The organism is Thioalkalivibrio sp. ALJ2, from assembly GCF_000378325.1.
In the GTDB taxonomy this organism is placed as follows: domain Bacteria; phylum Pseudomonadota; class Gammaproteobacteria; order Ectothiorhodospirales; family Ectothiorhodospiraceae; genus Thioalkalivibrio.
The window spans coordinates 850479-965419 of the sequence record NZ_KB899554.1 but is presented as its reverse complement, the minus strand read 5'-3'; the positions used below and the strand labels follow the sequence as shown (position 1 = coordinate 965419).

104 protein-coding genes, 2 tRNA genes and 1 other RNA gene (2 of these 107 cut by a window edge) are annotated in these 114941 nt (G+C 66.2%); 38 read left to right on the top strand and 69 right to left on the bottom strand.

Annotated features, from left to right (window positions below):
• From nuoH to rlmE, 15 genes are all read right to left on the bottom strand, one after another.
• Window positions 1-546, bottom strand: partial view of an NADH-quinone oxidoreductase subunit NuoH gene (gene nuoH, locus F468_RS0104540; protein ID WP_018138272.1) — the 5' portion only. It extends 519 nt beyond the left edge of the window; only the first 546 of its 1065 coding nucleotides appear in the window; its start codon is at window positions 544-546; its stop codon lies off the left edge, out of view.
• A 13-nt stretch (window positions 547-559) separates the two neighbouring features.
• Complete coding sequence (nuoG, locus tag F468_RS0104535) at window positions 560-2956, bottom strand: NADH-quinone oxidoreductase subunit NuoG (RefSeq protein WP_018138273.1); 2397 nt, start codon at window positions 2954-2956, stop codon at window positions 560-562.
• A gap of 32 nt (window positions 2957-2988) precedes the next feature.
• The gene (gene nuoF / locus F468_RS0104530; RefSeq protein ID WP_018138274.1) at window positions 2989-4269 is read right to left on the bottom strand and encodes an NADH-quinone oxidoreductase subunit NuoF; all 1281 of its coding nucleotides are present in this window, start codon (window positions 4267-4269) and stop codon (window positions 2989-2991) included.
• Between the two features lies 1 nt (window position 4270).
• Complete coding sequence (gene nuoE, locus F468_RS0104525) at window positions 4271-4801, bottom strand: NAD(P)H-dependent oxidoreductase subunit E (protein ID WP_018138275.1); 531 nt, start codon at window positions 4799-4801, stop codon at window positions 4271-4273.
• A complete protein-coding gene (locus F468_RS0104520) occupies window positions 4801-6054 on the bottom strand; it encodes an NADH-quinone oxidoreductase subunit D (RefSeq protein WP_018649008.1) in 1254 nt (417 codons plus the stop codon). The genes nuoE and F468_RS0104520 overlap by 1 nt, the downstream gene beginning before the upstream one ends.
• Window positions 6047-6766 (bottom strand): NADH-quinone oxidoreductase subunit C, encoded by a 720-nt coding sequence (locus F468_RS0104515; RefSeq protein ID WP_018138277.1) that lies wholly within the window; start codon window positions 6764-6766, stop codon window positions 6047-6049. Before F468_RS0104515 ends, F468_RS0104520 begins: the two co-directional genes overlap by 8 nt.
• A gap of 17 nt (window positions 6767-6783) precedes the next feature.
• A complete protein-coding gene (locus F468_RS0104510; protein ID WP_012982122.1) occupies window positions 6784-7260 on the bottom strand; it encodes an NADH-quinone oxidoreductase subunit B family protein in 477 nt (158 codons plus the stop codon).
• Entirely contained in the window at window positions 7251-7607 is a 357-nt protein-coding gene (locus F468_RS0104505) for an NADH-quinone oxidoreductase subunit A (protein ID WP_012982121.1), read from the bottom strand. The genes F468_RS0104510 and F468_RS0104505 overlap by 10 nt, the downstream gene beginning before the upstream one ends.
• A gap of 264 nt (window positions 7608-7871) precedes the next feature.
• Window positions 7872-7956: transfer RNA gene (locus tag F468_RS0104500), tRNA-Leu, on the bottom strand.
• Between the two features lie 26 nt (window positions 7957-7982).
• Entirely contained in the window at window positions 7983-8363 is a 381-nt protein-coding gene (gene secG, locus F468_RS0104495; protein WP_018138278.1) for a preprotein translocase subunit SecG, read from the bottom strand.
• Window positions 8360-9127: a triose-phosphate isomerase gene (gene tpiA / locus F468_RS0104490; RefSeq protein WP_018138279.1), complete on the bottom strand. Its 768-nt coding sequence runs from the start codon at window positions 9125-9127 to the stop codon at window positions 8360-8362. Before tpiA ends, secG begins: the two co-directional genes overlap by 4 nt.
• Window positions 9128-9310: 183 nt before the next feature.
• Window positions 9311-10651, bottom strand: a complete 1341-nt coding sequence (gene glmM / locus F468_RS0104485; protein ID WP_018994679.1) for a phosphoglucosamine mutase — start codon at window positions 10649-10651, stop codon at window positions 9311-9313.
• A 33-nt stretch (window positions 10652-10684) separates the two neighbouring features.
• Window positions 10685-11578, bottom strand: a complete 894-nt coding sequence (gene folP / locus F468_RS0104480; RefSeq protein ID WP_018138281.1) for a dihydropteroate synthase — start codon at window positions 11576-11578, stop codon at window positions 10685-10687.
• Window positions 11579-11668: 90 nt separating this feature from the next.
• Window positions 11669-13621, bottom strand: coding sequence for an ATP-dependent zinc metalloprotease FtsH (ftsH, locus tag F468_RS0104475; RefSeq protein ID WP_018138282.1), 1953 nt, complete (start codon window positions 13619-13621; stop codon window positions 11669-11671).
• Window positions 13622-13666: 45 nt separating this feature from the next.
• Window positions 13667-14293 carry a 23S rRNA (uridine(2552)-2'-O)-methyltransferase RlmE gene (rlmE, locus tag F468_RS0104470; protein ID WP_018138283.1) on the bottom strand — a complete coding sequence of 209 codons (627 nt, stop codon included), beginning with the start codon at window positions 14291-14293 and terminating at the stop codon, window positions 13667-13669.
• Window positions 14294-14366: 73 nt separating this feature from the next.
• Between rlmE and yhbY the strand changes: the two genes are divergently transcribed.
• On the top strand, window positions 14367-14666 hold the full coding sequence (gene yhbY, locus F468_RS0104465; protein WP_017925966.1) for a ribosome assembly RNA-binding protein YhbY: 300 nt from the start codon (window positions 14367-14369) through the stop codon (window positions 14664-14666).
• Window positions 14667-14687: 21 nt separating this feature from the next.
• Here yhbY and greA read toward each other — a convergent pair whose 3' ends face one another.
• The 6 genes from greA to F468_RS0104440 form a co-directional block, all read right to left on the bottom strand.
• Entirely contained in the window at window positions 14688-15167 is a 480-nt protein-coding gene (gene greA / locus F468_RS0104460) for a transcription elongation factor GreA (protein ID WP_018138285.1), read from the bottom strand.
• Window positions 15164-18397, bottom strand: a complete 3234-nt coding sequence (carB, locus tag F468_RS0104455; protein WP_018994678.1) for a carbamoyl-phosphate synthase large subunit — start codon at window positions 18395-18397, stop codon at window positions 15164-15166. Before carB ends, greA begins: the two co-directional genes overlap by 4 nt.
• Window positions 18398-18443: 46 nt before the next feature.
• Window positions 18444-19577 carry a glutamine-hydrolyzing carbamoyl-phosphate synthase small subunit gene (gene carA / locus F468_RS0104450; protein ID WP_026182198.1) on the bottom strand — a complete coding sequence of 378 codons (1134 nt, stop codon included), beginning with the start codon at window positions 19575-19577 and terminating at the stop codon, window positions 18444-18446.
• Between the two features lie 506 nt (window positions 19578-20083).
• Window positions 20084-20235: non-coding RNA, RtT sRNA (locus F468_RS14105), on the bottom strand.
• 34 nt (window positions 20236-20269) lie between these two features.
• Window positions 20270-20360 (bottom strand) — tRNA-Ser (locus F468_RS0104445).
• Window positions 20361-20453: 93 nt separating this feature from the next.
• Entirely contained in the window at window positions 20454-20795 is a 342-nt protein-coding gene (locus tag F468_RS0104440) for a DUF1820 family protein (RefSeq protein WP_018138288.1), read from the bottom strand.
• Window positions 20796-20914: 119 nt separating this feature from the next.
• Here F468_RS0104440 and F468_RS0104435 point away from each other — a divergent pair, with 119 nt between their 5' ends.
• The 3 genes from F468_RS0104435 to F468_RS0104425 all read left to right on the top strand — a co-directional run bounded on the left by F468_RS0104435 (window position 20915) and on the right by F468_RS0104425 (window position 24828).
• On the top strand, window positions 20915-21775 hold the full coding sequence (locus tag F468_RS0104435) for a diiron oxygenase (protein WP_018174730.1): 861 nt from the start codon (window positions 20915-20917) through the stop codon (window positions 21773-21775).
• Between the two features lie 67 nt (window positions 21776-21842).
• Window positions 21843-23426: a membrane-bound lytic murein transglycosylase MltF gene (mltF, locus tag F468_RS0104430; RefSeq protein WP_018994677.1), complete on the top strand. Its 1584-nt coding sequence runs from the start codon at window positions 21843-21845 to the stop codon at window positions 23424-23426.
• 100 nt (window positions 23427-23526) lie between these two features.
• On the top strand, window positions 23527-24828 hold the full coding sequence (locus tag F468_RS0104425) for an NRAMP family divalent metal transporter (protein WP_018994676.1): 1302 nt from the start codon (window positions 23527-23529) through the stop codon (window positions 24826-24828).
• Between the two features lie 9 nt (window positions 24829-24837).
• Here F468_RS0104425 and F468_RS0104420 read toward each other — a convergent pair whose 3' ends face one another.
• On the bottom strand, window positions 24838-25755 hold the full coding sequence (locus tag F468_RS0104420; protein ID WP_018138292.1) for an NAD(P)-dependent oxidoreductase: 918 nt from the start codon (window positions 25753-25755) through the stop codon (window positions 24838-24840).
• Between the two features lie 557 nt (window positions 25756-26312).
• Here F468_RS0104420 and F468_RS0104415 point away from each other — a divergent pair.
• From F468_RS0104415 to rlmKL, 5 genes are all read left to right on the top strand, one after another.
• Window positions 26313-26756, top strand: a complete 444-nt coding sequence (locus tag F468_RS0104415; RefSeq protein WP_018649013.1) for a DsrE family protein — start codon at window positions 26313-26315, stop codon at window positions 26754-26756.
• Window positions 26757-27044: 288 nt separating this feature from the next.
• Window positions 27045-27485, top strand: a complete 441-nt coding sequence (locus F468_RS0104410) for a DsrE family protein (RefSeq protein WP_018649014.1) — start codon at window positions 27045-27047, stop codon at window positions 27483-27485.
• A gap of 161 nt (window positions 27486-27646) precedes the next feature.
• The gene (locus F468_RS0104405; RefSeq protein ID WP_018174726.1) at window positions 27647-28552 is read left to right on the top strand and encodes an ABC transporter ATP-binding protein; all 906 of its coding nucleotides are present in this window, start codon (window positions 27647-27649) and stop codon (window positions 28550-28552) included.
• A complete protein-coding gene (locus F468_RS0104400; RefSeq protein ID WP_018138295.1) occupies window positions 28552-29340 on the top strand; it encodes an ABC transporter permease in 789 nt (262 codons plus the stop codon). The genes F468_RS0104405 and F468_RS0104400 overlap by 1 nt, the downstream gene beginning before the upstream one ends.
• Window positions 29341-29390: 50 nt before the next feature.
• Window positions 29391-31595, top strand: a complete 2205-nt coding sequence (gene rlmKL, locus F468_RS0104395; RefSeq protein ID WP_018994675.1) for a bifunctional 23S rRNA (guanine(2069)-N(7))-methyltransferase RlmK/23S rRNA (guanine(2445)-N(2))-methyltransferase RlmL — start codon at window positions 29391-29393, stop codon at window positions 31593-31595.
• A 161-nt stretch (window positions 31596-31756) separates the two neighbouring features.
• Here the strand turns inward: rlmKL and F468_RS0104390 are convergent, their stop codons facing one another.
• On the bottom strand, window positions 31757-32080 hold the full coding sequence (locus tag F468_RS0104390) for a cytochrome c (RefSeq protein WP_018138297.1): 324 nt from the start codon (window positions 32078-32080) through the stop codon (window positions 31757-31759).
• Window positions 32081-32140: 60 nt separating this feature from the next.
• Window positions 32141-33502: a sulfite oxidase gene (locus F468_RS0104385; RefSeq protein ID WP_018138298.1), complete on the bottom strand. Its 1362-nt coding sequence runs from the start codon at window positions 33500-33502 to the stop codon at window positions 32141-32143.
• A 194-nt stretch (window positions 33503-33696) separates the two neighbouring features.
• On the opposite strand from F468_RS0104385, the gene F468_RS0104380 reads away from it, so the two are divergent.
• From F468_RS0104380 to F468_RS0104370, 3 genes are all read left to right on the top strand, one after another.
• Window positions 33697-34452: an FKBP-type peptidyl-prolyl cis-trans isomerase gene (locus F468_RS0104380; RefSeq protein ID WP_018138299.1), complete on the top strand. Its 756-nt coding sequence runs from the start codon at window positions 33697-33699 to the stop codon at window positions 34450-34452.
• The gene (locus F468_RS0104375) at window positions 34446-35987 is read left to right on the top strand and encodes a S10 family peptidase (RefSeq protein ID WP_018993688.1); all 1542 of its coding nucleotides are present in this window, start codon (window positions 34446-34448) and stop codon (window positions 35985-35987) included. The genes F468_RS0104380 and F468_RS0104375 overlap by 7 nt, the downstream gene beginning before the upstream one ends.
• A 63-nt stretch (window positions 35988-36050) precedes the next feature.
• Window positions 36051-37133 (top strand): GTP-binding protein, encoded by a 1083-nt coding sequence (locus F468_RS0104370; protein ID WP_018994674.1) that lies wholly within the window; start codon window positions 36051-36053, stop codon window positions 37131-37133.
• Window positions 37134-37255: 122 nt separating this feature from the next.
• On the opposite strand, the gene F468_RS0104365 is transcribed toward F468_RS0104370, so the two are convergent.
• The 3 genes from F468_RS0104365 to F468_RS0104355 all read right to left on the bottom strand — a co-directional run bounded on the left by F468_RS0104365 (window position 37256) and on the right by F468_RS0104355 (window position 40558).
• A complete protein-coding gene (locus F468_RS0104365) occupies window positions 37256-38035 on the bottom strand; it encodes a sulfite exporter TauE/SafE family protein (protein WP_018994673.1) in 780 nt (259 codons plus the stop codon).
• A 6-nt stretch (window positions 38036-38041) separates the two neighbouring features.
• Window positions 38042-39022 (bottom strand): M14 family metallopeptidase, encoded by a 981-nt coding sequence (locus tag F468_RS0104360; RefSeq protein ID WP_018994672.1) that lies wholly within the window; start codon window positions 39020-39022, stop codon window positions 38042-38044.
• A 168-nt stretch (window positions 39023-39190) separates the two neighbouring features.
• Window positions 39191-40558 carry a PAS domain S-box protein gene (locus F468_RS0104355; RefSeq protein WP_018174720.1) on the bottom strand — a complete coding sequence of 456 codons (1368 nt, stop codon included), beginning with the start codon at window positions 40556-40558 and terminating at the stop codon, window positions 39191-39193.
• A gap of 290 nt (window positions 40559-40848) precedes the next feature.
• Between F468_RS0104355 and hisI the strand changes: the two genes are divergently transcribed.
• From hisI to F468_RS0104330, 5 genes are all read left to right on the top strand, one after another.
• Window positions 40849-41292, top strand: a complete 444-nt coding sequence (hisI, locus tag F468_RS0104350) for a phosphoribosyl-AMP cyclohydrolase (protein ID WP_026182199.1) — start codon at window positions 40849-40851, stop codon at window positions 41290-41292.
• Entirely contained in the window at window positions 41289-42713 is a 1425-nt protein-coding gene (gene cysS / locus F468_RS0104345) for a cysteine--tRNA ligase (RefSeq protein WP_018994671.1), read from the top strand. The genes hisI and cysS overlap by 4 nt, the downstream gene beginning before the upstream one ends.
• Before the next feature lie 2 nt (window positions 42714-42715).
• Window positions 42716-43372, top strand: a complete 657-nt coding sequence (locus tag F468_RS0104340) for a DUF1007 family protein (protein WP_018994670.1) — start codon at window positions 42716-42718, stop codon at window positions 43370-43372.
• A gap of 69 nt (window positions 43373-43441) precedes the next feature.
• Window positions 43442-44560 carry a nickel/cobalt transporter gene (locus F468_RS0104335; RefSeq protein ID WP_018994669.1) on the top strand — a complete coding sequence of 373 codons (1119 nt, stop codon included), beginning with the start codon at window positions 43442-43444 and terminating at the stop codon, window positions 44558-44560.
• Between the two features lie 80 nt (window positions 44561-44640).
• Window positions 44641-46449 carry a long-chain fatty acid--CoA ligase gene (locus F468_RS0104330; RefSeq protein ID WP_018649026.1) on the top strand — a complete coding sequence of 603 codons (1809 nt, stop codon included), beginning with the start codon at window positions 44641-44643 and terminating at the stop codon, window positions 46447-46449.
• Window positions 46450-46470: 21 nt separating this feature from the next.
• Here the strand turns inward: F468_RS0104330 and F468_RS0104325 are convergent, their stop codons facing one another.
• The 15 genes from F468_RS0104325 to F468_RS0104255 form a co-directional block, all read right to left on the bottom strand.
• Window positions 46471-47340: a uroporphyrinogen-III synthase gene (locus F468_RS0104325; protein ID WP_018649027.1), complete on the bottom strand. Its 870-nt coding sequence runs from the start codon at window positions 47338-47340 to the stop codon at window positions 46471-46473.
• Window positions 47337-48797, bottom strand: a complete 1461-nt coding sequence (gene cysG, locus F468_RS0104320; RefSeq protein ID WP_018649028.1) for a siroheme synthase CysG — start codon at window positions 48795-48797, stop codon at window positions 47337-47339. The genes F468_RS0104325 and cysG overlap by 4 nt, the downstream gene beginning before the upstream one ends.
• A 2-nt stretch (window positions 48798-48799) precedes the next feature.
• Window positions 48800-51490, bottom strand: coding sequence for a nitrate reductase (locus tag F468_RS0104315; protein WP_018649029.1), 2691 nt, complete (start codon window positions 51488-51490; stop codon window positions 48800-48802).
• Between the two features lies 1 nt (window position 51491).
• The gene (gene nirD / locus F468_RS0104310; protein ID WP_018649030.1) at window positions 51492-51863 is read right to left on the bottom strand and encodes a nitrite reductase small subunit NirD; all 372 of its coding nucleotides are present in this window, start codon (window positions 51861-51863) and stop codon (window positions 51492-51494) included.
• On the bottom strand, window positions 51860-54340 hold the full coding sequence (gene nirB, locus F468_RS0104305) for a nitrite reductase large subunit NirB (protein WP_018994668.1): 2481 nt from the start codon (window positions 54338-54340) through the stop codon (window positions 51860-51862). Before nirB ends, nirD begins: the two co-directional genes overlap by 4 nt.
• Window positions 54340-55140, bottom strand: a complete 801-nt coding sequence (locus F468_RS0104300) for an ABC transporter ATP-binding protein (RefSeq protein WP_012982080.1) — start codon at window positions 55138-55140, stop codon at window positions 54340-54342. Before F468_RS0104300 ends, nirB begins: the two co-directional genes overlap by 1 nt.
• 25 nt (window positions 55141-55165) lie before the next feature.
• The gene (ntrB, locus tag F468_RS0104295; protein WP_012982079.1) at window positions 55166-56101 is read right to left on the bottom strand and encodes a nitrate ABC transporter permease; all 936 of its coding nucleotides are present in this window, start codon (window positions 56099-56101) and stop codon (window positions 55166-55168) included.
• Window positions 56102-56149: 48 nt separating this feature from the next.
• Entirely contained in the window at window positions 56150-57445 is a 1296-nt protein-coding gene (locus F468_RS0104290) for a CmpA/NrtA family ABC transporter substrate-binding protein (protein ID WP_018994667.1), read from the bottom strand.
• A gap of 468 nt (window positions 57446-57913) precedes the next feature.
• Window positions 57914-59239, bottom strand: a complete 1326-nt coding sequence (locus tag F468_RS0104285; RefSeq protein WP_018649032.1) for a nitrate regulatory protein — start codon at window positions 59237-59239, stop codon at window positions 57914-57916.
• A gap of 126 nt (window positions 59240-59365) precedes the next feature.
• Window positions 59366-59722 (bottom strand): DsrE family protein, encoded by a 357-nt coding sequence (locus tag F468_RS0104280; RefSeq protein ID WP_012982076.1) that lies wholly within the window; start codon window positions 59720-59722, stop codon window positions 59366-59368.
• Window positions 59723-59813: 91 nt separating this feature from the next.
• Window positions 59814-60056 carry a hypothetical protein gene (locus F468_RS0104275; RefSeq protein ID WP_012982075.1) on the bottom strand — a complete coding sequence of 81 codons (243 nt, stop codon included), beginning with the start codon at window positions 60054-60056 and terminating at the stop codon, window positions 59814-59816.
• A 10-nt stretch (window positions 60057-60066) separates the two neighbouring features.
• Window positions 60067-60753 (bottom strand): TIGR04282 family arsenosugar biosynthesis glycosyltransferase, encoded by a 687-nt coding sequence (locus F468_RS0104270; protein WP_026296494.1) that lies wholly within the window; start codon window positions 60751-60753, stop codon window positions 60067-60069.
• Window positions 60746-61450: a TIGR04283 family arsenosugar biosynthesis glycosyltransferase gene (locus tag F468_RS0104265; RefSeq protein ID WP_012982073.1), complete on the bottom strand. Its 705-nt coding sequence runs from the start codon at window positions 61448-61450 to the stop codon at window positions 60746-60748. The genes F468_RS0104270 and F468_RS0104265 overlap by 8 nt, the downstream gene beginning before the upstream one ends.
• A gap of 14 nt (window positions 61451-61464) precedes the next feature.
• The gene (locus tag F468_RS0104260; protein WP_012982072.1) at window positions 61465-62157 is read right to left on the bottom strand and encodes a TVP38/TMEM64 family protein; all 693 of its coding nucleotides are present in this window, start codon (window positions 62155-62157) and stop codon (window positions 61465-61467) included.
• A 6-nt stretch (window positions 62158-62163) separates the two neighbouring features.
• Complete coding sequence (locus F468_RS0104255; RefSeq protein ID WP_018994666.1) at window positions 62164-63528, bottom strand: replication-associated recombination protein A; 1365 nt, start codon at window positions 63526-63528, stop codon at window positions 62164-62166.
• Window positions 63529-63661: 133 nt separating this feature from the next.
• On the opposite strand from F468_RS0104255, the gene F468_RS0104250 reads away from it, so the two are divergent.
• The 4 genes from F468_RS0104250 to F468_RS0104235 all read left to right on the top strand — a co-directional run bounded on the left by F468_RS0104250 (window position 63662) and on the right by F468_RS0104235 (window position 68350).
• Window positions 63662-64897: a GTPase family protein gene (locus tag F468_RS0104250; protein ID WP_018994665.1), complete on the top strand. Its 1236-nt coding sequence runs from the start codon at window positions 63662-63664 to the stop codon at window positions 64895-64897.
• Window positions 64894-66432 carry a GTPase family protein gene (locus F468_RS0104245; protein WP_012982069.1) on the top strand — a complete coding sequence of 513 codons (1539 nt, stop codon included), beginning with the start codon at window positions 64894-64896 and terminating at the stop codon, window positions 66430-66432. Before F468_RS0104250 ends, F468_RS0104245 begins: the two co-directional genes overlap by 4 nt.
• Window positions 66433-67659, top strand: a complete 1227-nt coding sequence (locus tag F468_RS0104240) for an MFS transporter (RefSeq protein ID WP_018994664.1) — start codon at window positions 66433-66435, stop codon at window positions 67657-67659.
• A gap of 130 nt (window positions 67660-67789) precedes the next feature.
• Window positions 67790-68350, top strand: a complete 561-nt coding sequence (locus tag F468_RS0104235) for an SRPBCC family protein (protein ID WP_012982067.1) — start codon at window positions 67790-67792, stop codon at window positions 68348-68350.
• Window positions 68351-68362: 12 nt separating this feature from the next.
• On the opposite strand, the gene F468_RS0104230 is transcribed toward F468_RS0104235, so the two are convergent.
• From F468_RS0104230 to F468_RS0104220, 3 genes are read right to left on the bottom strand one after another with little or no spacing between them, the layout of a single operon-like run.
• Entirely contained in the window at window positions 68363-69583 is a 1221-nt protein-coding gene (locus tag F468_RS0104230; protein ID WP_018994663.1) for an acetoin utilization protein AcuC, read from the bottom strand.
• A complete protein-coding gene (locus F468_RS0104225) occupies window positions 69580-72138 on the bottom strand; it encodes a nitric oxide reductase activation protein NorD (RefSeq protein WP_018994662.1) in 2559 nt (852 codons plus the stop codon). Before F468_RS0104225 ends, F468_RS0104230 begins: the two co-directional genes overlap by 4 nt.
• On the bottom strand, window positions 72135-72995 hold the full coding sequence (locus F468_RS0104220; RefSeq protein ID WP_012982064.1) for a CbbQ/NirQ/NorQ/GpvN family protein: 861 nt from the start codon (window positions 72993-72995) through the stop codon (window positions 72135-72137). Before F468_RS0104220 ends, F468_RS0104225 begins: the two co-directional genes overlap by 4 nt.
• A gap of 245 nt (window positions 72996-73240) precedes the next feature.
• On the opposite strand from F468_RS0104220, the gene F468_RS0104215 reads away from it, so the two are divergent.
• A complete protein-coding gene (locus F468_RS0104215; protein ID WP_012982063.1) occupies window positions 73241-73558 on the top strand; it encodes a hypothetical protein in 318 nt (105 codons plus the stop codon).
• A 90-nt stretch (window positions 73559-73648) separates the two neighbouring features.
• Here F468_RS0104215 and F468_RS0104210 read toward each other — a convergent pair whose 3' ends face one another.
• The 20 genes from F468_RS0104210 to F468_RS0104115 all read right to left on the bottom strand — a co-directional run bounded on the left by F468_RS0104210 (window position 73649) and on the right by F468_RS0104115 (window position 91108).
• Window positions 73649-74035 carry a hypothetical protein gene (locus F468_RS0104210; RefSeq protein ID WP_018994661.1) on the bottom strand — a complete coding sequence of 129 codons (387 nt, stop codon included), beginning with the start codon at window positions 74033-74035 and terminating at the stop codon, window positions 73649-73651.
• A gap of 54 nt (window positions 74036-74089) precedes the next feature.
• Window positions 74090-75136, bottom strand: a complete 1047-nt coding sequence (locus F468_RS0104205; protein ID WP_012982061.1) for a lipoate--protein ligase family protein — start codon at window positions 75134-75136, stop codon at window positions 74090-74092.
• A 3-nt stretch (window positions 75137-75139) separates the two neighbouring features.
• Window positions 75140-75559, bottom strand: coding sequence for a hypothetical protein (locus F468_RS0104200; protein ID WP_012982060.1), 420 nt, complete (start codon window positions 75557-75559; stop codon window positions 75140-75142).
• A gap of 142 nt (window positions 75560-75701) precedes the next feature.
• Window positions 75702-76673: a hypothetical protein gene (locus tag F468_RS0104195; protein WP_018138330.1), complete on the bottom strand. Its 972-nt coding sequence runs from the start codon at window positions 76671-76673 to the stop codon at window positions 75702-75704.
• A 213-nt stretch (window positions 76674-76886) separates the two neighbouring features.
• Window positions 76887-78194 (bottom strand): OmpP1/FadL family transporter, encoded by a 1308-nt coding sequence (locus F468_RS0104190; RefSeq protein WP_018994660.1) that lies wholly within the window; start codon window positions 78192-78194, stop codon window positions 76887-76889.
• A 249-nt stretch (window positions 78195-78443) separates the two neighbouring features.
• On the bottom strand, window positions 78444-79616 hold the full coding sequence (locus F468_RS0104185; RefSeq protein ID WP_018174695.1) for a radical SAM protein: 1173 nt from the start codon (window positions 79614-79616) through the stop codon (window positions 78444-78446).
• A gap of 50 nt (window positions 79617-79666) precedes the next feature.
• Window positions 79667-80749: an NAD(P)/FAD-dependent oxidoreductase gene (locus F468_RS0104180; protein WP_018994659.1), complete on the bottom strand. Its 1083-nt coding sequence runs from the start codon at window positions 80747-80749 to the stop codon at window positions 79667-79669.
• Window positions 80750-80786: 37 nt separating this feature from the next.
• Entirely contained in the window at window positions 80787-81878 is a 1092-nt protein-coding gene (locus F468_RS0104175; RefSeq protein WP_038048956.1) for a biotin/lipoate A/B protein ligase family protein, read from the bottom strand.
• Window positions 81871-83049: a radical SAM protein gene (locus tag F468_RS0104170; RefSeq protein ID WP_018994657.1), complete on the bottom strand. Its 1179-nt coding sequence runs from the start codon at window positions 83047-83049 to the stop codon at window positions 81871-81873. Before F468_RS0104170 ends, F468_RS0104175 begins: the two co-directional genes overlap by 8 nt.
• A gap of 77 nt (window positions 83050-83126) precedes the next feature.
• Window positions 83127-83564 carry a glycine cleavage system protein H gene (locus tag F468_RS0104165; RefSeq protein WP_081601199.1) on the bottom strand — a complete coding sequence of 146 codons (438 nt, stop codon included), beginning with the start codon at window positions 83562-83564 and terminating at the stop codon, window positions 83127-83129.
• A 37-nt stretch (window positions 83565-83601) separates the two neighbouring features.
• Window positions 83602-84009, bottom strand: coding sequence for a DsrE family protein (locus F468_RS0104160; RefSeq protein ID WP_018138337.1), 408 nt, complete (start codon window positions 84007-84009; stop codon window positions 83602-83604).
• Between the two features lie 8 nt (window positions 84010-84017).
• Window positions 84018-84464, bottom strand: coding sequence for a glycine cleavage system protein H (locus F468_RS0104155; protein WP_018138338.1), 447 nt, complete (start codon window positions 84462-84464; stop codon window positions 84018-84020).
• A 95-nt stretch (window positions 84465-84559) separates the two neighbouring features.
• Window positions 84560-85471: a CoB--CoM heterodisulfide reductase iron-sulfur subunit B family protein gene (locus F468_RS0104150; protein WP_018138339.1), complete on the bottom strand. Its 912-nt coding sequence runs from the start codon at window positions 85469-85471 to the stop codon at window positions 84560-84562.
• Complete coding sequence (locus tag F468_RS0104145; RefSeq protein WP_018138340.1) at window positions 85464-86180, bottom strand: 4Fe-4S dicluster domain-containing protein; 717 nt, start codon at window positions 86178-86180, stop codon at window positions 85464-85466. Before F468_RS0104145 ends, F468_RS0104150 begins: the two co-directional genes overlap by 8 nt.
• A gap of 49 nt (window positions 86181-86229) precedes the next feature.
• Window positions 86230-87066, bottom strand: a complete 837-nt coding sequence (locus tag F468_RS0104140; RefSeq protein ID WP_038038661.1) for a hypothetical protein — start codon at window positions 87064-87066, stop codon at window positions 86230-86232.
• Complete coding sequence (locus F468_RS0104135) at window positions 87041-88069, bottom strand: FAD-dependent oxidoreductase (RefSeq protein ID WP_018138342.1); 1029 nt, start codon at window positions 88067-88069, stop codon at window positions 87041-87043. Before F468_RS0104135 ends, F468_RS0104140 begins: the two co-directional genes overlap by 26 nt.
• Window positions 88070-88092: 23 nt before the next feature.
• Window positions 88093-89499, bottom strand: coding sequence for a heterodisulfide reductase-related iron-sulfur binding cluster (locus tag F468_RS0104130; RefSeq protein WP_018138343.1), 1407 nt, complete (start codon window positions 89497-89499; stop codon window positions 88093-88095).
• A 45-nt stretch (window positions 89500-89544) separates the two neighbouring features.
• The gene (locus tag F468_RS0104125) at window positions 89545-90219 is read right to left on the bottom strand and encodes a 4Fe-4S dicluster domain-containing protein (RefSeq protein ID WP_017941141.1); all 675 of its coding nucleotides are present in this window, start codon (window positions 90217-90219) and stop codon (window positions 89545-89547) included.
• A gap of 188 nt (window positions 90220-90407) precedes the next feature.
• Window positions 90408-90638, bottom strand: coding sequence for a sulfurtransferase TusA family protein (locus F468_RS0104120; protein WP_012982044.1), 231 nt, complete (start codon window positions 90636-90638; stop codon window positions 90408-90410).
• A gap of 140 nt (window positions 90639-90778) precedes the next feature.
• Complete coding sequence (locus tag F468_RS0104115; RefSeq protein WP_018649036.1) at window positions 90779-91108, bottom strand: rhodanese-like domain-containing protein; 330 nt, start codon at window positions 91106-91108, stop codon at window positions 90779-90781.
• A 268-nt stretch (window positions 91109-91376) separates the two neighbouring features.
• On the opposite strand from F468_RS0104115, the gene F468_RS0104110 reads away from it, so the two are divergent.
• From F468_RS0104110 to soxB, 3 genes are all read left to right on the top strand, one after another.
• On the top strand, window positions 91377-91688 hold the full coding sequence (locus F468_RS0104110; RefSeq protein ID WP_012982042.1) for a hypothetical protein: 312 nt from the start codon (window positions 91377-91379) through the stop codon (window positions 91686-91688).
• A gap of 58 nt (window positions 91689-91746) precedes the next feature.
• Complete coding sequence (locus tag F468_RS0104105) at window positions 91747-93189, top strand: M48 family metalloprotease (protein WP_018138345.1); 1443 nt, start codon at window positions 91747-91749, stop codon at window positions 93187-93189.
• Window positions 93190-93442: 253 nt separating this feature from the next.
• Window positions 93443-95254, top strand: coding sequence for a thiosulfohydrolase SoxB (gene soxB / locus F468_RS0104100; protein ID WP_018138346.1), 1812 nt, complete (start codon window positions 93443-93445; stop codon window positions 95252-95254).
• Window positions 95255-95322: 68 nt separating this feature from the next.
• On the opposite strand, the gene F468_RS0104095 is transcribed toward soxB, so the two are convergent.
• On the bottom strand, window positions 95323-95778 hold the full coding sequence (locus F468_RS0104095; RefSeq protein ID WP_018138347.1) for an RT0821/Lpp0805 family surface protein: 456 nt from the start codon (window positions 95776-95778) through the stop codon (window positions 95323-95325).
• Window positions 95779-96053: 275 nt separating this feature from the next.
• Here F468_RS0104095 and F468_RS0104090 point away from each other — a divergent pair, with 275 nt between their 5' ends.
• The 4 genes from F468_RS0104090 to F468_RS0104075 all read left to right on the top strand — a co-directional run bounded on the left by F468_RS0104090 (window position 96054) and on the right by F468_RS0104075 (window position 99954).
• Window positions 96054-96374, top strand: a complete 321-nt coding sequence (locus F468_RS0104090; RefSeq protein WP_018994656.1) for a hypothetical protein — start codon at window positions 96054-96056, stop codon at window positions 96372-96374.
• Window positions 96375-96521: 147 nt separating this feature from the next.
• Window positions 96522-97061: a YjbF family lipoprotein gene (locus tag F468_RS0104085; protein WP_018138349.1), complete on the top strand. Its 540-nt coding sequence runs from the start codon at window positions 96522-96524 to the stop codon at window positions 97059-97061.
• A gap of 38 nt (window positions 97062-97099) precedes the next feature.
• Window positions 97100-97843, top strand: a complete 744-nt coding sequence (locus tag F468_RS0104080; RefSeq protein ID WP_018649039.1) for a capsule biosynthesis GfcC family protein — start codon at window positions 97100-97102, stop codon at window positions 97841-97843.
• Between the two features lie 17 nt (window positions 97844-97860).
• A complete protein-coding gene (locus tag F468_RS0104075; protein ID WP_018138351.1) occupies window positions 97861-99954 on the top strand; it encodes a YjbH domain-containing protein in 2094 nt (697 codons plus the stop codon).
• A 490-nt stretch (window positions 99955-100444) separates the two neighbouring features.
• Here F468_RS0104075 and F468_RS0104070 read toward each other — a convergent pair whose 3' ends face one another.
• The 3 genes from F468_RS0104070 to F468_RS0104060 are packed head-to-tail and all read right to left on the bottom strand — an operon-like array spanning window position 100445 to window position 104224.
• Window positions 100445-102625: a polysaccharide biosynthesis tyrosine autokinase gene (locus tag F468_RS0104070; RefSeq protein WP_018138352.1), complete on the bottom strand. Its 2181-nt coding sequence runs from the start codon at window positions 102623-102625 to the stop codon at window positions 100445-100447.
• Window positions 102626-102647: 22 nt separating this feature from the next.
• Window positions 102648-103091: a low molecular weight protein-tyrosine-phosphatase gene (locus F468_RS0104065; protein WP_018138353.1), complete on the bottom strand. Its 444-nt coding sequence runs from the start codon at window positions 103089-103091 to the stop codon at window positions 102648-102650.
• Window positions 103092-103093: 2 nt separating this feature from the next.
• Window positions 103094-104224, bottom strand: a complete 1131-nt coding sequence (locus F468_RS0104060; RefSeq protein WP_018138354.1) for a polysaccharide export protein — start codon at window positions 104222-104224, stop codon at window positions 103094-103096.
• A gap of 390 nt (window positions 104225-104614) precedes the next feature.
• Between F468_RS0104060 and F468_RS0104055 the strand changes: the two genes are divergently transcribed.
• From F468_RS0104055 to F468_RS0104015, 9 genes are all read left to right on the top strand, one after another.
• Entirely contained in the window at window positions 104615-105640 is a 1026-nt protein-coding gene (locus tag F468_RS0104055; RefSeq protein ID WP_018994655.1) for an NAD-dependent epimerase, read from the top strand.
• Entirely contained in the window at window positions 105640-107475 is a 1836-nt protein-coding gene (locus F468_RS0104050) for an ABC transporter ATP-binding protein (RefSeq protein ID WP_018994654.1), read from the top strand. Before F468_RS0104055 ends, F468_RS0104050 begins: the two co-directional genes overlap by 1 nt.
• Window positions 107476-107509: 34 nt before the next feature.
• Window positions 107510-108595: a sugar-transfer associated ATP-grasp domain-containing protein gene (locus F468_RS0104045; RefSeq protein ID WP_018993707.1), complete on the top strand. Its 1086-nt coding sequence runs from the start codon at window positions 107510-107512 to the stop codon at window positions 108593-108595.
• A gap of 26 nt (window positions 108596-108621) precedes the next feature.
• Window positions 108622-109341, top strand: a complete 720-nt coding sequence (locus tag F468_RS0104040; RefSeq protein WP_018994653.1) for a hypothetical protein — start codon at window positions 108622-108624, stop codon at window positions 109339-109341.
• Between the two features lie 12 nt (window positions 109342-109353).
• On the top strand, window positions 109354-110691 hold the full coding sequence (locus F468_RS0104035; RefSeq protein WP_018994652.1) for a phenylacetate--CoA ligase family protein: 1338 nt from the start codon (window positions 109354-109356) through the stop codon (window positions 110689-110691).
• Window positions 110688-111824, top strand: coding sequence for a glycosyltransferase (locus tag F468_RS0104030; protein ID WP_018649044.1), 1137 nt, complete (start codon window positions 110688-110690; stop codon window positions 111822-111824). The genes F468_RS0104035 and F468_RS0104030 overlap by 4 nt, the downstream gene beginning before the upstream one ends.
• Window positions 111821-113167 (top strand): glycosyltransferase family 39 protein, encoded by a 1347-nt coding sequence (locus tag F468_RS0104025; RefSeq protein WP_018138746.1) that lies wholly within the window; start codon window positions 111821-111823, stop codon window positions 113165-113167. Before F468_RS0104030 ends, F468_RS0104025 begins: the two co-directional genes overlap by 4 nt.
• A gap of 74 nt (window positions 113168-113241) precedes the next feature.
• The gene (locus tag F468_RS0104020; protein WP_018138747.1) at window positions 113242-114531 is read left to right on the top strand and encodes a nucleotide sugar dehydrogenase; all 1290 of its coding nucleotides are present in this window, start codon (window positions 113242-113244) and stop codon (window positions 114529-114531) included.
• 183 nt (window positions 114532-114714) lie between these two features.
• Window positions 114715-114941, top strand: the beginning of a protein-coding gene (locus tag F468_RS0104015) for a glycosyltransferase family 4 protein (RefSeq protein ID WP_018174682.1). It continues 988 nt past the right edge of the window; the window shows 227 of its 1215 coding nt (coding positions 1-227); its start codon is at window positions 114715-114717; the stop codon falls past the right edge of the window.

Below are 114941 nucleotides of genomic sequence, written 5' to 3'. Positions count from 1 at the left end.
ACCGCCCACGTTCAGCGTGCCGGCAGCCATCAGCACGCCGACCAGGGCAAAACCCATCGCGATTTCGTAGGAAACCAGCTGCGCGGCCGAACGCAGCGACCCCAGCAGCGCATACTTCGAGTTCGAGGCCCAGCCGGCGATGATGATCCCGTATACGCCGAGCGAGGTCAGCGCCAGCAGGTACAGCAGCCCGGCATTGACGTTGGCCAGCGCCCCGCCATCGAAGAACGGGATTACCGCCCAGGCGGCCAGCGCCGGGGCGATGGTCAACACCGGGGCACTCAGAAACAGGAAGCGGTTGGCATTAGTCGGGAGGATGACCTCCTTGGTCAGCAGCTTCAGCGCATCCGCGATCGGCTGCAGCCAGCCGCGCGGCCCGACCCGGTTCGGCCCGACGCGCACATGCGCATAGCCGATCACCTTGCGTTCGGCGAAGGTCGTGTAGGCCACGGCCAGCATCAGCGGGATCACGATCAGCTGAATGCCGATCAGGATCTGCATCACCGTCGGCAGGCTGCTGTAGAGGTTCATCATCCAGTCGAACATGTCTTACGTTCCCTCAGGCACGCGCGAGCGTGACCGTGGCGTTCGGGGCGCCCAACCGGCCCATGGCCGTCGAGCCCGCAAAGGTCACCGCCAGGCCCACCGGCACGGCGTCGTCCAGGATCAGTGTCAGCTCGGTCTCGGCGCCGGCCTGGCGCAGTTTCACGCGCGAGCCGGTATCAAGCCCACCGGCGGATTCGGGATGCACGATTACGCACTCGGCCAGCTGGCCCTCGGGGCTGGTCTGCAGTGGCTCGGCACGGCGCACGAGAGCATCCGTGCTGTAGAGCCCGGCCGCCTGTACGCGATACAGGTCGCCCTGCGCCGGCTCCGGAATGGAAATCTGCGCCTTGTTCATGTTGACCGCAGTATCGAAATTGGCATCCGCCAGCAGGCCCTTCAGCTCGTCACGCACCGCGCGCGAGTCGAGATAGTCCATGCCGCGCTGTTCCAGCAGATTCCCGAGCACGCGCCAGACCTTCCAGCCGGGGCGAGTGTCTTCCTGCGCGCGGGCCGCGGCACGGTAGCTCTGCCAACGGCCCTCGGCGTTCACGAAGGTCCCGGAGTTCTCGAAGCTGGTGGCAACCGGGAGCAGTACATCGGCCACGGCTTCCAGATCCGTATTGGCATAGGCGCTCAGTGCGACCACGAAGCCGGCTTTCTCGAGCGCGGCGCGCAGCGCAACCGGATCGGCCCCGTCACGCCCGGGTTCGATACCGGCGACCACGAAGGCATCCCGACCCTCGGCCAGCATCTCGGCCGCGTTCCGGCCGGCGACCTCGACTTCGGCCCCGGCCGGGCCGCGGTGCGGCAGCACGCCGGCCAGCCAGGCACCCGCGGCACTGGCGCCGGCCGGCAGGTATCCCAGACGGGCGTCGGTGTGCTTGGCGATCCAGCCGGCCAGGGCGCGCAGGGTCGCAAAGGCCGGCCCGTGGATCGCGACCTGGCCCAGCAGGACATGGCCCTGCTCGGCATCCAGCAGCGACTTGGCAATGTGTTCGAACGCGGCCCGCGTATCGGCGTCATCGGCCTCGGCGGCCTTGACGACCTTTTCCAGCTTCTTGGGCAGCGACTTGCCGGCGGCGGCCAGTTGCCCGGCCACACCCGCCAGGGCCATGACCTGATCGCGCTCGTGGCCGACCAGCTGGGCCTGAACCGGATAGGTCAGATCCAGCAGCATGTCATTGATCAGGCTGACCCGCGCCCCGCGCGAGGCCGCCTTGCGCAGGCGATGGGCGAGCAGCGGCTGTTCGCGGCGCGGATTGCAGCCCACCAGCAGCACGGCATCGGCCGTATCCAGATCGCTAATGGCCGCGCCCAGGTACGGGAACAGCGGCGCGGCCGCCTCGTCGGAGAAATCCACCTGGTCCAGCCGATGATCGATATCGGTGACGCCCATGCCGCGCAGGACCTTCTGCGCCAGGTAGTGTTCTTCCACCGACAGCGACGGCGACAGCAGCGCACCGATGCGGTCGGGGGCAGTCTCCTTCAGGCCCTCGACGACATAACTCAGCGCGGTCTCCCAGGAGACGTCCTGCCACTGGCCGTCCACCTTCATGCGCGGGCGGGTCAGGCGATCCTCGGCGTACAGGCCGGTGTAGCTGAAACGGTCGCGGTCGGAGATCCAGGTCTCGTTGACCGCCTCGTTGTCGCGCGGGACCACGCGCATTGCGCGCCCGTCGTGGGTATGCAGGTGGAGGTTGGAACCGACCGCGTCGTGCGGGGCGATGGTCGCGGCCTGCGACAGCTCCCAGGCACGCGCGGTGTAGCGCGACGGCTTGGCGGTCAGCGCGCCAACCGGGCACAGGTCGATCACATTGCCCGACAGCTCGTGGGCCACGGTCTTCTCTACGTAGGTGCCGATGCGCATATGCTCGCCACGCCCGGTCGCGCCCAGTTCGCGCACGCCGGCGATCTCCTCGCCAAAGCGCACGCAGCGGGTGCAATGGATGCAGCGGGTCATCTCGGTCTCGATCAGCGGACCGATATCCTTGTCCTTCACCACGCGCTTGGCTTCGGTGTACTTGGACACACTGTCGCCGTAGCCCATGGCCACGTCCTGCAGCTCGCACTCACCACCCTGATCGCAGATCGGGCAGTCCAGTGGATGGTTGATCAGCAGGAACTCCATGGTCCCCTTCTGCGCGCGCAGCGCCAGTGGAGACTGGGTGTAGACCTTCATCCCGTCCATGACCGGGGTCGCGCAGGCGGGCAGCGGCTTGGGTGCCTTCTCCACCTCGACCAGGCACATACGGCAGTTCGCCGCCACCGACAGCTTCTTGTGGTAGCAAAACCGCGGAATGCGGATATCGGCATCGTCCGCCACGTCGATCAGCATGGAGCCCTTGGGCGCCTCGATCGTGCGGCCGTCAATCTCGATGCTGACCAGATCCTGCTTCTGATCCTGACTCATGCTCGATTCCTGCTGCGGATGCGCGGGGGGCGTCAGGCGGCGTCTGCCACCGGGCTCCGACCGTGCTGGATGTAGTATTCGAATTCGTGGCGGAAGTGCTTGATGAAGCTGCGCACCGGCATCGCCGCGGCATCGCCCAGGGCGCAGATGGTATGCCCCTCGATCTTGCTGGCCACGTCGTCCAGGCGCTCCAGATCCTCGGGACGGCCCTGCCCTTCCACGATGCGGGTCAGCATGCGATAGAGCCAGCCGGTCCCCTCGCGGCAGGGCGTGCACTGGCCGCAGGACTCGGAGAAGTAGAAGCGCGAGATGCGCTGCAGGGCCTTGACCATGTCGGCGGTCTCATCCATCACGATCACCGCGCCGGAGCCCAGCATGGACCCGGCCTGGGCGATCGAGTCGAAGTCCATGTTGGCCTTCAGCATCACATCGCCCGGGACCACCGGAACCGACGATCCGCCGGGGATCACGGCCTTCAGCTTGCGCCCGTTGAGCACGCCACCGGCCATCTCCAGGAGGTCCTTGAAAGGCGTGCCCAGAGGGATCTCGTAGTTCCCGGGCTTGTTCACGTGTCCGGAGACGGAGAACAGCTTCTCGCCACCGGACTTGGGCACCCCCAGATCGGCGAACCACTGCCCGCCGTTGCGGATGATCGCCGGGATCGAGGCCAGTGACTCGGTGTTGTTGATCGTGGTCGGCTTGCCGTACAGGCCGTAGTTGGCCGGGAACGGCGGCTTGAAGCGCGGCTGGCCCTTCTTGCCTTCCAGCGACTCAAGCAGAGCCGTCTCCTCGCCGCAGATGTAGGCGCCGGCGCCCAGTGACGGGTGGAGATCGAAATCGACCCCGGAACCGAAGATGTCCTTACCGAGATAACCGGCGTCGTAGGCCTCTTTCAGGGCCGCCGTAAAGCGCGTGTTCACCTCGTCCATGAACTCGCCGCGCATGTAGTTGTAGCCCACGGTCGCGCCGATCGCGTAGCCGGCGATCGCCATGCCCTCGATCAGGGCATGCGGGTTGTACATCAGGATCTCGCGGTCCTTGCAGGTGCCCGGCTCGGATTCGTCCGAGTTGCAGACGATGTACTTCTGCCCCGGGGTGTTGCGCGGCATGAACGACCACTTGAGCCCGGTCGGGAAGCCCGCCCCGCCGCGGCCGCGCAGGTTGGAGGCCTTGACCTCCTCGATCACGTCCTCGGGGGCCATCTTGCCCTTGTAGACCTTCTCCAGCGCCTGGTAGCCGCCGACGCTCTTGTAGGTCTCGAGCGAGGCAGGATCGTCCAGGTAGCGGGTCGCAAAGCAGATCTGGTTGGCCATGCTACTTCTCCAGACCGTCAAGAATCTCGTCCACCTTCTCGGGGGTGAGATTCTCGTAGTAGACGTGGTCCACCTGCATCATCGGGGCACCACAGCAGGCCGCCAGGCACTCCTCTTCCATCTTCAGGTAGAACTTGCCGTCCGGCGTGCTCTCGCCGAGCTTGATGCCGAGACGGTTCTCCAGGTGCTCGATGATCTGTTCCGAGCCGCGCAGCATGCAGGAGATGTTGTTGCACACCATGATGGTGTGCTTCCCAACCGGCTCCAGCTCGTACATCGAGTAGAACGAGCCGACCTCGTACACCGCGATCGCCGGCAGGCCGAGGTACTCGGCCACGGCGTCCATCTTCGCGGTAGAGAGATAGCCGTCCTCGTGCTGCACTGCGCGCAGGGCGCCGAGAACCGCGGAGCGCTTCTGGTCGTCCGGATAGCGCGCCACCCATGCGTCGATCTCTTCGCGCTCGTGGTGGCTGAGCTCCACCTTCTTGCCGGCGGGCTTGTGGAAGGCGACGGTTTTCTGTTCGGCAGCCATCAGCGGTCGATCTCCCCGAATACGATGTCCTGGGTCCCGATGATCGCGACCACGTCGGCCAGCATGTGGCCACGCGCCATCTCGTCCAGCGCGGACAGGTGCACAAAGCCCGGCGGACGGACCTTCAGGCGATAGGGCTTGTTGGAACCATCCGAGACCAGATACACGCCGAACTCGCCCTTCGGATGCTCGACCGCGGCATAGGCCTCGCCTTCCGGCAGGCACATCCCCTCGGTGAACAGCTTGAAGTGGTGGATCAGGGCCTCCATGTCGGCCTTCATCTCCTCGCGCTTCGGCGGGGTGATCTTGTGATCCTCGAGCAGCACCGGACCCGGATTCTGGCGCAGCCAGTCCACACACTGGCGGATGATGCGGTTGGACTGGCGCATCTCCTCGATCCGCACCAGGTAGCGGTCGTAGCAGTCGCCGTTGACGCCCACCGGGATATCGAAGTCGAGGCGGTCATAGACCTCGTAGGGCTGCTTCTTGCGCAGGTCCCACTCGATGCCGGAGCCGCGCAGCATCGGGCCGGTAAAGCCCAGCTGCATGGCACGTTCGGGATCGACCACGCCGATGCCCACGGTGCGCTGTTTCCAGATACGGTTGTCGGTCAGCAGGGTCTCGTACTCGTCGACGCAACCCGGGAAGCGTTCGGTAAACGCCTCGATGAAGTCCAGCAGCGAGCCCTGGCGAATCCTGTTCAGGTCATCCACCACTTCCTGGGATTTCCAGGAGGACGGCTGGTACTGCGGCATGGTCCCCGGCAGGTCGCGCGCGACCCCACCCGGACGGTAATAGGTCGCGTGCATGCGCGCACCCGAGACCGCCTCGTAGCAGTCCATCAGGTCCTCGCGCTCGCGGAAGGCATACAGGAACACCGCCATCGCGCCGATATCCAGCGCGTGGGCGCCCAGCCACATCAGGTGATTCAGGATGCGGGTAATCTCGTCGAACATTACCCGGATGTACTGTGCCCGCAGCGGGGCCTCGATCTGGAGCAGCTTTTCCATCGCCAGCACGTAGCCGTGCTCGTTGGCCATCATCGACACGTAGTCGAGGCGGTCCATGTAGCCGATAGACTGGTTGTACGGCTTGCTCTCGGCGAGCTTCTCGGTCCCGCGGTGAAGAAGGCCGATATGCGGGTCGGCGCGCTGCACGACCTCGCCATCCATCTCCAGCACCAGGCGCAGCACGCCGTGGGCGGACGGATGCTGCGGCCCGAAGTTCAGGGTGAAGTTGCGAATCTCAGGCATTCTCGGCTCCTTCGCCTGGCTTCTCGCCCTCGCTGTAGCGATGGTCGTCGCGGATCACCTTGGGCACCAGCACACGCGGCTCGATGGTCACCGGCTGGTACACCACGCGCGCCTGTTCGGCGTCGTAGCGCATCTCCACATGACCGACCAGCGGGAAGTCCTTGCGGAACGGATGACCGACGAAGCCGTAGTCCGTGAGGATGCGGCGCAGGTCCGGGTGCCCGGAGAACAGGATCCCGAACAGGTCGAAGGCCTCGCGCTCGAACCAGTTGGCCGAGGCCCAGACCTCCACCAGCGACTCGATCTCGGGGAATTCGTCATCGGCCAGCCAGGCGCGCATACGCAGGCGACGATTGTGCTGGATCGACAGCAGTTGCACGGCCACGGTGAAGCGTGGCCCGTCCCAGAGGCTGTCTTCCGGCGCGTCGTCGAACGTGAAGCGCCCGGAGGTGGCCGCCTCGACCCCGCGGGAGAAACCCGTGTTGGTCGCGGACTCCGTGCCCCACTCGTCCTGGCCGTATTCGAGATAGTCCACTCCACACAGGTCGATCAGCATCTCGAAGCCGAACGCGTCGCGCAGCTTCTCGGCGGCCTCGCGCCAGGACTCCGGCCGGATATCGACCGTGACCTCGTCATAGGCCTCGGTGACCGTCTCCAGGGCGTCGCCCAGTTCCGCCCGCAGGGCGTCGATCCAGTTGTCTTGTTCAGCCATCTGAAACCCCGGGTGCGTCAGCGCGCGATGGTGTTCGTGCGCCGGATCTTGTTCTGCAGCTGGATGATGCCGTAGAGCAGTGCCTCGGCCGTGGGCGGACAGCCCGGCACGTAGACATCCACCGGCACGATGCGGTCGCACCCGCGCACCACGGCATAGGAGTAGTGGTAGTAGCCGCCGCCATTGGCGCAGGAGCCCATGGAGATCACCCAGCGCGGCTCGGGCATCTGGTCGTACACCTTGCGCAGCGCCGGCGCCATCTTGTTGACCAGCGTGCCGGCGACGATCATCACGTCGGACTGGCGCGGGCTGGGCCGGAAGATGATCCCGAAGCGGTCGAGGTCATAGCGCGCGGCACCGGCGTGCATCATCTCGACCGCACAGCAGGCGAGCCCGAAGGTCATCGGCCACAGGGAGCCGGTACGGGCCCAGTTGATGAGCTTGTCAGCCGAGGTGGTGACGAAGCCCTTTTCAAGAACGCCTTCTATTCCCATTCCAGCGCCCCCTTCTTCCACTCATAAATGAATCCGACGACCAGAATGAGCAAAAACACGGCCATCGCAAGAAGCCCGAACAGGCCAATGGCATCCAGCGATACCGCCCACGGGAAGAGAAATGCGATCTCGAGATCGAAGATGATGAAGAGGATCGCGACCAGGTAGAAGCGCACATCGAACTTCAGCCGCGAGTCCTCGAAGGCCTCAAAGCCGCACTCGTATGGCGAATTCTTCGCGGCGTCGGGCTTGCGCGGCCCGACGGCCATCCCGACCACCAGCGGCACGATGCCGATCACGATCCCCACTGCGATGAACAGCAGGATGGGTAGATAACCTTCCAGCATGTCTCTCTCCCGTACACCGCCCTCGGGCGGGTCGGTTCGCAGGGTGCCGCGTGGATCCGGCGCGTCCGCGAGCCGTTCTAGCGTTGCTGGTTGAATGCACCGGTTGGTGGCCACCTCGATGGACGAGGCAAGGGCGCATACCGGGCACGGAGTCTAGGTGAACCGTGAAAACGGTGTCAAGTATTTGTAATTTTATAAGTTACTGTTTTTATTTTGTTTTGACTCCTGACGCCGATTCTCGAACGTCGCCAGGGGCCTTCGAAATGGTGCAGATGGTGGGACTCGAACCCACACGGCTTTCGCCACTACCCCCTCAAGATAGCGTGTCTACCAATTCCACCACATCTGCCTGTCTAAGAGGCCGCGGTCGCCGGCCTATTCAGGTACGTCGGCCGGGCGGTCGGAGGCCGGGGCATCCGATTCGTCATCCCGGGGTACTGTACCGGGAATGCCTTCCGGAATATCACCCTCCTCGCGCATCTCTTCCGCTTCGAGCTGATCCATCAGGCTTTCGGCCTGAGGCGTCGAGGAGGCGAGATAGGCCAGCGTCAAGCTGTTCACGAAGAACACAACAGCCAGAAACGCGGTCGAGCGGCTCAGAAAATTGGCCGACCCGCGCGCACCGAACACGGTCGCGGACGCACCACTGCCAAAGGCCGCCCCCGCGTCGGCACCCTTGCCATGCTGCATCAACACGAGGGCGATCAGGGCGATCGAGACCGAGACCTGAACGACCAGGAGCAACCCGTAGATCATGCCGCGACCCGCTCGGCCGCCGCACGGGCGATCGCGGTAAAGGCATCGGCGTCCAGCGAGGCGCCACCAATCAGCCCGCCGTCGATGTCTTCCAGCGCCAGCAGGCCCGCGGCGTTGTCCGCCTTCATGCTGCCGCCGTAGAGGATACGCAGATCCGCAGCGACACGCGGGTCGCGGCCCGCCACTCGGTTGCGGATAAAGGCGTGCACTTCCTGCGCCTGATCGGGCGTGGCGGTCAGGCCGGTTCCGATTGCCCAGACGGGCTCGTAGGCGATCACGGCGCGATCGAAGGTCTCGACGCCGGCGGCATCCAGCACCGCATCCAGCTGCTCGGCCACCACGGATTCGGTGCGCCCGCCTTCGCGGTCACTCTTCTGCTCGCCAACACACAGGATCGGCGTCAGGCCGGCGGCCTGGGCGGCGATGAACTTGGCCGCCACCCATTCGCTGGTCTCGTTCTGGCGCTCGCGCCGCTCGGAGTGGCCAACGATCACGTAACGGCAGCCCGCCTCAGCCAGCATGGAGCCGGCCAGCTCACCGGTATACGCGCCCTTTTCCTGGTCCGAGCAATCCTGCGCACCGACCTCGATCACGCTACCCGACAGGGTCTCGGCAATCTCGGCGAGGTAGACGGCGGGCGGACACACCGCGACGTCGACACCCTGCAGGTCACCCAGACTGCCCTTCAGGGCCGACAGGAGGGCGCGGTTCGCTTCGCGCGAACCGTTCATCTTCCAGTTACCGGCGACCAGCGGCTTGCGCATGCGGATCTTCCTCCTGCGAGAACGGTCGGATCCGCGCGGATACACGGAGTCCGATCATGATGATTAGAGCGGCGGGATGTTACCGGCGCACCCGGTGCAAATCAACCGAGCCCAGGTCCGGGCAAACGGGCGGCCTGTCCCGTGAAGAATCACCCATCGGCCGACGACGCCCGCAGACCGGGATCAAACAGCCGCGCGGATGCTGTCGGCGATGCGCTCGGCGGCCTGACGGGTAATGACTTCGTCCTCGGCCTCGACCATCACGCGCACCAGGGGCTCGGTACCGGACGGGCGCAGCAGGACACGCCCGTGCGCACCCAACTCGGCCTCAACCGCGGCGACCTCGGAGCGCACGGCGGGCGCCTCCAGACAGCCATTGGCCTTGCCCGAGACCGGGACGTTCACGAGGCACTGCGGGAGCTTCGGGATCTTCGCCGCGAGCTCCGCGAGCGAGCAGCCGGTGCGATGCATCAGGTGGGCGACCTGCAAGGCCGCAACGGTCCCGTCACCGGTGGTCGTGTGCTCCAGGCAGACGATGTGCCCGGATCCCTCTCCGCCCAGCATCCAGGCGCGCTGACGCAGTTCCTCGAGCACGTAGCGATCACCCACCTTGGCGCGAATAAACGGGATCCCGTGCTCGCCCAGGGCATTCTCGAGCCCAAGGTTGGTCATCAGCGTACCGACCACGCCGCCCTGGAGCAGGCCCGACTGCTGACGATCGATGGCGAGAATCCCCAGGATCTGGTCACCATCGACCACGTTGCCGTTCGCATCGGCCAGGATCACGCGGTCACCGTCACCATCGAGGGCGATCCCGAGGTCAGCCCCGGAGGCCTTCACCTGCTCGGCCACGACCTCCGGGTACAGCGCGCCCACGCCGGCGTTGATGTTATAGCCATCCGGGCGGGCACCCAGGATTTCCACCTCGGCCCCGAGTTCCTCGAATACCGGCGGGGCGACGTTGTAGGTCGCGCCGTGGGCACAATCGACCACGACACGCAGGCCGCGCAGCTCGGAGCGCGCCGGGATCGCGCTCTTGCAGAACTCGATGTAACGCCCGGCGGCATCGGCGATACGGACGGCCTTGCCGAGGTGGGCCCCGTCCACCGAGCGCTGCGGCTCTTCTAGCCGTGCCTCGATAGCCTCCTCCACCGCATCCGCGAGCTTGTCGCCCTCCGGGGTGAAGAACTTGAAGCCGTTATCGTGAAACGGGTTGTGCGAGGCGCTGATCACCACACCGGCGGTCGCACGGAAGGTCCGCGTGAGATAGGCCACTGCGGGGGTCGGCATCGGCCCCAGCAGGGCGACATCCAGGCCCGCAGCCGACAACCCGGCCTGCAGGGCAGACTCGAACATGTAGCCCGAGACCCGGGTGTCCTTCCCCACGAGCACCGGACCCTGACGCTGGGCCCGCGCGCCCAGCACCTCGCCTACCGCATAGCCCAGACGCAGCGCGAATTCGGGCGTCATCGGCCAGTCGCCTGTACGCCCACGAATCCCGTCGGTGCCGAAATAACGCCCCATGCCGCTTGCTTCTCCCTTAATACTGAATACGAATCACGACTGACGGGAGCCCCGCCACGCCTGTGGTGTCAGTGCGGAGTATAGCGCCAGCGCATCGTGTGTCCCTGCGACATCGTGCACACGCAGGACACGCGCGCCGGCCTGCGCCGCCAGTAACGCGGCAATCGCGGAACCGGCGTCACGTTCCTGCACCGGGCAATCCCCCAGCAGGGCACCAATCATCGACTTGCGCGAGACCCCCACCAGCAGCGGGGACCCGAGCTCGGCCAGCGCGGGCAGCGCATGGAAGAGTGCCAGGTTGTGCTCCAGCGTCTTGCCGAATCCGAAGCCCGGGTCCAGCAGCAACTGCTCGGCTGGCACGCCGTCGCGCGCGAACGCCTCGCGCCGATCGCGCAGAAACGCGCCCACCTCCCGCGCGACGTCATTGTAGTGCGGGGCCTGCTGCATGGACTGCGGCTCCCCCTGCATGTGCATCGCGCACAGGGCGACGCCCTGCTCGCGGGCGGCGGCCACGGCAGCCTCCCAGGCCCCCTCGGCGCGAAACCCGTTAACGTCGTTCAGCAGCGTAGCCCCCGCCGCCACGGCCTCGGGCATCAGGGCCGGCTTCATCGTGTCCACCGACAGCGGGACATCCAGTTCCGCGGCAAGGGCCTCGACCACGGGCAACACCCGCCGCCGTTCCTCGTCCAGTGCGACCGGCTGCGCCCCCGGACGCGTCGACTCGCCCCCGATATCGATCAGGTCAGCGCCCTGCTCCACCATCGTGCGGGCATGCTCCAGGGCCTGTTCCACACGCTGATGTGCGCCGCCATCGGAGAACGAATCGGGCGTGACATTCAGGATGCCCATGATCCGCGGGCGATCCAGCGCCAGCCGGTGCCTTCCGCAGCGCAGGACCGCAGGCGCGCCTTCCGTATCCATGCCCATGTCTTTGCCTCCCCGCCAAATGAAAAGGCCGCCAAGGAGTCCCTGGCGGCCCATGGTGGCCTTTCGCCACCGGAGTGATACCTCGCTCGATCAGGACTGCGGGGCAGGCCCGCCGACGACACCCTTGCTGTCGTCGTCCTCGCGGCCGTCGTCGGAATCGCCAGCGGGCTCGTCACTCGCCTGCGCCGACCCACCGGATCCGCTGTCGCTGTCCCAGTCCGCCGGTTCTCGGGGCTCGCGTCCGGCCATAATGTCCTCGATCTGCTTGTCATCGATGGTCTCGTACTTCATCAGCGCCTTGGCCATCGCGTGCAGTCTGTCGAGGTTGTCCAGCAGGATCTGCTTCGCATTCTGGTAGTTCGTGTCGATGATCCGGCGCACCTCGGCGTCGATCTGGCGCGCGGTCTCGTCGGACATCGGCTTGGACTTCGCCCCCATCTGCCCGCCGAGGAACGGGTGCCCTTCCTCTTCGCCGTAGTCCAGCGGACCCAGCTTCTCGGAAAGACCCCACTTGGTCACCATGTTGCGCGCAATCTGTGTGGCGCGCTCGATGTCGTTGGAGGCACCGGTGGTCACCTTGTCGTCGCCAAAGATGATTTCTTCCGCCAGACGCCCCCCAAAAAGGCTCGCCAGCTGGCTCTCCAGTCGGGTCTTGGAGTGGCTGTAGCGATCCTCCTCGGGCAGGAACATGGTCACACCCAGGGCCCGTCCACGCGGAATGATGCTGACCTTGTAGACCGGGTCGTGCTCGGGGACCGTGAGCCCGACGATCGCGTGCCCCGCCTCGTGGTAGGCCGTCAGTTTCTTTTCGTCCTCGGACATCACCATGGACTTGCGCTCGGCGCCCATCATGATCTTGTCCTTGGCGCGCTCGAAGTCGCTCATGTCGACCAGGCGCTTGCCGGCCCGGGCCGCAAACAGGGCTGCCTCGTTGACCAGGTTCGCCAGGTCCGCGCCGGAGAAGCCCGGCGTGCCACGCGCGATGAGGTCCGGACGCACGTCTTCGGCGATCGGCGTCTTCTTCATGTGGACCTTGAGGATCTGCTCGCGGCCACGCACGTCCGGCGGCGGCACCACCACCTGGCGGTCAAAGCGGCCCGGGCGCAGCAGCGCCGGGTCGAGCACGTCCGGGCGGTTGGTCGCGGCGATCACGATGATGCCCTCGGTGCCCTCGAAGCCGTCCATCTCGACCAGGAGCTGGTTCAGGGTCTGCTCGCGCTCGTCGTGACCGCCACCCATGCCGGCGCCACGCTGGCGTCCGACTGCGTCGATCTCGTCGATAAAGATGATGCAGGGGGCGTGCTTCTTGGCCTCGGAGAACATGTCACGCACACGCGAGGCGCCCACACCCACGAACATCTCCACGAAGTCTGAACCGGAGATACTGAAGAACGGGACCTTGGCCTCGCCGGCAATGGCCTTGGCCAGCAGGGTCTTCCCGGTACCCGGCGAGCCGACCATCAGGACGCCACGCGGGATCTGGCCACCGAGCTTCTGGAACTTGGACGGGTCACGCAGGAAGTCGACCAGCTCGGAGACCTCTTCCTTCGCCTCGTCACAGCCGGCCACGTCGCCGAAGGTAACCTTTACCTGGTCCTCGGACATCAGCTTGGCCTTGGACTTGCCGAAGGACATCGCCCCACGGCCGGCGCCACCGCCACCCTGCATCTGGCGCATGAAATAGATCCACACGGCAATCAGCAGCAGCATCGGGAACCAGGAAATCAGGATGCTCATCAGCAGCGAACGCTCGGCATCCTCCTGTGCATTGATCTCCACATTGTTCTGCAGCAGATCACCGATCAGGCCGGTGTCATTGGGATTGACCGTGGTGAAGCGCTGACCCTCGATGGTCTGGCCACGGATCTTGTCGCCCTCGATGGTGACGCTGTCGATCCGACCGCCCTGCACATCCCGGATGAACTCGGAATAGGTAATACTCCGCACATCCTGCTGCTGTTGCGGGCTGAAGTTGTTGAATACCGACATCAGGACGATTGCGATAACCGCCCAGATGATCAAATTCTTGGCCAGACCGTTCAAAACGCCACCTCGAAAAACTTTTACCTACGTGGATTCTCGCGAGCTTTACACATCCCGAGGGCCGCGCGCCAATACGTACACTTCGCGTGACCGTGGGCGCGAGGCTTGCGGTTTGCGCACCTGCACCTTCTCGAACCGGCGCCGTACCTCGGCCAGGTAGGCGTCCGATCCCTCACCCTGAAACAACTTGACCAGCATCGCACCCCGAGGGTTCAGCACATCGCAGGCCAACTCCAGCGCCAGCTCGCACAAGTGGATCGACCGCGGCTGGTCGATGGCATCCGTACCGGTTAGGTTGGGGGCCATATCGGAAAGCACAAGGTCCGCGCGCTGCCCGTCCAGCGCCTCCAGGATCGCCCCCAGGACCGCATCCTCGCGAAAGTCACCGGTAATGATCGTGGCACCGGGCACGGGGTCCATCGGCAGGATGTCGGAGGCCACGAGCACCCCCTTGCGACCGATCTTCTGGGCGGCGTACTGCGTCCAGCCGCCCGGTGCCGCCCCCAGGTCGACCACGCGCATGCCCGGTTTGAGCAGCCGGTCACGTTCGTCGATCTCCTGCAGCTTGTACACGGCGCGACCGCGGTAGCCCTCCTGCTGCGCCCGCTGCACGTACGGGTCGTCAAAGTGCTCCTTCAGCCAGCGTTGACTGGAACGGCTACGCTTGGGCACCGAGGTTCTCCTGGCTCAGGCACGCGATCCGCGTGCTACAATTTCCGTGTTCCAATACCGAATCGAATCCCACGTGAATCTGACCGACGCGCAACGCCGCCACCTGCGCAGCCTCGCCCACCCGCGCAAGCCCATCGTAACCATCGGCCGCAATGGCCTGACGGACGCCGTGGTCAAGGAGCTGGAACAGGCACTGGCACATCACGAACTGGTCAAGATCAAGGTCAATATCGGCGACCGCGAGGCCCGCAATGGCACGGTCGAGGACCTGTGCGAACGCACGGGTGCGGCCCTGGTCCAGCGAATCGGCTACGTGGCAACCCTGTTCCGGCGCAATCCGGACGAGCCCAAGGTGACCCTCGACCCGGCCTGATCCCAGCCGCAGGCCGCTACGTCAGTTGACGTAGCGCACCTCGAGGATCTCGTACTCCGTCTCGCCGCCCGGCGCCTGGACGGTCACGACATCGCCCTCTTCCTTGCCGATCAGCGCGCGCGCGATCGGCGAGGACACCGAAATCATGTTCTGTTTGATGTCGGCCTCGTCCTCGCCAACGATCTTGTAGGTCACCTTGCGCCCGTCCTCGGTCGCCTCGAGCACCACAGTCACACCGAACACGACCTTGCCCGTCTGCGGCAGGGCCGTGACGTCGATGATCTGGGCATTGGAGAGCTTGCCCTCCAGCTCGCGGATGCGACCCTCGATGAAGCTCTGCTGCTCGCGTGCAGCGTGGTATTCGGCGTTTTCCTTCAGGTCACCGTGTTCGCGCGCATCGGCGATCGCATTCACCACCCGCGGGCGATCCTCGCCTTTCAGCTTCTTCAGCTCCGCCTTCATCTTCTCAGCGCCGGTGACGGTCAACGGGGTCTTGTTCATGCGCTCTTCCCTCCGAGATTCTCCTGATGGAGGTCCTGCAGCCGGAACACATCGTTCGCCCCCAGATGATCCAGGGCCTGCACCGTGGCACGCGCACCGGCGATGGTCGTGGTATAGCCCACCTTGTGCATCAGCGCCTCGCGCCGAATGGTGTAGGAATCGGAGGTCGACTGCTTGCCCTCCACGGTATTGATAATGAAGCTGATCTCGTCGTTCTTGATCATGTCGACAATATGCGGGCGGCCTTCGGTCACCTTGTTCACGCGCGTGACCGTGATGTCGGCCTCCTCCAGAACCTTCGCCGTACCGCGGGTCGCCAGGACCTCAAATCCCAGCTCGACCAGGCGCCGGGCGACCTCGGCCACATGCGGCTTGTCGATCTCGCGCACCGACACGAAGGCCTTGCCGGTGGACGGCAACAGCACGCCCGCCCCCAACTGGCTCTTGGCGAAGGCCTCGGCGAAGCTGCGACCGACCCCCATCACCTCGCCGGTGGACTTCATCTCCGGCCCCAGGATCGGGTCCACGCCCTGGAACTTGGCGAACGGGAACACCGATTCTTTCACCGAATAGTAGTCGGGGTAGACGGCATCACCCATGCCCTGCTCGGGCAGGGTCTGCCCGGCCATGCAGCGGGCGGCGATCTTGGCCAGCGGCCGGCCGACGCTCTTGGAGACATATGGCACGGTGCGCGAGGCGCGCGGGTTGACCTCCAGCACGTAGATATCGTCGCCCTTGATCGCGAACTGGGTATTCATCAGGCCGACGACCTTGAGCCCCAGTGCCATCTTGCGCACCTGCTCGACCATCTCGTCCTGCAGCTCCAGGGACAGCGAGAAGGGCGGCAGCGAACAGGCCGAGTCACCCGAATGCACGCCGGCCTGCTCGATGTGTTCCATGATCCCGCCGATGATCACGTTCTCGCCATCCGAGATGGCATCGACATCCACCTCGATCGCGTCATCCAGGAAGCGGTCCAGCAGCACCGGGGCATCGTTGGAGACGGACACCGCGTTCTGCATGTAGCTGCGCAGGTCCTCGCGGTCGCGCACGATCTCCATCGCGCGGCCACCCAGCACGTAGGACGGGCGTACCACCAGCGGATAGCCGATCTCGTCGGCCAGCTTCTCCGCCTCTTCCTCGCTGCGCGCGGTGCGGTTCGGCGGCTGCTTGAGCCCCAGCTTGTTCAGCAGGGCCTGGAAGCGCTCGCGGTCCTCGGCCAGGTCGATCGAGTCCGGGCTGGTGCCGATGATCGGCACGCCGGCCGCCTCCAGATCCCGCGCGAGCTTCAGCGGGGTCTGTCCACCGTACTGCACGATCACGCCGGCCGGCTGTTCGGTCGCCACGACCTCCAGCACGTCCTCCAGGGTCAGCGGCTCGAAGTACAGCCGATCCGAGGTGTCATAGTCGGTGGAGACAGTCTCCGGGTTGCAGTTGACCATGATGGTCTCGTACCCGTCCTCGCGCATCGCGAGTGCGGCATGCACGCAGCAGTAGTCGAACTCGATACCCTGGCCGATGCGGTTCGGCCCGCCGCCCAGGACCATGATCTTCTGCTTGTCGGTCGGGTCCGCCTCGTTCTCCTCTTCATAGGAGGAGTACATGTACGCGGTCGTGGTGGCGAACTCGGCCGCACAGGTATCCACCCGCTTGTACACCGGGCGCACGCCCAGGCCGTGACGGTGCTTGCGCACGGCCTTTTCGGTCTCGTTGAGGAGCTTGGCCAGGCGCAGGTCGGAGAAGCCGCGCTGCTTCAGGCGGTACATCTCCTCGGCCTTGATGTCGCTCAGGATGCGATCCTTGAGACTCTTCTCGACATCCACCAGCTCCTGGATCTGGGCCAGGAACCAGGGATCGATCGCGGTCAGCTCGAAGATGTCCTGGATCGAGAAGCCGGCGCGGAAGGCATCGGCCACGTACAGCACCTGGTCGGGGCTGGGGTTGGCGAGCTTCGTGCGCAGCTGATCGACGACATCTTCGGCCGTCAGATCAATCCGCTCGTCAAGGCCGTCCATGTCGGTCTCCATCGAGCGCAGCGCCTTCTGGAACGACTCCTGGAAGGTGCGGCCGATGGCCATCGCCTCGCCCACCGCCTTCATCTGCGTGGTCAGACGCGCCTCGGCCTGCGGGAACTTCTCGAAGGTGAAGCGCGGGATCTTGGTGACCACGTAGTCGATGGACGGCTCGAACGAGGCCGGGGTCAGTCCGCCGGTGATATCGTTCTTCAGCTCGTCCAGGGTATAGCCCACCGCCAGCTTGGCCGCGACCTTGGCGATCGGGAAGCCGGTCGCCTTGGAGGCCAGCGCGGAGGAACGCGACACCCGCGGGTTCATCTCGATCACGATCATGCGCCCGTTCTCCGGGTTGATCGCGAACTGCACGTTGGAGCCGCCGGTCTCCACACCGATCTTGCGCAGCACCGCCAGCGAGGCGTCGCGCATGATCTGGTATTCCTTGTCGGTCAGGGTCTGCGCCGGGGCCACGGTGATCGAGTCCCCGGTGTGGATACCCATCGGGTCCAGGTTCTCGATGGAGCAGATGATGATGCAGTTGTCCGCCTTGTCGCGGACCACCTCCATCTCGAACTCCTTCCAGCCCAGCGCGGACTCCTCCAGCAACACCTGGTTCACCGGCGAGAGATCGAGCCCGTTCTTGACGATGTACTCGAACTCCTCGCGGTTGTAGGCGATACCGCCGCCCGAACCGCCCAGGGTGAACGACGGCCGAATGATCACCGGGAAGCCGATCTTCGGCTGGACCTCCTGCGCCTCCTCCCATGAATGCGCGAGCATCGCGGTCGGGGTATCCAGGCCAATATCGGCCATCGCCGCCTTGAAGTGGTCGCGATCCTCGGCCATGTCGATCGCCGCCTCGTTGGCGCCGATCATCTCCACGCCGTACTTCTCGAGCACGCCTTCCTTCGACAGGTCCAGCGCGCAGTTCAGCGCGGTCTGACCGCCCATGGTCGGCAGGACCGCATCCGGGCGCTCCTTCTCGATGATCTTGGCGACCGTCTCCCATTCCACCGGCTCGATGTAGGTGGCATCCGCCATCTCCGGATCGGTCATGATGGTCGCCGGGTTGGAGTTCACCAGGATCACCCGGTAACCCTCTTCGCGCAGGGCCTTGCAGGCCTGGGCGCCGGAGTAGTCGAACTCGCAGGCCTGACCGATCACGATCGGGCCGGCCCCGAGGATCAGGATGCTCTGGATGTCGGTACGCTTGGGCATGTGACGGCTCTCGCAGGCTGTCGAAATCGGAAATTCGGGAGGTGCTTTAGCTGCGCGCGGCGCGCATCATCTCGACGAAGTCGTCGAACGCCGGGGACACGTCGTGCGGGCCCGGGCTGGCCTCGGGGTGCCCCTGCAGGCTGAAGGCCGGGCAGTCGGTGCGGGCGATCCCCTGCAGCGTGCCGTCGAACAGCGACCGGTAGGTCGGCGTCAGCGTATCGGGCAGGTTGTCCTCGTCGATCGCAAAACCGTGGTTTTGCGACGAGATCATCACCCGCCCACTTTCCTCGTGTCGGATCGGGTGGTTCGCCCCGTGATGGCCGAACTTCATTTTCACGCTCTTGCCGCCGCTGGCGATGCCCAGCAGCTGATGCCCGAGGCAGATGCCGAACAGCGGCAGCTTGCGCTCGCAGATGTCGCGGATCGCCTCGATCGCGTAGGTGCAGGGCTCGGGGTCACCCGGGCCGTTGGACAGGAACACGCCGTCGGGCTTCAGCTCCATGACCTCGTCCACCGGCGTCTCGGCCGGCACCACGGTCACGCGACAGCCACGGTCCGCCAGTTTGCGCAGGATGTTCTGCTTCATGCCGAAGTCGTAGGCCACCACATGAAACTCGGCCTGCTCCGGGTTAACCCGCGCCGGTTCCTCGCCGAGCTGCCAGGTACCCTCCAGCCATTCATAACGGCTGCGCGTGGTGACCTCGCGCGCCAGGTCCATACCCTTGATGCCGGGGAACTCGCGCGCGGCCGCCAGGGCCGCAGCCTCGTCCACATCGCCGGCCTGGATGCAGCCGTTCAGCGCGCCCTTCTCGCGCAGGATGCGGGTCAGCTTGCGGGTATCGATCCCGCTGATCGCCACGATGCCGTGACGCAGCAGGTAATCCGGCAGCGACTCGCGCGAACGCCAGTTCGACACCAGCGGCGGCAGGTCGCGGATGATCAGACCGGCGGCATGGGCGCGGGCCGACTCGTCATCCTCCGGGTTGGTACCGGTGTTGCCGATATGCGGATAGGTCAGCGTGACCATCTGCCGGTGGTAGGAGGGATCGGTCAGGATCTCCTGATAACCGGTCATCGCGGTGTTGAACACCACCTCGCCGACCGTCTGGCCCAGGGCGCCAATCGCCTGACCATGAAACACAGTGCCATCTTCCAGGACGAGCAGAGCGGGCGCGGACACGGGGACCTCCGGATGGTCTGGGTCGAGGCCGCCAGGCCATTTGCCGGCGGCGATACTGCGATTCATTCGGGATCTTTGACCCGACCTCGCCCGCACCGTCTACCGGGGCTGGACCCCGCATTCGGACAACGGTTCGGCGGCTGAGTGACGGGTGCGGTTACGCCTGCAAGTGTACGCGAGCGCCGCGCACGACGTCCAACGAGAATGGCCGCTGCGCCCTCGTGGAACGCCTTCAAATACGGCCCTGTCCGGGAGGATCACATCACAGCACCTCGGGGCCAGACATGCGAAAGGGGCCACCCGGCCCCCCTTGCTGAATCTGGCGGAGAGGGAGGGACTACTCGGCACCGCGTGCCTCGCCCTCCGGGTCGTCGCCTGCGGCGACGTTCGGGTGCCGCGGCGCGTCACCCGTCGAACCCGGCTTTCTCATGTATCGAGGGTTCGAATCCCGATAGCTCCGGGGCCAGACATGCGAAAGGGGCCACTCGGGCCCCCTTGCTTGAATCTGGCGGAGAGGGAGGGATTACGCGGCACTGCGTGCCTCGCCCTTCGGGTCGTCGCCTGCGGCGACGTTCGGGTGCCGCTGTGCGTCACCCGTCGAACCCGGCTTTCTCATGTATCGAGGGTTCGAATCCCGATAGCTCCGGGGCCAGACATGCGAAAGGGGCCACTCGGGCCCCCTTGCTTGAATCTGGCGGAGAGGGAGGGATTCGAACCCTCGATACGGGGTTACCGTATACACACTTTCCAGGCGTGCGCCTTCGACCGCTCGGCCACCTCTCCGGTTTGTCCCGCGAAGGCACTGGCCTACGCGAAGCGCGAAAGGGTAAACCAGCGGCGGTCGGTTAGCAATGCGGACACCCGGCACGGGCACCATCAGCCGTCCGAGGGCTTGCCCGGGCCGCGGCTGGGGAGCGACGGGAAGGCGTGGACATTGCCACTGTCCTGGCTGGCGTCCCGGATACGGGGCGTGCCGACGGCCGCGACCTCGTCAATCCGGATCAGCGCATGCATCGGCACATGGAAGCGTTCGACCCCCTCGAACTCGGTGCGCAGGCGCTCCTCGGAGGGATCGACTACCACCTGCGAGCGCTCGCCAAACAGCAGATCCTCGACAGTGACAAAGCCATAGAGTTCGTCCTGATAGACCTCGCGGGCATAGATCTCGTAGACCTTGCCCTGGTTGAGGAAGCTGACGCGGTAACGGGTGGCGGACATATTCATTTGACTCATATTGGGGTAGCAACCGCAGATTGCAACGGGTTGGCGTTGGTCCGGACTGACAATGCCGGTATGATTCGGGCGTTTAACCGCCCAGCGCCTTCGGTACGCCTTCGATGAATCCCTCGCAGGAGCTGCTCGATCTATTGAGCCGCAACAGCCAGCCGTACGAGGACCCGCTCACTCACGTGCGCTGGGACGCGCTGTCGCTGGACGATTTCTGGATCCCGGAGGAGGCTGTCTCGCTCTTCGGCACCCCCGAATACTCGGCGCTGGACGATGCCTGCAAACGGCGCCTGTCGCAATACGAGTTCCTGTACTTCATCAGTGGCGCGCTGTGGCTGGAAGGCCTTTTCATGGAGCGCATCTCGCGCATATCCATGCACTCGGCCGGTCGTCTGGACCGGCTGAATTATCGCCTGCACGAGCTGCGCGAGGAAGCCGGCCACAGCCTGATGTTCATCGAGTTCATGCGCCGCAGCGGGCTGCCCCTGCCGGAACGCCGGTTCCCGAAGCCGAAGCTGGCCACCCTGGTCGGTCGTTTCTCTCCGTTCGAGTCCTCGATCTTCTGGATCGCGGTGATGATCGGCGAAGAGGTCCCGGATCGCATGAACCGACTGATCCGCCAGCACAAGGACTCGATCAGCCCGACGGTGGACGACATCGTGACCCGGCACATGATCGACGAGGCGCGTCACATGGCGCATGCCCGCGACACGCTGGAATCCTATCTGGATACGCTCCCGTCCTGGCAGAAATGGGCCTACCGCCCGCTGATGCGCCGCGTGTTCCGCCAGTTCGTGCATGCGTTCTACTACCCCACCCGCGACATCTACGAACTGGCCGGCCTGCCCGAGGGGCCGGACTATCGCCGCATCGCCCGCGAGAACCCACGCCGCGCCTCCTTCATCGACACCTGCGTTGACCCCGCGCTCAAGATCCTGCGCGACCAGGGTCTGGTGCTGAACTGGCGCTAGGGAAACACGAACGTGTTTCCCTACCATCCCCGGTGACCACCGGGGCAATTGGGTATGATCCAGTGCCATGGGCACGCATCTGAAACTCCGCCCCCCAAGCAGCACCTGGCGCCAGATCGAACTGGGGCTCTTCATCGTGCTGCTGACGGCCATCGTGCTGCGGGTGTACTACAACCCGCCAGCGGCGCTGGAACAGCTCACCTTCCGTGACGAGTTGCGAGTGGCCCTGGTCGAGCGCCCCCTGGGCCGCTCCGAGCTCGCCGCCACCGCCGGGCGGGACCAACTCGAGCTGGAGCTGCTGCACGGTCTGGCCGAGGAGCTCGACACGCGCCTGCGCGTGACCCGCGTGGACGACGCCGCCACCGCCCATCGCCTTTTGCGCCAACGCCGCATCGACATCGCCGCCGGCCTGCTCGTGCCGCCACACGATCCGTTGATCGAAGCCGGCCCGGAAATCCTGAGCGTGAAGCATGTCGTGGTCTTCTGGAACGAGAACGAACGGGCTACACCGCTGCTGGCGCTGACCGACATACCAGCCGGGGCGCGCGTCGGCATGACCGCACAGGCCCCCGTACCCGAGAGCCTGAGCCAGCCCTTGCTGGCCGAGGTCGGCATGGAACCGGAAACCCCGCCGGGGTTGTCGCCGGATCCAGCAACCGAGGCCGAGCCAGCGCCCGAGGGGGGGGCATTCGACCCGAGCGCCTCCCCCCCGGAAGGCGACGAAGAAACGGACCAGCCCAATGGCGAACTCATCCCCTACACCAACGCCGAGGCCCTGCGCGAGGCCCTGGAGCGTGGCGAGATCGACTACGCAGTGATGAATTCCCTGGAGTACCGTCGACTGCGGCGCATGCACCCGAACCTGCGTCAGGCACACGAACTGGAACGCAGCGCCGAGGTCCGCTGGCTATTCCCGGCAGGCTTTGATCGTAGCCTTATCGACGCCACCGAGGAGTACATCGCCAGGCTGCGCGACAACCGTGAACTGGAGTTGCTACTCGATCGCTATCTCGGCCATCTGGACACCCACGACCTGGTGGATGCCCTGACCTTCGCGCGCCGCGTCGAGCATCGCCTGGACCAGTTTCGTCCGCTGTTCGAGGAGGCCGGAGAGACCCACGATCTCGATTGGCGTTTCATCGCCGCGGTGGCCTACCAGGAATCCCACTGGAATCCCGATGCAGTTTCCCCCACCGGCGTGCGCGGACTGATGATGCTGACCCAGGTTACCGCCGAGGGGCTGGGCGTCGAGGACCGCACCGATCCGGCCGCGAGCGTCGACGGTGGCACGCGGTACCTGATCGACCTGCGGGAACGGCTGCCGGAATCGATCTCCGAGCCCGACCGCACCTGGATGACGCTGGCTGCCTACAACGTGGGACTGGGTCATCTGCACGATGCCCGGCGCCTGGCGGCCGCCAACGGCGACGACCCGGATCGCTGGCTGGATGTGATGCAATGGCTGCCGCGTCTGGCGCAGTCCGAATGGTACGAGCAGACCCGCTACGGCTACGCCCGCGGCTGGGAGCCGGTCCACTACGTGCGGAACATCCGCAGCTACTACGACAAGCTGGTGCAGCGCTTCCCGGAATCCGAAGAACTCAAGCCGCCCGCCCCCGAGCTCTACCGCCGAACCCCGCTGGCACTTTAACGACGTAACAGCGGGCTCACGGCTATAGCCGTCGCCGGATGGCGGTCGCGGGCAATTCCCCTATAATCGCGGGCCGAATTCCCGACCGAAAGGAACCTGGATGAGTCCGTCCACTCGCGCCTCGCTTCGGGCCGCCATTGGCCCGGGGCTGCTGATGGCCGGTGCGGCCGTGGGGGTCTCGCATCTGGTCCAGGCCACCCGGGGCGGCGCGGAGTACGGGCTTCTGCTGATCCCGATCGTGCTACTGGCCTGCCTGTTCAAGTACCCGTTTCTGGAGTTCGGCCCGCGCTATGCAGCCGCCACCGGCCATCACCTGCTGACCGGCTACCACCGGCTGGGCAATTGGGCCCTGAGTCTCTACATCGCGGTGACCGTGGGCACGCTGTTCGCCATCCAGGCGGTAGTCACGCTGACCACTGCCGGGCTGGTCACACTGGTATTCGACCTCGACCTCTCGGTCACGCTGGTCTCGGCGCTGGTCCTCGCTGCCTGCATCACCTTCCTGATGATCGGCGCCTACCGCGGCCTGGACCTGGGCATGAAGATCATCATGGCCGCGCTGAGCGTATCCACCGTGGCCGCAGTCGCGCTGGCCTTTCGCGAGGCCCCGGACCTCGCCACCCTGTCCGGTGCCCAGGAGTGGTCGAACCTCTGGACCCTGGCCGGCTTCGCCTTCATCCTCGCGCTTCTGGGCTGGATGCCCATCCCGCTGGACGTGGCCGCCTGGCACTCGATCTGGACCCAGGAACGCGCCCGCCAGACCGGCCACGCGCCGACCGTGCGCGAGGCCATCTTCGACTTCCGCCTGGGGTATCTCGGGGCCGTAGTCATTGCCGTCGCATTCATGCTGCTGGGCGCGGTCCTGATGTACGGCAGCGGCATTGGCTTTGCCGCCGGGGCCGCCGCGTTCTCGGCCCAGCTGGTGGACCTGTACGCCCAGAGCCTGGGCGAATGGAGCCGCACCCTGATCGCAGTGGCGGCCCTGACCACGATGTTCTCGACGACACTGGCCGTCACCGATGCCTACCCCCGCGTGATCGTGGCGATCATCCGCACCCTGCGCGAGGACGGCCACGCGCCGCAGACCATGGACCCGTCGCGCAAGGGCGAGCGCGGACTCGACTGGTGGGGCTATCGCATTGCGCTGCTGGCCGTGGCCAGCGGTGCGTTGCTGCTGATCTCGCAGGCCGGGGAGCACTTCACGCGGCTGGTGGATATCGCGACGCTGCTGTCCTTCCTCTCCGCACCGATACTCGCGTGGATCACCTTCAAGGTGGTCAAGTCGCCGGACATGCCGGAGGCGGCCCGCCCGGGGCGTGGCCTGCGCGGTCTGGCCTGGGCCGGCATCGCGTTCAGCCTGATCTTTTCGCTGCTGTATATCCTCTGGCGTCTGTTCGGCTGACCTCGCGCCTCAATCCCTGGTGCCCTCGCCACGGGCATGCAGGCAGAAACGCGCCAGGATCGCGACATCGTGATCGGCCTGCCCGGCCGCCAGCGCCTTGTCTACCGCGTGGCGCACCGGCTCCAGGCCGTCCAGGCTGAGGCCCACCTGCTCGCCCAGACCGGCCACGATGCCCAGATCCTTGTGGTAGAGCCCAGCCTGAAAGCCGGGCTCGAAGTCACCGTCCAGTAGGCGCTGGCCGTGCACCTCGAGGATACGCGAAGCGGCAAACCCACCCATCAGCGCCTCGCGCAGCCGCGCCGGATCGACCCCGGTCTGCTCCGCCAGCGCGAAGGCCTCGCCAATGGCGACCAGGGTCTCGCCCACCACCAGCTGGTTGCAGGCCTTGGTGATCTGACCGGCCCCGCTGGCCCCGACATGCGTCAGCGTCGAACCCACGATGTCGAAGATCGGCCGCAGCCGATCGACCGCCTCCTCCGGGCCACCAACCATCAGGCTGAGCGTGCCGCTGCGGGCCCCCGGCTCGCCGCCGGACACGGGCGCATCCACAAACACCACCTCCCGTTCTGCCGCGGCCTGCGCAATCGCGCGGGTGCGGATCGGGTCGATCGTGCTGTGGTCGACCACCAGCAGCCCCGGGCGGGCGTGCTCGAGCACCCCATCCGGGCCCAGCATCAGCTGCTCCACATCCGGGGTGTCAGAGACGTTCAGTACCAGCACGCGCACGCTGGAGACCAGTTCCGCCAGACTGGAGGCGGCCCCGGCACCCTCGGCTACCAGGGACTCCGCCGCCTCCGCCCGACGCGCCCAGACCCGGATATCCGCCCCGGCACGCAGCAGATTGCGGGTCATGGGGGCCCCCATGATGCCCAGGCCCACGCAGCCGATCGGCTGCAGTGCTTCGGGGAGGCTGGATGCAGTGGTCATGGCGAGGACTCCTGGCGAGGGACGGCCATCGAATGGACGTCCAGTGGATTCGAAAGCCCCACACTCTAGCAACCTACACAACCGGAGGGTGGAGACCGCGAGGCATCGGCGAACACCCCCTGGTCGACTGACTTCTGGCGTTTGTTCACGTCATGACCGTCAGTTTTGGCGGCCCGCTGGTCCGGCTGACGGATTTCTCCGAAGTAAACGTCATGGGTCTGGCGAACTCTCGCCGAAGCCCCGCCCGGCTCGCCCTGACCGCAGGCCGCCTCGTCCTACCCGCCCTGCCCACCCAGTCACCGCGACAGCCCTGAACCCAATCCCCCGCCCATGGCTTCACTGAGACCTCCGAACGGTTTTTTATTATTTAATTATTTACCGTATTTCATGATGCGATTATCTTTAATTAGATCGGAATAATTACCCCGCGTTCCCGTCCTACCCACAACTGGATTCAAAAAGCCACGGAAGCAAAACGGTCCAGTGTGCTTCTTGGAAGCTCGGCATACGCCACACCGAATATGTAAAAGAACGAGAATACCGCAAGGAGCCCACCAATGAAGAAAGCTTTTATCCTGCCTCTGGCCCTGACCGCCGCCGCCATGCTCACCCTTCCCGGCGCCGCCATGGCCGACTACGGCGAACAAAAAGTCGTCTATCACGTGAACTACAACGACATGGACCGCCACATGGCCGCCATGGGCAACATCCAGAACCACATCAATGCCGTGGGCGCGGAAAACATGGAGATCCGAGTGGTCATGCATGGCCCGGGCCTGCACCTGCTGCGCAACGCCAAGGAGAGCGAAGACCTGGCCGCCCGCATCGAAGAACTGAAGATGCAAGACGTTGATTTCAATATCTGCAATGTCACCGTCACCCGGGGCAACGTGGACATCTCGGAAGAGCTTTTCGATGCCACCGAAGACGACCTGGTACCTAGCGGAGTCGGCGAGATCGGCCACCTTCAGACGCAGGGCTTCGTTTACCTGCGCCCGTAAGTACCACATTTCCTCCAAGCCACCGAGTGTTCTCCCGGTGGCCCTTTGGGCTCGGCCTTGGCCGGGCCTTTTTCTTGAGCGGAACCAGGTTTCCCGAAGGAAATACACAACCAAAATTCCAGTCTTTATTTGAATATATAAATACCCGCAAAAATCAGCCGGACCAGCCGGAATAAGCACCCCGTTAACGCGTCATATCAAAGCCGGACAAAGCAGCCCCAAAGGGAAGCACCGGCTGCAAAATAAAAGGAAAATCCCAACCGGGACCTTGAACGAGGAAAACGCGTCATGAAGCACCTGCATATTATCGCCCTGGCTCTGGTCTCCTTCCTGCTGATCGCCCCGGCGACCGCGCTGGCGGAATACGGCGAACAGAAGGTGGTCTACCACGTGAACTACAACGACATGGACCGCCACATGGCCGCCATGGGCAACATCCAGAACCACATCAATGCCGTGGGCGCCGACAAGATGGACATCCGCGTGGTCATGCATGGTCCGGGCCTGGGCCTTCTGCGCAATGCCAAGGAGAGCGAGGACCTGGCCGGCCGCATCGACGAACTGAAGCTGCAGGGTGTTGATTTCAACATCTGCAACGTCACCGTCACCCGCGGCAATATCAGCATCGCCGACGAGCTCTACGATGCCTCCGAGGACGACATCGTCCCCAGCGGTGTGGCCGAGATCGCCCATCTGCAGCAGCAGGGCTTCGTCTACCTGCGCCCGTAAAGCGACACCTGCCATCACACGCACGTTTGTCGTCTGAAGGCCCGGCAGCTGCCGGGCCTTTTTTGTGCCCGCGCCAGAGCCCTGGAACACGCGCGAATCATATTGGGCTATCCGCGGCAAACCGGTAAGGTATGCACTCCTTTCTTCCGCGAACCGCCTGCTTGCCCGCAATCCGCATCCAGTCCCTGTACAAACGATACGACGGCGTAGCCGTTGTCGATGGCGTGAACCTGGAGATCCCGCGCGGCGAGTTCTTCGGGCTGCTTGGGCCCAACGGCGCGGGCAAGACGACGACCCTGCGCATGCTGCTGGGGATGACCCCGATCGACGGCGGTCAGGTCGAAGTACTGGGCCTTCCGATGCCGGAAGGCGAGCGCGAGGTGCGCAAGCGCCTGGGCATCGTGCCGCAGTTCGACACGCTGGACCCGGACTTCACCGTGATCGAGAACATGCGAACCTATGCCGCGTATTTCGGTCTCTCCGGCGCAACGGTCCAGGCGCGCATCGATCACCTGCTGGAGCAGGTCAACCTGAACGACAAGCGCGGCGCGCGCATCAATGCCCTGTCCGGCGGCATGAAGCGCCGGCTGACCCTCGCACGCGCCCTGATCAACGAACCCGAGGTCGTGGTGCTGGACGAGCCGACCACCGGGCTGGACCCACAGGCGCGCCACCACCTCTGGCGCCAGCTCCGGCAGCTGCGCGCCTCCGGCGTCACGCTGGTGCTGACCACGCATTACATGGAGGAGGCCCAGGAGCTGTGCGATCGCATCGCGATCATCGACCACGGCCGCATCATTGCCTGTGACCGACCCAGCCGCCTGATCGCCGAGCACATCGAACCCTGGGTGGTCACGGTCGGCGGGCCCGATGCCGGCACCGCGATCGAGCAGGAGATCGGCCCCCGGGATCGCGCCCATCAGGTCGCGGATACCTGGCTGGTCTACACGGCCGAACCGGACCGGCTGCGCGAACGCCTGCGCGCCCGGGGCCTCGAACCGACCCTGCGCGAGGCGGACCTGGAAGACGTGTTCCTGAAACTCACCGGCCACGAGCTGCGCGACTGATGTCCGACCCAACCTCGACCTGGCTCCCCCGGCCCAGCCTGCGCTTCGTCGCGGTCTGGCGCCGCAACCTTCTGGTCTGGCGCAAGCTCCTGGTGCCGTCGATGCTCGGCAACTTCGGCGAACCCATCCTCTACCTGCTCGCATTTGGCTACGGCTTCGGCCGCCTGGTGGGTGACCTCGACGGCATGAGCTACATGGTGTTCATCGCCTCCGGGATCATCTGCTCCTCGGCGATGTTCACCGCCAGCTTTGAGGGCATGTATTCCGCCTACACGCGCATGGCGGAGCAGAACACCTGGCTCGGGATGCTGGCCACACCGCTGACGCTGGACGACATCGTTTTCGCCGAGGCGATATGGGCCGCGAGCAAGGGCCTGATCAGTGCCACCACCATCCTCGTCGTCGCCGCAGTCCTGGGGCTGGTGAGCGACGCTCGCGCCCTGCTCGCCCTGCCGGTGATCTTCCTCGCCGCGTTCACCTTCGGCGCGCTCGCCCTGGTCATCACCGCGCTGGCGCGCAGCTACGACTTCTTCCTGTACTACTTCACCCTGGCGGTGACCCCGATGCTCCTGCTCTCCGGGGTGTTCTTCCCGCTACAGGAGCTGCCCAACTGGGTGCAGACCCTGGCGCTGGCCCTGCCGCTGGCGCACGTGGTCGAGATCGTGCGTCCGCTGATGACCGGCAGCTGGCCCGCCAGCGTCTGGCCGCACCTGGCGGTGATCACGGGCTACGGCGCGGCGGCTATCATCCTGGCGACCGCGCTGATCCGACGCCGCCTGCTGCGCTGACCCCAACGGCGGCTATGGCAAGATAGGCCCCCGTCCCAGGAAGACACCGCATGACCACGCCCGAGAACGATCCCAGTACCCCGCAGGAATACCGCGCCACCGTCGCCCGCGGGCTCGGCCCCCTGCTGGCCGAGGAACTGGTTACCCTCGGCGCCGCCGACGTGCGCGAGGAGGGCGGCGCGGTGCACTTCTCGGCCGATCTCGAGACGCTGTACCGCGTACTGCTGGGCAGCCGCATCGCCAGCCGTATCCTGCTGCCACTGGCGCGCTTCGAGCAGCCGGACGGGGATGGCTGCTACACCGCCGCCCGCGCGATCGACTGGCCCGCGCTGCTGGACCCCGGTGCGACCTTCGCGGTCGAGGTCGGCGGCAAGAGCCGCCACATCCGCCATACCCACTTCGCCGGGGTACGCATCAAGGACGCGGTGGCCGACGCCTTCCGCGAGGCAACCGGCGCCCGCCCGGACGTGGACCCGAAACACCCGGACGTCCGCATCCTGCTGCAGCTGCAGGGGGATCACGCCCGGCTGTCCGTGGATATCGGCAATGGCGGCCTGCACCGGCGCGGCTATCGCGGCGCCGGAGGGGCGGCCCCGCTGCGCGAGAACCTCGCCGCGGCCCTGCTCGCCCGTGCCGGCTGGCCCGCACACGTCGAGGACGACCCGGAACAGGCGCAGCTGCTGGACCCGTTCTGCGGCAGCGGCACCCTGGTGATCGAGGCCGCCCTGATCGCCACGCACACCGCTCCCGGGCTGCTGCGCCAGGACTTCCGTCCGCAGGGCTGGGCCGGGCACGACGCCGCCCTGTGGCAGCGCTGTGTGGATACGGCCCAGGCGGCGGTCCGCCCCTGGCAGGGCCCGACGCTGCTGGGGTCGGATCGCGACCCGCGCGCGGTGCAGGCCGCGCGCCAGGCGGCCCGCACAGCCGGAGTCGCCGCCTGCACCCGCTTCGAGGTCGCCGACGTGCTGACCCTCACGCCCCCCGCACCGAACGGGCTGCTGATCAGCAACCCGCCCTACGGCGAACGCATCGGCGACCAGCCCGAACTGATCAAGCTCTACAGCCTGCTGGGCGAGCACCTCAAACAGGCCTTTGGCGGCTGGCAGGTGGCCCTGCTGGTCGCGGACACCACCGACTCCCGCCGCCTCGGGCTGCGGGCCACGCGCAAGTACCGCGTACACAACGGCCCGATCGACTGCCAGCTGCTGGAGTTCGACATCCATGCCCGCGAGGGACAGGCCGAGGCGGCAGCCCCTGCACCCGAGTTCGCCAACCGCCTGCGCAAGAACCTGAAGCACCTGGATCGGTGGGCGCGGCGCCAGGGCGTGACCTGCTACCGCATCTACAGCGCGGACCTCGACGAATACCCGCTTCTGATCGACCGCTACCAGGCGACCGACGGCTCCGTGCACCTGCATCTGCAGGAGTTCGCCGCCCCGGCCTCGGTCGAACCCGCGCGCGCCGAGGCACGCCTGCGCGGGGCGCTGGCCGCGACCCTGGAGGTCACCGGCGTCGCGCCCGCCCACCTGCACTACAAGCAGCGGCGCGCCCAGAAGGGTCGCTCGCAGTACCAGCGCGCCGAGACCGCACAACCCGCCCCCTTCTGGGTCGAGGAACACGGCTGCCGGCTGAAGGTGGAGCTGGATGCCTATCTGGACAGCGGCCTGTTCCTGGACCACCGCCCGATGCGTCGCCGCCTGCAGGAAGAATGCCGCGGACTGCGGTTGCTGAACCTGTTCTGCTACACCGCCGCGGTCAGTGCCCATGCCGCCGTGGGGGGCGCCCGCCAGACCGTCTCGGTGGACCTGTCCAATACCTACCTCGACTGGGCCGCCGACAACCTCGCGGCCAACGGCTTCGAGGCCAGCGTGCGCGATGGGCGCAGTCGGCGGCGCCCCGACACCCATGCGCTGCTGCGTGCCGACTGCATCACCTGGGTACGGGAGGCCGCAGACGACCCGGCGCTGCGCTTCGAGCGGATCTTCCTCGATCCCCCGACCTTCTCGAACTCGAAACGCACCGAGGCGGACTTCGAGGTGCAACGCGACCATGTCGAACTGATCCGGGACGCCGCGCGCCTGCTGACCGAGGGCGGCATCCTGTACTTCTCGACCAACCGCCGCCGCTTCGAACTCGACACTGAGTCCCTCGCGGGCCTGGAAGTCCGCGAGATCACTCGCGAGACGCTGGACGAGGATTTCCGCCGCCCACCCCCACCCCATCGCTGCTGGGCCATCTCGCACGCCGCGGACTGACCCACCACGAGACCCGGCATCGCCACCGGCCATGCAAGGGCGACGGACAGGCTCGCGAAGCGCACACGGCTTGCCGCGCTGCACAGAGACCACCACAAAAAAGGCGCCCCGTGGGGCGCCTGGAAGTACGGCTCCTGACAACGGAGCTCTCCTGCACAGCCTTAATCACCGTAACCGTAGTTCTCCACCAGGAAATCCACGATGTCGTCACGCTGCTCATCGGTGAGCCAGGTCATGCCGTAGTCTTCCATGTCGTCCATGACCCAGTTCCAGTCAGCACGATTCAGGTTCTGGTTGGTCGCCTGACGGATGCCGTGGCAGGCCGCACAGGTCTGTTCAAACAATTCCTTGGTCGCCGAGACCTCTTCGGCCTTCTCTTCCTGGGCTTGTTGTTCTTCCTCGGGAATGGCCTCCTCGGCAACAACGGGCGAAGCCAGGGCCGCACACGCCAACCCCAGTAGCGACAGCATTACAAAACGCTTCATGCGTACTCCGTTCTGCTCAAGAGAAACCCGGGGAAATGATGCCCCGGGTATGGAGGTTTGTCACGCAGCGACCGTGACCGGGATCTTGTGGACGATGTTGCCGTCGTAGCCACGCGGGTTCCACGGCTGAACGATGGGCTGAGTATTGCCCTTGTCGTCCACCGCGCGGGCCCAGATCTCGTAGTAGCCGCGATTCTCGAAGGACAGCTCCTTCTCAAAGTGCACCCAGGCGTACTTGTTGACCGGGTCGCCCTTGAGATCGGCCTTCTCCCAGTTGAGACCAAAGTCGGTGGAGATCCAGACTTCCGCGACCTCGTCCTCGCCCGCCCAGGCATGGCCGGTGACCTTGACGGTCTCGCCACGCTCCAGACCGGTGTCCTTCTTCGGACCGGTGATCACGGACTTGATCAGCCACGGGCCGCCGACCTTCATGTCCTCTTCCGGCGGGCGCTCGCCCGGGGCCACCGGATACTTGGGCATGCGGTAGGAGTAGCCAGTCATGCCGCGGCCGTCGTGTTCCTGATCGCGCAGCGTGATCTTGTTCAGCCACTTGTGCGAGCAGGAGCCGTACCAGCCCGGCACCACCAGACGCACGGGGAAGCCGTGGGTCGCAGGGATGTCCTCTCCGTTCATCGCATAGGCCACGATGGTGTGCTCTTCCATCGCCTTGTCGATCGGCACGCCACGGGAGAACGGACCGCGGTCACCGAGGATCGGCTCGTAGCCCTCGTGCGCGGTGTAGACGGCGCTGTCCTTCACGCCGGCCCGCTCGAGGATGTCCTTCAGCGGCACGCCGGTCCACTTGGCGTTACCCACCGCACCGCGGTCCCAGGGGTTGCCGCGCGGCTGCGGGTCGAAGTTCGCACGGCCGTTGCCGCCACACTCGATGTGCAGGACCAGGTCCTTGCTGTCCATGCTCTTCAGGTCGTCGAGACCGATCTCCAGCTCTTCATGCACCTCGCCGTCGATCTTCAGCGACCAGCCATTCGGGTCGCGATCCAGCGCCTGCTGCGGGATCAGGTCGTTGTTGCGGATGAAATGACGGCTGGCCGGGGTAACCTCGTCTTCCAGCAGGTGCGGCGGGGTTTCGACGTTCAACGGGCGATCGTTATGGACGATCAGGCCATCCTCCTTGCCGGCGTCGGACATCGCGGACTTCGCCTGCTCGTCCTCGAGGCCATTCGCTTCGTCCGCCCAGGCAGCCGGGATCAGGCCACGCCCGAACAGGCCGCGCATCGCGGCGTCGGTGCCGGCACCAAAGCCGAACAGCGTCAGGGCAGCGCCGCCCACGCCCATGCGGCCCATGAAACGACGCCGGGAGACGGCTTCGTCAAAGATCTCGAGGGTCTGCGGGTCCGCCCCGGCGTCTTCCGTTACGCCTCGCAGGCGATCCCAGAATTGGTTTTCTTGTTTCCTGGTCATATGCTCCTCCGTCACACGGATCCTTGCGGTCAAGATCCCCCTCAACAAGGCCTTGTCGATTCAGGGATCCCTGAATCATTTAGATCAGGTTCAAATGAATTTCAAAGTTTTTCCAAGGAATTTTGGAAGGAGTTTTCTGGTCTGGTAAAAGCCGGCATGTAAAACAAAAACTTGCAATTTATAAGGATAAAATGATGAAAGCCTGGTTTCTGTTCGCCCTGTTCCTGACCCCGGCCTTCGCGCTGGCCGACAGCATCGAGATTCGCGACATCGAGGAGGGCGAGGGCCCCGAACTCGTACGGCACGACACGGCCCTGGTCCACTATGTCGGACGCCTCGAGGAAGACGGCTCCGAGTTCGACTCCAGCCGCGGCGGCCAGCCCCTGTCCGTGACCATCGGGTCCGGCCAGACGATCCCCGGCTTCGAGCAGGCGGTGAAGGGCATGCGCGAGGGCGGCAAGCGCGAGGCGATCATCCCGCCGGAGCTGGCCTACGGCGAGCGCGGCGCCGGCAACATCATCCCGCCGAACGCCACCCTTCGCTTCGAACTCGAGGTCGTCGAGGTCCAGCGCGCCCCGTTCAGCAGCCTGGACAACGAGGGACTGGCCGAGAAGCTGGATGAGGGGGTCACCATCGTCGACATCCGTCGCCCGGACGAGTGGGCCGAGACGGGCGTGGTGGAAGGCAGCCATCGCATCACCGCGTTCGAGGAAGACGGCAGCCTCAACCCGGAGTTCGGCAGCAAGTTCACCGCGCTGGTCGACTCCGACGACGAGGTGATCCTGATCTGCCGCGTCGGCAACCGCACCAGCGCACTCGCCCAGGCCCTGTCGGAGGGGCTCGGCTACGACAAGATCTACAACGTGACCGACGGGATCATGGAATGGTTGGACGATGACCGTGTCGTACGCCATGACTGCCCGGATCACGAGGAGACCGCTCAATGCTGATAACGGCGCCGCAACGACGCCCGCTCAAACCCACACCTGCATCGCGTACCGTCGCCAGCCCGTTCTACGGGCTGGCGCTCGGCCTGCTGATCGGTCCCGGGATGTCCGCTCCCCTGCTGGCGAACGAGACTGAACCGACGCCCCCCCTGCCCGAGGCCGTGACCACCGAGCACTCGCTGGAACTGCTCGACGGCAGCACGCTGGACTACCAGGCCACGGTCGGCTATGTCCCGCTGGGCGAGTCGATGGACGACCCCGAAGCCCGGGTCTTTACCGTCAGTTACACGGTGGACAGCGACGAAGATCGTCCGGTCACCTTCATGGTCAACGGCGGGCCCGGCGCGGCCTCGGCCTACCTGAACGTGGGCGGCCTGGGGCCGCGGGTACTGGAGACCGACGACCAGGGTCTGGCCGCCTCCACGCCGCCCCGGCTGGTCGACAATCCCAAGACCTGGCTGGCGTTTACCGATCTGGTCTTTATCGACCCGGTCGGGACCGGCTTCTCGCGCGTGATGGGCGGCGAAGCCGATCAGTACTTCTCCCGCGACGGCGACCTGGCCGCGATGGAGGAGACGCTGGAACGCTGGCTGGATGAACATGGCCGGCGTGGCGACGCGGTGTACCTGGCAGGCGAAAGCTACGGGGGCTACCGCGCCGCCGCGTTGCCGGCGCGCATTGCCAAGGGCTCCGGCATCAGCCTGAGCGGCACGGTGCTGATCTCGCCCGCGCTGGATTACGGCATGCTGGAACACGGCACCGCCCGCCCGATCGGCTGGGCCCTGAGCCTGCCGGCGATCACCGCCGCCGCGAAGGCACAGGGTCGCCTGGGCGATGACCCGCCCAGCCTGGAAGAGGCCGAGGCCTTCGCCCTGGGCGACTACCTGCAGGGCCTGATCCACCCCGGGCAGATCGACGACGACTGGATCGGCGAGGTCGCCCGCTTTACCGGACTGTCGCGCGATCGCCTGAAGGCCACACGGGGACGCATCACGCTGGACATGACCCAGCGCGGCCTGCTGATGGACGAAGGCCGACTGGTCAGCCTGTACGACGGCGGCATCGACAACCTCGACCCGGTGCCCACCAACATCATGCCGCAAGCCGATGCGATCCTGGACGGCCTGACCGCCCCGCTGTCCACCGCGATGCTGGACCACCTGCGCAACACCCTGGACTGGGAACACGGGCACCAGTACCGCCTGCTCAGTCGCGACGTGTTCCGGGCCTGGGACTGGGAGGCCAGCGGCCGCGAGGGACACTTCACCGCAATGGACGAGCTGGCCACCGCCCTCTCGCTCAACCGCGACTTCCGGATCTTCAGCGTGCATGGCGAGGCAGATCTGATCACGCCCTACTTCACCACCGAGTGGCTGCTGGGCCAGATCGCGTTCGCCGCCGGCGACGAGGCCGACTCGCGCATCATCCCGCGCGCCTACCCGGGCGGGCACATGCTGTACATGCGGGCGGACACCAACGAAGCCCTGTTCAACGACGCCGAGGCGTTCTATCAGGGCGAACTGCGCGCCGACGACTGAACCGAAACCAATCGCGTGGCGTGCCCGCTGCCCGGGTCCGCCCGCCAACCTGGCCAACACCACATGACCACCCACCACGACATCCCCACCCACCTGGTTACCGGCTTTCTGGGGGTGGGCAAGACGACCACCATCCGCCAGTTGCTCGCACTGCGCCCCGAGGGCGAGCACTGGGCCGTGCTGGTCAACGAATTCGGCGAGATCGGCGTAGACGGCGGCCTGCTCGCGGATACCGGCGTGGCGCTGGAGGAGATCCCCGGCGGCTGCCTTTGCTGCGTCTCCGCGCAGATGTTCACCGTCGGCCTGAACCGGCTGATCCGCTCGCAGCACCCCGACCGCATCCTGATCGAGCCCACCGGGCTCGGGCACCCGGCCGAGATCATCCGCACCCTCACCCAGCCCCCCTACGATGGCGTGCTGGACCTGCGCGCCACGATCACGGTCATGGACGCCCGCCACCTGTCCTCGCCCCGCCACCGCGAACACCCGAACTGGAACGACCAGATCGCACTGGCCGATGTCCTGCTGGCCAACAAGGCGGACCTCTACAGCGAGGCGGATCGCGAGGCCCTGCAGGCGTTTGTCGCTGCCATGCCGCCACCACGTCCGCTGGTGGTCGAGACGACCCAGGGATGTGTGGAACCGGCGTGGCTGGAGCACCCCCGGCTGGAACGCGGCGGGGCCCTGTTCCCGGAGGCTCGGGCGTTTCTATCCGCGGGTGACACGCCCGACCACGACCACGACCACGACCACGACCACGACCACGACCATGGTCATGGTCATGGTCATGGTCATGCACCCAACGAGCACGGGTACGAACCCGTGACCATCGACACCCGGGGCGATGGCTACCTGGGCCGCAGCTGGCTGCTGCCCGAGGGGCAGGCGTTCGACCACACGGTCCTGGAGACGCTGGTGAGCGGCTTCACCGGAGAACGCCTCAAGGGTCTGGTGCTGACCGATCAGGGCTGGCAGCGCATCAACCGCGTGACGGGCGACGGCGGACTCGAGGCCATGGAAGCGCCCGCCGCCGGCACCCGCCCGCGCATCGAGGCCATCCTTCCGGAGACCGACGCCCAGGCGCTGGACAACTTCGACCAGGCCCTGCAGCAGGCTCGCACCGGCCCTCAGCGTATCGCGCAATAAGTCAGGGGGACGGCCCGGGCAACCGATGCGATTCGCTACGCTCATCGCATCCTACGCGCGCCTCCAAGATAACCGTAGGATGCAATGAGCCCCGCGAATTGCATCAAACCCGCGTCGAACAACTACCCCAGCCAGGCCGGATCAACGAAGAAAAGCACCGTGGTACCGGCACCCACCAGCGTAACCAGATGCCGGTACCACGGTTCGGGCAGAACCCCCAGTAGCCCAATCCCGACCCGGGCGCCGAGAATGGCCCCGGCCCCGACGGCCAGCAGCCCGGTCGCAACCACCTGTCCACCCACGACAAAGACCACGACGGCAATCAGCGTCAGCACCGTGGAGAGCAGGTTCTTCAGGGCATTGGCCTGTGCCAGGTCGACCATCCCCTGCCCCCGCAGGATCGCCAGCAGCAGGATGCCGACCCCGCCGTTGAAATAGCCACCGTAGACACAGCCAAGCCCCGCGCCCGCCACCCGGGCCAGTGCCGGACGGGCCGCATGGGCCGCGCGGCGCTGCAGCCACGGGCCCAGCGCAAACAGCAGTGTCGCCAGCAACAGCAGCCAGGGGATGAAGGCCCGAAAACGCGCGTCCCCCGTCAGCAGGAGCAGGGCCGCGCCCAGCGCCCCGCCCAGCGCCCCCACGACCAGGAACAGCGCCAGCAGGCGCATGCCCAGATCCCGCCCCAGGATGCGCAGACGACGGTGATCGACGAGCAGGCTGGCCGCATACCCGGGCAGCAATGCGGCGGTCCCGGTGGCATTGGCCGCCACCGGCGGGACACCCACGGCCATCAGGGCCGGCAGGGTCAGAAAACTGCCGCCCCCGGCCAGGGCATTCAAGGCACCGGCGAAAAACCCGGCCGCAAAAAGTAGCGCGGCAACGCCGGAGAAGACGAACTCCACGGGAGGTCAGATCACGCGGCGATCACTGAACTCGGCGCGATAGAACCATTCGTTGCCCGGCAGCGAGTTGGGGTTGGGGAACACAATGAAACCGTCGGCCGGGGCCTTCACTTCGGTCCCGTCCGCGCGAACACCGATCACGTCACCCTCGCGCAGGGGATCGAAGCTCTTCCACTCGCGCACGAACCGGTCATCGGGGTGGTCGCGGTCGATCACCTCGACCAGGCGCAGGACCTCCGGGTCGTCCTGCCCGGGCGTGGCCGGGGCCTCGATCATGCCGAGGTGGGCCAGGGTATTGAGGATCGCGTTATAGGCGACCACCGGGGCCTGCGGGTCGTCGTGCTGGCCGCATTCCAGCGTCACCCCGTAGCCGCCCTGCGAGCGCATGTACTCGGTGGTGCCGATGCCGTAGCTGGGGTCGGTGGACAGCATCTGCGCGCGGTGACTGGCGTTCGGGTTCTTCATGCGCCGGGCGACCCCGCGCGCGTAGGTATCCAGCCAGCCCTCGACCATGCGCCGCGGGCCGAGGCAGGCGGCCAGGGCCTCCTCCTCGCGGGCACGGGCAAAGTCCTCCAGTCCGCCCTCGTTGTTCCGCGGGCCCAGCATGATGAACGGCTGACCGCCGGTATGAAACGAGTGCAGATCCAGCAGGACGTCGTGCGCCGCCAGCAGCGGGCACAGTACGTTGGCGATGCGGTCCTCGAAGTCCTGCGGGTCCTCGGTCACGCGCAAGTTGCGGTTCAGGTTGCGCTCGCCCATGCGCTGCCCCAGCTCGTAGGCCAGCGGATTCGTGCGCGGGACCAGCGTCAGCGTCCCGCACTGCAGGCGACGCTCGCCGCTCTCCAGCTCGTCATGCAACCGCTCGGCCGCCTGCGTGCCGCAGGTTTCGTTGCCATGCACCGCACCCAGCACGATCAGCCGCGGCCCCGGGGTCAGGCCGTGGAAGGTCAGGGAACGCATGGCGGTGGGGTGCGGCTGGGACGACATATCGAGAGCTCCGGCGAACGGGGAATCAGCTCGCCATTGTACGCTCGCACCCCGTGAGCGCGAACGGGCGACTACTTCAAGCGGAAGAGGTCAAACCGCTGTTTCGGTCACAGCGGGACCGTATTTGGGCCCTTCCGCTGACACCCCCCGACATAACGACTCTTCCCGCTACAGATCCGTGATATCCAGCATCGTCCCCTGGACCGCGTGCAGACCGTCGTCGCCCTGGACCACCGAGTCCACCACCAGGCTGAACCAGCGCTCTTCGCCGCGCGAGGGATGCCGCCGCAGCCGGAACCGCCGCCCAACACCCTCCTGACCGGGGGCCAGCTTACGCAAGACCTCTCGCAGTTCTTCCGCATCTCCGGCATCCGGGTCGAACTGCACATTCCAGACTTCGCTCAGACTGGGCGTATGGTGGCGAGAATCCAGCCCCATCAGGTCATACAGGTGATCGGACCACCACAGGCGACCAGTCTCGACCACGTACTCCCATGAACCGAGGCCCGCATGACGCTCGGCGCGTGCCAGGCGATCCACCTGGCGATTCAACGCCTGCTCGGCCTTCTTGCGTGATTCGATATTGCGCAGGGTCACCAGCAGCAGACGTTCGTTGGCGATCTCGGTTGCCTGCAGATTCGCTTCCACCCAGAAGACATGGCCGTCACGGTGGCGAGCGCGCCACTCGAACGACAGTTGTTCGCCATGTCGCGCGCGGTTGATCAAGGCCTGCTGGCGTTCGACCTCGTAGCCGGGCTCCTGGGCGCTAAGATCGCTGACCGTGCAACGCAGAATCGCCTCGTGCTCGTAGCCATACATGGCCAGCGACGCGGCATTCGCTCCGACAAAGGCACCCGTCTCGAAGTCCTGCAGCAGAATACCCTCCTGCACGTTGTCGAAGATGGCCCGAAAGCGCTTCTCGCTGTCGCGCAGGCCACGCTCGGCCTCGACCCGTTCGGTTACATCCGTCAGCAGGCCGTGAAAGCCGAGGATCTCGCCACCGGAGTCCCGCTCCAGCCAGGTCCGATCCTCGACCCAGATCCAGCGCGTCTCCCCGACATCCAGGCGGTAGTACTGCACATACTCGTCCGGCCCGCGTTCCATATGCCGGTGCACGTCCTTGATGATGGCCTCCCGGTCGTCCGGGTGAATCCGTTGCGCATAGTCCGCCGCACCGGACAGCAAATCCTCCGGCTCGAGGCCCCAGCGCCGCACATTCGGGGACACATACACCACCGGCCAGCCGGGACGCGCGGCCCACTCGATGGCGACTACCGGCGAGCGATTGACCACTTCGGTCAGATAACGGGCTTCGGCCGAGGCCTGGTCACGGGCCGCGAGCACCCAGTACAACAGCAGAAAGAGGACCAGTGCGGTCACAGTGACATAGAAAAAGCCCTTGACCGTCTGCAACCAGCCCAGCAACTGGATATCGTCCACCAGCCACAGCAACGCCTTGTCGGACAGCCCAATCCACAGCAGCCCGAGCGCCAGATAGACCAGTGCCACCCAGCTGGCGGTACGCCAGGCACTCACTCCTCTGTCGGGAATACCGGCCTTGTCCCTCGTGTCGCGCCTCAATCCCGTTCCCCAGCCCGCGCAGAAATCCGCCTGCGTGTTGCTAATTTCGTTTGAGGATCGACCAGCCGGCCCGGGGATGCAAGGGCTTCCAAGGCGCAGGCTGCCAACGGCCCGTGCTCGCTGCTTGCATTCGATATCGGGCCACAACGGTTTTCCCGGAAGTCGCATCGGGATGCGCGTCCCGTTCTGCTCATCACGGGCGCAGAATGGTACCCTTGGCGCTGGTTTCCGCTATGCCGGCGTACATGTTCAAGACACTGGAAAAAGCCTCGCGCAGCACCCGCCAGCCAGCCGCCGAGGTGCTGGAAAAACTCAAGCTGAACTCGGACGGCCTGATCCCCGCGATCGCCCAGCAGTTCGACAGCGGCGAGGTCCTGATGATGGCCTGGATGAACCGCGAGGCGCTGGACGAGACCCTGCGCACCGGGCGCGTGTGCTACTACTCGCGCTCGCGCCAGGCGCTGTGGCGCAAGGGCGAGCAGTCGGGTCAGGTGCAGCAGCTGCAATCGCTGCACCTGGACTGCGACGGCGACACTATCCTGCTGAAGGTCGACCAGACCGGCCCCGCCTGCCATACCGGCCGGCGCAGCTGCTTCTACGTGCAGATCGACAACGACGAGGCCGTGATCACCAGCGACCCGGAGATCGCCCCCGAGACCCTGTACGGCCACAAGGACGACACGAAATGAGCGCCAACCCCGGCCGCGAGCTGATCCTGCACAACACGCTCGGCGGGCGCGACGAGCCCTTTCGTCCGCAGGACCCCGAACGCGTCACGCTCTATGTCTGCGGCCCCACCGTCTACAACCGGGTACACGTGGGCAACGGCCGCCCGGTGGTGGTGTTCGACGTGCTGTTTCGCGTATTGCGCGAGCTGTACGGCCCGGAGCACGTGATCTACGCGCGCAACATCACCGACGTCGACGACAAGATCAACAAGGCCGCGGCGGAGAACGGCGAACCGATCGCCGCGCTGACCGAGCGCTTCACCCGAGCCTTCCACGAGGACATCGCCGAGCTGGGCACGCTACCGCCGACCCTCGAGCCGCGCGCCACGGATCACATCCAGCCGATGGTCGAGCTGATCGAACGGCTGATCGAGCGCGGCCATGCCTACCCGGCCGAGGGGCACGTGCTATTCGACGTCACCTCCTATCCAGACTATGGCGCGCTGTCCGGGCGCACGCTGGAGGACATGCAGGCCGGCGCCCGGGTCGAGGTCGCCAGCTACAAACGCCACCCCGGCGACTTCGTGCTGTGGAAGCCGGCCGCCGAAGGCGAACCGGGCTGGGACAGCCCCTGGGGCTATGGCCGCCCCGGCTGGCATCTCGAATGCACCGCGATGATCCGCAGCCACCTGGGCGCGATGATCGACATCCACGGTGGTGGGCACGACCTGGTCTTCCCCCACCACGAGAACGAGATCGCCCAGGGCTGCGCGGCGGAGGGCTGCGCGGAGCACGGCACGCATTACGCCCGCTACTGGGTGCACAACGGGCACGTGACCATCGACGGCGAGAAGATGTCCAAGTCGCTGGGCAACTTCCAGCTGTTGCACGACCTGCTGCAGGCCTATCCGGGCGAGGTCCTGCGCATGGCGCTGCTGTCGCGCCACTACCGCGCGCCGCTGAACTTCTCCGAGGACACGCTGAACCAGTCGCGCAATGCCCTGAACGGGCTCTACCGCGTGCTGCGCGACCACGCCGACATCGCACCGGCCCCCGTGAACGCCGCCGAGACCCCGGTGTTCACCGCGCTGCTGGATGACCTGAACACCCCCGGCGGCATCACCGCCCTGCACCGCCTGGCCGATGCCCTGGCCGCGGCTGGCGACCCGGCCGAACGCGCCCGCCTGAAAGGCGAGCTGATGGCCGGCGCCGGGCTGCTCGGGCTGCTGCAGCAGGACCCGACGACCTGGTTCCAGGGGAATGGCGAGGACCACGAACTCGCCGCCTGGGTGGAGGAGCGCATCGCCGCCCGGCAGGCCGCGCGCCAGAACCGCGACTTCGCCACCGCCGACGCCATCCGCGACGAGCTCACCGCCCGCGGGATCGAACTCGAGGACACCCCGGAGGGGACACGCTGGCAGCGCAGCGGGAGCGTCGCCTGAACATGGCTCGACGCCTCATCCGGCGACTCCTGCTGGGCCTGGCGCTACTGATCCCGGGCCTTGCGCTGGCACACCCCCACGCCTGGATCGACCTGCGCGTGGGGCTGGTGTTCGACGACAACGGCCAGCTGGAGCGCATGCAGCAGGCCTGGCTGATCGATCCGACCTACAGCCACATGCTGCTGGAAGAGATGACCCGGGACCTGGAAGGCGATATCGGCATCGACGAGGCGCTGGATCGGGTCGCCGAGCGCATGCTGGAAAACCTGGCCGCCTACGACTACTTCACCGAGCTGCGCCACGACGACGCGGAGATCGCGGTACCTCGGGCGGAAAACGCCCGGCTCTCGCTGGAGGACCGGCGGCTCTATCTGCGCTTCGACCTGCCGCTGGCCGGGCATGACCTCGAGGATGCCAGCGGCTTCACCTATCGCGTATTCGACCCGACCTACTGGATCGAGGTCCTGCACGACGCGGACGACGTGGTGCATATCGAGAATCGCCAGGGCTGCGAGGTACAGATCGAAGAGGCGCGCCCGGACCCGCAACTAATGCGCTATGCCGCCACCCTGGAACGTCAGGACCGCAGTCCTGTCGACAATCTCGGACGCCACTTTGCCGAGACCGCCACCCTGCAATGCCGGAACCGTTCGGACTGAGCGCGACCACACAGGATTAGAACGAAAACCGTTCGATGAATCCGCAGGACAGCGTTATAGTGTAACGATATGATCGTCGCCCCCGCCCATCGACTTCACGGCCTCACTGGCCCCCTGGTCCTCCTGGCCCTGGGGCTCTTCTTGTTGCTGGGCGCTTTCAGCGCCCACGCCGGCGAATCGGCCCATCCGCTGGGCGGCGGCACCCCTGCGGGCGAAACCGAGGCCGAGGAACGCTCGGCCATGCCGGATACCGCCACCGCACCGGTACCGGAGACACTTGCCGATCCACCCGGGGCACTGGAGCGCGTCACCGCCTGGATGCTGCAGACCCAGCGCCAGTTGCATCGCGACCTCACTCAGGGACTGCACGCCCTGCGCGACGCCCCCACCGCCCAGACGGCCGGCGCCCTGATCCTGGTCAGCCTGCTGTACGGCGTCTTCCACGCGGCCGGCCCCGGCCATGGCAAGGCGGTCATCAGCGCCTATCTGCTGACCCAGCCCCAGAACCTGAAACGCGGCATCCTGCTCTCCACCGTCTCGGCACTGGCCCAGGGGGTCACGGCCATTGTGCTGGTCGGGGTGCTGATCGGCCTGCTCGGCTGGCTGGCGCGCGATACGCTGGGCCAGGTGCGCACCCTGGAGATCGCCAGTTTCGCGCTGGTCGCCCTGCTGGGGGTCTGGCTGATGCTGCGTGCCCTGCGCCACGCCTGGCGCCTGCACAAGGCCCATGCCCAGGCACGTGCGGAGGCCCGGCATGAGCACGCAGACCATCACCACCATGACCACCACACCCACGACGATCACTGCGGCTGCGGCACCCCGCATCATGTCGACCCGAACCACAGCGGGACCTGGTGGGGTACGGTCGCGGCTGTGGGTATCCGCCCCTGCTCCGGCGCGGTGCTGATCATGGCGGTCTCGGCGGCCCTGGGTCTGGCCTGGGCTGGCGTGCTGGCCGTGTTGGCGATGTCGCTGGGAACCGCGGCCACGGTATCCGTTCTGGCCACACTGGCCGTCTCCGCACGCGACTGGACCCGCCGCTGGCTGGGCCCGACGCGCGTCGGCCGCCTGACCTACGTAGGCCCGGCCTTCGGGCTTGCCGGTGGCGGCATCATCGCGCTGATCGGTATCAGCCTGGTGATTGGTGCGGTCGCCTACCGGCCCGCCGCCCACCCGCTGGGACTGTAGAACGCCACAGACGCCAAGGTTGCCGCACAGGTCCGGGTCCTCTAACGTCCCGAACATACTCCAAGCTGCGAGACGCGCCGATGTCCGATTCCGCGATCCGTCCCGACCAGGCCCCGACCCTCCCCTCGCTGTTCCGTGTCCGCGTCGAGCAGACGCCGGATGCCCCGGCCTATCGCCAGTACAACAGCGAAAGCGGAGGGTGGCAGCAGACCTCCTGGCGCGAGATGGGAACGATGGTGGATCGCTGGCAGGCCGCGCTGGCTGCGGAGGGCCTCAAGCCTGGCGAACGCGTGGCACTGATGCTCGGCAACTCACGCGAGTGGGTCGCGTTTGACCAAGCGGCGATGGGGCTGGGGCTGGTCCCGGTCCCGCTGTACACCGACGATCGTCCCGACAACGTCGCCTACATCATCGGCCAGACGCAGGCGCGCATCCTTCTGCTGGGCGAAAGCGCCCACAGCCGACGGCTGTCCGAGCACTTCGAGAACATGCCATCGCTACGGCGCATCGTGAACATCGGCGGCGAGGATACGGAGCCCGACGACGAGCGCGTGATCGAGCTGGAAGACTGGCTCGCGCGGCACGAGGGCACCGAGTTCCACCACCCGGACCTCGATCCGGAGACCATGGCCACGATCGTCTATACCTCCGGCACCACCGGACGCCCCAAGGGCGTGATCCTCTCGCACCGCAACATCCTGGAGAACGCCTGGGCCTCCTCGCAGACCGGCCCGCTGTCGCCCGCCGACCGTTTCCTCTCGTTCCTGCCGCTGTCGCACATGCTGGAACGCACCGCCGGGCTGTACATGCCCATGCTGATCGGTGCCGAGGTCGCCTTCGCGCGCTCCATTCAGGCCCTGGGAGAGGACCTGGTCAACGTGCGCCCCACCGTGCTGATCTCGGTACCACGCATCTACGAACGCGTACACGGCCGCATCCAGGCCGGCCTGAAACAGAAATCGGGCCTCGGCCGCGCCCTGTTCAAGGCGACCGTCAATATCGGCTGGAAGCGTTTCGAGCACCAGCAGGGCCGGGGCGGATGGTCTCCCGGCTTCCTGCTCTGGCCCCTGCTGGAGCGCATCGTCGCGCGCAAGGTACTGGACCGCCTGGGCGGCGAGCTGCGCTTCGCGGTCTGCGGCGGCGCCCCCCTCCCACCGCCGATCGCCCAGTTCTTTATCGGCCTGGGCCTGCCGGTCCTGCACGGCTACGGGATGACCGAGGCCAGCCCGGTGGTCACCGTGAACACCCCGGACAACAACCTGCCCGCCTCGATCGGCAAGCCGCTGCCCGGGGTGGAGGTGAAGATTGGCGAGATGGACGAACTGCTCACCCGCAGCCCCTGCGTGATGCTCGGCTACTGGAAAAATGCGGAGGCCACCCGCGAGACCATCGGCGAGGACGGCTGGCTGCACAGTGGTGACCAGGCCCGCATCGACGACAGCGGGCATGTCTTCATCACCGGTCGCATCAAGGACATCCTGGTGCTGACCAACGGCGAGAAGGTCCCGCCGGCCGACATGGAGATGGCGATCGCGCTGGATGCGCTGTTCGACCAGGTGATGATCGTCGGCGACAACCGCTCTTTCCTGACCGCCCTGGTCGTTCCAGAGCCGGAGGCCTGGGCCTCGTTTGCCAGCGACCACGACCTCGACGCCGAGGCCGAGGGTCGCCTGCCGCGCAAGGCCGAACGCGCCCTGCTGCAGCGCATCCAGTATCAGCTACGCGACTTCCCCGGCTACGCCAAGATCCGCCATGTGCATGTGACGCACGAGGCCTGGTCCGTGGACAACGGCATGCTGACCCCGACCATGAAGCTCAAGCGCCCGGTGATCGTCGAACACTACAGCGAGGCCATCGAGGCGATGTACGCCGGCCACGACGGTCACTGAGACCCGCGCTGGGCCCGCCATTCAGCCGCCATGTGCACCCAGGTGTCGCGCGAGCGTCGAGACCAGGGGTTTCATGAAGTACTGCCCGTCAGGGACTACTGTCGGGTGCACCCCGTGGGCGCGCAACTCGTCGGCCACCACCGGGCCGATCGCGGCGACGACGGTGCGGCCGAGCGCTGCCAGCAGCGCGTCCTCGCGCCCCGCGTCGCGGGCGACGCGCAGCAGGCGCCGCACCTGGGCCTGACTGGTGAAGGCAATCGCATCCACGTCCCCCGCGATCAGGGCCTCGATCAGCCCGGTCACGCGCCCGGTCTCGGCGGCGTCCGCATAGCGGTAGGGCCAGACGGGAAAGACCTCGGCGCCCGCCTGCTCCAGGAACTCGAGCAGGCGGCGGTTGGGTTCCGCGCCGTAGAGCTGCACCCCGATACGCTGCCCGGCCAGATGCTGCCCGGCCCGATCCTGTCCGGAAAGGGTTTCGATGATGCCCTCGGTCGTCGGTGCGGCCGCGATCGCATCCGGCCGCACGCCGAAGGGCTTCATCGCCCGCCCCGGCTTGGGGCCGCGCACCAGGGTCGGCGTCCGCACCACGGCGGCCAGCCAGGCGTCCTCGCGTCCGGCACGCTGCGCAAAGCCGGTCAGGCGGGTAAAGCCCTCGCCGGTCAGGAAGATCAGGCGGTCGAACGGCGCCTCGATCGCCCTGTGCAGCCAGGCCTCGATCGCCGTGCGGTCGGGGCTGTCGTGGATCGCGATCAGGGGGCAGCGCCAGACCTCGGCCCCGCGCCGCTCCAGCAGACCGGCGAAGACCTCCAGCGCCCGGCTCTCCGGCAGGGCCACGCGGCGACCCGCGAGGCCACTGGCCGCCGCCTCCGGCAGGACGGATGCGGCCGTCACGCCGCACTCGCCGCCGCGGCACGCGGCCCCGACATCGGCATCGGCTGTGGAAACACCGTGGCGGCCCCGGCATCCGGCTGGAACCAGGCCAGACGCGCGTGGCAGGCCGCCACCTCGCCGATCACGATCAGGCTGGGCGAGCCCACCTGCTCGCGCTCGGCGCGCGCGGCCAGGGTATCCAGCGTGCCGGTCACGACGCGCTGGCGGGCAGTGGTGCCGTTCTCGATGATCGCCGCCGGGGTCTGCCCGGCGCGGCCGGCACCCTTCAGCCCCCGGCAGATCTCGCCCACCCCCTTGCGGCCCATGTAGAACACCAGGGTCTCGCGGGTACTGGTCAGCTGCGACCAGTCCACATCCAGCCGCCCTTCGCGGGTATGGCCGGTGATGAATCGCACCGACTGGGCATGGTCGCGGTGGGTCAGCGGTATGCCCGCATAGGCGGAACAGCCGCTGGCCGCGGTGATGCCGGGGACGACCTGGTAGGCCACGCCGTCGCGCGCCAGCACGTCCAGCTCCTCGCCGCCCCGGCCGAACACGAACGGGTCGCCGCCCTTCAGCCGTGCCACGCGCTTGCCCTCGCGCGCCAGTCGGGAGAGCAGCGCGCTGATCTCCTCCTGCGGCACGCAGTGGTGATCGCGCTCCTTGCCGACATAGAAGCGCTCGGCCTCGCGCCGCGCGAGGTTCACCACCTCGGAGGACACCAGCCGGTCGTAGACGACCACATCTGCCTGCTGCAGCAGGCGCAGCGCGCGAAAGGTCAGCAGGTCGGGATCGCCCGGTCCGGCGCCGATCAGGTAGACCTCGCCCGGCGTGCGGGCCGCGGCGTCCGCCAGTTCCTGTTCCAGGCGCGCCTCGGCCGCGTCCATGCGCCCGGCCAGGGCCAGCTCGGTGGCCGGCCCGGCAAAGGCCCGTTCCCAGAACGCGCGGCGGGCGTTCACGTGGTCGAAACGGGCGCGCACCCGGTCGCGCAGCCGCCCGGCGAGATCGGCCAGCCGGCCATAGCCGGCCGGGATCAGGCTCTCGATCTTCGCGCGCAACAGGCGTACCAGCACCGGGGCGCGGCCACCCGAGCCAATCGCGACGGTCAGCGGCCCGCGCTCCACGATCGCCGGCAGGATGAAGCTGCACAGCTCGGGCTGGTCGGCCACGTTCACCGGGATCGAGCGCGCGAGGCAGTCCTCCGAGACCTGGCGGTTTACAGCCGCGTCATCGGTCGCGGCAATCACGATCGCCACCCCAGCCAGGCATTCGGTGTCATAGACCCCCGGATCGCGGCTGATCGACCCCGCTTGTTCGCGCAGCAGGCGCTCGGCGGCCTCGCTGTACGCCGGGGCCCGCAGGCGCACCCGCGCCCCGGCCTCCAGCAGCAGCGCCGCCTTGCGCGTGGCCACCGGACCAGCCCCTACGACCAGAGCCTCGCGGCCGTGCAACTGCATATAGATCGGCAGGTGTTCCATGCTTATCCCTCCCGCGCCACGGGGTCCGTGGGCGCCTCGGCTTCCTCGTTCAACAGGGTCTGGATCTCGGGTCGGCAGGAGCCGCAATTGGTCCCCGCCTCGAGGACCGCACCCACGGCCTCGCAGGTGGCCAGCCCCTGCTCGCGGATCGCGGTGCGGATGCGTGTCTCGTCCACGCCGAAGCAGGCGCAGACCATGCGCCCACGCGCGGCCTGGCCGTTCGGCGCTCTACCGGTGAGCAGCGCCATGCGCTCGGTATCGCTGATCGTCTCGACCGCGAACAGGCCCGCCAGCCACTCGCGCTCGGGCAGGCCCCGGTCGGGCCCCGCGAACAGCACGCAGGCGAGCCGCCCTTCATGGATCCGCGCGGCGCGGTAGCGCCCCCCGGCGGGGTCGGCGAACTCCAGCCATTCCCCCGGCCCGTCCAGACGTTCGCGCCACGCATCCATCGTGGGCGGTGCGCCGCGCCCAGCCAGTTCGGTGCGCAGGTGTCGGGGACCGCGGGCGGTCACCGCATAGTCCGCGTCCGGTGCGGCGATCGGCTCGCGGCTCAGCACGAAGCCGTGCCAGTCCAGTGCCGCCGGGCGCACGGCCACGGCCGTGTGCTTGAACGCCGGCTGACCGGAGACCGGGTCGACATGCGCGGGCACCAGCGCATCGACCCGGGCGAGCCGCGCGATCGGACGGCTCCAGTGCATGGGCACGAACACGCTGCCCGGGCGCTGCTCGCGGCTCACCTGCACCCGCGCCAGCAGGCGTCCGTGGCGACTGGTCACCTCGGCGAGATCGCCGCCCTGGAGACGGAACAGCCCGGCATCCACCGGATGGATCTCGACGAACGGTTCCGGCTGATGCGCGCTCAGGCGCGGGGTGCGTGCGGTGCGGGTCATGCTGTGCCACTGGTCGCGGATGCGGCCGGTGTTCAGGCGCAGCGGATAGTCGGCAGCGACCGGGTCGGTCGGGGCCTGCGGAGTCACGGCCGCGAGCCGCGCCCGGCCATTGGCGGTGAAGAAACGGCCATCGGCATAGAGGTGTTCGGCGCCCGTCCGACTCCCCGCCGGCAGCGGCCACTGCACCGGCTCCAGGGCCTCGTACTCGGCGTCGGACAGCCCGGCCAGGGCGCCGATATCGAAGTCGCGCGTGCCGTGGTTCTCGAAGGCGGACAGCGCCGCATGCTCGCGGAAGATCTCGCCCGGATGGGTATAGGGAAAGGCGTCGGCGAAACCCAGCTGCTGCGCGACTCGGGCCAGCGCCCACCAGTCGTGGCGGGCCTCGCCCGGGGGCGCCCGGAACGGGCGCTGGCGCGAGATGCGGCGCTCGGAGTTGGTTACCGTGCCGTCCTTCTCGCCCCAGGTGGTCGCCGGCAGCAGGACGTCGGCTACCCGCGTGGTCTCGGTCTCGCGCACGCAGTCGGAGACCACGACCAGCGGGCATGCGGCCAGGGCCTGCTCGAAGCGCGCGGCCTCGGGCAGGCTGAACAGCGGATTGGTGCCGATGATCCAGACCGCCTTCACCTGCCCCGACTCGACCGCGCGGAACAGGTCCAGCGCCTTCAGCCCCGGCTGGCGCGCGAGGTTCGGTGCGCCCCAGAAACGTCCGACCCGGTCCAGGGCCGCGTCGTCGAAGCCCATGTGGGCGGCCAGCTGGCTGGCCAGTCCGCCGACCTCGCGCCCGCCCATCGCGTTCGGCTGGCCCGTCAGCGAGAACGGGCCCATGCCCGCGCGCCCGATACGGCCGGTGGCCAGGTGCACGTTGAGGATCGTCCCGGCCTTGTCCACGCCGCTGTCGGACTGGTTGATGCCCTGGCAGAAGGCGGTCACGGTGCGCTCGGTACGGGCAAACCACTGGAAGAACGTTGCCACGGCCTCCGGCTCCAGCTCGCAGGCCTCTGCCGTCGCGGCGATCGATGGGCTGGAGGCCCGCGCGGCCGCCAGGGCGTCGGCGAAACCGTCGACATGGCGCTCCAGGAAGCCGGGGTCCAGCGCATCCTCCCGGCGCAGGTGGTCCAGCAGGCCGTTGAACAGCCAGGCATCCGTGCCCGGCGCCAGCGGCAGGTGCAGGTCGGCCGCCTGGGCGGTGGCCGTGCGCCGCGGGTCGATCACCACCAGCTTCATCTCCGGGCGCGCCGCGCGGGCGGCCTGCAGGCGCTGGAACAGGACCGGGTGGGCCCAGGCCATGTTGGAGCCCGTCACCACGACCAGATCGGCCTGCTCGAGGTCGGTATAGCTCCCCGGCACGCCATCCACCCCGAAGGCGCGGGTATGGGCGGCCACGGCCGTGGACATGCAGAGCCGGGAGTTGGTATCGATATTCGCCGAACCGATGAAGCCCTTCATCAGCTTGTTGGCGACGTAGTAATCCTCGGTCAGGATCTGCCCGGAGACGTACAGGGCGACCGCATCCGGCCCGTGTGCCGCGATGGTCTCGCGAAAGCCGTTCGCCACATGATCCAGCGCGGTCTCCCAGTCGACACGCCGCCCGCCGATCTCCGGGTGCAGCAGCCGGGCCTCGTCGCCGAGGGTCTCGGCCAGTGCCGCGCCCTTGGAGCACAGGCGCCCGGCATTCGCCGGATGGGCGGGGTCGCCGCGCACCGCGACCGGAAACTCGCCTTCCGGCGTCGCGGTCACCTCCACCCCGCAGCCCACCCCGCAATAGGGGCAGGTGGTACGGGTCACCGGCTCGGCCGTGGCCATCTCAGCCCGCCTCGCGGCAGGCGACCGGTGCCGCAGCGGCATGGTCCGCGGCGTCGCCCGTGGCGCCGGAGAAATCCAGCCACACCTGACCGTCGGTCACCCGTATCGGGAAGGCATGGGTACAGCCACTGTCCGCCCCGGTGGCCTCGCCGGACTGCAGGTCGATCACCCAGTTGTGCAGCGGGCAGGTCACGCGCTCGCCGTGGACGATGCCCTGCGACAGCGGCCCGCCCTTGTGCGGGCACTGGTCGCGCAGGGCAAACACGCGGTCATCCGCGGCGCGGAACACGGCGATGTCGCCGTTCGGACTCGCCACTACGCGCGCACCCAGCGGCGGGATGTCCTCGAGCGGACAGATCGCAAGCCAGCTCATGCCGACACCCCCTGGCGCGGGGGCGCGTCCACCGGCGTGATCGGAATGAACTCGTGCGCCGCATGCCCGGCGGCCCGCTCGGCCCAGGGGTCCACCTGCGCCACCTCCTGCGACTCCAGGAAGCGGGCGTACAGTGCCGCGCGGTTCTCGGCGTCGTCCACCAGGCGTTCCTTCACCCGGGTCAGCCCGACGCGCTCGATCCACGGGGCGGTGCGTTCCAGGTAGCGCGCGTCTTCGCGGTAGAACTGCATGAAGGCCCCGGCATATTCCAGCACCTCGGCCTCGGTCTCCACCTTGCAGAGGAAGTCGGTGGCGCGCACCTTCACCCCGCCGTTGCCGCCCACGTGCAGCTCGTAGCCCGAGTCCACGCAGACCACGCCCAGGTCCTTGATCGTGGCCTCGGCGCAGTTACGCGGACAGCCAGAGACCGCCATCTTGAACTTGTGCGGGGTCCAGGAGCCCCAGCTCATCCGTTCCAGCTGGATGCCGAGTCCGGTCGAGTCCTGGGTGCCAAAGCGGCACCACTCGGAGCCGACACAGGTCTTCACCGTACGCAGGGCCTTGCCGTAGGCATGGCCGGAGACAAACCCGGCGTCGCCGAGATCGCGCCACATCGCCGGCAGGTCGGCCTTCTTCACCCCCAGCAGGTCGATGCGCTGGCCGCCGGTGAACTTGACCGTGGGCACCTGGTAGCGCTCGGCCACCTCGGCGATCGCGCGCAGCTCGGCCGGGGTGGTCACCCCGCCCCAGATGCGCGGCACGACGGAATAGGTACCGTCCTTCTGGATGTTGCCGTGGGCGCGCTCGTTGATGAAGCGCGACTGGGCGTCGTCCTGGTAGTCCTTCGGCCAGGCCGCCAGCAGGTAGTAGTTGAGCGCCGGACGGCAGACATGGCAGCCGTTCGGGGTCTTCCAGTCGAGGGCCTCGAACACCGCGTCCATGGTCTTCAGGCCGTCGCGGGCAATGGCCGCGCGCACCTCGTCGTGGCTGTGGTCGGTGCAGGCGCAGACCGGCTTTTTCGCCGGGGCGTCGGAGTAGTCTCCACCCAGCGTGGTGGCGAGCACGGACTCCACCAGCCCGGTGCAGGAACCACAGGAGTTCGACGCCTTGGTGTGGGCACGCACGTCCTCCAGCGTGAACAGCTTGTGCTCGCTGATCGCCTGGACGATCTCGCCCTTGCACACGCCATTGCAGCCGCAGATCTCGGCCTCGTCGGGCATGGCCGCGACCCGCGAAGCCTGGTCGCCATGACCGGAGTCGCCGATATGCGCCTGGCCGAACAGCAGGTTCTCGCGGATGTCGGCCACTGGCGTTCCGTCCCGCATCAGCTGGAAGTACCAGGAGCCGTCCAGGGTATCGCCGTACAGCACGGCCCCCTGGATGCGGTTGTCCTTCAGCACCAGGCGCTTGTAGACGCCGCGCGCGGCATCCTTGAACACCAGGTCCTCGGTGGTCTCGTCGCCGGTGAAGTCGCCGGCGGAGAACAGGTCGATCCCGGTCACCTTCAGCTTGGTGGAGGTCATCGAGCCCTCGTAGCGCCCAATGCCGTACTCGGCCAGGTGGTTGGCGCAGACCTTCGCCTGCTCCCACAGGGGCGCGACCAGGCCGTAGGTGGCGCCGCGGTGCTGCACACACTCGCCGACCGCGTAGATCGACGGGTCATAGGTCTGCATCGTGTCGTTCACCACCACGCCGCGCTCGCAGTGCAGCCCGGCGGACTCGGCCAGCGCGGTGTTCGGACGGATGCCGACCGCCATCACCACCAGATCCGCCTCGACCTCGCTGCCGTCGGTGAAGCGCACGCCGGTGACGCGGTCCTCGCCCAGGATCGCCTCGGTCTGGTGCGCCATGCGAAAACGCATGCCGCGCTCCTCCAGCGAGCCGCGCAGCATCCCGGCGGCCTCGGCATCCAGCTGGCGCTCCATCAGGTGATCCATCAGGTGCACCACGGTGACCTCCATGCCCTGGCGCATCAGGCCGTTGGCAGCCTCCAGGCCCAGCAGGCCGCCGCCGATCACCACCGCATGCTGGTGTGCGCGGCTGGCCGCGAGCATCGCGTCCACGTCGTGGATGTCGCGGAAGGCAACCACGCCCTCCAGTTCGTGCCCCGGCACCGGGATCATCACCGGGTCGGAGCCGGTCGCCAGCAGCAGGCGGTCATAGGGCGCCTCGGTGCCGTCCTCGGCGATCACCCGCCGGTTCACGCGGTCGATCCGCTCGATGCGTCGGCCCTTGTGCAGGGTGATGCCGCGTTCGGCATACCAGGCATCGTCGTTCAGCATGATCTCGTCGACGGTCTTCTCCGAGGCCAGCACCGGCGAGAGCATGATGCGGTTGTAGTTGCCCCAGGGCTCGGCGCCGAACACGGTGATGTCGTACATGTCCGGCGTGAGCTTCAAGAGCTCCTCGACCGTGCGCATGCCGGCCATGCCGTTGCCGATCAGGACCAGCCGCGGCTTGTCGTTCGCGGTATCCATCACGCGGCCTCCGACTCGGGGTTCTTGTGGCGCTCGTGGAGAAAGCGCAGCACCTCGGCCCGGTAGTGGTTGTACTGGGGGTTGTCGGCCATCACCAGGCGCTCGCGCGGCTTCGGCAGGTCGATCTCCAGGATCTCGCCGATGGTCGCCGCCGGGCCGTTGGTCATCATCACGATGCGGTCGGACAGCAGCACCGCCTCGTCCACGTCGTGGGTGACCATCAGCACGGTGTTGCCCAGCTCCGACTGGATGCGCATCACCTCGTCCTGCAGGTGCGCCCGGGTCAACGCATCCAGCGCGCCGAAGGGCTCGTCCATCAGCAGGACCTTCGGCTCCATCGCCAGCGCCCGGGCGATGCCCACGCGCTGCTTCATGCCGCCGGAGATCTCGTCCGGGCGCTTGTCCAGCGCGTGGCTCATGCCGACCATATCCAGCGTCTGCAGGATCCACTCGCGGCGCTCGGCGGCGGATTTCTTGCCCTTGAAGGTCTTGTCCACCGCCAGTGCCACGTTGTCGCGCACGGTCAGCCAGGGCAGCAGGGAGTGGTTCTGGAACACGACGCTGCGATCCGGACCCGGCTTGCTGACCTCCTTGCCGTCCAGGATCACCGCGCCGGTGCTGGTCTCCAGCAGCCCGGCGACGATGTTGAGCACCGTCGACTTGCCGCAGCCGGAGTGGCCGATAATGGAGAGGAACTCGCCGCGGTCCACGTGCAGGTCGACGTCGCGCAGCACCTCGCTGGCCGTCGGTCCTTCGCCAAAGGTCTTGTGGACGTGTTCGATGGAGAGATAGCTGGTCATGATGATTCTCCTGTGAGGGGCCGGATCAGCCGGCCTGCGTGCCGCGGGTGACCCATTTGCCGACGGTCGCGACCAGACGGTCGAGGAAGAACCCGACCAGGCCGACGTAGACCAGGGCCAGCACGATGTCGCTGAGCATGGAGGCGTTCCAGGCATCCCAGATAAAGAAGCCGATGCCGACCCCGCCGATCAGCATCTCGGCGGCGACGATCGCCAGCCAGGCGAGGCCGATGCCGATGCGCAGACCGGAGAAGACATACGGCGCGGCGGCCGGGAGCATGATCTTGGTGAAGTACTCGAAGCCGTTCAGGCGCAGCACGCGGGCCACGTTCACGTAGTCCTGCGAGATATTCCGGATGCCGACCGAGGTGTTGATGATGATCGGCCAGATCGCGGTGATGAAGATCACGAAGATGGCCGACGGGTTGCTCGCCTGGAACGCGGCCAGGGAGATCGGCAGCCAGGCCAGCGGCGGCACGGTGCGCAGCACCTGGAACAGCGGGTCCAGCCCGCGCATCGCCCAGGTGGACTGGCCGACCAGCACGCCGAGACCGATCCCGGCGACCACCGCCAGGGCGTAGCCGTAGGCCACGCGTTCCAGGCTGGCGAGCAGCTGCCAGGCCATGCCCACGTCGTTGCCGCCGTAGTCATAGAACGGGTTGACGATCAGTTCCCAGGTGTCGGTGATCACCTGACTCGGGCCGGGCAGTACGGCTCCCTGGGAGGACGTCATCATTTCCCAAAGGAGCAAAAAAATCGCGGTCACGATCACCGGGGGCAGGACCACGGTAGCCGCGTTGCGCATACGCCGGGCCCAGGCCCCGGGGTCGGGCGGCGGGGCACCGCCGGACCGGGCCGACGGCGCCGCCGGCCGGGCCACCGCGGCCGTGGAGGTCTCCGCGGCCGCCGGGCGTTCGCGCCCGGCGCCGAAGGTCATGTTGCGATCGAGAATGGCACTCATCGTCGAATCCTCTTGAATCGTCTGTGCAGGGGGCGTCGGGCCGTCGCGTCAGGACGCGAGCGCCTTGATCTCCAGGCTGTCGAGATAGGCCTGTGGGTCTTCCGGGTCGAAGACCTTGCCGTCGAAGAACTCTTCCTTGCCGCGCGAGGTGGACTCGGGGATGTCGGCCGAATCGATGCCGAGCGTGTCGGCCGCCTCGCGCCAGATGTCCTCGCGGTTGACCTCGTCCACCAGGGCCTGCATGTCGAGATCCGGCGGCAGGTAGCCCCAGCGGATGTCCTCGGTGAGGAACCACAGGTCGTGGCTCTTGAAGGGATAGGAGGCCTGGTCGTTCCAGTAGCGCATGCGGTCGGGGTGATCCTCGACCACGCGGCCGGTGCCGTAGTCGAAGTGCCCCTGCATGCGGTCGATGATGTCGCCGTACGGGGCATGGATGTAGCGCCGGCGCGAGCAGATCTCGGCGACCTCCTCGATATTCGCCGGGTCCTCGCAGTACATCTGCGCCTCCATCACCGCCATGGTCAGGGCGCGGGCCGCGTTCGGGTTCGCCTCCACCCAGTCCGCGCGCATGCCCAGCGCCTTCTCGGGATGGTTGTGCCAGAGCTCGCCGGTGGTGTTCGCGGTATAGCCGATGCCCTGGTTGATCAGCTGCATGTTCCAGGGCTCGCAGACACAGAAGGTGTCCATGGACCCGACGCGCATGTTGGCGACCATCTGCGCCGGCGGCACGACGATGGTGGAGATGTCGCGGTTCGGGTCGATCCCGCCGGCCGCCATCCAGTAGCGAATCCACAGGTCATGGGTGCCGCCGGGGAAGGTCATCGCCGCGCGTACCTCGTCGCCGCCGGCGCGCTTCTCCGCCAGCGCCTCCTTGAACTCCCCGGTCTCCAGGCCGACCTTCAGATCGGCGTATTCATCGCCCACCGAGATACACTGTCCGGCCAGGTTCAGCCGCGCGAGGATGCTCATCGGCGTACCGCGACGATGGATCAGGTAGGGCATCGGCGTCAGAATGTGCGAGCCGTCGATGCCGCCGCGGCGCGAGCCCAGTTCCAGGTTGTCGCGCACCGTGCCCCAGGAGGACTGCTTCAGCACCTGTACGTCCGGCATGCCGTGGGCGGCGAAGAACCCCTTCTCCAGCGCGATGAACAGCGGAGCGGCGTCGGTCAGGGCGATAAAGCCCAGCTTCGCCTCGGTGGTCTCCGGCTTGCCGTTGCCGGCCTTCGCATACCCCCAGGGCGCGGCCCCGGAAACGCCCAGCGCGGTCGCGCCGATCCCGGCGGCCATGCCGCCCAGGAAACGCCGGCGCGACAGGCCGGAGGCCTTTTTCGTGTGATCGGTCATTGCGGGTTCACTCCCCTTGTCAGCAAACACGTCCCAAAAACGAAAAAAGGCGTCGCATCAGCCCGGCCGCGTTTGCAGCCGGGTGATGGACGCCTTTGTCCAGTCCCACGGGAGGCCCGGTCATCGGGTCTCCCTGTTGTCAGGCGACGAACCGCCGTTGGCTCGTCTTGCTCAGTCTCCTGCAGGAGGTGTGCCAATTAGCTGTTGCTAATCGACTCTCGTGGACCAAAGCCCACCCTGACGCGGAAAAATCGGACGGTTCCCGGTAAACAATCGAATCCTGGCAGGGGAATGACGATCACAAGCGGCACCACCCTGGGGCACGCCGGCGGTGCAGATGAACCGCTCTGGTGCACACCCCGTAGGAGCCGCCTTGGCGGCGAAGCCCCTGCCATTGTCGGACACTAGCAGGGGCTTCGCGGGCAGGCCCGCTCCCACAGGGGCGGAATCCCTTTCCCCGCGTATTAGCTACAGGTCGCCCTTGCCCAGGAGGTCGGACATCGCGACGGTCGCCTCGGCGACCTCGGCCAGGCGCCGGTTCTGGTTCATCGCCGTCTGGCGCAGGAGCTTGTAGGCCTGATCCTCGCTGAGGCCGCGGTGCTGGATCAGCAGCACCTTGGCGCGCTCGATGGTCTTGCGTTCGGCCAGGGCCTGGCGTGCCGCATGCAGTTCGTCCTCCACCGACTGCAGCCGGGTCGCCTGGCGCTGCACCAGGTCCATCACCGAGTGCCCGACGATCGGGACGTTGAGTACGGTCTCGCCCTCCTCCTGCGTGCTCTCCAGGCCCTCCGGCGCGCCGAAAAACACCGCATACGGCACGCTGTCGCGCAGCTCCGACTCGGCGAGTTGCTCCACCCGATCACGCACAGCGCCCAGGTCCGCGCGATCCGCCGTGATGCGTGCCGAACAGCACTCGTTCAGGTGCATCTCCAGCAGGTCCTCGATCTCCTTCATCGCGTCGATGCGCGCGGTGGTGCAGGCAAACCAGGTCTCGGCGCGGGCCGGGTCCGGCAGGGGATCGCCCCGGAGATCGCCGTGGGTACAGGCCTGACGGCGCAGCCGCTCGACCTCCGCCGCGAAGCCCGCGCCCTGCAGTTCCTGCCAGGCCGCGCAGGCGGGCTTCGGGGCAAACTCGGAGAAGATCCGAAACGAGCGTTCCTGGGCATCGATCCGGTGCAACAGGGACTGGCGCAGTTCGCCATCGAACACGCCCTGACCAAAGCCGGCGGCCCCGATCGCGCGTTCCTGGCCCGCCAGCTCCTTGCCCTGCATGAAGTTCAGCAGGGCCACCAGGGCCCGCGAGACCTCCGGGTCCGTGGCGGAGTCAGCGGCCTCGAACACCACTGCCAGCAGCGACCGGATCAGCTCGCTGAAGCCGCGCATCGCCTCCATCGGCGAGAGCGTGCGTTCGCTGACCTCCGCCCGCAGGCTGGGCAGACCCGACAGGCCATGCAGCGCCAGCGCCATGCGCCCCAGCAGACGGCTGCGCGCGTGGGCACAGGCCCCGGGCTCCAGCCAGCCATCAAGGTGTTCACGAAACGCCTGTGCGGTGGTGTCGGATTCAGCTCGGTACTGCGCTAGTTCGTCCGCATAGCGCTGGCCACCGGAGCCGATCCAGAGGCTGGAGGCACCGCGTTCGCGCTGGAGCTGATGCACCAGCGCGCGGATGCGCCCGACCAGCTGTACCGCCTCCAGCAGGCGCTCCAGGCTCACCACCTCGCACTTGCGCGAGGCGACCAGGAAGTCGCCAATGGCCTCTTCGAAGGAAAAACTCGGGGATGGGGTCTGGGTCATGCTCGTCGTCCGTGGATCACTCCCGGAACAAACAAGCATGCGATGTGCCAGTTCGAGGGGCTGACACAGGAGACACGGGCAAAACGGGCGGGGGATCACACCCCACCCGCGGACCGGCCCGCTCGATCAGAAGCTCATGGAGCGGTCGAAATCGGCAACGGCCTGGACGTACTGACCCATGCCGGCCATCTCGGCGTTCGGCAGGAAGTTGTGCTCGCCGACGTCGCGGCCCTTGGCGCAGGCCTCGCAGGCCCAGAACGGGACGCCTTCCTCGACCAGCGAATCCACGATGTCCTTCATCGCCGGCATGTTGTGGCCGACGATCTTGTCGTAGACATTCCGGTTGGCGATGTTCACGGCCTCGCCCTGCAGCCAGACGGTCACGTCATGGCCCTGCTGCTTGGCCACGTTCGCGGCAATCATGCCGAGAGTGGCGCGGGTCGGGTCGTCAGTACCGGCGGTAACAGCAACAATAAAACGCATGGGACTCTCCTTGGTCACGTCAAAGTGGCAGGCACCGTAGCGACCCAAGTCGGGACCGTCGAGTTCCCACAAGCCTCAAGGAGACGCCGAGTCAGGAAGCGCCTTTCGACGTAATGCTCATGCGATAGAGCTTGAAGGCCATCAGCAGCCAGGGAATGGCGTGCATGATCAGGTCGAGGATATCGATCGGACGGGTCAGCTCGCCCTGGAAGAGCCAGCGGATCTTCTCGACGATGTGCGGTTCGGGGACATAGGGCGACAGCCCCAGGGTGGCCACGAACAGTGCAAACAACCACAGTGGGGAACGGTCGACCCAGGCAACAAAGGCTTTCATGGCGCGCATCCTACCCGAAGCCTGGGCCGACTTGCGACTGCTCTGGGATCGGGGACTCTCGAGGTGCCCCAATGCCACGCAGGAGCACCGGCGGACAGTGCACCAGGTCCTCCGGTCGGTCGATGTCCGCCCGCGCTTCCAGCTCCGCCCAGACAAGACCCTGCGCCTGGGCCCGCTCACGGGTCTGTTCCAGCACCCGATCGCTGCCCCACTCGACGGCCTCGAACAGCCCGGGGACGGGCCGCGCGGCGGCCAGCAGCACATAGCCACCATCCAGCGCCGGGATCAGTGCCACATCCGCCCCTTCAGCCAGCGCCTTACGTGCAGCGACCAGGTCCCCGACACCCAGCGTCGGGGCATCGGACCCCATCACCAGTGCCGGAAACGGCCCCACCTCCAGTGCATGGCGCATGCGGGCCCCGAGGTCATCACCCACCTGGCTGTGCAGGGAACAGCCAAAGCGTTCCGCACAACGCTCGAGGAACGGATGATCGGTATCCGGGGTGCACCACAGCTCCACATGGTCCGGTGCCACCTGACGGGCCACGTCCAGCGCGTGCTCCAGCAGCCGTTCGTGCAGCCGTGCGGCGCCCTTGGCACCCAGCGCGGGAATCAGCCGCGTCTTGGTCCGGCCCGGCTCGGGCGCGCGGGCAAAGACCAGCACGCGCGGCGCATCCGTCGGCCGACGTTCAGGCATCACCACGATAAAGTCGCGCCAGCCCGTCCGGGTTTGCACCCAGCCAGTAGGCCAGGCGCAACCGCCACATCAGCCAGATCGTGCGCCAAGCGCCCTGCCGCTCCCAGCGCCGGGACGACGTGACCAGCCACGTGCGCAGGCACCTTGGGCGCCCCACCGATCGCTTCAGCCGCCGCGAGAGCTCGATGTCCTCCATCAGCGGCTGGTCCGGCCAGCCGCCTACGGCATCGAACGCCGAGCGTGTAATGAATATGCCCTGATCCCCGGTCGCGATCCCGCTCAGACGCGAGCGCAGGTTCATCATCGCGGCGATCAGCGCGAATATTCCGCGACCGCCCGACAGGCGGACGTCGAAACGTCCCCAGGCGCGATCGTCCCGGGCCACCGCGTCGCGCAGGGCATGCACCGCCACCCCGGCTCCGTCCGGAAACGTGGTGTCGGCATGCAGAAACCAGAGCGCCTCGCCTCGGGCGCGCTCGGCGCCGGCATTCATCTGCCGTGCGCGCCCCGGGGCGCTGGACAGCACACTCACACCGCATTGCCCTGCCTGCTGGACAGTCCCGTCCGTGCTCCCGCCGTCGACCACGATCACCTCGCAGTCGAGGATCTCGCCCAGGGTATCCAGCAAGGGCGGGAGAGATTCGGCTTCGTTCAGTACCGGGATGATCACGGACAGGAAGGGTGACTCCCGCGACATGGTTGCTACGGGACTCAGGCTGGCGACTGGACGGCTTTCTGCCCCTGCCAGATCCGGCGCAACAGCCGAGGCAGCAACAGCAGCAGGGCCAGCACGGCGAGAATCGCCAGCCCCAGCTGGACCCGGTTGTCCGTATCACCCGCCACCATCTCGCGCGTAGCGTGGCCCAGCCAGGCATAGGCGAACAGGCTGGGGATCAATGCGACCAGGGTCGTGATCGTGAACACGGTCAGCGGCATACGCACCAGGCCCAGGGCGTAGTTGGTCGGGGCGAACGGGAAGACCGGCACCAGCCGTGTCAGTGCGACCACGCGCCAGCCCTCGGCCTCCACATCCTCGCGCAGCCGTGCGCTGCGCGGACCCAGACGCGGTTCCAGCCAGGGTTGCAGCAGGGTGCGCGCCAGCATGAACGCGATAATCGCAGCGATGGTCGCCGCCAGCAGGCTCAGGGCCCCGCCGGTGAACGGCCCGAACAGCGCCCCTCCCAGCAGGATCCAGAAGGTGCTGGGCAACGGAAACAGCGCAAGGACGACAAAGGCCAGCACAAACATCATGTAGGCGCCCATCCCCCAGCTGGCGAGCCACGCCTCGACGTCCTGCAGCGGCAGCAGATCAGGCCACTCGGTGGTCAGTGCTACCCAGACCAGCGACCCTGCCAGCAGGACCGCGGCCAACAGCCACCAGCGTTCGGGATGATGTATCTGCATATGTCTCTATTCTTTGCCGTCGCCGCGCAGTCGCTCCAGCCGTTCGGCCAGCGCGCGCTCCGTGCCCTCGCGTTTCGCCCGATAGAAGCGCTGATCTTCCAGCCCTTCGGGCAGATAGACCTGCCCGCGCGCGAAACCGTCCGGTTCATCATGATCATAGCGGTATCCGGCGCCGAACCCCTCGTCACGCATCAGCTCCGTGGGGGCATTGCGCAGATGCAGGGGCACGCCGGGGCTGCCCGTTTCGCGAATGCTGGCGCGGACCTCGTTCAACGCGGTGTAGGCGCTGTTGCTCTTGGGGGCGGCGGCCAGCTCGATCGCCGCCTGGATCAGCGCGAGATCGCCTTCCGGCCGCCCAAGCCGCTCCATCGTCTGCCAGGCCGCCAGCACCCGAGCACCCAGCCCTACGGCCGCCAGCCCGATGTCCTCGTAGGCCATGCGCAGCAGGCGCCGGCCGAGATAATCCGGGTCACAGCCGGCATCCAGCATGCGCGTCAGCCAGTACACCGCCGCACCAGGATCGGATCCGCGCACCGACTTGTGCAGGGCGGAGATCTGGTCATAGAAGGCATCGCCCTGGCGATCGAAGGCCAGGCTCTGCGCCCCCATCACCGCGCGCAGGGCGTCGGCGGTGATCTCGCCGTCACGTGCCAGATCCGAGGCGGTCTCCAGCCAGTTCAGTGCCCGCCGGGCATCGCCGTCCGCCGCACGGGCCACCCGCTGGCGTTCGGTGGGCTCCAGCCGCAGCCCGCGCCCCCCGAGTCCGCGCTCGGGATCGCTCAGCGCCCGGTCAATCAGCGCCTCGATCGCCTCGGCGCCGACGGACTCCATGCGATAGACACGCGCCCGCGACAGCAACGCACTGTTGAGCGCAAATGAGGGGTTCTCGGTCGTGGCCCCCACGAAGGTCAGTGTCCCGTCCTCGATGTGCGGCAGCAGGGCATCCTGCTGCCCCTTGTTGAAGCGATGGATCTCGTCGATGAACAGCAGCGTGCCGACCCCGTTGCGTCGCCGGGCCTTGGCCGCGTCCACCACCGCGCGCACGTCCTTGACCCCGGCCAGCACCGCCGACAGCGTCACCAGACGCTGTGCCCCGGCCGCCGCCACCAGGCGGGCCAGCGTGGTCTTGCCGCAACCCGGCGGGCCCCACAGGATCATCGACGGGGTCTGCCCCTGCTCGATCGCCTGGCGCAGGGCGGCATCCGGGCCGACCAGGTGATCCTGGCCCACCATCTCGTCCAGCCGCGCCGGGCGCATGCGCTCGGCCAGCGGTGCATTCGGGTCCGGGCCCTGTGCGGCCGGTTCGGGCTCGGGGGGCAGTCCACCCGCATCCGGGCCGAACAGGTCGCCTTCGGAGATATCGCTCATCATTTCAGTGTACCGCGCCCGCCGCGAACATTGGCCGAGACATGGCACACTGAGCGGCGGGCTGGCTCACAAGCCCTGCACAGTTGCGCCTTCTTCACTGATGAAAGGTTTCCATGCCGCGAAACGGAATCACAGCATGAAGCTGCCCTGGCAATCCCTGCGCCTGCCGAAGGGCCTCGGCTGGCGCAAAGTCATGCAGGCCGTCCTGCGACCCGAGGCCGAGGCCCCCGATGCCGACGTCGTGGCCGAGCGAGCGCGCGAGCAGGCCCCCGTGCTGTGGCTGCTGGGCAAGGTGCAGTCCGGCAAGAGCACGCTGGTGCGCGCGATCACCGGCGACTCCGACGTGGCGATCGGGACCGGTTTCAGGAGCTGCACCCGGACGGCACGCGCCTATGACTTCCCGGCCGAAGCGCCGGTGCTGCGCTTTCTGGACACGCGGGGACTGGGCGAGGTCGCCTACGACCCCAGCGAGGATCTCGCCGAGCTCGCGGGCCACGCGCACATGGTGGTCGCCGTGGCGCGCGCGATGGATCTGCAGCAGGAACCCGTGCTGAATGCCCTGCGGGACATTCGCCGCCGGCATCCGAACTGGCCGGTCCTGCTGGTCCAGACCTGCCTGCACGACGGCTATCCCGACGGGCGCGATCATCCGCCCTACGCCGAACTGGACCGCAGCCCCGGGCTGGAGGAACTGGCCCGCGCGCGGCGTACCCAGGCCGAGGCCTTTCGCAACCTGCCCGGGACCGGCCCGGTGCAGGTCGTGCCCGTCGATATCACGCCCGAGGACGAGGGCTTCACCCCGACCCACTACGGCCTGGACGCCCTGCTCGATGCCCTGGAGAAGCTGGCTCCGGAACGCATGGGGGTGATCCTGCAGGGGCTGCGCCAGTCCGCAGGCGGTGATGCCCGTCGGCTGCGCGCCCGATCACACATACTCGGCTACGCCAGCGTCGCCGCGACCACCGATGCCGTCCCCCTGCTGGGCCTGTTCTCCGTTCCGGCGGTCCAGGGGAAACTGCTGCACAGTCTGGCCAGCATCTACGGGGTCACCTGGGATTCTCGCAGTATGAGCGAGTTCTCCGCGGCGCTCGGTTCCAGCACCCTGCTCGGCCTCGGCCTCAGCCACGGGGCCCGGCAGGTCGGCAAGCTGGTCCCCGTCTACGGTCAGACTGCAGGTGCTGCAGCGGCGGCCGCCACCAGCTTTGCCACCACCTATGCGCTGGGCTATGCCGCACGCCACTACCTGGCCCGGCGACATGACGGGCGCGAGGCCACGGCCGGGGTGGAGCAGGCCTATCGCGACGCCCTGCGCGAGGCCCTGAACCTCGCCCGGCACCGCCAGACCGAGCCCTCGGGGAACGACACGCGATGAAACGCCGCTGGCTCACCCGTCTGCAGGTCACGGGCGTGACCTTCGCTGCGTTCCTGCTGCTGTCGCCCTTTGTGGTGGCCTTCGTCCTGGGTCTGCTCTGGCTCTACGAACACAATGCCCTGCTGATCTGGATCGCCGCGGCCGCCATCGCCGCCGGAAGCGTATGGGGCATGACGCTGTGGGCGCGCCACCGGATCAAGGTCCACACCCGCGAACGGACGACCGAGCCCGTGCGCCCCGCCGATGGCGACTGGGCGCCACTGGAACACGCCGCCTGGGCCGAGGTGATGCGCCTGAGCGAGCAGGCCAGCGGCGAGATCGTCACCGACTACGACCGCCTGCGGGAAGCGGGCGAAGAGACCCTGCGTACCGTGGCCGCGCACTATCACCCGGAACAGGAAGACCCCACCTGGGAGTTCACCGTGCCCGAGGCCCTGCTGCTCAGCGAGCGGGTCAGCGCCCGGCTGCGCAAGATCCTGCTGGAGGAGGTACCGCTGTCGGATCGCCTGCGCATGGGCCAGATCCTGCGCGTCTGGGGCTACCGGCCCATGGTGGCATCGGGGCTGTCCTACGGGCGCACGGCCTACAAGGCCTACCGTATCGCGCGCCTGGCCAATCCCCTCCACGCCCTGGCCGCGGAGCTGCGTGATCGCTTCTTCAACGAGCTCTCCGGCAGCGCACGCGAATACCTGCTGCGACGGGTCGCACGCATCTGGATCGAGGAAGTCGGCCGCGCCGCGATCGAGCTCTACTCCGGCCGCCTGCAGCACGATGCCGACGCCCTGGCCGAGATCGCCGACCAGGAAGCACAGGCGAGCGGCCCCACGGAGGAGGCATTCCCGGGCCGGCCGAAGATACTGGTCGTGGGCCAGCCACAGGCCGGGAAATCCACGCTGGTCAACGCGCTGCTGGGGGAATACCGCGCAGCCACGGACGTGCTGCCGCTGACCGCCGAGCAGGAGGGCTACCTGCTGACCCTCGCGGACGGCCAGGAACTGCTTTTGGTGGACACCCCGGGGCTTGGTGACCGCATGGACGTGGATACCCTGGTTGATGCCGCCCAGACGGCGGATCTGGTGCTATGGGTCGCGCCGGCGCACCAGGCCGACCGCTCCCCGGACCACGAGGCGCTGCAAGCCGTACGGCGCTTCTTTGCAGAGCGCCCGGATCGACGCCAGCCGCCCATTCGCATCGTGGCCAGCCACATCGATCGCCTGTCGCCCGCCCGCGAATGGGAGCCGCCGTATACGCTCGACCCGCCGGAAGAACGGCCCAAGGCGCAGAACATCGCCGCCGCCCGCCAGGCGATCGCCGCGGACTTCGGCCTGCCCGAACAGGAGGTGATTCCCGCCCGGCTCGATGGCGCAACGCCCTACAACATCGACGCCCTGACGGCCGAACTGGAGACGCTGATCCCGGCCATGCAGCAAACCCGCAAGACCCGGCTGCTGCGCCACCCGTCATCCCGAAGCCTGCGCCAGATCTGGCGTCAGACCCGCAAGGGGGCCGGTCGCCTGCTGGGTCGACCGCGCTAGATGACCCTGCGTCCACGCCAGCACCAGGACGCCCTCTCCCTGGACTCCCCGACCGCCTGGCTCGCCTGCGGGCTCTCCCTTGTGGCGCTGTTCGTGGCCTTTGGCATCGCGTACAGCTACGGGGCGTTCTTCTCCTCCATGGCGCAGGAGTTCGGTACACGGCACGGCGGGTCCGCGCTGTTCTTTTCCGCCACCGCTCTGTTGTTCTTCGGCCTGAGCGGTGTGACCGGCCCCCTGTCCGACCGCATCGGCCCAGGGCCGCTGCTCGTTGCGGGTGGCCTGTTCATCGCGGCGGGGCTGGTCGGGACGGCGCGTGCCGGCGAACTCTGGCAGGCCTACCTGGCCTATGGCCTGGGCGTGGGTATCGGGGCGAGCTGCGTATTCGTGCCCGTCGTGGCCGCGGTCGGGCGCTGGTTTGCCCGCAGACGCTCCATGGCCCTGGGCATCGCGGTATCCGGGATCGGGTTGGGCGTACTTGGCTTCGCGCCGCTGTCCGCCTGGCTGATCGAGCTCCACGGCTGGCGCTCGACGTACTATTTCTACGCGCTCGCGGCAGCCGTCATCCTGCCGCTCGCCGGCATCCTGTTTCCACGGCCCGGGCGCGCCCCGGATGGCACCCACGCCACCACCACCCGCTGGGGTGGACGCCGCTTCGCCCAGCTTTATCTGGCGACCTTTCTGCTGAATACGATCCTGTACGTACCGTTCGTCCACCTGCCGCCCGCGGCCGAGGCGGGCGGCATCGATCCGCTGCGCGCGGCGGGCCTGGTCGGGATTATCGGGCTGGCGAGCGTGGTCGGGCGGCTGGCGATCGGCATGCTGGGCGATCGCTATTCCCTGATGCATCTCTATCGCGGGTGCTTCGCCCTGATCACGCTGAGCTTTCTGATCTGGGGCACCGCAGGCAGCTACGCCGCCCTTATGCTGTTCGCGGTGGTACTTGGTTTCGGGTACGGCGGGTACATCGCCCTGACACCGGCGATCCTGGCCCGCCTGTTCGGCCTGTACAGCCTGGGCCGCCTGCTGGGCATGACCTACACCGCCGTGGCCCTCGGCGCCGCGCTGGGTCCGGTCCTCACCGGCCTCGGGGTCGACCTGACAGGCGGCTATCTCATGATCCTGATCGCGCTCCACCTCGTCGGCCTTCTGGCCGTTCTCGCCACCCTGCCGATCCGCGACGAGCCCGTCACGGGGACCACGCATCCCCAGCGCGACAGTGACCCCTGAGGTCTTTGTCTATCATCACAGTCCAACCGCCCGTCGTAGGGCAACCTGAACCCCGGCCGCATCCGGGGATCGAATTCTTCATAAAGCTGCAGCAGCCAGGCCCCGAACCGAAGCCCAGGAGGTACCCGCGATGCGAACGTTGCCCGCCCTCCTCCTGGCTGCCTTGGTCGGCTGGGCCCCCGGTGCCGCACTCGCGGTGGAGGTGGTCGAGCGGCATTTTGATACCGACGGTGACCAGCACGAGCTGGAGGTGACCTTCCGGGTCGAAGTCCCACCCGAGGCCCTGTGGTCATACCTGACCGATTACGAGGCGCTGAACCGTTACTCGGAATCCATCCGCGAGAGCCGGATCGTCTCCCGATCGGATGACGAGGTGGAGGTCGCAAGCGTCGTGCACAGCTGCGTGTTCGTGTTCTGCCGGACCATCCGCAGGCACGAACGGGTGACCGAGTACTACCCCGAACGCATTGATGCCGAGGTCGATCCGGAGCACAGCAATCTGCGTGCAGGCTCGACCCGCTGGGAGCTGCAGCCCGATGCCGGCGGCACGCACCTGACGATCCAGATGCATGTGGAACCGGACTTCTGGGTACCCGGCTTTATCGGCAAGACCCGCATCCAGCGCGCGACCCTGCGGGAGACGACCGAGCTGCTGCGCTACATCGAACGCGACTACCGCGCCAGCCGCTGACGCGCAGGCTCTCTACGAGCAACTGAACAACGGGTGCCCTGCCAGCAGCCGTTCAAGGCGATTGCGCAGTTCGTCGCGCACCGGACCGGCGCGATCCGCATCGAGACGGGAGGTAAAGAGGGACTCGTACCATTCCTCTTCTTCGTCCATGTCCCAGTCAACCTCGCGCAGCAGGGCCTGGCCGGCCTCCGGGATCGCAGCGGGGAGCTCGCGACCGGTCAGCAGGGCCCAGACCCCGGTCCAGCAGCGTGCCAGCGCCAGCGGGTGATAGCCGCCACCGCCCAGGACCAGCAGCCTCGGTGTGCCGTCGGCGTGCCGCGGGCTGGTCTCGATCACGTCGTCGACGCAGGCGAGGAAGCACTGGGTGGAGATGCCGAACTTGCCGAGCGGGTCCGGCAGCAGCGCATCGGTACCGGCCTGAACGACGACCGCATCCGGCTGCCAGCGGGTGCGCACGGCCTCCCAGACGGCCGCGAAGGCGGCGCGAAACTCGCTGTCGTTGGTCTCCTTGGGCAGCGGCAGGTTCACGGCGTTGCCAAGCGGTCCGGTGTCCTCGATGCGCCCGCCCTCGAAGGGGTAGCCGTACTCGGTGTCCATGTGCAGGGAGACGGTGAGCACGTCCGGGTCGTCGGTGAACGCGGCCTCGACCCCGTCGCCATGGTGGGCGTCGATATCCAGATAGAGCACGCGCTGCCCGGCCTGACGCAGGCGCAGGATCGCCAGCGCCGGGTCGTTGAAATAGCAGAATCCACGGGCCTGGTCGGGGGCGGCGTGGTGCATGCCACCGGCCGGGTTGAAGGCCATGCGCCCGTCCAGCACCACCTCGGCGCCCTGGATGGAGCCCCAGGTGGCGGTCGCCGGGGTCGCGAAGAACCCGGCGAAGAACGGGTTCTCGAAGTTGCCGATGTTGTGGCGGTCGCGGTAGCGCTGGAAGACCTTGCCCAGCGCCTCGGCGCGCTGCATCGCGGCCACGTACTCGCGGGTGTGGAACCACTCGAGCTCGGCCGGCTGTGCCTTGCGCGATACGGCCATCTCCTGCGGCGTGATCGCGTCATAGGCCTCGATCAGGTCGATGGTCAGCGAGACGCGCGGGATCCCGAGCGGGTGGTTGTCGCCGTAGCTGTGCCCGCGATAGCGCGGGGCATGCAGCAGCGTGGCATGACGGCGGGCCGGCTCCGGGTGCCGAGCCGTAGCGCCGGTGGAGGCGTCGATGGCTTCGGGGGTAGCACTCACTGGCGCAGCCTCAGATAGATCTCGGGCAGACGGCGCGGCAGCTCGTCCACGTGGTCGATGATGGTGTAGTGACCGGGACCGAAGATCGCCGGCAGGTATTCCGAACCGGACGGGTCCAGGGTGATGCAGAACGGGTGCACGCCGGCGTCCACCGCCTCCTTCATCGCCATGCGCGTGTCCTCGTGCAGGTAGCGCTGGTCACCGCCGTCGTCGTAATCGGCCGGACGACCGTCGGACAGGATCAGCAGCAGCCGGCGCTGGGCCGAACAGCGCTTGAATGCCTCCAGCGAGTGGCGGATGCCCGCGCCCATACGCGAGGCCAGGCGCCCGGAGACCCCAGCGATGCGGGCGCGGACGGTGTCGTTCAGGTCCTCGTTGAAATCCTTCAGCCAGTAGTAGTTGACCTGGTCGCGCTGCTTGGAGGCGAAGCCGGAGATCGCGTAGGGATCGCCGACCTTCTCGATCGCCTCGGCGAACAGCATCATCCCCTCGCGCACGCGGTCGACGATCTTGCCCTGCCCGCCCGGGTGGCGCGCCATGATCGAGGTGGACATGTCCGCCAGCATCATGACGCCGGTATCACGGTGCTGCACCGCACGGCGGCGGTAGATGAAGGCCTTCGGCGACAGCCCCGCCTTCTTGTCGGCGATGAAGTCGATTACTGCCTCGGTGTCGAGCTCGTCGCCGTCCATCTGCTTGCGCTGCGGCGCCAGGCGCATCGGACGCTGCATCTCGAGACCGCGGGTCAGGCGTTTCAGGGTGTCGGCGTTCTCCGACAGGATCGTGGCCGCCAGCTCCGGGTTTTCGTCGTCCAGCACGCGCTCGTAGAGATTCACCCAGTCGGAGATATAGCGCTGCTCGCGGTAGTCCCACTCGGGATACGGGATGCCGTCCTTCTTCGGGGTGTAGGGAGCGGCGCGCTTGGCCACCTGGGCCGGCTGCGGGATACCCGTGCCGATGCGCCCGCCGGTGCCAGAGGTCTCCTGCTGCGGGGTCTGGATGTCGGCGTCCGGGTCTTTCTGCGCCTGCTCCGGGGCCTGCTGCGGCTGCTCTTCCTGCTTCTCGCGCTCGAACTTGTGTTCGTCGTGCGCCTCGTGGTCGCGGAAGTCGGCCAGGCTGCCGTCGCGTTTCCGCTGCGGATACACCGGCAGCGACTGGTTCAGCGACAGCCCGGGCAGATAGGCCTCGGCGCGCTCCTCGATGGTGATCTCGGGGAAGGCCTCGTCGGCGAACAGCTCCTCGCCGACTGCCCAGGCGGTGACCACATCCGCGTCCGGCTCCAGCACGCGCGCCAGACGCGGGTCCTGCGCCTCGTCGCGCAGCAGGGCCTGGTGGGCCTTCAGCGCGAAATCGAAGTAGACGCCGGCCGCGCCCTCCGGGCGCTCATGGTCCTCGGCCAGCGCCACCAGGCGCGGCAGGAAGTTCGGGATGCGCGGGGCCAGGCGCGCGTTCACGCGCAGGTCCTCGGCCAGGTCGAACAGCACCTGGAAGCGGAACATGCGCGCCTCGAATGGCGCGAACAGCGGGCGCCAGGTGATGCGCGAGCGGTCATCCAGCGGCGGGTGCTCGACCCCGGCACGCTCGAACAGCCGCTCGACATCGGACTGCGCATACGTATCGAAGGCCAGATGCGCGGCCGCGTGCTGGGTGGCGACGATCGCCTCCTCGCGCGAGTCCATCACCGCCGGCATAAACAGCCGCCGGCCGTCGGTCTCGAGCATCGGGCGGCCCTCGCCCGGCTTCCAGCTGGAATCGGCCAGCGGGATATCGGCATCCAGCCAGGCCAGCAGCACCAGGCGCAGGAAGCGCCCGTGCATGCGCGGGCGAAAGCCCGGCAGCGCCTCCAGGAGCAGCTTCAGGCTCTCGTCGCTCTCCAGGCGAAAATAGGCCTCACCGCGCGAGCGCCCGGCCTTCAGCAGGTCCGCTCCGCGCCGGGCCCAGGACAGCAGGCCCTGGTCGCCGACCAGGTTGCGGGCGATCGGGGCACCCTCAAGATAGGCATCCAGGGTCAGGCCGCGTTCGTCGAACAGCGTCTCGGCCGGCTCGATCAGCGCGCGCAGGCCCTCGATACCTCGGCCGGCGGAGAGCTTGTCGAACGGCGTCTCGAAATAGGCGCGGGCATCGGGCAGGCTGCGTTCGCACCAGCGCAGGCCGATCTCGGCCCACTCGCGCTCGCCGGCCTCGCCCCAGGCGTCGTACACGCGATCGGCCTGAGCCATGAAACCTTCCAGGGCATCGGCGGAGTTGACCCACTGCTTGAAGCGGGCGGCCTGGTCCAGCCACAGGTCCACCGTCTGCATGTGCTCCGCGAGCCGCGCGGAATTGCGCATGAAGCTCTTGCCGGCCTCGCGGTCGTGGAAGAACAGCTCGCGCACGGTCTCGATCCAGCGCCGCGCGGTGGCGGCACCGAACGCGCGGATGGCCGGGAGGGCTTCCTTGGTGTCGCGGTGGGCGACGAAGCTGATGTCCTCCAGATGCTGGAGGACCTCCTCGATCTCGACGAGATCTTCGGCTTCCGTGTTCGCCCCGCCGCTGTTGCGGGCCTGGTCGCTCACGCGGCTTCGGACTCGGGGAAGTGGGCGTCGAAGATCTCTTCCAGCGCCTGGATCAGCTCGGGGTCATCGGTGATCGGGGCGATCATCGCGGCGCGGCAGGCCACGCGCGGGCTCAGACCCGCCTGCATCAGCTCGCCGGCATAGGCGAGCGCCCGGGTGGAGGTCGCCTCTTCCAGTCCGTGGTCCTTCAGGGCCCGCGCCTTGCGCCCGGCAGCCACCAGCTTCTCGACGCGATCGGCATCCAGGCCGCCGGATTCCTTGGCCACGATCTCGCGCTCGACATCCTCGGCCGGATAGTCGAAGTGGATACCGACAAAGCGCTGCTTGGTCGAGGGCTTCAGGTCCTTCAGCACCGTTTGGTAGCCGGGGTTGTAGGAGATCACCAGCATGAAGTCCTCGTGCGCGTCGATGATCTGGGACTTCTTGTCCAGCGGGAGCTGGCGGCGGTGGTCGGTCAGCGGGTGAATGACCACGGTGGTGTCGGTACGCGCCTCGACGATCTCGTCGAGGTAGCAGATCGCGCCCTCCTTGACCGAGCGGGTCAGCGGGCCGTCCTGCCAGACGGTCTCCTCGCCCTCCAGCAGGAAGCGGCCGACCAGGTCGGAGCTGGTCAGGTCCTCATGGCAGGAGACGGTGACCAGCGGCTGCCCGAGGGTATGCGCCACGTGTTCCAGGAAGCGGGTCTTGCCGCAGCCGGTCGGGCCCTTGAGCATCACCGGCAGGCGCTTCGAGTACGCGGCCTGAAAGATCTCGATCTCGTCGCCCTGGGCCTTGTAGAACGGGGCATCGCCCGCGTCGCCGGGCTTCTCGATCACGTCGCGTTCCACACCGCGGATACGGTTAATCAGGTTCTTCATGGGGTCTCCGATGCCGACCGCGGGGGCCGGGGCTGGTGTATGCGCGGGAGCGGCGTTACCCTCCGCCGGGCTGGCGGCATGCCCCGTGGCATCCCGTCGTGTTCCCGCAGGCTTTGTTGTATCATTGGCTGTTTATATTCTATCGAACCTGCGCACTTCCATGAACCAAACGCCCTTCCCGGTACGGGATCGGGCAGGTGAAGGCGCCCGCAACTCGGATTCAGCGCGTCAATAGAGGACCCGGTATGAAACTTGTCAAACTCGTCAAGCTGAACAACCTGCAGTACAACCCGAATCGCGATCCGGAAGTCTACCGGCGCCCGATCAACGAGGAATTCCGGGTTCAGGCCCTGCTGAACGGCTCCGGCACCGCCCAGTGCAAGTTCTCGGTGGAAGGCGAGGCCCTGTGCGAGAGCAGCGTGTCCCTGCCGGGCACCTTCGACTGCAAATTCAGCTTTGATACCGCCGGCACCCGCGTGGGCGACCTGGTGATCGAGGCCAACGGCGAGACCTACCACGAGAAGATCCGCATCGACGTGCTGGAGCACGCCTGGATCGGCTAAGGCCGTGCGATGCCCCGCGATCCGCATCATGCGGATCCGCGAATCAAAAAGGCCCCGTGGCTAACGCCCGGGGCCTTTTTGATGGGGCGCTCAGCCCCAGTCGTACATGCGGATGAACTCGGGGAGCTTTTCGACCATCTCCTCGCGATTGAAGAAGCGATCGGCCCGCGCCAGGCGCATCTCGTCGCGGATGTCCTGGTCCCCGCCAAAACAGAACACGGGCAGGTTGATCTGATACTCCATGCGCAGGATGCGGATTACGTCCAGCGGGTCGAACACCTCGATCTCGTCCAGATCCAGCAGCAGGAAGCGGTAGAGCAGCACCTCGTTCCAGGCGCCCAGGTCTTCCAGATCGGTCACCGGGTGCAGATGCCAGTCATCCGGCAATGCGGTGCGAATCTGCTCGATCATCGCCTGATCCTGGCTCATCAGGATCAGGCGTTTCTCCAGCCGGCGCTGAATGGTCGGTTCGGACATCGGGTCGCCTCGTAAAGCTTTTTGGGGAAGTATCCAGCGGCGTGCAAAGCAGGATCAGGCGGCGGCGATCCCTCGGTAGAGACCGTCGATGCGCGCGCTGACCTCGTCGACGATCACCGCGTCGAGCTGGCCGTTCAGGCGCGAGCGCACACGCAGGCGCTCCGGCGACTCGCCCACCAGGGTCTCGCGCAGCACGCGATCCACGCTCGGGTCCTCGCACCAAATGCGTGCAATGTGTGTCCCGGCGATATGCAAGCGCAGGCGGCCACAGTGGCCGCGCGTCTCGAAGACATGGTTCTCCCGATTCACACGGATACCGTCGCGCACGGCCGGCCCGCCCTGGCTGTCGGCCAGGTCGGCGAGTTCCTCGCGCCCGGCCGCCAGCCACTCGTCCCATTCTGCGGAACTCGGACGGTAACACCGCGCGGGGGTACTGAAGCGGCGCTCCAGCACCTCGCTCAGGGCCGCCTCCAGACGTTCCGGCGTCGGCGCCGCCTCGGGGCACTGCTCCGCACAATCGGTCATGCCCTCTTCCAGTGCCGGGCGCAGCCATTCGCGGTAGCCGTCGCTTGGGGCATTTACACACGATAGAAAGCGTTCCACCGGGAAGCGGCGCAGGAAGCTAGCGCCGAACACACAACCCTCGTTCAGCGTGGCCGCACCAGTACCCATGATCTTGCGCCCCTGAACCCAGACGTCCTGACCGCGCGCCTCGACGCCTTCCAGCCCCAGCTCGCGCAGCACATCCATCGCGATGCCCAGCCCCAGCGCGAACAGGTGGCGATGGCCACGGGCGAGGACCTGGCGGGGCTGAATCAGGAAGAAACAGGCCTGGTCGGCATCCACCCAGACGGAGCCGCCCCCGAGCGGGCGGCGCACGACCGGCACGCTATTGGCCTTGCAGGCGACCAGGTCCAGATCCATGGCCGGGTCCTGGCTGGCGCCCACGGAGATGTGCGCCTCTCGCGAATGCACCCACAGCACGCGCAACGGCGACTCCGGCGGCGTGCTGCTCGCCAGACCGGTATAGAGGGCGTGGAGTTCTTCCGCGGAGCGGGCCCCGGCATCAATCCATTCCGGGGTGACCGTGGATGCGACCAAGGATCAGTCCTCGGGTTTGTCCTGCTCAGACGGGGCCTCGTCGTCCTTGCCGGGCTTGTAGAAGTAGCGGAAGTAGAAGTCGCTGCGCGAGAGGTCCTCGTACAGCTTGGCACGTTCCTCGACACCCCCGCGCATGATCTCGACCATGGCCATGGCCTGCTCGCCGTCGATGATGTGGATCCCGCCGGTCAGCTCCTGATCGGTGTTCAGGAAATGCGCGGCCAGCTCTTCCGGCTCCTGGATATACACCAGGAACGACTGGCAATCGGGGTCCTCGAGATCCAGGGGCTGCATCACGATCTTGCCCAGCCAGGCCAGGCGCGCGACCTGGTTGAACTGGTGAATATCGAGCTTCTTGCCCTTCTTGTACTTGTTGAGTTCGTTACGGATCTCGCCGATGTTGGCGATCTTCATCGATTTCATGGGGCGTGCGTCCTGCCGCGAATGAACCGGGAGCATAAACAAGTCCAGCCCCCGGCCGTAAAAAAACCCCGGCGGACCGGGGTTCTTGAGAGGAACCCTGGGCTATTAGCTGGGTTCGTTCGCCATCCCTGGCGTTATGCTTCTACCAGTCGAAACCGTCGTCTGCGGGCTCCTCAAAGCCGGCCACCTCGCGAAGGGTATCCTCCAGCGCGCCCGGGACGCGGCGAAGCTGCATGAAGCTGTGATCGCCGAGCATGCGCAGGTCCGGCCAGTGCAGCGCCGCACGGAAACGCATGTGCAGCGCCTCGATATCGCCCCCTTCTACCAGGATCTCGTACGGCACGTAGGCGGTGTGGCGAAGCTCGCGCACGTCGATCGTCTCCAGGGTGTTGAGGTCGGTGGCCTCGGAATCGGCGCCATCATCGGCCCGAATCGCCACGCCGATCAGCGTAGCGTCCGTTCCCGGGATATCCAGCCGGTAGATCTCCGACACGCCCCCACGCCGATCGCCCAGACCGGCATCCAGCTCTTCCAGGGCGGCGCTCCGCGAGCCGTGGCTACCCAGGTCATACGGGGCGTTGAAGCGCTCCATACCAAACGTATAGCGGTAACGCTGCAGCTCCCGCGGGGTCATGCCGTCCTCCGACCCGAAGTGCTGCTCGTCGCCCAGCACCTCCGCCAGCCGCGAACTCACGGCGTTCACCGAGTCATCAATGCGATAGGCATGTCGAAAGTACTCGAGGTTGTTGTAGCTGACCTGAACCCCGCCGTTGGTCGCGGTCACGGCGACGCGTATAGGTGCGATGTACGCCGCCCGATCCTGGGAGCCCGCCACCGCCAGCAGGTCGTCGTGGGTCACCACGATCACGTGCCGGTCGTCACTGACCGGGTACTCGCCGAGGGTCTGGAAATCGGCCTCTTCCAGTCGCTCGCGGACCGTCTCCACCTCACCGCTGACATCGGAGCCGGACGTGGTGTAGGCCAGTACCAGGGGCCGATAGACATCGTCCGCCAGCGCCGTGGCGGCCGCGCCAAGGGTCAGCAGACACGCGCCGAAGAACGCGAGAACGGCAGGCACGCGAATGCCTCCGCGCAATGCGTGGATTGCTCGCATGGGATTCTCCTTTTGATTTTGCTAGTTCGAGCACAGGCTCGATCAGGATGCCTTCCGACGAAAGGGCCCGGGCCCCACCCCCCGATGGGTCCCGGTGTCCGGCACCGTCCGCACTCCATGGCGGTACCGCCCCCTCCTCCAGGGTCGGCAGCTCATCCCGAAGCCCGCGCCGGGCACCGGTGCGGCCGCTCACGACCGCCCGGGCGCCATCGATCAGAAGCGGTACGCGTACCCGATCTCGAGCTCGTACTGCCGCATCTCGATCTCGATGTCCTGATCCGGATCAAAAGCATTCGTACCACGGACGCTTTGACGCGGTGCGTACATCGCCGCGAAGTTGATCTCGTGCTGACCGAACTCGCGGGTAAACCCGGCGGTGAAGTGATCGGTCATAACAGCGGGCGCGAGAATATTGAGCGTCACATCGCTCGAACTGATCGGATTCTCGCCCCGGTTGTAGCCGACACGCCAGGTCCAGCCGTTACCGCCATCGATCTGGGCACCGAACTTGAAGATGTTTACGTCGTCCCAGCCGAAGCCTGCGCCCCCATCGGCGCCGAACATTCCTTCCGTGTTGGAGTTGGAAATCGCATCGATCTCCGAATACCGGATCTTCTGGTAGTCGGCCGACAGCGTGACGCGAGGACTGACATCCAGCGAGAAGCCAAGACCATACGTCGACGGGATATCGAACTCGCCGCCATTGGCGAAGAGCCCCGCATACCGATCGAAATCGCCGGCACGGATCTTGGAGCGGTAACTCGCTCCAACGCGTGCCCCCTCGGCAAGTTCCGCCTGGAACCCGACCTGGGCACCATACCCCCAGCTGGAATCGGTCCTGCCGCTACTGAGCTTACCGGGGTCTTCACTCATTTGGCCGAAGGTACCGATGCCTTCCGCGCTAAACCGCTGGTAACTGATAATCGGACTGAAACCTACGCTGACTCGCCCATCTGCGAATTGTTGCGCGTAGGTTGGGATGATCGCTAGCTGTTCTAGGTTAACCCCGGCAGACCCGTCACAGAACGGTCCGGTTTGGCTGCCGATCGGGTCACCTGTTTGCGGATTCGTACAATACTGCGTGTTTTGGAATGCTGGATAGTCTGTATTCATCCCACCATTCCCGAGGAGTGCGATACCCCACGAACGGCGTTCGTCGATCTGTTGTACGAACGCGAGGGAAGGAATGAAGAAATTGTTGCTATTACTGTCCACCTTGCCAGGAGCCAACGGGAACTGGCCTTGTCCCTGGGTTTCACCGAACACTTCATACGAACGTTCGGGGCGGAAGTAGGTGATGGAACCGTCAATACGGGTTTCCATACCGGCGATGCCGGCCGGGTTGATGCCGGGTGCGTAGGCGTCCTGGGAGATGGCCATGCCGACCCCGCCCATGCCCTTGGCCTTGGTGCCATAGCCGTGCGCGAAATAGCCGTTGGTGGCATTGGCGACGCCGGCGCTGCCCATTGCAAGGCCGACCGCGACCGTCACCAGACTGCGGCGAATGATGCGTGCTTCCATGTTGTTCTCCTTTGGTGGTCTTCTTGTTGTATGGCCCGGCACCCCGGTTACCTGCGGCCCCCTTGTATGCCGCCGGTCCAGTTATGTGGTGCAGTGACCGCTCGCGGGTGGACGACCCATCCCCCCGGGAGTTCTTTCGACGGGGCCCCTGAAATATCCCCGCTCGAAACCTGAATATTCAAAACGTCTAATCAACCCCCCTGACGTGCGAAAGCCCCGGAGACCGGGGCTTTCAGCATGCATCGAGTTTTATGCGGACTTTTCGTCCTCGGCCTCGTCGGCGTCGAAGTCGAAGGTGCCGACATCCTCCCCGGCCATCTGCCGCTGGACGAACCCGACGTCCGTCGAGTTGAGGGCAAACGGGAAGGACAGGATGTCCGTCGGGCTGGAATCGCCGTAGGGGCGGTTGCAGGCCGAGACTTCCTCATCCGACTTGCCAGGGCAGCCGGAGGTCTGGAACGGCTTGCCGGAGGCGATCAGTTCGTCGACCTCGGACTGCGGCAGGCCGAAATCCACCACCTGACCATCGGCGTTGAACTTCATGTCGTCGATGCGGCCACCGGCGTAGTCGATCACGAAGCGGCCTAGCTGCACGCGCCGCCACTGGTCGCGCGGCACCGGGTTCCAGTCTTCCATCAGCGAGCCCTCTTCCGGGAAGAAGGCGAACATGTGGTTGTGGCCGCCCAGGTCGCGGATGCGCTGGCAGACCTGCAAGATCTCTTCCTCGGTCTCGCCCATGCCGCAGATCAGGTGGGCGCCGAACTTCTCCGGCCCGAAGATCTCGGCGGCCCACTCGATGGACTGCCAGTATTTGTCCCAGCTGTGAGGGCTCTCAACCGCCTTGCCACGGGTGCGCTCGAAGATCTCCGGCGTGACCGCGTCCAGCGCGACAGTGAAGATATCGGCGCCCTTGTCCCGCAGGAGCTGGAGATCTTCGTAGCTCATGGTGGTCGGGTTGGACAGGATCGACACCGGGATGTGGTTGACCTCGGCGACCCAGCGTTCGAGTAGCTCGACGGTGTCGGCGTCGGAGTTCGGGTGCGTGATCATGGAGATGCACATGCGCTCGAACTGCCCGGCGTCGGCGTGATTCTTCACGCGCTCGATCACCTCGTCGTACTTGGCGGTCGGCCAGTCGACGCGGATGAAGTTGCGATCGGCGTAGTCACGCGATTCCTCGCGGTGGCGCGCCAGACCGCAATAGGAGCAGTTCGCACGGCAGCCTTCCGGGTAGGTGACCAGCAGGTTCAGGCAGTGGGTGCAGGACGTACGGTGCATAGTGCCCGGCACCAGGCCCAGCGTGATCGCAGCCGCCGTTGACATCTGCACGTACTCCGGCGAACGCATGTCCGGGGTCTTGATGTGATAATCGGGCCGGTAAAAGTTGATCGGCGCGACCATCTCCTCTGCACTTGCACTCATGGAATTCCTCCAGCGTTGTTCACCGGGTGCGGGGCACCCGCCAACCGGGCCTACGCGGCCCGGTCACCATCGTTGAAATACTCGGAAAAAGCAATCCATCCGCGGCGCTGCGTGGCGTCTTCCTGCGCCCGCGGCGTACGCCAGTGTTCATTCAGGAACGCGCGGCGCTTGCAGGCGCGCTCCAGGGCCGGACCGTACTGATCGCGCATCTCTTCATCGTAATCGTCGAAAGCCTCGGCGTCACCCTCGAGATGCGCAATCGCGGCCTCGCCCGCCGCCTCGCCCGACACCACCGCCGCGGCAATCCCGGCCCCGGTAATCGGATGGGTAAATCCACCGGCATCGCCCACGAACAGGACATCGCCGTCGTACAGCGAATCCCGCAGGCCGCCGACCGGGATCGCGCCACCCGTACGGTGACGGATCTCCTCGCCCAGCAGCCCCTGCTCGACGAGCTGGGCATGCAGGGATTCCAGCGGCGTCTTCATGTCGTTGTCGATGCGCTTGTCCGCACCCAGCCCCAGGTTCGCCCATTCGCCCTTGGGGAACAGCCAGGCGTATCCACCCGGGTAGTCGTCCGACAGCCAGACGTCCGTCGCGGTATACGGTTTTTTCAGTGGTACCGTGTACTGCCGGGTCTGCACGACCGGCAGCGCGGACAGACCCAGGGACTCGGCCACCGGGGAATGCGGGCCATCGGCGGCGATCAGAACACGGTACTCGACCGCGTGTTCCTGCCCCTGGTGCTTGACGGTCGCCACATGCCGCTCGGCATCCACACGCTGCAGCGGGGTCGAAGTCACCAGCTGCGCGCCGTTGGCCTTCGCCGCCTGGATGATCGCGCGGTCGAACTCGCCGCGGTCCACCATCAAGCCAGGGAAATCGGAGTGTTCCACGGCCCCGGAGGGCAGGAAGCTCTGCATCGAGTCGATGCGCTGCAGCAGGACTCCATCCGCCTTGGCATAGGCGCCCATCGGGTTCGGGATGAACTCGGCACACTGCACCGGCTCGCCGAAGGCCTTGTTGCGCTCGACCGCCAGCACGGACAGCCCGGCCGCCGCGCACACGCGCGCCGCCGAGGCGCCACCCGGCCCCAGCCCGACCACCAGGACATCGACCTTTTCGGGGAGCATTACTGCTGCCTCCCGGCAAATACCGCGCAAAGGACCTTCATCCCGCCGATTCCTCGGTCTCGGCCATGGCCAGAGCCGACTGAATCGCCGCGATTACGTCATCGACCGTCAACTGCAGCATCTCGACGTCGCGCTCGGCAAAGAATGCGCGCACACGCTCTTCCATCTCGGCCTGCGGCGTGTCCCGCAGGGCCGCTTCCAGATCGGCGATGGTACGCGCGGGCTTCACGAAGATGTCGCCCGTCAGCCAGAGCTGCTTCAGGCGCTTGCGCTCCGGGTCCAGGGCCACACCGACGCGCATTAGCCCGCCGTCACACTTGAAGATGCTCTCGAACAGCGGGGCATCGGTGGCCGGACGGTTGCGCTGGTAGACCCATTCTTCGGTGTCGATCTCGGCCAGGGCCTTTTCGAAGGACTTCTGCTCCTGGGGCAGCAGATCCAAGGGGGCCAGCTCAACCGCGAACTCTTCCGCAAAGGCCTTGGCAATCGCGTCCTTCACATGGTCCAGATTCGGGCGTTCGCCCAGCAGGGTCGCCAGATTGACCACACGATCGCGCGCCGACTCGATCGCCTTGTTGGAGAGCTTCTCGGCCGGAATCCGCAGAATGCGCAACATGTCCTCGACATCGAACTCGATCAGCAGCGTGCCCTGATACATGATCGAGTCGCCATCGAATGCGCCACCCGTGCCGGAGATCTTGCGGCCTTCGACCTCGATGTCGTTGCGCGGGCGGAACTGCGCGTCGACCCCCAGCGTGCGGATCCCGGCGGCCGCGGCATTGCAGATGCGCGCGGCGATCTGCCCCATGTCGGCCGTCCCGAGAAAGCGCTTGTCGAGGTACAGCTCCCAGCCCAGCTGGGTGGAATCAAAATAGATCGCGCCGCCACCGGTAATCCGGCGCTGGATCGCAATACCGTTTTCCTTGCAGTACTCAGTGCTGATCTCCTGGTCCACATTTTGGTGGAAACCCACCAGCGCGCAGGGTTCGAACTGCAGGAAACGCAGGGTGTGCGGCGACACGCCCTCCTGGTGGCACTCGAGCAGGGCCCGGTTGAAGGCCATGTTCTCCGCCGCCGGGCGCAGGCCAGTGTCCAGGACGCGCAGGGTCTTCTGATCGCGCTCAGACATGGCAACCGCCTCCGGCCGCGACATTGCCCTCGGTCACGATGCGGATCCCGCCGAGGCCCTGGCGCGCCTTGCGTTCCTGCTCGCGACGCCGCGCCTCTTCGGCGACGATCGTGTCCAGGTCGATCTCGACACCGCTCTCGACCGTGGTCCCGTCCGCCATCACCTCGTCGCCCACGGCGATCGAGCAGCAGGCCGGAGTCACGCGGACCTTCTTGCCCAGACGCGCGGCCAGTTCGACCACACCCTCGGCCGGGTGCGCAATACCGGACAGGCCGGCCATCACCGCATAACTATCGATCTGGCTCTTGGCCTCGCCTGGTGGGCGCGCGCAGCCGAGCAGCAGCGGCGTGTCACCCAGGCGCTCGCGGGCGTCGTGGAAGAAGCGCCCGACCGCATGCACATCCGGCGTCTCGAATGGGCGGCTCGCCGGGGCGTAAAACGGCATCACGACCACCAGCACCACGGCATCGGGCAGGTGGCGCGCGAGCATCTCCAGCGCGTTCCACTCACCCAGCAGCTTGCCGTAGTGCAGACCGATCACGATGTGCGGGACCACCTTCATGTTGGTGTTCACCAGGCTCTCGAGTGTCTGCTCGAAGTCATCCACGCTGCGGCGCAGATGGTAGACCTGCGTGATCGTGTCCTGCGCGCCGATCACGTCCATCATCGCCGCGTCGATACCGGCCTGCTCCATCGACGTTGCGATGTCGTCGTCGACCAGCGCCGTATGCAGCGCGATGCGGAATTCGGGAAATTCGTCCTTGATGCGACGAATCGTGGAATAGTACGGGTCGTACTCGACCTCGTTACGGTGGTTCGAGCCACCGGTCAGGAGCATGCCCTGGGCACCGGACTCGATCACGTTGTTCACCTGAGCCCATAGGTCCTCCGCCGTGCGCACCGGGATCATCGGGTCCAGGATCTTGGCCTTGCAATGGTCACAGGCGAGCTTGCAGTCGCCACCGGTGATCGACATCGCCGGCCAGGCGCTCTTGCCGCAGTCCGCCAGTTCACTGGACTGGTACGACTTGAACGTCGGGGTATAGAAATGCACCGATCCGGGATCGGAGCCCCGCTGAACGCTGTGCTGAAGGTCATTCACCAACGCCGCATCGACAGGGATGTCTTCCAGGGGTTCGACCCGCTGGATCACCTCGTTCCAGGTCGTCATCAGCTTGCTCCGGATACCACAGAATCAAAAAAGGCCGCCGAACACTGGGGAACGGCGGCCCGAGGCTCGGTAGGGGCTTAGCAGCCGCCGAAACCGTCTGCTTCCATCTTGGCTTCGAACGCCGCCAGGGCGTCGGAACCGGTCTTCAGGTCGCCGACTTCGCCGTCCCAGTCTTCAGGCTTCAGCTTGATCAGCCAGCCTTCGCCGTACGGGTCTTCGTTGATCAGACCCGGGTTGGCCGCAACCTTGTCGTTGGTTTCGGTCACTTCACCGGTCACCGGGGTCTTCGCCGGACCCACCCACTTGCCAGATTCAACGGTGGTGCAGGACTTGTCCTTCTTCACGGTCTTGCCGACCTTCTTGGGAGTGAAGGACACGATGGTGCCGGCCAGCGAGCACGCGTAGGAGGTCAGGCCCACGGTCGCGGTACCGTCGCTTTCCTTGCGCACCCACACGTTGTTTTCAACGTTGTACATCAGATCTTCCGGAATATCACAACCCCGTACTGCGCCCATGTTTTCCTCCAAGCGTGAAAGTAATAATGCGGGAAAATTAAAACGTTATCGTTTTATCGCTACGCAGAATCAGGTCCGCCAGTTCGCTCGCCCGATTCACTTCATCGACCTCGTCGATGAGATCCGAAGACGCGTCGATTCTATACCCCGGTAAAGCGGGCTGGCAAACGTGCAGGCGCACACCTGCGCGTTTTGCGTCCTGGATAAAATCCTTGATCAACTTGCCATCTTCCATGGCCCGCAGGTCGTCGGCGACCCCCTTCTCCATCAGGCGAACGCCCTCCATGGTGAAGAAGATATAGACGTCCACATCCATCGAGGCCATCACCGCCCCAAGGTAGAACGGCGTCGCACAACGATGCGGCGTCGACGGCCCCGAGGTCATGATGAACACGACCGTCTGCTCGTCGTTGTCCAGATAGTAATCGTTGCCCAGTTCCGCCATCGTTCTCTCTATCGCAGTTTCCGCTGACACTCGATGTCTTCATCTTTGGCGCGCTTGCAGTAGCCCTCCTCGGCCTTGTCGCCGGTCAGAAACTGCTCCAGCGCAACATCCACACCGTCGGTGGCTTCGACACGCGCGATCCACGCATTGTAGGGATCCGAGTTCAGTAGCACTGGGTTTTCCAGCACCTCCTCGTTGCCCTCGACGATCTTGCAGTCGATGAAGTTCGGGATCGGACCGGCCCATTTCCCGCTTTCGATCGTGGCGACCGGCTTCCCGGGCGGACGCCGGGTACCGGGGCGACGCACTCGTACGTGAATGATCTTTCCCGCGATGGTCTGCGAAAGGTCGGTCATCCCCACGGTCAGGGTGTCGTCATCCTCGCGGCGCAGCCAGATCTGAAATTCGTCGTCGTAGAACAGTTCGGGATGAAACTCGCAACCGTTGCAGTCCATGTTTCGCCTCGTTCCTGGCATCGACACAAAAAACGGGCGCCAGGCGCCCGTCTTCTGAAAGTACTACTGGGCCATTCGGGCCTCGAATCAGGGGATCAGATGACCCCCTTCTCCTTCAGCAGCCCGATGGAGTCACTCACGTTCTCGTGGATACCCAGCTTGCGCGGGGACAGCCCCATCGCCAGGCCCAGCAGCTGCGTGAAGTACACCACCTTCACGTCGGTCTTGATGCCGAACTCGGTCTCGGCCCGCACCTGGTGCATCTCCAGACCGGAGTGGCAGGTCGGGCATTCGGTAGCGATCACCTCGGCACCGGAATCCTCCGCCGACTGCAGCAGGTTCAGCACCAGCTGGGTCGAGGTGTCAGAATCCGACAGCGTATGCGCACCGCCGCAGCAGGAGGTCTTAAGCGGAAAGTCCACGTTCACGGCGCCGGCGGCACCCAGCAGGTCATCCATGAAATGCGGCTGGTAACTGGAATCCGAACCCGGGCCATTGTCCTTCTCGGGGAAAATCTGGCGCGGACGGGTGTACATGCAGCCGTAGTAGTTGGCGATCTTGATGCCATTCAGGCTCTTGGTCATCTTCTGCTTGATGCCCTCGGGCCCCAGCTCTTCCATCAGCCACTCGAGCAGATGCAGGGTGCGGACGTCCCCGGTGTAGACCGGGTCGTCGGACTTGCGCGCCAGATCCTGGACGGTGTCCATCGCATCCTGGGAGGTCGCGGTCTCGTACTCGGCCTTCTTCAGGTTGTGGTAGCAGCCGTTGCACGGCGCCATCACGGTGTCCATGCCCATCTGTTCGGAGGCAATCGCCATGTTCCGCGCGGACAGATAGGTCTGCAGCATCGGGTGAATGTTCTTCACCTCCATCGCGCCGCAGCAGTTGTAGTCGCGCAGGTTTTCCATCTCGAGTCCCAGCGCCTTGACCAGCACGCGGGTGGAGCGGTCGTACGGACCACCAGAGCCCTCGAGCGCGCAACCCGGATAGTAAGCAACCTTAGCCATGAGCGGCCTCCTTCTGTTCGCGCACGTAATTCTTCAGCACGTCCCCGGTCTTGCCCCAGGACTTGGTGCGCGGCGTATGTACGGTGTTGATGCCCATCGCCATCAGATGCTTCACCGGCAGGTGCTTCATCATCCGGAAGATGAAGATCTTCATCCATTCCTGCACCAGAGGCTGGCCGGTCTTCTTGAAGAAATTCTGCATCACCTTGGAGTCTTCGATGCGGCCAGTCTTGTAGATCTGATCGGCAAACTCTTCGTCGAAGATCGTGGACGGAGCCTTTTCGGTGATCCCTTCCTCTTCCATCCAGTGCGCCAGAGCCTTCATCACGCCTTCCGGCTTCACGTCCTTCGGGCAGATGTTCGTGCACTTGTTGCACGAGACGCACTGCCAGATGATGTCCTTGTCCTTGACCAGCTCTTCCTTCATGCCCAGGCGGGTGAGGTAGATCCAATAACGCGGATTGAACTGCACGTTCTGCGCATACATGGTGCACGAGTTGGTGCAGGACCCGCACTGCCAGCAACGATGGACGTTCTCGCCACCCGCAAAGCTCTGGATCTTCGTCTCGAAATCGTCGTCGTAATCGCGAACAGTGCGCGGGGCGATCATCGTGTTCCAGTGTCCGGACACGTCCACGCCGTCGACCACCAGCTCGTCGTGTTGCTGGAGGCGCTCGTCCTCGATTAGTGCCTTTTCATGTATTGCCATGACGTCTCTCCGAAAACCTGTGTAGCCAGGCTCAAGTTCGTTCCGTTATTTAATGCAGCGACGCATCGGTTCCTTTCAGGCGACCTTCCGGGGAGTCGATCCCCAGCATCTTCACCGCCAGTTCCAGCGGATCCTGCTTGGCGCCGAACTGGTTGTCGATCATCCCCAGACTCATCGAAAGCGCTCGGGCATAGTCGGAATAGGCTTGCACCCAGACCAGGTCCGTCACAAACGGCAGGTCTCGATAAAAGCCTTCCTCGGCCAGCGCATCGAAAAACCAGCGCCGCGCCCCCTCGATCGAGCCGACCGTATCCCCAATAGGGATCGACCGGAGCGTGTCATTGCCGCGGATGAACTCGCGCAACGCGCCCGTCGTGGTCGACGTATCCCACACCCAACGGCAGGCCAGAGGCACCGCGTCCGGATCCGCGAAGTGCAGGATCTCGGCGCCAAAATCCCAGATCGCCCGCCGAAGCTTCTTGTCGTCAGCCGCAAGATCCGCAAAGTTCGCGAGCCGCTCGTTCACCCCAACATCCGGGCGAACCAGAGTGCGCACACCGTCCACCAGGGCGCCCTGACGCTCGGCCATCAACGAGCCAAGCTTGCGCCGAACCGAGAAAACCAGACCGCCGAGGGTGCGAACATCCTCGGCATCGATCTCGTCCCCTTTCGCGACAATCGCGGCAAACACTTCGTGTTTCGACCGCAGGGCCTCGATGAAAGTCCCCAGCCCGTCGACACCACCCGCCTCGGCGATGGCCTCGTTCAGACTGTTCAGCTTCGTCGCAAGGATATCCTTGTCGAAGCTGACCTCCAGCGGCTCCGGGGCCAGCCCCGAAGCCGCTGCGTCGCTGACGACCTCAGCCGGCTTTCGAAACCAGCGCATGCAGGTCCGCAACCGCGCGGCCACCAGCAGCAGCACCCTGCGCGATCGAATCATCGATCGTCTCGGGGCCATAGGCCGCACCGCAGGAGTAAACGCCCTTGCGGGTGGTGCCACAGGTGTTGGTGTACTGCTCGGCCTTCTCGATAAAGCCGTGCTTCTCGAGACCGACACCGAAGACCTGGGAGATTTCCGGGTTGTCGGCGTTCGGATCCATGCCAATGGCGTGCACGACGATGTCGAACGGGATCACGATCGGACGCTTGACCAGGGTGTCCTCGCCCTTGACCAGCAGCCGGCCGTCGCCAGAGGCCGTCACTTCCGCGATACGGGCCTTGACGAACTTGGTTTTGAACTCTTCCTGGGACTTCCAGTAGAACTTGTCTTCGTACAGGCCGAAGGTTCGGATGTCCATGTAGTAGATGAACACGTCCGTTTCCGGCGACAGTTCCTTGATCTCCATGGCCAGGTTGGCGGAGACGGTGCAGCAGATCTTGGAGCACCACTCACGACCGATCTGGCGATCACGCGAGCCCACGCAGAGCAGGATGCAGACCCGCTCCGGCACACGGCCGTCCGACGGGCAGGCGATCTTGCCGGAGGCGACCATCTGTTCCATCTGGGTGGTGGTCAGCACGTCTTCGTACGTGCCAAAGCCCCACTCCGGCTTGTTGATGGAATCGAAATGGGTAAAGCCCGTGGCCAGCACGACGGCACCGGCCTGGACCGATTCGCCGTTGGTCAGCGTGGCGGTGAAGTTACCGGCCTCGCCTTCCAGCTTCTCGACCTTGGCACCCTTGTGCACGGTCGAGTTGGAATCGTCTTCCACGCGCTTGACCATGCGGCCAATGGCGTCCTTGGCCCACTCGCCAGAGGGGACCAGCTTGGCGTAACCCGACAGAATCGGGGCACCGCCCAGGACGTCTTCCTTCTCGACCATCACGGCCTTGAAGCCGGCCGAGGTGACATTGGCGGCGGCGGCCAGCCCAGCCGGGCCACCACCCACTACTAGAACAGTATCTTGCTGCATCAGACTTTGCCCCCGTAAGCGAGCTCAGGATTGTAGAGGTATTCGATATTGCCGGCCTCGACTTCCTTCAGGTATTCCTGGAAGGTCTTCTTGGCCTCGTCCCAGGAGATCCCCATCTTCTCGACCAGGTCTTCGCAGGGCGATGCGTGCCACTGCAGCTGGACGATCTTGAACGGATCCGCGCCGCAGGCCAGGGCTGCGAACTGGACTTCCGCCATGATCGGAATCTGGAAGTTCTGGTTGTGGGCCTTGCCGATCCACTGGTTCTTGTCCATGGTCGTGACGCAACCGGTGTCGTTGGCCAGCATCACGTCGGCATTGGCTTCCTCGCGGGCCACGCGGATCTTGCGATCCATCGTGAACGAGCGGGTGAACTCGCGCTCGGAGATGATGTGGCGGAAGCCGAAGCCGCAGCAGTCGTACCAGGTGGAGTAGTCGATCACCTGCGCACCCAGGGCCTGCGCCGTGGAGGTGATGATCGCGGTACGGTTGCCCCCCAGCACGGACGGGTCGTAGACCGCGTCTTCGTGGACCATCTTGTAGTAATGGCAAGCCACGTGGGACGTGGTGCGGATATTCGAAACGTCGATGGTCTGGAGCTCGGAGGCGATACGGTTACGCATCACGTGCACCCACTCGGAGTAGTGGATGATCTCTTCCGGGATGACCAGCTTGCCGTCGACCAGGCGACCCAGCTTGCCAAGGATCTTGGTGACCTTCTCGCGCAGCTCGGCGGACTCGACCAGATACTTGCGGATCTCCTTGTAGTTACCGAAGGAGGTGCCACAGTGGACGAGCGGGAAGAAGTGGCCCAGCTCGTGGCCGTGCTGCTTGCCGGATACATAAGACTGGTGGAAGTTACGCAGGAACACCGCGGCCAGCGATTCGACGTTCCCGATACCGGAGCCGTGGTAGTTCCACGCGGTGCAGGAGGTCTGGTCGGTCTCGTCGAGGTAGTCCTTGCCCGGCTCGAAGCCGAACTTGTTCATGAACCACAGCAGCGAGGTCGGGTAGCCCGGGATGTTCCCGCACTGGCCACAGGACTTGTGGTGCCACAGCTGCTTGGTCGGGACCTTCTTCTCCCAGCCGAACAGGGTGTTCACCGAGATCGGCTCGTGCTGGTCCTCGATGCGGTGGATGATGATCTGGCCGTCTTTTTCGAGCTCGTACATGTGCTCGCGGACGTCATCCATGCGGTCACCGAGGTCGACCGTACGGCGGTCAACGTGCTTGCGCACCCAGTCGGTCGCCTTGATGGCATCTTCTTTGGACAGGTCGGTCGCCTGGAAGAAGGAACCGTGACCGGCGATACCCTGACCGTCGGTATTGTGGAAGCCGGGCTTCATGGTGCCAGCACCGGCGCCTTCGCCGTTCTGGTTGTGATTGCCTGGGGTCTGTTCACTCATAACGCTTCTCCTGATGTCCTGGAGTGGAGTCGGAAACGGGACGACTTATTCGTCGTCTTCCTCTTCCTGCTCCTCGAGCCAGTCTTCGTAGTCCTCGCGCTTCTCGTCGATGAAGTCTTCGATCACGTCGAAGAGGTTCTCGTCCATCAGCTCGAGGGACTTCAGCACCCCGGTCATTTCCCAGATGGTGTACATCTCGACCGAAGTCTTCAGGGACACTTCCCAGGCGGTCTCGACCGTCTGCAGCGTCTTCACCGGAATCGCCTTGCGCAGGATGCGCAGGTCACCTTCCACCTTCTGGATATTGGGGCCCCAGTCGGGGAAGTGGTCGGGCTGGATCATGTCGGGCGACAGCTGGTTACCCGTGGTGATCAGCTTCAGCATCACGCGACCGAACGGGCGGAGCACGTCCTTCGCGGATTGCATTTCGTGCTTGATGGCCACTTCGCGCATGATCGCGACCAGGCCACCAGGGGAATTCTTGAACGGACAGCGAGCGGCGCAGGTCATGCACTGAGCGCAGGCCCAGATCTTTTCCTGCATCGCGTCGTAGATCTGCTCGACGTTTTCGGTCCACAGCAGCTGGACGATCTCGCGCGGGGAGTAGTCATAGAACTGAGCAGAGGGGCACGTCGCCGTGCAGATGCCGCAGTTCAGACAGCCGTTGAGTTCGTGGTCGTAGCGAAAATCTCCGCGGATGTCGTCGAAGATTTGCTGCATCTCAGCGTATGTCGCCATATGTCACCTCTTCGCTGTTGGCGAGGCAGGTTTCTTTGAGAACCTTGCTCAGCCAGCCTAGACCTCGTCCAGGCACCTATCCAGTTACCGCATGGCAACCGTCGTTTTTCAGGAATCGGGGCGGTCGATCCTTGCGGATCGCCGCCCCGTTTCAGGCACTTAGAGACGCCTTAGGACTTCTTCACGAGGAAGTAGAACTTGCCACCTTCTTCCTTGTGTTCCATCAGCTCGTTGCCGGTCTGCTTGGCGAAGGCCTGGAAGTCCTTCACGGCACCCGGATCGGTGGCGATGATGTGCAGAACCTGACCGGATTCCATGGCCGCCAGGGCCTTCTTGGCGCGCAGGATGGGCAGCGGGCAGTTCAGGCCGGAAGCGTCGAGTTCTTGGTCAAAGTTGGCCATGGTGTGTCTCCTTTAGTGCGTTACCAAAATCAGTTGGGTGCTGAGGTACCAATCGTGGCGGTTCGGGGACCACGACGATCGAACCCTTGCCAGCCGAATTCACCCTTATAGGGGAAACGGGATCGGAATACAACCGAATTCTAATCCGGGGTGACGACCGACTTGCCGGCCTGAGCCCACGCCACGATACCGCCACGCAGGCTGTTTGCGGTCTCCAGCCCTTGCTGCGCAAGAAACGCGCAAGCCTGGGCGGAACGAGCGCCACTCTGGCAGTACAGGACCAGCGGCGTGTCGCCTCCCAGAAACTCGTCCTTGCGCAATGGCAGAACCGTCAGCGGCACCAGCTCGGCGCCAGGAATCACGCCGCGGGACGTCTCGCCAGGGGAGCGTACATCGACGAGCCGAAAGGACTTGCCTTCCGTTCGCCACTGCTCGAGTTCGTCGGCCGTAATCTCCGAGAATCCGTACATGCGTCCCACTCCAAGTGTGCTGAACCGCATCTGCCTGCCTCGCTCGCGGGCCTCGACAGATGGCACCGGTCACGAAGGATGGGCGCGGAGAATAGCGAAACGGACCACAAATGCAAACTTGTCCGACGGTCGGCAGGTGGTTTGTTCTCTCGCGCACAGAAGTCGTGCTATCGTTCCGAGTTGAAGGAAAGACTGATGGACGCACCCGACTCTCGGGCGGGCTCGTCCAGACGATCAACCCCCTGATTCATTCGCGGAGGACTTTGCGGTGGACAAGAGCGAATTCCAGGTCAACGGCCACTACGCCGTGACCATGAAGGACGAAAACGGCAAGCTGCGCCCGGCCAACATCTACGTGCACAGCATGGAAGACGAATACATGATCGTGCGCCGCACCTCCGGCGGTGACGTGGGTCTCCTGTTCAAGCTGAAGTACGACGACGTGGTCAAGATCGTGCGCACCCACAAGGTGCTGGACCGCAAGAAGTTCATGATTCCGGAAGCGATGCTCAAGCCGAAGCTCTGGGAAACCCGTGACAGCATGCGCACCTACTCTTCGGCTCCGGGCCTCGGCAAGTAACCGACCCCGCGATGCCAAGACCCTTCGGAGGCCGGCCCCAACGGCCGGCCTCCGTCGTATGAAGACACGGCTTCTCACGCTACTTTCGACCCTGCTCCTGGTACTCACGCTGGGGGCTCCAACGGTTTCGGCCTCCGGGACCGCCCTGCCCGATCTGGGCGAGGCCTCCGGTGGCGTACTGACCCCCGCGGAAGAGCGCGAGCTCGGCCGCTCACTGCTTCGAGAGATCCGACGGTCCCTCCCACTGGTGACCGATCCGGAAGTTTCCTTCTACGTCGACTCCCTTGGCCGGCAGCTGCTCGCCAATGCCCCTGACGCAGATGGCCCGTTCTACTTCCTGACGATCGACAACGGTCAGGTCAACGCCTTTGCGATGCCCGGCGGAATCATCGGGGTGCACTCCGGACTGATGCTCGAGGTGCGCGACGAGGCCGAACTGGCCGCCGTCATGGCCCACGAAATTGCACACGTCACCCAACGCCACCTGGCCCGAATGTTCGCGCGCGGGCGCGAGGTCAACTTCACCACCGGCCTGGCCATCCTCGCCGGGGTCCTGGCATCGATGGCGGATCCAACCCTGGGCTCGGCCATCATCACCGGCGGTGTCGCGGGCGGTATCCAGCAACAGATCAACTTCACCCGCGCCAACGAGGCCGAGGCCGACCGCGCCGGCATGCGCATACTGGCCAGCGCCGACTTCGACCCGAACGCGATGGCGGATTTCTTCGAGCGTCTACAGGAACTCTCGCGCGGCGTTGGCGACGCGGTGCCCGAGTACCTGCGCACCCACCCGGTCACGCTCGACCGCATCACCGACGCCCGCAATCGCGCGGCCGGCCTGCCGGCGGTCGATACGCGCAACCGCGGCCCCGAGTTCCAGTGGATGCAGGCCCGCACCCGGGCCCTGAAGGACCCGCGCCGTGCGATCGAGATCCATCGCGGGGCCTCGGACCCGGCCCCGCACCAGATCTACGGCGCAATGGTGGCTCACCTGGAGCGCGGCGAACTGGACCGCGCCGCCGAACGGCTGGAGGAAATCCCGGTCGAGGAGGCCCCCGGGATGACGCTGGAGCTGGCGCGCGTCGCACTGGAGCGCGAACGCGGCAACCACGAAGCGGCGCTCGAGATCCTGAATGACCTGGACGCGGTCTACCCCGGGCACCCGGTCATCCGCGAAGTGCTGGCCCGCGTGCACCGAGATCTCGACAACCCCGACCGCGCCATCCGCATCGTCAACGAGATGATCCGCAATGAACGCGCGCCCAACCCCGAGTTGCTGCGACTGAAGGCAGACATCGCGGATGGGGCCGGCTATATTGCGGTCAGCCGCGAGGCCATGGCGGAATATTTCTTCCACCGCGCGCAATACGAAGAGTCAGTACGCCAGTTCGAGGCCGCCATCGAAGCACGCGATGCCAGCGAGCGCGATATCCAGCGGATCGAGGACAAGCGCGACACGGCCAAGGAAACCGCGCGGCAGGCGCGCGAACAGCGCCGCTAGGGTGACGCCGCCCCCCACGAAGATTCGGGGCTCGGTCAAGGGCAGACATCAGCATCCGTCACGGCCAGAAACCGGGGAATCCGGTTCTTGAGGCGCTGCGGGCTGACTACGGCTTCATACCAGCCGGGCGTCGCGCCGGTCGGCAAGGAAGCTCCATACCCAGGGAATGTTCCACAAAGAAATAGCGTCTAGATTGCTGCTTCGAGAAACCCAAAAATCACAATAAACTACTGTAGAGAGAGGTAGGACCCTCATGCATATCTCACGCCGCGAATTCATGCAGCTGCTGGCCGCCGCCAGCGTGGCCGGCTTCCCCCTGGCGGGCTGCGCCAAGGCCACCAATGGCAAGTACGGCACCTCGGGAGACCCGTACGACATGCTGGATCGCTTCGGCAATGTGCATCTGCTGCACTACACCGACTGCCATGCGCAGCTCAAGCCGATCTATTTCCGCGAGCCCAACGTGAACCTGGGCGTAGCCGATATGCGCAACCGCCCGCCGCACATCGTCGGCGAGCACTTCCTCAAGCACTATGACGTCGAACGCGACAGCATCTTTGCCCACGCCTACACCAACCTGAACTTCATGGAGGCGGCCGAACAGTACGGTCGTGTCGGCGGCTTCCCGCAGCTGAAGACACTGGTCAAGAAGCTGCGCGACTCGCGCCCGAACTCGCTGTTGCTGGACGGTGGCGACACCTGGGGTGGCGGCTCGGGCACCGCGCTGTGGACCAATGCCCAGGACATGGTCGATGCACAGAAGCTGCTGGGCATCGACATCATGACCGGCCACTGGGAATTCACCTACGGAGCCGACCGTGTGGAAGAAGTCGTCAACGGCGATTTCGCCGATGCCGGGATCGACTTCGTCGCCCAGAACGTGCGCGACGTGGACTGGGGGGACCTGATCTTCAAGCCGTACGTGATCCGCGAGTTGAACGGTGTCAACGTCGCCGTGATCGGCCAGGCGTTCCCCTACACCCCGATCGCCAACCCGCGCTGGATGGTCGAGCAGTGGTCGTTCGGCATTCGTCCGGACGACATGCAACGCCAGGTCAACGCCGCGCGCGAAGAAGGCGCCGAGATCGTGGTCGCGCTGTCGCATAACGGCATGGACGTGGACATCAAGATGGCGGGCATGGTCGAGGGTCTCGACGCGATCATGGGCGGTCACACGCACGATGCCGTCCCGCAGCCGCTGCCGGTAGAACGCCCCGATGGTGGCACCTGCCTGGTGACCAACGCCGGCTCCAATGCCAAGTTCGTTGGCGTGCTGGACTTCGATTTCCGCGACGGCGAGATCAAGGACTGGGAATACCGCCTGGTCCCGGTGTTCGCCAACCTCCTGGACGAAGATCCGGAGATGGCCGAGTTCGTCGACAACATGCGCAGCCAGGAAGTCACCTACGACGGCGACACCTTCAACATGGAAGAGAAGCTCTCCGAAGAGCTGGCCGTGGCCGAGGACCTGCTGTTCCGTCGCGGCAATTTCAACGGCACCTTCGACCAGCTGATCTGTGATGCGCTGATGGAGGTCCACGATGCCCAGATCGCGTTCTCGCCGGGCTTCCGCTGGGGCACTACCGTACTCCCGGGCATGCCGATCACCTTCGAGCACATCATGGACCAGACCGGCCTGACCTATCCGGAGACGACCCGCAACGCCATGACCGGCGCGCAGATCAAGGACATCCTGGAAGACGTCGCCGACAACCTGTTCAACGCCGACCCGTTCTACCAGCAGGGGGGCGACATGGTCCGCGTGGGCGGCCTCCGCTATGCGATCGATCCGGAAGCCGAGATCGGTAGCCGCATCTCCGAGATGGAGCTGGGCGGCGAGAAGATCGATCCGGACAAGGAATACGTCGTCGCCGGCTGGGCCAGCGTCCAGCAGGAGCCGGCGGGCGGTACCGGCACGATGATCTGGGACAACGTCGCCGAGTACCTGCGCAACCAGTCCGACGGTGTTCGCATCAGCAAACTCAACGAGCCGAAGGTCAAGGGCATCGGCGAGGACAACCTCGGCTATGTCCCGACGACCGAGGACATGTACCGTCCCTCCTGATCCTGCCGCAGGTCCAGGAACGAGAAAGCCCCGCGATCGCGGGGCTTTTTTGTGGGAGATTGCCGGTCTTACTGATTGACCCAGCGTCCCTGCGCATCCCTGCACGCCGTACCGTTCACCGTTTCCGGCTGTCCGTTCATCGTCGTCTGCACCTGGTACTCGCGGCAGTCCTGCCCGGACGCCTGATAGGTGCGCGTGGGGGTGGCCTGATACTGGTACCCGGTATTGGGGTTCTGCCAGGTGGATGCCCGATGATCCGGATTGTGTTCCAGGGCATGCGAGACCTGCTGGCGATCGACCTGATCCATGGTGCGTCCAACGGAGCCGCCGATCGCTGCGCCGGCCAGCGTACCCGCGATGATCGCCGCGGTCCGCCCCCGACCACCGCCGATCTGGGAACCAATGACGCCGCCGGCCGCACCACCGATCACTGCACCGGTCTGCTGTTTGGTGGGCGGCGTCTGGCAACCGGCGAGCAGAAAGGTCACGCTCGCCACCGCCGCTAACAACACTGTCTTCTTCATCTCTGCCTCCGTTGCGCGGCCACCGGACCGCACTGCACAACTGCATCATTCAAGTTAGCGGCGAAGACCTGAACGCTGCGTGAAAATCCGGGCACGCAAAGCCGGCGGCTGAATGTGACCTCCAGGCCGCAAAACTTCCAAGCCGTTCAAAACACGTATGAGAAACCTCGTATTCATGTCTCAGAATCGCCCCCCTCCGCTGTCGCTTTCAGGCATCCCTTCCTAGACTGTCCTCCGGTAAAAGACACCCCCCCGGTGAAGTGAGGAACGTGACCATGATCAAGAAGATATTCGCCACAGCCATTGTTGCCAGTGTGTTCGTAGCCGGCCCGGTGATGGCGCAGTCCGCCGGCGCGGGCGCCAGCGCCAGTGCCAGTGCCAGTGCCAGTGCCCCGCAGGGGAACCCCAGCTCGCCGGTCGCCGGTGGCACCCCCTCGGGTGGCATCTCCGCAGCCGCGCGTTCGGAACCGGGCGCGGTGTCGCGTATTGCGACCCGCTCCGGTCGCCTGGTGGGCCTGATTGCCTCCACCGGTACGACTCCGGGTACCGGTACCACCCCGGGCACGGGTACCACCCCCGCTACCGGCACTCGGTAACGAACGCCCATGCGAACCAATTCGCACTTCCTTCGCGAAGGCCGCCTCCGGGCGGCTTTCGCATGTCTGGGCCTTGGAGTTTTCGTGAGCCTGGTCACGGGCTGCGGTAGCGGGGGGCCCACGCCGCTGGGGGCATCCCTGCAAGGCATGGTCACGGGCGGGCCGGATGTGAGCTCCCGGGCAGAGGAGATTCCCTATGCGTCGCTCGCGGTTCGCACCGAACACCATCAGGGGTTGCTGATCCTTGGGGCCCTCTCCGACGAACACACCTTCTGGCCGAGTGCCGAGGGCCTTTCGCTGCAGCTGCGCGACGGGGGGCTGTTTGCCACGTCCGGTCTCGAACAGGACCTTCTGGGAACCCACCACCCCGATGCCGATGCCCCCCCCTGGCGCCAGGCAAGCCCCGCCACCTACCAGGTCGAACGGCATGTCCGCGCACCCTCCGGCGCCATTGTCCGCCATGTCGGCGAGGGCACCCTGGACTGCGGGACTCGCACATCGCGGGACCTCCCCCTCGTGACTCTGGAACTCGAGCGCTGCCGCGAGCGTATCGACTGGGAAGGTGCCGGAACGACTCGCGCCGATTTCTGGCGTGACCCCGAAACCCGCGATCTATGGGCATACGACGGCCAGGCCTGGCCGGATGGTCCCTCGATCGCCTGGCAGGTGGCTCGCCCCTGGTGGTAGCCCTCGCAGGAGGCATGATGCAACGCCATTTTCATCCCATGTGGCTGGCCGTGGGCTTGCTGGCCCTGGCCCCAACGGTGGGCTCGACCGACGACACGCCGGTCCCGCCCTCGCTCGCCGAAACCTGGGTGACCTGGCAGGAAGAACTGTCCGAACCCATCGACTGGGCCTACGGTTTCGCCCTGCGTAGCCGCGATGTACGCCCCATCGACCACGAACGCCGACGGCTCCTGGCCGAAATCGAACTGATCGGACAGACGATGGACATCGGCGGACGCCCCGAGGTGGCCCGGGCACTCGATTCCTGGAGCGAAACCGTCGAGGCGATGGAGGCGGCTCCCAATGTACGCAGTGCCGAGCGCCTCGACCTGCCCTGGCTCCTGGCCAATCTGCGCCACGCGCCCGACCCGTCCGGCATGGAGCACATTGGCTACTGCACCCCGCCCGACTGGGTGGAGCTGTGGTCCCTGGATGGTGTGGACCGCCATGAATGGACCCCGGGGATGACCCTGCAGGACCTGCTCGCCAAGCCCTCGCGCACGGCGCTGCGCGGCACGGACACGGCCGCCGTGGTTTCGCCGGTCGGCGAGGTCCACGTATTCGGCGCCGCGCCCTGGAACCGTGAGGACACCGCGATCGCCCCCGGGACCCGGGTGATGACGCACCTCCATGTCCGTGACCTGGGGGGGTCGGTAGAGGGTGACCTGCTCAACCAGCGCCTACCCCGCTTTCTTGCGACCCGTTTGCCGGGCGACAACTGCACACTTCGGAAACTGCCATGAACGCTACACCTTTGCGCATGCGCCGCCGCAGCCTGGTGGTCGCCGTGCTCCTCGGCCTGGGCCTGCCCACGGCACAGGCCGAGGAATTCGGACTCGGCCAGGGCCAGCGGGATACCGGCGGGATCGGTCTGATGCAGACCCCCACGGCCCGCACCGGTGATGCCGGTCACTTCGCCGCCGGCTGGAACCGCACCTACCCCTACCGTCGCTGGAGCGTCTTCGTACAGCCGCTCGACTGGATGGAACTCGGCTTTCGCTATATACAGGTCGAGAACCGACCATATCTGGCCGCCGGCGATGACGACCGGTACAACATCGACAAAGGCGCGGACATCAAACTCCGCCTGGTCGAGGAGAGCCGCTATATCCCGGAAGTGGCCGTCGGTTTTCAGGACCTGGGCGGCACGACCCTGTTCGGTGGCGAGTACCTGGTTGCCAACAAGCGCTGGAACAACTTCGACTTCTCCCTGGGGATTGGCTGGGGTTACCTGGGCAATCACGGCGATATCGAATCACCGCTTGGCTGGATTGACGACAGCTTTGACGAACGCCCACGGTCCGCCGGGGGTGGTCAAGGCGGCGAGGTCGCCACGCACCAGATGTTCCGTGGCCCGGCGGCCCTGTTCGGGGGGGTCGAGTACCAGACGCCCTGGGACCGCCTGCTGCTTCAAGTCGAATACGAGGGCAACACCTATCAGCAAGAACCTCAGGACAACGCCCAGGAACAGGATTCCCGCTTTAATTTCGGCGCGCGGCTGAAACTGACCAACAGCATTGAGCTGCATACCGGCTGGCAGCGCGGCAATACCGCGATGGTGGGCCTCCATTTCACGACCAACCTGGCGCGGCTCTCGCAGCCCAAGGCCGACGACCCGGCCCCAGTCGACCCCGCCCATGTGGAGCGCCGCGACTGGGATGCGGTGGCCACGGACCTCAATACCAATGCCGGGATCTACGTGACCGAGATCCGCCAGGTCGGCGACACCATCGAGGTCACGGGCGAACCGGCCCGTTACCGCAACCTGAAGCAGTCCGAAGGGCGGGCCAACCGTCTGCTTGAGGCGCAGGCCGATGCCGGCATCCACACCTTCCAGTACCGCTGGCAGACACTGGGGCTCGACCTGCGCGAGAGCCTGCACGACCGGGAGGCCTTTGGCCGCGCACTGGCCTCCGCGGATCACGAGACCGACTACCGGCACAGCGTGCGGGTACGCGATATCGAACCTACGACGAACAATGATCGCGGCGAGGTCCTTTACGAGGCCGAACCCCGGCGCTTCGAATGGGGCGCAGGCCCCTCTCTGGAACAGAACTTTGGCGGCCCCGACGGCTATCTGTACCGGCTGTCCGCCTATCTCGATGCCAGCTATCACCTCGCCCAGGGCACCTGGATCTCGTCCATGCTCACGACAACCCTGGCCGACAACCTCGAGAACTACGAATACATCGCCGATTCCGAGTTGCCCCGCGTGCGCACCCACATCGGCGACTATCTCGCCGAGACCAGCGTAGGCATCTCCAACCTGCAGGCCACCCACACCAAGCGACTGGGCAAGAACTGGTACGCGATGGGCTACGGTGGCCTTCTGGAGATGATGTACGCGGGTGTCGGGGCCGAGGTCTTGTACCGGCCGTTCAACAGCCGCTGGGCCATCGGCGTCGATGCCAACTGGGTACGCCAGCGCGAGTTTAACCAGCAGTTCGGCCTGCGGGACTACGAGCAGGTGACTGGGCATGTGACCACCTACATCGACACCGGCGTGCAGGACATCCATGCACGGGTGAGCGTAGGCCGCTATCTGGCGGGCGACCTCGGGACCACCCTCGACTTCTCGCGCGAATTCGCCAATGGCGTGCGGGTCGGCGCCTGGTCGACCTTCACCGATGCTGGTGACGATTTCGGCGAAGGCAGCTTCGACAAGGGCCTGTACCTGTCGGTCCCCTACGACTCCTTCTTCTCCACCTCCAGCCGCAACCGGGCCAACATCGCCTGGCAGCCGCTGACCCGCGACGGTGGTGCGCGCCTGAACCGACGTCATCAGCTGTTCGACATCACCGAAGAACGTCAGGTCGGCCGCTACTGGGACGAGCCCGACGCCACCTGGCGTTAATCCCCCGGTGTCCGGGGCATCGAGTCCCGGGCAGCCCTTCCTTCCAGACACCCTGCGTGCCTGCACGCACCCGCGTCGCCTGCCCTTGTTCGCCTGCCAGATTCGACACAACCAGCCCCCCCCTCTGAATCGGGAAGCCCGCCACGGCCGCGCATCCCCAACCGGACCGCACGGCATCGTTCGCCCCCGGGTACACACCCGTTAGCTGGCTTTCGACTCTCCGCGCCGCGCAGGAAACCCACTGAAACCCGCCGGCAGACTGGGCACCCCAACGTCCGCTGGCCAGCAGCCAGTGCGGGCCGCCCGGGTCATTCGCCTGGCAATCGACTGAAAGACTGCACACGCGCAGCGGGGGTCACGCAGAACCGGCCAGGGCAAAGGCGTGGCCCATGGCTGGCGGCACCCGATCCGCGCCACAAAAAAGCCCCGGCATTTGCCGGGGCCAGGGGTGCGTCAGATGGGGCCACTGTTTAGCGGCCCCCCTGGACCACTACTTGTAGGAGTAGTGGTAGTAACCGTAGCCGTAGCTGGTCGAGGCCTTGTACTCGATCGAGTTCAGGATACAGCCACGCACGTCGACTCCCGCTGCATCGAGACGGCGCCGTGCCGACTCGATCTCGCGTAGCGGGTTCAGCTGGAAGCGCACCACCATCAAGGTGGTCGAGCACTGGCGTGCCACCACGGCCGCATCGGTGACCGCCAGGATCGGCGGCGTGTCGATCAGCACCAGGTCGTAATCCCGGCTGAGCTGTTCCAGCATGCGGCTGAAACGGTCGCTCATCAGCAACTCCGACGGGTTCGGTGGCGCGCTGCCACGGGCGATGTAGTCCAGCCCCTGGATGTCCGTGCGGCGCAGCACGCCTTCCAGGGATTCCTGGCCCGCCAGAAACTCCGAGAGTCCCCCGTCGCTGCGCTGACCGAAGGCGTGGTGTACATGCCCCTTGCGCAGATCGGCGTCGATGATCAGCACGCGCTGCCCCGCCTGGGCACAGACGGTCGCCAGGTTAACCGAGACAAAGCTCTTGCCCACATTCGGACTCGGACCGGTAATCACCAGGCGGTTGTTTTCGGCCTCCAGCATCGCGAAATGCAGGCTGCTGCGCAGGCCACGCAGTGCCTCGATTGAATCGTCGGCCGGATCGATCGAGGCCAGCACGCCCCCCGGGACATCGTAGCCGCGCGGCTGGTTGCTCCGTTTCACGCGGCGCAGCAGGTTCTCCTGCGCCCTGGAACGCGGCACGCTGGCATACACCGGCAGGTCGATCGCCTCGATTTCCTCCTGCGATTCCACCCCGCGGTTGAACATCCCGCGCACCAGCACCAGCGCGATCGCCAGGCCACCACCAAATACCGTGGACAGCATCACGATCAGGTTGCGCTGCGGTTCGACCGCGGACAGCCCCGCCTGGGCGTCGTCCAGGATGCGGACATTGCCCACCGTGCTGGCGCGGGCGATATCCATCTCCTGCATGCGATTGAGCAGCTGGACGTAGATGTCCTGGTTGACCTCCACATCCCGGTTGAGACGCAGGATCTGCTGCTGGGTCTCCGGCAGCGCGCTGACCTCCTGGTTCAGCCGGTTGCGCTCCTCCTGCAGCTTCTGGCGTTTGTCGATCAGGGCCGCATAGGTCGGATGGCTGGCCGTGTACCGCCGGGAGATCTCGGCCTCCTCGAACTCCAGCTCGTTGAGCTGACGTTCCAGGTTGACCAGGCGGTCGAGCACGGCACGGGTCTCCTGCGAGAGATCCACGCTGTCGCGCTCCGTGCGGTACTCGTTCAGCGCATCCTCGGCGGTTTGCAGCTGATCGCGCACATCCGGGACCTTCTCCTCGAGGAACTCGAGGCTCTTCTCGGCCTCGGCGGCCTTGCGCTGAACATTCTGCGTCAGATAGATCTGGCTGATGGTGTTCAGGATGCGCTGGGCGTGCTGCGGGTCCGGATCGGTCAGGGTCAGGCTGAACACGCCACTCTCGCGGCCCTGCTGCCCCACCTCGAACTGCCCACGCAGGCTGTTGATCGCCGCCAGGCGCGAACGCCGCTGGATATCAAAACGCGCACCCGGCCCCGCATCCATTTCGGCCACACGCAGGCGCACGTCACCCTCGAAGAACTCCACGTCCTCGCCGATACGCCCCTCGCCCAGTTCGTGATCCCCGTTGATCAGGCGATAACGATCGTCATCCAGGACCTCCAGCGTAAAGGTGCGCCCCTCGTAGGCTCGGGCCACCTGGAACTCGCCCACGTTGATCGACTCGCCCGCCCAGACACTGGACTGAGCAAAGGCGGGGCGCTCCATGCCCCGGCGAACGAGGTAATCGCCCACCACCGGCATACGGTGCGGGCGTACCACCAGATCCAGTGCCTCCTGATCGACCGTGCGCCCGAGGACCATGCGTGAACGCAGGATCTGCAGCTCGGCCTCGACGCGCGGCTCCTGCCCCAGCATCTCGCGCACACTGGACAACGGGCTGCTGAAGCGTCCCATGTCCTCCACCTGCACCAGTGCATCGGCGCGGTAGATCGGGGTGGACACCGTGGCGTATACCGCGCCCGCAATGGCAAACAGTGCCGTTATGAAAATGATCAGCCACTTGTGGTCCAGCAACTGGCCGAGCAGTCGGCCAATATCCAGTTCGCCTTCCGGCACCCCGGGGGAATGGTTCTTTGTCATCGGGACTTACCTGTGTCGGAGATCATCGGTTCAGCCGCCGTGCCCAGGCATCGGCAGCCTCCACGAGTAGGGCATGAGCCTGCGCAAAGACCTCGGGGCTCTTGCCATAGGGATCGGGAATATCTCGGCCCCGGCCGCCTTCCAGCCAGTGACCAAATCGCATCGTCTTGCCGAGCACTTCGGGGTGGCGCCCGCCGACGGCCTGGCGCTGGCCCTCGCTCATCACCAGTACCAGATCGGCGTGATGCAGCCAGTCCGCCTCGATCTGGCGGGCCTTGTGCGCCGTAACGTCCAGACCGTCGGCCTCGGCCAGGCGCCGTGCCTCGGGGTGGACGCCCTCCCCGACCACCGCCCCAAGGCCCGCGGATTCCACCGAGCGATCGGGCAGGCGCTCGCGCAGCAGTGCCTCGCCCACGGGACTGCGGCAGATATTGCCGGTACAAACCACCAGAATCCGGTTAAACATGGCTAGAAGTCATCCGACAGGCGACGCACGTCGCGCGTGGTACGGGAGGATTGATAAACGGCACTGACCGTGGGCAGCAGCTGGCTGATCACACGATTCCAGCGGCCCAGCGACGTCGTCGTCACATACACGATGTCCAGCGGCTCCAGCTCGAACTCGGCTCCCAGCATCAGCGCTGCGGAATTGCGCGCATCCAGCTGGTAGACGGTCGCAAGCTTGTCGCTCTCCGGTGGCGCACGGCGGATCACGAAGATGCCGCTGGCGTCCGCCCGGTTCTCGTTAAACCCTCCGGCCTGGCTGAGCGCATCCATCAGTGTCAGCTGACCGCGGCCCAGGGGCAGCCGTTGCGGGTCGCCTACCTCGCCCATCACGTAGACCTGCTGGCCGGCGGTATCCGGGACATGCAGCACGTCGCCGTCACGCAGGAGCCGGTTTTGCGACATGTCGCCATAGCGCAGCATGTCGTAGAGCGAGATGACGATCTCCTCGCCTTCCCGCGTGAGGATCACCTCGTGCCAGTTGGCATCGTCGGAAAGCCCACCCGAGTGATGGATCGCATCCAGCACCGTCAGCGGGACATTGGTCACCGGTTGCACACCGGGCTCGCGTACCGAGCCCGTCACCTGGACCTTCTGCGAGTTGAAGGCCGCCACTCGCACCTCGACCTGGGGCTCGTTCACGAAGGTGGCGAGATCGCGCGCAATACGGTCGCGCACCTGCGACACCGTGTACCCCTCGACTTCCACGCGCCCGATATAGGGGTAAAAGATCGTGCCGTCCGGGTGCACGGTATTCCCCGACTCCACTGCCGATCGCTCGCTCCCGGCGGGGATGGTCAACTCGGGGTGCTCGTACACGATGACCGCCAGCACGTCGCCGCGACCGATGCGGTAGTCGTATTCAGCGACGTCCTGTGCCATCTCGTCGCTTACACGGCGAAGGTCCGGCGGGACCGAGCGAGTCTCCTGGGCTCGGATCAGGCCAAAGGTTATGGGCTCGATATCGACCAGGTCCTCCACCGGGGCACTGGAGGTGCGCTCGGCAATGTGCCCGCCAGGGGCCCAGGCACATCCACCCAATGTCACCAGCAGGATCAGTAACAGGACCCAGCGTACGGGGGGAATCACGTTCATGGATCTTCCTCTTTTGCGCATGGCCGCAACGCCCCTGGCGCCCACGGCCGCGTCGTCACCTTGCGATTCATCCTGGCGAGCCCCACCGGGTCCGCCTCAAGCGGGCCGACCATGTCATGAATGGGCCGGATCGTCGTCGAACTGGCGCAAAATATCGGCAGCCAACCCCTTGCGAGCCATGCCGCGATCCGAAACTTACGGGGCTGGTCACAGCTTCGACGGATCGACCTCACGTTTCCCGGAACCGGCGTTGCGGGGCCATTCCGGCCGATGCTTGAATCCATCGCGTTCACCCCATGAACGAGTGACCCGGACCCTCGTCACAACGCCCGCGGGCAAGCGAAACGTCCGGACACACCGGTCCCATCCATCCGACAAGGAAGAGGCGACATGAAAGTCTTGATCACCGGCGCGGCAGGTTTTATCGGCTCCCATCTGGCCCTGCGCCTGCTGGAGCGTGGCGACACCGTGATCGGTGTCGACGACATGAACGACTACTACGACCCGAGCCTGAAGCGGGCCCGGCTGGACCGCATCCGCGCCCTGCCGGCATCCCGCCAGCGCTTCGTGTTCGAACACGAAGACATCGCCGACCGCGCGGCGATGGAGCGGGTGTTTCGCGAGCACCGTCCGGAGCGGGTGGTGAACCTGGCGGCCCAGGCCGGGGTGCGCTATTCGCTGGAGAACCCGGCGGCCTATGTCGACACCAACCTGGTCGGCTTCGGCAACATCCTGGATGGCTGCCGGCACAACGGTGTGGAACACCTGGTCTATGCCAGTTCCAGCTCCGTCTACGGCGCCAACACCACGATGCCGTTCTCGGTGCACGACAACGTCGACCACCCGCTGAGCCTCTACGCCGCGAGCAAGAAGGCCAACGAGCTGATGGCGCATACCTATGCGCATCTGTACCAGCTCCCGGTGACGGGCCTGCGCTTCTTTACCGTCTACGGCCCCTGGGGCCGGCCGGACATGGCGCTGTTCCTGTTCACGAAGAAGATCCTGGCGGGCGAGCCGATCGACGTCTTCAACTACGGCCACCACCGCCGCGACTTCACCTACATCGACGACATCGTCGAGGGCGTGATCCGCACGCTGGATCGTCCGGCGCAGCCCAACCTCGACTGGACCGGCGCCGAGCCCGACTCGGCGACGAGTGCAGCCCCCTATCGGCTGTACAACATCGGGGCCCATCGTCCGGTGGAGTTGATGCACTACATCGAGGTGCTGGAAGACTGCCTGGGCTGCAAGGCGGAGAAGAATCTCCTGCCGCTGCAGCCGGGCGACGTGCCGGACACCTACGCCGACGTCGAGGCGCTGCGCGCCGACACCGGCTATGAACCCACCACCTCGGTCGAGGAGGGCGTCGCCCGCTTCGTCGAGTGGTACCTGGGGTATTACCGGGCGGCCGCCTGATGGGGGTCTACCGCAAAACGCTGCAGCTGCTCACCCCGGCGGAGAAGCGCCGGGGTGGGCTCGTGCTGGGGCTGATGATGATCATGGCGGTACTGGAGACCGCCGGGGTCGCATCGATCATGCCGTTCCTGTCCGTATTGGGTAACCCGGAGCTGGTCAACACCAACCCCGTACTGAACCAGCTCTATAGGGGGCTGGGATTCAACTCGGTGGATCAGTTCATCTTCGCCCTGGGTGCGGCGGCCTTCGCGCTGATCCTGTTCTCGGCGGTGTTTCGCACGCTCACGCACTACGCGATGAACCGCTTTATCGAGATGCGCCGTCACAGCCTTGGCAAGCGCCTGCTGGAGACCTACCTGCGCCAGCCGTATGCGTTCTTCCTGAACCGTCATAGCGGCGACATGGCCAAGAGCATCCTGTCCGAGGTCGACCAGCTGGTGCTGAACGTCTTCCGTCCCGGGATCACGATGATCGCCTACCTGGTCGTAACCATCGCCATCGTGGCACTGCTGATCGTTGTGGATCCGTGGCTCGCGCTGGGGGTCGCGGTCGTGATCGGTGGGGTATACGGGACGATCTTCGTGTTCGTGCGCGGCCTGCTCGGGCGCATCGGCCGTGATCGCTCGCTCGCCAACAAGGAACGCTTCACCGCCGCCGGCGAGGCCCTCGGCGGCATCAAGGACATCAAGCTGCTGGGTCGCGAACACGCATACCTGTCGCGCTTCGATGCCCCCTCCAAGCGCCAGGCCCGGCACCAGGCGACCAACCAGACCATCTCCCAGGTCCCCAAATTCCTGATCGAGGCGATCGGCTTCGGCGGCATCATCGGGCTCACCCTGATCCTGCTGCACACCCAGGGCGGCACCGGTACGGATGCGCTGGGCGAGATCCTGCCGATCCTCGGGCTGTACGCCTTTGCCGGCTACCGCCTGCTGCCGGCCGCGCAGCACATCTACGCGGGCCTGGCGAAGCTTCGCTTCGGCGCCGCCGCCGTGGAGAGCGTGACCGAGGACCTGCGCGAACGCGAGGCCCTGGCGGAACTGCATCGCCGGGCCCCCCAGCCGCTCGTCCCGCAGAAGACCATCGCGCTCAAGGGCATCGACTTCACCTATCCAGGCGGCCACCGCCCCGCTCTGCAGTCCATCAACCTGGAGATCCCGGTCGGTACATCGGTCGGGATCATCGGCACCACCGGCTCCGGCAAGACCACGCTGGTCGATGTCCTGCTGGGCCTGTTGCGCCCGACCGAGGGCGCCATCTCGGTGGATGGCCAGCCGGTCACGGATGCCAACCTGCGCGCCTGGCAGCAGTCCCTGGGCTACGTCCCCCAGGACATCTTCCTGACCGACTCGACCGTGGCCGAGAACATCGCCTTGGGGATTCCCGCCGCGCAGATCGACCACGATCGCGTCGAGCGCTGCGCGCGCATGGCACAGGTGCATGACTTCATCGTTCAGGACATGCCGGAGCAGTACGCCACGATGGTGGGCGAGCGTGGCGTGCGCCTGTCCGGGGGCCAGCGCCAGCGCATCGGGATCGCCCGCGCCCTCTACCACGACCCCGACGTCCTGGTGTTCGACGAGGCCACCAGTGCCCTGGACACCGCAACCGAACGCGCCGTGATGGAGGCGATCGAGTCCCTGTCACGCAGCAAGACCATCATCCTGATCGCGCACCGCCTGAGTACCGTGCGCGCCTGCGATCAGGTCGCCCACCTGGAACGGGGATCGTTCGCCTCCGTTGGCCGCTTCGACGAGCTGGTCACTCACACCGAGGCAGATAACCCCCAGGTCCAGTCCGTCCCCGGCCCCGCGGCCTCCGGCACCCATGGCTGAACCCGCCATGCCGACACCACACGAGGAGTTGCCCGTGACGCACGTTCAATCCCAGCCGCTGCAGATCAAGAACAGCGGCCGCATCGCCCGCACCATTGCGCGCGCGGTCCATCTGCGCCACCTGCAAAAGTCGCGCAAGATCGCCATCCAGTGGCGCGAGAAGCTGATCCGCGCCCACGGCGAGTCCGCGGTCACGCGCCCGGTCCTGCAGCGGATCAAGCGCTATGCGACCGACACCTACGGGAGCGAGTCCTGGTGGCCGTGGCTGGCCGCCTACACCGAGGTGCGGCGCGAGTTTGTCGAGGGATGGATCGGCGACGACTACTACACCGAGTCCCTGAACCCGCTCTGGAACCGGCAGGACATCCGCCGCCTGAGCGGGCTCAAGACCATGGATTCGCGCCTGTTCCCGGACAGCGTCGTGCCCCCGGTCTTCGTGCGCGTGGGCGGCCAGTACCTGGATGCCCAGGGGACGCCGGAACCACTGGAAACCGCCCTCTCCCGGCTCGAGTCCGGCAAGAGCTATGTGATCAAGCCCGACGAGGGTCGCCAGGGCCTCGGCGTGACCTTCACCACCGCCGAACAGGTGGCCGAAGAACTCGGCAAGGTCCCCGGAAACTGCATCGTGCAGCCCTTGATCGAGCAGCATCCGGATATCGCGCGGATCAACGCCAGCTCGGTCAATACGCTGCGGGTTCTGACCTTCCTCGACCCGGAATCCGGGGAGCTGCGCATCCTGAACCACTTCCTCCGTCTGGGCCGCGAGGGGCAGCGCACCGACAACGTCTCCACCGGTGGCTACTTCGTCGGTGTCGATGGCGAGGGCTGGCTGGACGGCCACCTGCGCGACCCGGTTTGCGTCAGCATCGGCTCGGTCCACCCGGACAGCGGCGTGGACGTGAAGGACTGCCGGATCCCCAACTTCGGGGCGGTACGCGAGCTGTGCCTGAACGCCCATCGCCGCATCCCCTATCTGCGCTTCATTGGCTGGGACGTCTGCATTCAGGCCAACAGCGAGCCCGTAATCCTCGAGTGGAATGCGGAGCAGGTGGCCTGGTCGCGCAACGAGTCCTGCTTCGGACCCTTGCTGCCCTCGGTCCCGCGCGGCTATCCGCGCTGATCCGCCACTGCCATCAGGAGAACGACATGAACACGATCAAACTGCTGTGGACCGGTGGCTGGGACTCCAGCTACCGCCTGCTGGACTTGGCGCTTTATCGCAACCGCAAGGTGCAGCCAATCTACGTGCTGGACCCGCGCCGGAAATCCTATGTGTACGAGCTGCGGGCCATGGCCAATATCCGCGCGGGCATCGAGGCGCGGGCGGAGGCCCGCGGGCGCGTAGCGCCGGTTCGTGTCTATCTGCGCAGCGACATCCTCGAGGACCCGAACATCACTGAGCTCTACCAGCGCCTGGCAAGCGAGGTGCATGTGGGTACCCAGTACGACTGGCTTGCCCGCCTGTGCGAACAGGAAGGCCTGCGTGACCTGGAGCTGTCGCTCACCGGGCACGAGGCCGGCACCGAGTTGCAGGAACGCCTGTTCCGCAACCCGCAGTACGGGGACTTCCGCTTCCGCGAGGACGACTTCGCCTGGGAGCTGTTCCAGTACTACCGCTTCCCGTTGCTGTCGGTCACCAAGGAGGCGATGAAGTACGACGCCGAGGCCAAGGGCTTCCTGCCGCTGCTCGAACAGTCGTGGTTCTGTCATTCGCCGATCCTCGGACAGCCCTGTGGTCACTGCCAGCCCTGCCGCTTCTCGCGCGAGTCGCGACGCACGATCCAGTACTCGCGTCTGGGTCCGTTCCTGGAGCTGGCCCGCCGGGCGCGCTCCAGCCTGCGCTCGACGCGCACCGCCAGCGCCTGAGGCACAACCGTCATGTCCCTGGCCTTTGGTGCCCTCCTCCCCTGGCTCTCCGGCCCGCGCGAATATGCCGCGCTGCGCCGGGCCGAGCGGCTGTCCCTGCCCGCCCTGCAGCGCCTGCAGGCCGAACGGCTCGCGCGCCTGCTGATACAGGCACGCGACGACGTGCCGTACTACCGCGAAATCCTGCCAGATGCGGACACCATCGCCGCTGATCCGCTGGCCACCCTGCTGTCGCTGCCCATCCTCGACAAGGACACCATCCGTCGCGAGGGCGAGCGCCTGTGCGCACAGCGGCCCCGACCCGGGCTGCGGCGCAACACCTCGGGGGGATCCACCGGCGAGCCAGCCACGTTCTACCAGGACACCGCCTATCGCCGCTGGGGCCGCGCCACCAAGGCCCTGTTCGACGGCTGGACCGGCTACCGCCCGGGGCAGCCCAAGGCCGTGCTGTGGGCGGCTTCGCGCGACCTGACCTCACCCCGGGGCACCCGCCGCCTCGCCGAACGGCTGAAGAATCGCACCCTGCTGAACGCCTACCGCATGGACCCGGAGACGATGGATGCGCACCTCGAGCAGTTGCGCGCCGCGCCGCCCAGCCAGTTGCAGATCTACGCGGAGAGTGGCCACGAACTCGCCCGGCACGCCCTGCGCCGGGGGGTCCGTGTGCCGGGTATCGGCAGTGTCCTGAGCTCGGCCGGCACCCTCTTTCCCGATATGCGCGAGACCATCGAGAAGGCATTCGATGCCCCCGTGTTCAACCGCTACGGCTCGCGCGAGGTTGGGGACATCGCCTGCGAATGCGAGCGCCACCGCGGGCTGCACGTGAACCCGCTAACCCAGTACCTGGAGATCCTCGACGACGACGGCCGTCCGACGCCACCCGGGACCCCCGGGCGGGTCGTGGTCACCTCGCTGACGAACCACAGCATGCCCCTGCTGCGCTATGCGATCGGCGACCTGGCCAGCTGGTCCGGCGAGACCTGCGATTGCGGGCGGGAGTGGCCACTGCTGGAGGGGGTATGGGGACGCGTAACCGATCACATCCGCGGCGCCAACGGTGCCGTCGTATTCGGCGGGTGGCTGCGCCAGTTGCTGTACCCGGAAGACTGGATCGGGCAATACCAGTGGGTCCAGCACGCGGCAGATCATATCCGCCTGCGCCTGATCCCCATCGACCGTGCCCCGCAGGGAGAACGCGAACAGCGCCTGCAGGCACGTCTGGCGCCCGAGATCCGCGAGCAACTCGGCGCGGGCACACGCCTGGATATTGATCGTGTAAACGAGATCCCGCCATCGCCCAGCGGCAAGCACCTGCATGTGATCAGCGAGTTGCAGGAGAACCGGCAGTGAAGATCCTGCACGTGATCAACGGGCTCGGCCAGGGCGGCGCGGAGCGCCAGCTGGGCAACCTGCTGCACGCGGCACCGGACGCCGGCGCCGTGTTCGCGCTCAAGGAGCCCGGCGTGATGGCCGGCGACATCCGCGCGCAGGGCATCCCGGTCTATACCGGACGACTGCGCAACCCGCTCTCCACGGGGTGGATTGTCGCCCTGCGCCGCGCGCTGGCCGCCTATCAGCCCGATGGCGTGATGGGCTGGATGTACCACGGCAATCTGGCGGCCTCGCTGACCCGACGCCTCGGGCATCAGGGACCGGTGTTCTGGAACGTGCGCCACTCGGTGCATGACCTGGCGCACGAGAAACGCGGGACCCGCTGGGTGATCCGCAGCGGCGCCTGGCTGTCGCGGTATCCGACCCGCATCGTCTACAACAGCGCAACCGCGGCCGCCCAGCACGAGGCACTGGGATTCTCCGCGGATCGCCGCGTGGTCCTGCCCAACGGCTTTGATCTGGCGCGCTTCCATCCGGCACCGGACGCCGCCCCCGGGCTACGCACCCAACTGGGTATTGGCGCGGATACCTGGCTGCTGGGCATGGTCGGACGCGCTCACCCGATGAAGAACCATGCCGGACTGGTGGCCGCGCTGGCGCATCTGGTCCGGGCTGGAGCCGACGTTCACTGCGTAATGGTAGGCACCGGGGTATCCGCGGATGACAACCCGCTGGCCCGGGCCATCCGCGAACACGGAATGGACCGGCATGTCACGCTGCTGCCGCCCACCCCCGAACCCGAGGCCCTCTACCCGGGCCTGGACCTGCTAGTGCTGCCCTCGCGCTGGGGCGAAGGCTTCCCCAATGTCGTGGGCGAGGCCATGGCCTGCGGCAGACCGGCCGTGGTCACGGATATCGGCGATGCCGCCCGCGTGGTCGGGCCCACCGGCTTTGTCGCCGCAAGCCCCGAGCCGCCGGATCTGGCCGACGCCATTGCCCGGGCCATCGGCCAGGGTCGTGATCGCCTGCGCGAGCTGGGGGACGAGGCGCGCGCACGCATGGAATCGCATTACGCCCTCGAGGCCGTGGCCGCGCGCTACCAGACCCTGTTCCAGGATGCGATGGTCGATACCGCGCCCGTCTCGCCATGAGCTACACCTCGATCCCGTTCACGACGATGGAGCTGCTCCTGTCGGCCAGCTTCCTGATGGTGGTGCTGGTCGCCGTGCTGTGGACCGGGGCAAGACGCGAGGGCTATCTGTGGCCGCTGTTGGCGGCCCTGCTGGCCCGCATCGGGGCAGCCCTGGTACAGCGCTTCCTGTTTCCCCTGCCTCAGGGTGGAGCCGATGCGATCAGCTTCGAGCGCCGGGCCTGGTTCTGGGCCCAGAGTGGCTGCGGCAATCTCGGCGACCACTTCAGCATGGGCAGCTCGTACCTGCACAGCTGGCTGATCGCGAACGTCTACGCATGTGCCGACCGCGCCCCCCTGGCCTTCCAGGCCGTGAACATCGCCCTGGGCATGCTGACGGTCTATCTGATTGCGCGCATCGCCGAGCAGCTCTGGGACCGCCAGGCCGCCGTGCGTGCGGCCTGGATCGCTGCTTTGTTCCCGATCCTGATCGTGAACGCGGCCGTGCCACTACGCGAGGTCTGGTTTACTGCCTTCTTCCTGCTGGGCGTGCTCTGGCTGGTGCGCTGGGTTCAGAGTCAGCGCACCGGTTTCCTGGTGGCTGCCGTCGGGGTACTGCTGGGCGCGGCGGTCGTGCACGGCGCGGCAGTCTTTGCGATCGCGGGCATCGCGGTCGTGCTGGTCGGCTGGTCGATCAAGGAATTCCTGCGCGCATCGGATCTGGGGCATATGCGTCCCGGGCTGATGCTCGGCGGCATGCTGCTCGGCACGGCCGGGGTCCTCGGATTCGTGGTGATGGACGACATGCGCTTCTCGTCGATCGGGCAACTGGGCGACGTGATGGAACAGACCGAGACGCTGGACCAGCGGGCCGAGCGCAGCGCCCGCGGCGGGGCCGCCTACCCGTCCTTTTTGATCCCGTCCAATGACCTCCAGGCACTGGTCCTGACACCAATCCGGGTGGGCTATTTGCTGTTCGGTCCCCCGCTGTGGGAAGTGCGCTCGCCCGTGCATCTGATCGGCATGGTGGAGGGTCTGTTCTATCTGACACTGGTCCTGCTGCTGGCGGTGTATCGCCGCCACTGGTGGCATCGCTCGGATTTTCGCGTGCTGGTCGTCGTGTTCATCGTCCTGGCGATCATCTTCGCCTGGGGCACCAGTAACTTCGGGACCGCCGCCCGTCACCGGGCCAAGTTCCTCGGGATCCTGATTGCCCTGGCGGCGGGCCTGGCCGGGCGCCGCCTGTGGCGCTGGGAACGACTGCGACGCCTTGGCGCCAGTCGCTCGTCAGCCCCGAACAGCACCACGGATCCACCGGAGATTTCCGGCGCGGAACTGCCGCAACCACGGCGTGCCGCGCCCTGATCGGCCGCGCGCGACTCGCGCGCACCCGCCCCGCTCCCGGGGCCATTACCAACATTCACACAGGAGATTGGAAGATGGCGGAATTTGCGGCACCGGACGCCCCGCGTCTGGCCATAATTGGTCTGGGTTATGTCGGCCTGCCTCTGGCAGCCGAGTTCGGACGGGTCCTGCCCACACTGGGCTTCGATATCGATACGGGCCGCGTCGAGGAACTGCGCGGGGGACACGACCGCACACGCGAGGTTTCCCGTGAGGAACTCGCCGCCGCCGAGCATCTGGAACTGACCGCCGATCTGGAGCGACTGCAGGACTGCAACGTGTTCATCGTGACGGTCCCCACACCGATCGATGCCCACCGGCGCCCGGACCTGGGCCCGCTACTGGCGGCCAGCCGCACGGTGGGTCGTGCCCTGAAGCCAGGGGACGTGGTGATCTACGAGTCCACCGTCTACCCCGGCGCGACCGAGGAAGACTGCGCCCCGGTGCTGGCCCGCGAATCCGGCCTGGAGCTGAACCGGGATTTCTTCCTCGGCTACAGCCCGGAGCGGGTCAACCCCGGCGACAAGGAGCATCGCATCCCCGATATCGTCAAGGTCACGTCCGGCTCGACCCCCGAGGTCGCGACCTTCGTCAACGCGCTGTACGCCCGCATCATCCGTGCCGGCACCCATCCGGCCCCCAGCATTCGCGTGGCCGAGGCGGCCAAGGTGATCGAGAACACCCAGCGCGACGTGAATATCGCGCTGATCAACGAACTCGCAATGCTGTTCGAGCGACTCGATCTCGATACCGAGGCCGTGCTGGCCGCGGCCGGGACCAAGTGGAACTTCCTGCCGTTTCGGCCCGGTCTGGTGGGCGGGCACTGCATTGGCGTCGACCCGTACTACCTGACGCACAAGGCACAGGCCGCCAACTACCACCCGGAGATGATCCTTGCCGGACGCCGTACCAATGACGGCATGGGCGGCTACATCGCGGATCGCACGATCAAGGCCATGATCCGCAAGGGGTTCCCGGTCGTAGGCTCGCGCGTCCTGGTGATGGGGCTCGCGTTCAAGGAGAACTGCCCGGATCTGCGCAATACGCGCGTGGTCGACATCATCCATGACCTGCACGGCTACAACGCCGAGGTCGATGTCTGGGACCCCTGGGTGGATACCGCCGAGGCCCGTCACGAGTATGGACTGGACCTGCTGACCGAGTCGCCGAAGCAGGGCGCGTACGATGCCATCATCCTTGCGGTCCCGCACCACGAGTTCGTCGAACTTGGGGCCCAGGGCCTGCAGAGGTTCGGACGCGAGCGCGCGGTGGTCTTCGACGTGAAATCCGTACTCCCGCCCGAGGCGAGTGACCTGCGTCTATAAACCGGCCATCCCCCCTGAGCCGGTCTGCCTTTTCGGGGTGTCTCGCACACTTTGAGCACCCCGAAGCATGGCGATAAATCATTGTCCTGTTTACCTTTTGCACCTATGCACAAGGACTTCCGAGAGGCCTCTCCAGCATAGGCGGAGACCACCCGGCACCCCTCGGGAACAGGAGCAAAAGACATGCAGAACACCGAGCACCGCAGGATGGCCACCACCCTGCGTGGGGACCACCCCCATACAGAACGGGCCGCACGGGAAAGCGAGTCGCGGGAACACAGCGGTATCGATCTCCTGATCGTGGCGGCCAATGCCCGGTCGCTGATCGCCAACCGCGGGGACCTGATCCGCGAGATCCGCCGCCGCGGCCAAACGGTGGCCGCTGCCGTCCCGCGCAAGGACTACCTGCC

Excerpts from the sequence above, each read along its gene's own strand:
- F468_RS0104180 (WP_018994659.1), bottom strand. The coding sequence starts at position 80,749 with ATGCTCCCCGAAAAGGTCGATGTCCTGGTGGTCGGGCTGGGGCCGGGT.
- F468_RS0104240 (WP_018994664.1), top strand. The coding sequence starts at position 66,433 with ATGACCCTGCGTCCACGCCAGCACCAGGACGCCCTCTCCCTGGACTCC.
- F468_RS0104040 (WP_018994653.1), top strand. The coding sequence starts at position 108,622 with ATGAACACGATCAAACTGCTGTGGACCGGTGGCTGGGACTCCAGCTAC.
- F468_RS0104025 (WP_018138746.1), top strand. The coding sequence starts at position 111,821 with ATGAGCTACACCTCGATCCCGTTCACGACGATGGAGCTGCTCCTGTCG.
- F468_RS0104285 (WP_018649032.1), bottom strand. The coding sequence starts at position 59,239 with ATGACCCAGACCCCATCCCCGAGTTTTTCCTTCGAAGAGGCCATTGGC.
- F468_RS0104165 (WP_081601199.1), bottom strand. The coding sequence starts at position 83,564 with ATGGGCGCAGTACGGGGTTGTGATATTCCGGAAGATCTGATGTACAAC.
- F468_RS0104515 (WP_018138277.1), bottom strand. The coding sequence starts at position 6,766 with ATGGCTGAACAAGACAACTGGATCGACGCCCTGCGGGCGGAACTGGGC.
- F468_RS0104435 (WP_018174730.1), top strand. The coding sequence starts at position 20,915 with ATGAATCCCTCGCAGGAGCTGCTCGATCTATTGAGCCGCAACAGCCAG.
- F468_RS0104410 (WP_018649014.1), top strand. The coding sequence starts at position 27,045 with ATGAAGCACCTGCATATTATCGCCCTGGCTCTGGTCTCCTTCCTGCTG.
- F468_RS0104415 (WP_018649013.1), top strand. The coding sequence starts at position 26,313 with ATGAAGAAAGCTTTTATCCTGCCTCTGGCCCTGACCGCCGCCGCCATG.
- F468_RS0104120 (WP_012982044.1), bottom strand. The coding sequence starts at position 90,638 with ATGGCCAACTTTGACCAAGAACTCGACGCTTCCGGCCTGAACTGCCCG.
- ntrB (WP_012982079.1), bottom strand. The coding sequence starts at position 56,101 with ATGAGTGCCATTCTCGATCGCAACATGACCTTCGGCGCCGGGCGCGAA.
- tpiA (WP_018138279.1), bottom strand. The coding sequence starts at position 9,127 with ATGCGCAAGCCGCTGGTCGCCGGTAACTGGAAGATGAACGGTTCGCGC.
- F468_RS0104380 (WP_018138299.1), top strand. The coding sequence starts at position 33,697 with ATGAAAGCCTGGTTTCTGTTCGCCCTGTTCCTGACCCCGGCCTTCGCG.
- F468_RS0104250 (WP_018994665.1), top strand. The coding sequence starts at position 63,662 with ATGAAGCTGCCCTGGCAATCCCTGCGCCTGCCGAAGGGCCTCGGCTGG.
- F468_RS0104070 (WP_018138352.1), bottom strand. The coding sequence starts at position 102,625 with ATGACAAAGAACCATTCCCCCGGGGTGCCGGAAGGCGAACTGGATATT.
- F468_RS0104080 (WP_018649039.1), top strand. The coding sequence starts at position 97,100 with ATGTGGCTGGCCGTGGGCTTGCTGGCCCTGGCCCCAACGGTGGGCTCG.
- F468_RS0104280 (WP_012982076.1), bottom strand. The coding sequence starts at position 59,722 with ATGCGTTTTATTGTTGCTGTTACCGCCGGTACTGACGACCCGACCCGC.
- F468_RS0104140 (WP_038038661.1), bottom strand. The coding sequence starts at position 87,066 with ATGCGCTGGTTTCGAAAGCCGGCTGAGGTCGTCAGCGACGCAGCGGCT.
- rlmKL (WP_018994675.1), top strand. The coding sequence starts at position 29,391 with ATGACCACGCCCGAGAACGATCCCAGTACCCCGCAGGAATACCGCGCC.
- F468_RS0104300 (WP_012982080.1), bottom strand. The coding sequence starts at position 55,140 with ATGACCAGCTATCTCTCCATCGAACACGTCCACAAGACCTTTGGCGAA.
- F468_RS0104210 (WP_018994661.1), bottom strand. The coding sequence starts at position 74,035 with ATGTCCGAACCGACCATTCAGCGCCGGCTGGAGAAACGCCTGATCCTG.
- F468_RS0104050 (WP_018994654.1), top strand. The coding sequence starts at position 105,640 with ATGGGGGTCTACCGCAAAACGCTGCAGCTGCTCACCCCGGCGGAGAAG.
- F468_RS0104400 (WP_018138295.1), top strand. The coding sequence starts at position 28,552 with ATGTCCGACCCAACCTCGACCTGGCTCCCCCGGCCCAGCCTGCGCTTC.
- nuoE (WP_018138275.1), bottom strand. The coding sequence starts at position 4,801 with ATGGCTGCCGAACAGAAAACCGTCGCCTTCCACAAGCCCGCCGGCAAG.
- F468_RS0104160 (WP_018138337.1), bottom strand. The coding sequence starts at position 84,009 with ATGGCGGAACTGGGCAACGATTACTATCTGGACAACGACGAGCAGACG.
- F468_RS0104095 (WP_018138347.1), bottom strand. The coding sequence starts at position 95,778 with ATGAAGAAGACAGTGTTGTTAGCGGCGGTGGCGAGCGTGACCTTTCTG.
- F468_RS0104115 (WP_018649036.1), bottom strand. The coding sequence starts at position 91,108 with ATGTACGGATTCTCGGAGATTACGGCCGACGAACTCGAGCAGTGGCGA.
- F468_RS0104340 (WP_018994670.1), top strand. The coding sequence starts at position 42,716 with ATGGCTCGACGCCTCATCCGGCGACTCCTGCTGGGCCTGGCGCTACTG.
- F468_RS0104200 (WP_012982060.1), bottom strand. The coding sequence starts at position 75,559 with ATGAAATCGATGAAGATCGCCAACATCGGCGAGATCCGTAACGAACTC.
- F468_RS0104170 (WP_018994657.1), bottom strand. The coding sequence starts at position 83,049 with ATGACGACCTGGAACGAGGTGATCCAGCGGGTCGAACCCCTGGAAGAC.
- F468_RS0104155 (WP_018138338.1), bottom strand. The coding sequence starts at position 84,464 with ATGGACTGCAACGGTTGCGAGTTTCATCCCGAACTGTTCTACGACGAC.
- F468_RS0104270 (WP_026296494.1), bottom strand. The coding sequence starts at position 60,753 with ATGCCTGAACGTCGGCCGACGGATGCGCCGCGCGTGCTGGTCTTTGCC.
- carB (WP_018994678.1), bottom strand. The coding sequence starts at position 18,397 with ATGCCCAAGCGTACCGACATCCAGAGCATCCTGATCCTCGGGGCCGGC.
- F468_RS0104185 (WP_018174695.1), bottom strand. The coding sequence starts at position 79,616 with ATGAGTGCAAGTGCAGAGGAGATGGTCGCGCCGATCAACTTTTACCGG.
- F468_RS0104425 (WP_018994676.1), top strand. The coding sequence starts at position 23,527 with ATGAGTCCGTCCACTCGCGCCTCGCTTCGGGCCGCCATTGGCCCGGGG.
- F468_RS0104195 (WP_018138330.1), bottom strand. The coding sequence starts at position 76,673 with ATGCGAGCAATCCACGCATTGCGCGGAGGCATTCGCGTGCCTGCCGTT.
- F468_RS0104175 (WP_038048956.1), bottom strand. The coding sequence starts at position 81,878 with ATGTCTGAGCGCGATCAGAAGACCCTGCGCGTCCTGGACACTGGCCTG.
- F468_RS0104125 (WP_017941141.1), bottom strand. The coding sequence starts at position 90,219 with ATGCAGCAAATCTTCGACGACATCCGCGGAGATTTTCGCTACGACCAC.
- cysG (WP_018649028.1), bottom strand. The coding sequence starts at position 48,797 with ATGGAACACCTGCCGATCTATATGCAGTTGCACGGCCGCGAGGCTCTG.
- F468_RS0104260 (WP_012982072.1), bottom strand. The coding sequence starts at position 62,157 with ATGCAGATACATCATCCCGAACGCTGGTGGCTGTTGGCCGCGGTCCTG.
- F468_RS0104145 (WP_018138340.1), bottom strand. The coding sequence starts at position 86,180 with ATGGCAATACATGAAAAGGCACTAATCGAGGACGAGCGCCTCCAGCAA.
- F468_RS0104085 (WP_018138349.1), top strand. The coding sequence starts at position 96,522 with ATGGTCACGGGCGGGCCGGATGTGAGCTCCCGGGCAGAGGAGATTCCC.
- F468_RS0104060 (WP_018138354.1), bottom strand. The coding sequence starts at position 104,224 with ATGAACGTGATTCCCCCCGTACGCTGGGTCCTGTTACTGATCCTGCTG.
- F468_RS0104510 (WP_012982122.1), bottom strand. The coding sequence starts at position 7,260 with ATGGGAATAGAAGGCGTTCTTGAAAAGGGCTTCGTCACCACCTCGGCT.
- F468_RS0104520 (WP_018649008.1), bottom strand. The coding sequence starts at position 6,054 with ATGCCTGAGATTCGCAACTTCACCCTGAACTTCGGGCCGCAGCATCCG.
- hisI (WP_026182199.1), top strand. The coding sequence starts at position 40,849 with ATGTTCAAGACACTGGAAAAAGCCTCGCGCAGCACCCGCCAGCCAGCC.
- F468_RS0104360 (WP_018994672.1), bottom strand. The coding sequence starts at position 39,022 with ATGTCGTCCCAGCCGCACCCCACCGCCATGCGTTCCCTGACCTTCCAC.
- nuoG (WP_018138273.1), bottom strand. The coding sequence starts at position 2,956 with ATGAGTCAGGATCAGAAGCAGGATCTGGTCAGCATCGAGATTGACGGC.
- F468_RS0104265 (WP_012982073.1), bottom strand. The coding sequence starts at position 61,450 with ATGTCGCGGGAGTCACCCTTCCTGTCCGTGATCATCCCGGTACTGAAC.
- F468_RS0104440 (WP_018138288.1), bottom strand. The coding sequence starts at position 20,795 with ATGTCCGCCACCCGTTACCGCGTCAGCTTCCTCAACCAGGGCAAGGTC.
- F468_RS0104245 (WP_012982069.1), top strand. The coding sequence starts at position 64,894 with ATGAAACGCCGCTGGCTCACCCGTCTGCAGGTCACGGGCGTGACCTTC.
- F468_RS0104020 (WP_018138747.1), top strand. The coding sequence starts at position 113,242 with ATGGCGGAATTTGCGGCACCGGACGCCCCGCGTCTGGCCATAATTGGT.
- F468_RS0104220 (WP_012982064.1), bottom strand. The coding sequence starts at position 72,995 with ATGAAGAACCTGATTAACCGTATCCGCGGTGTGGAACGCGACGTGATC.
- F468_RS0104420 (WP_018138292.1), bottom strand. The coding sequence starts at position 25,755 with ATGACCACTGCATCCAGCCTCCCCGAAGCACTGCAGCCGATCGGCTGC.
- F468_RS0104255 (WP_018994666.1), bottom strand. The coding sequence starts at position 63,528 with ATGATGAGCGATATCTCCGAAGGCGACCTGTTCGGCCCGGATGCGGGT.
- F468_RS0104290 (WP_018994667.1), bottom strand. The coding sequence starts at position 57,445 with ATGACCGATCACACGAAAAAGGCCTCCGGCCTGTCGCGCCGGCGTTTC.
- F468_RS0104090 (WP_018994656.1), top strand. The coding sequence starts at position 96,054 with ATGATCAAGAAGATATTCGCCACAGCCATTGTTGCCAGTGTGTTCGTA.
- folP (WP_018138281.1), bottom strand. The coding sequence starts at position 11,578 with ATGGGCATGGATACGGAAGGCGCGCCTGCGGTCCTGCGCTGCGGAAGG.
- F468_RS0104275 (WP_012982075.1), bottom strand. The coding sequence starts at position 60,056 with ATGAAAGCCTTTGTTGCCTGGGTCGACCGTTCCCCACTGTGGTTGTTT.
- F468_RS0104215 (WP_012982063.1), top strand. The coding sequence starts at position 73,241 with ATGAAACTTGTCAAACTCGTCAAGCTGAACAACCTGCAGTACAACCCG.
- F468_RS0104330 (WP_018649026.1), top strand. The coding sequence starts at position 44,641 with ATGTCCGATTCCGCGATCCGTCCCGACCAGGCCCCGACCCTCCCCTCG.
- F468_RS0104370 (WP_018994674.1), top strand. The coding sequence starts at position 36,051 with ATGACCACCCACCACGACATCCCCACCCACCTGGTTACCGGCTTTCTG.
- nirD (WP_018649030.1), bottom strand. The coding sequence starts at position 51,863 with ATGAGCTGGCTTGCGATCTGTCCGCTCGAGGACATCCCGCCGCTGGGT.
- F468_RS0104385 (WP_018138298.1), bottom strand. The coding sequence starts at position 33,502 with ATGACCAGGAAACAAGAAAACCAATTCTGGGATCGCCTGCGAGGCGTA.
- F468_RS0104075 (WP_018138351.1), top strand. The coding sequence starts at position 97,861 with ATGCGCCGCCGCAGCCTGGTGGTCGCCGTGCTCCTCGGCCTGGGCCTG.
- F468_RS0104130 (WP_018138343.1), bottom strand. The coding sequence starts at position 89,499 with ATGAGTGAACAGACCCCAGGCAATCACAACCAGAACGGCGAAGGCGCC.
- F468_RS0104235 (WP_012982067.1), top strand. The coding sequence starts at position 67,790 with ATGCGAACGTTGCCCGCCCTCCTCCTGGCTGCCTTGGTCGGCTGGGCC.
- F468_RS0104335 (WP_018994669.1), top strand. The coding sequence starts at position 43,442 with ATGATCGTCGCCCCCGCCCATCGACTTCACGGCCTCACTGGCCCCCTG.
- F468_RS0104315 (WP_018649029.1), bottom strand. The coding sequence starts at position 51,490 with ATGGCCACGGCCGAGCCGGTGACCCGTACCACCTGCCCCTATTGCGGG.
- F468_RS0104150 (WP_018138339.1), bottom strand. The coding sequence starts at position 85,471 with ATGGCTAAGGTTGCTTACTATCCGGGTTGCGCGCTCGAGGGCTCTGGT.
- F468_RS0104505 (WP_012982121.1), bottom strand. The coding sequence starts at position 7,607 with ATGCTGGAAGGTTATCTACCCATCCTGCTGTTCATCGCAGTGGGGATC.
- F468_RS0104055 (WP_018994655.1), top strand. The coding sequence starts at position 104,615 with ATGAAAGTCTTGATCACCGGCGCGGCAGGTTTTATCGGCTCCCATCTG.
- mltF (WP_018994677.1), top strand. The coding sequence starts at position 21,843 with ATGGGCACGCATCTGAAACTCCGCCCCCCAAGCAGCACCTGGCGCCAG.
- nirB (WP_018994668.1), bottom strand. The coding sequence starts at position 54,340 with ATGGATACCGCGAACGACAAGCCGCGGCTGGTCCTGATCGGCAACGGC.
- greA (WP_018138285.1), bottom strand. The coding sequence starts at position 15,167 with ATGAACAAGACCCCGTTGACCGTCACCGGCGCTGAGAAGATGAAGGCG.
- nuoF (WP_018138274.1), bottom strand. The coding sequence starts at position 4,269 with ATGGCCAACCAGATCTGCTTTGCGACCCGCTACCTGGACGATCCTGCC.
- F468_RS0104065 (WP_018138353.1), bottom strand. The coding sequence starts at position 103,091 with ATGTTTAACCGGATTCTGGTGGTTTGTACCGGCAATATCTGCCGCAGT.
- F468_RS0104375 (WP_018993688.1), top strand. The coding sequence starts at position 34,446 with ATGCTGATAACGGCGCCGCAACGACGCCCGCTCAAACCCACACCTGCA.
- secG (WP_018138278.1), bottom strand. The coding sequence starts at position 8,363 with ATGATCTACGGGTTGCTCCTGGTCGTTCAGGTCTCGGTCTCGATCGCC.
- F468_RS0104035 (WP_018994652.1), top strand. The coding sequence starts at position 109,354 with ATGTCCCTGGCCTTTGGTGCCCTCCTCCCCTGGCTCTCCGGCCCGCGC.
- soxB (WP_018138346.1), top strand. The coding sequence starts at position 93,443 with ATGCATATCTCACGCCGCGAATTCATGCAGCTGCTGGCCGCCGCCAGC.
- F468_RS0104105 (WP_018138345.1), top strand. The coding sequence starts at position 91,747 with ATGAAGACACGGCTTCTCACGCTACTTTCGACCCTGCTCCTGGTACTC.
- F468_RS0104390 (WP_018138297.1), bottom strand. The coding sequence starts at position 32,080 with ATGAAGCGTTTTGTAATGCTGTCGCTACTGGGGTTGGCGTGTGCGGCC.
- glmM (WP_018994679.1), bottom strand. The coding sequence starts at position 10,651 with ATGGGGCGTTATTTCGGCACCGACGGGATTCGTGGGCGTACAGGCGAC.
- F468_RS0104190 (WP_018994660.1), bottom strand. The coding sequence starts at position 78,194 with ATGGAAGCACGCATCATTCGCCGCAGTCTGGTGACGGTCGCGGTCGGC.
- cysS (WP_018994671.1), top strand. The coding sequence starts at position 41,289 with ATGAGCGCCAACCCCGGCCGCGAGCTGATCCTGCACAACACGCTCGGC.